The organism is Qipengyuania profundimaris (genome assembly GCF_030717945.1).
Taxonomy (GTDB): Bacteria; Pseudomonadota; Alphaproteobacteria; order Sphingomonadales; family Sphingomonadaceae; genus Qipengyuania; species Qipengyuania profundimaris.
Genome location: NZ_JAVAIM010000001.1, coordinates 172,215 through 283,691, shown reverse-complemented (window position 1 = coordinate 283,691; position 111,477 = coordinate 172,215). Strand labels below are relative to the sequence as shown.

114 protein-coding genes and 1 tRNA gene (1 of these 115 cut by a window edge) are annotated in these 111,477 nt (G+C 64.1%); 65 read left to right on the top strand and 50 right to left on the bottom strand.

The window, feature by feature from the left end:
* Nucleotides 1-64 precede the first annotated feature (64 nt).
* Together rplM and rpsI are read left to right on the top strand one after the other, a co-directional pair.
* A complete protein-coding gene (gene rplM / locus Q9K02_RS01430; RefSeq protein ID WP_278329386.1) occupies nt 65-544 on the top strand; it encodes a 50S ribosomal protein L13 in 480 nt (159 codons plus the stop codon).
* Entirely contained in the window at nt 544-1,068 is a 525-nt protein-coding gene (gene rpsI / locus Q9K02_RS01425; RefSeq protein ID WP_278329387.1) for a 30S ribosomal protein S9, read from the top strand. Before rplM ends, rpsI begins: the two co-directional genes overlap by 1 nt.
* A gap of 69 nt (nt 1,069-1,137) precedes the next feature.
* On the opposite strand, the gene Q9K02_RS01420 is transcribed toward rpsI, so the two are convergent.
* The 3 genes from Q9K02_RS01420 to Q9K02_RS01410 are packed head-to-tail and all read right to left on the bottom strand — an operon-like array spanning nt 1,138 to nt 3,119.
* Complete coding sequence (locus tag Q9K02_RS01420; protein ID WP_305931268.1) at nt 1,138-1,998, bottom strand: metallophosphoesterase family protein; 861 nt, start codon at nt 1,996-1,998, stop codon at nt 1,138-1,140.
* On the bottom strand, nt 1,988-2,845 hold the full coding sequence (locus tag Q9K02_RS01415) for a diacylglycerol kinase family protein (protein ID WP_305933423.1): 858 nt from the start codon (nt 2,843-2,845) through the stop codon (nt 1,988-1,990). The genes Q9K02_RS01420 and Q9K02_RS01415 overlap by 11 nt, the downstream gene beginning before the upstream one ends.
* A gap of 37 nt (nt 2,846-2,882) precedes the next feature.
* Nucleotides 2,883-3,119: a hypothetical protein gene (locus tag Q9K02_RS01410; RefSeq protein WP_305931267.1), complete on the bottom strand. Its 237-nt coding sequence runs from the start codon at nt 3,117-3,119 to the stop codon at nt 2,883-2,885.
* Nucleotides 3,120-3,350: 231 nt separating this feature from the next.
* On the opposite strand from Q9K02_RS01410, the gene Q9K02_RS01405 reads away from it, so the two are divergent.
* Nucleotides 3,351-3,566: a UrcA family protein gene (locus Q9K02_RS01405; RefSeq protein WP_305931266.1), complete on the top strand. Its 216-nt coding sequence runs from the start codon at nt 3,351-3,353 to the stop codon at nt 3,564-3,566.
* A 171-nt stretch (nt 3,567-3,737) separates the two neighbouring features.
* Here the strand turns inward: Q9K02_RS01405 and Q9K02_RS01400 are convergent, their stop codons facing one another.
* The 3 genes from Q9K02_RS01400 to Q9K02_RS01390 all read right to left on the bottom strand — a co-directional run bounded on the left by Q9K02_RS01400 (nt 3,738) and on the right by Q9K02_RS01390 (nt 7,315).
* Nucleotides 3,738-4,487: a LytR/AlgR family response regulator transcription factor gene (locus tag Q9K02_RS01400; RefSeq protein ID WP_305931265.1), complete on the bottom strand. Its 750-nt coding sequence runs from the start codon at nt 4,485-4,487 to the stop codon at nt 3,738-3,740.
* Between the two features lie 2 nt (nt 4,488-4,489).
* The gene (locus Q9K02_RS01395) at nt 4,490-5,698 is read right to left on the bottom strand and encodes a sensor histidine kinase (protein ID WP_305931264.1); all 1,209 of its coding nucleotides are present in this window, start codon (nt 5,696-5,698) and stop codon (nt 4,490-4,492) included.
* 99 nt (nt 5,699-5,797) lie between these two features.
* Nucleotides 5,798-7,315, bottom strand: coding sequence for a fumarate hydratase (locus Q9K02_RS01390; RefSeq protein ID WP_305933422.1), 1,518 nt, complete (start codon nt 7,313-7,315; stop codon nt 5,798-5,800).
* Nucleotides 7,316-7,469: 154 nt separating this feature from the next.
* On the opposite strand from Q9K02_RS01390, the gene Q9K02_RS01385 reads away from it, so the two are divergent.
* From Q9K02_RS01385 to Q9K02_RS01365, 5 genes are read left to right on the top strand one after another with little or no spacing between them, the layout of a single operon-like run.
* Nucleotides 7,470-8,069 (top strand): protein-L-isoaspartate O-methyltransferase family protein, encoded by a 600-nt coding sequence (locus tag Q9K02_RS01385; protein ID WP_305931263.1) that lies wholly within the window; start codon nt 7,470-7,472, stop codon nt 8,067-8,069.
* The gene (locus Q9K02_RS01380) at nt 8,069-9,547 is read left to right on the top strand and encodes a TolC family outer membrane protein (protein ID WP_422785399.1); all 1,479 of its coding nucleotides are present in this window, start codon (nt 8,069-8,071) and stop codon (nt 9,545-9,547) included. The genes Q9K02_RS01385 and Q9K02_RS01380 overlap by 1 nt, the downstream gene beginning before the upstream one ends.
* Nucleotides 9,548-9,604: 57 nt before the next feature.
* On the top strand, nt 9,605-10,066 hold the full coding sequence (locus Q9K02_RS01375) for a DUF2497 domain-containing protein (protein WP_305931262.1): 462 nt from the start codon (nt 9,605-9,607) through the stop codon (nt 10,064-10,066).
* 59 nt (nt 10,067-10,125) lie between these two features.
* The gene (locus Q9K02_RS01370; RefSeq protein WP_305931261.1) at nt 10,126-12,213 is read left to right on the top strand and encodes a dipeptidyl-peptidase 5; all 2,088 of its coding nucleotides are present in this window, start codon (nt 10,126-10,128) and stop codon (nt 12,211-12,213) included.
* On the top strand, nt 12,210-12,584 hold the full coding sequence (locus Q9K02_RS01365; RefSeq protein WP_305931260.1) for a (2Fe-2S) ferredoxin domain-containing protein: 375 nt from the start codon (nt 12,210-12,212) through the stop codon (nt 12,582-12,584). Before Q9K02_RS01370 ends, Q9K02_RS01365 begins: the two co-directional genes overlap by 4 nt.
* Here Q9K02_RS01365 and Q9K02_RS01360 read toward each other — a convergent pair.
* Nucleotides 12,569-12,877: a hypothetical protein gene (locus tag Q9K02_RS01360; RefSeq protein ID WP_305931259.1), complete on the bottom strand. Its 309-nt coding sequence runs from the start codon at nt 12,875-12,877 to the stop codon at nt 12,569-12,571. The genes Q9K02_RS01365 and Q9K02_RS01360 overlap by 16 nt on opposite strands.
* A 126-nt stretch (nt 12,878-13,003) precedes the next feature.
* Between Q9K02_RS01360 and Q9K02_RS01355 the strand changes: the two genes are divergently transcribed.
* The 3 genes from Q9K02_RS01355 to xth are packed head-to-tail and all read left to right on the top strand — an operon-like array spanning nt 13,004 to nt 14,619.
* The gene (locus Q9K02_RS01355) at nt 13,004-13,435 is read left to right on the top strand and encodes a CBS domain-containing protein (RefSeq protein ID WP_305931258.1); all 432 of its coding nucleotides are present in this window, start codon (nt 13,004-13,006) and stop codon (nt 13,433-13,435) included.
* 31 nt (nt 13,436-13,466) lie between these two features.
* Complete coding sequence (gene erpA, locus Q9K02_RS01350; protein ID WP_305931257.1) at nt 13,467-13,796, top strand: iron-sulfur cluster insertion protein ErpA; 330 nt, start codon at nt 13,467-13,469, stop codon at nt 13,794-13,796.
* 37 nt (nt 13,797-13,833) lie between these two features.
* The gene (gene xth / locus Q9K02_RS01345) at nt 13,834-14,619 is read left to right on the top strand and encodes an exodeoxyribonuclease III (RefSeq protein ID WP_305931256.1); all 786 of its coding nucleotides are present in this window, start codon (nt 13,834-13,836) and stop codon (nt 14,617-14,619) included.
* Nucleotides 14,620-14,678: 59 nt separating this feature from the next.
* On the opposite strand, the gene Q9K02_RS01340 is transcribed toward xth, so the two are convergent.
* From Q9K02_RS01340 to Q9K02_RS01300, 9 genes are all read right to left on the bottom strand, one after another.
* Nucleotides 14,679-15,335, bottom strand: a complete 657-nt coding sequence (locus Q9K02_RS01340) for a cell wall hydrolase (protein ID WP_305931255.1) — start codon at nt 15,333-15,335, stop codon at nt 14,679-14,681.
* 197 nt (nt 15,336-15,532) lie between these two features.
* Nucleotides 15,533-15,868, bottom strand: a complete 336-nt coding sequence (locus Q9K02_RS01335) for a DUF1491 family protein (protein ID WP_305933420.1) — start codon at nt 15,866-15,868, stop codon at nt 15,533-15,535.
* A 5-nt stretch (nt 15,869-15,873) separates the two neighbouring features.
* Nucleotides 15,874-16,341: a PaaI family thioesterase gene (locus Q9K02_RS01330; RefSeq protein ID WP_305931254.1), complete on the bottom strand. Its 468-nt coding sequence runs from the start codon at nt 16,339-16,341 to the stop codon at nt 15,874-15,876.
* Nucleotides 16,342-16,354: 13 nt separating this feature from the next.
* Nucleotides 16,355-16,924 (bottom strand): ribosome hibernation-promoting factor, HPF/YfiA family, encoded by a 570-nt coding sequence (gene hpf / locus Q9K02_RS01325; RefSeq protein WP_305931253.1) that lies wholly within the window; start codon nt 16,922-16,924, stop codon nt 16,355-16,357.
* A 69-nt stretch (nt 16,925-16,993) separates the two neighbouring features.
* Nucleotides 16,994-17,689 carry a DNA polymerase III subunit epsilon gene (dnaQ, locus tag Q9K02_RS01320; RefSeq protein WP_305931252.1) on the bottom strand — a complete coding sequence of 232 codons (696 nt, stop codon included), beginning with the start codon at nt 17,687-17,689 and terminating at the stop codon, nt 16,994-16,996.
* A 47-nt stretch (nt 17,690-17,736) separates the two neighbouring features.
* Nucleotides 17,737-18,342 (bottom strand): dephospho-CoA kinase, encoded by a 606-nt coding sequence (gene coaE, locus Q9K02_RS01315; RefSeq protein ID WP_305931251.1) that lies wholly within the window; start codon nt 18,340-18,342, stop codon nt 17,737-17,739.
* Nucleotides 18,339-19,214 carry a shikimate dehydrogenase family protein gene (locus Q9K02_RS01310; protein ID WP_305931250.1) on the bottom strand — a complete coding sequence of 292 codons (876 nt, stop codon included), beginning with the start codon at nt 19,212-19,214 and terminating at the stop codon, nt 18,339-18,341. Before Q9K02_RS01310 ends, coaE begins: the two co-directional genes overlap by 4 nt.
* A complete protein-coding gene (locus Q9K02_RS01305; protein ID WP_305931249.1) occupies nt 19,211-19,807 on the bottom strand; it encodes a Maf family protein in 597 nt (198 codons plus the stop codon). The genes Q9K02_RS01310 and Q9K02_RS01305 overlap by 4 nt, the downstream gene beginning before the upstream one ends.
* Nucleotides 19,804-20,682 carry a pyruvate, water dikinase regulatory protein gene (locus Q9K02_RS01300; protein WP_305931248.1) on the bottom strand — a complete coding sequence of 293 codons (879 nt, stop codon included), beginning with the start codon at nt 20,680-20,682 and terminating at the stop codon, nt 19,804-19,806. The genes Q9K02_RS01305 and Q9K02_RS01300 overlap by 4 nt, the downstream gene beginning before the upstream one ends.
* A gap of 285 nt (nt 20,683-20,967) precedes the next feature.
* Here Q9K02_RS01300 and hemE point away from each other — a divergent pair, with 285 nt between their 5' ends.
* The 9 genes from hemE (at nt 20,968) to Q9K02_RS01255 (ending at nt 35,404) form a co-directional block, all read left to right on the top strand.
* Nucleotides 20,968-21,993: a uroporphyrinogen decarboxylase gene (gene hemE, locus Q9K02_RS01295; RefSeq protein WP_305931247.1), complete on the top strand. Its 1,026-nt coding sequence runs from the start codon at nt 20,968-20,970 to the stop codon at nt 21,991-21,993.
* Nucleotides 21,994-22,026: 33 nt separating this feature from the next.
* Nucleotides 22,027-22,470: a CopD family protein gene (locus tag Q9K02_RS01290; RefSeq protein WP_305931246.1), complete on the top strand. Its 444-nt coding sequence runs from the start codon at nt 22,027-22,029 to the stop codon at nt 22,468-22,470.
* Nucleotides 22,471-22,671: 201 nt separating this feature from the next.
* Entirely contained in the window at nt 22,672-23,937 is a 1,266-nt protein-coding gene (rho, locus tag Q9K02_RS01285) for a transcription termination factor Rho (RefSeq protein WP_278329412.1), read from the top strand.
* A gap of 300 nt (nt 23,938-24,237) precedes the next feature.
* A complete protein-coding gene (locus tag Q9K02_RS01280) occupies nt 24,238-26,799 on the top strand; it encodes an ATP-binding protein (protein WP_305931245.1) in 2,562 nt (853 codons plus the stop codon).
* Nucleotides 26,796-27,182: a response regulator gene (locus Q9K02_RS01275; protein ID WP_305931244.1), complete on the top strand. Its 387-nt coding sequence runs from the start codon at nt 26,796-26,798 to the stop codon at nt 27,180-27,182. The genes Q9K02_RS01280 and Q9K02_RS01275 overlap by 4 nt, the downstream gene beginning before the upstream one ends.
* Entirely contained in the window at nt 27,179-29,722 is a 2,544-nt protein-coding gene (locus Q9K02_RS01270) for a poly-gamma-glutamate biosynthesis protein PgsC/CapC (protein ID WP_305931243.1), read from the top strand. The genes Q9K02_RS01275 and Q9K02_RS01270 overlap by 4 nt, the downstream gene beginning before the upstream one ends.
* Nucleotides 29,719-30,483 (top strand): hypothetical protein, encoded by a 765-nt coding sequence (locus Q9K02_RS01265; RefSeq protein ID WP_305931242.1) that lies wholly within the window; start codon nt 29,719-29,721, stop codon nt 30,481-30,483. The genes Q9K02_RS01270 and Q9K02_RS01265 overlap by 4 nt, the downstream gene beginning before the upstream one ends.
* On the top strand, nt 30,480-31,250 hold the full coding sequence (locus Q9K02_RS01260; RefSeq protein ID WP_305931241.1) for a hypothetical protein: 771 nt from the start codon (nt 30,480-30,482) through the stop codon (nt 31,248-31,250). Before Q9K02_RS01265 ends, Q9K02_RS01260 begins: the two co-directional genes overlap by 4 nt.
* The gene (locus tag Q9K02_RS01255) at nt 31,247-35,404 is read left to right on the top strand and encodes a hypothetical protein (RefSeq protein WP_305931240.1); all 4,158 of its coding nucleotides are present in this window, start codon (nt 31,247-31,249) and stop codon (nt 35,402-35,404) included. Before Q9K02_RS01260 ends, Q9K02_RS01255 begins: the two co-directional genes overlap by 4 nt.
* Before the next feature lie 125 nt (nt 35,405-35,529).
* Here the strand turns inward: Q9K02_RS01255 and Q9K02_RS01250 are convergent, their stop codons facing one another.
* From Q9K02_RS01250 to Q9K02_RS01230, 5 genes are all read right to left on the bottom strand, one after another.
* Nucleotides 35,530-36,465, bottom strand: coding sequence for a porin family protein (locus Q9K02_RS01250; RefSeq protein ID WP_305931239.1), 936 nt, complete (start codon nt 36,463-36,465; stop codon nt 35,530-35,532).
* Nucleotides 36,466-37,233 carry a response regulator gene (locus Q9K02_RS01245; RefSeq protein ID WP_305931238.1) on the bottom strand — a complete coding sequence of 256 codons (768 nt, stop codon included), beginning with the start codon at nt 37,231-37,233 and terminating at the stop codon, nt 36,466-36,468. It abuts the gene before it with no gap.
* A gap of 70 nt (nt 37,234-37,303) precedes the next feature.
* A complete protein-coding gene (locus Q9K02_RS01240; RefSeq protein ID WP_305931237.1) occupies nt 37,304-37,708 on the bottom strand; it encodes a nuclear transport factor 2 family protein in 405 nt (134 codons plus the stop codon).
* Nucleotides 37,705-39,270, bottom strand: coding sequence for an FMN-binding glutamate synthase family protein (locus Q9K02_RS01235; RefSeq protein WP_422785437.1), 1,566 nt, complete (start codon nt 39,268-39,270; stop codon nt 37,705-37,707). Before Q9K02_RS01235 ends, Q9K02_RS01240 begins: the two co-directional genes overlap by 4 nt.
* Before the next feature lie 27 nt (nt 39,271-39,297).
* Entirely contained in the window at nt 39,298-39,996 is a 699-nt protein-coding gene (locus tag Q9K02_RS01230; protein ID WP_305931236.1) for a dienelactone hydrolase family protein, read from the bottom strand.
* A gap of 95 nt (nt 39,997-40,091) precedes the next feature.
* Between Q9K02_RS01230 and Q9K02_RS01225 the strand changes: the two genes are divergently transcribed.
* The 6 genes from Q9K02_RS01225 to Q9K02_RS01200 all read left to right on the top strand — a co-directional run bounded on the left by Q9K02_RS01225 (nt 40,092) and on the right by Q9K02_RS01200 (nt 45,949).
* A complete protein-coding gene (locus Q9K02_RS01225) occupies nt 40,092-40,358 on the top strand; it encodes a DUF6489 family protein (protein WP_305931235.1) in 267 nt (88 codons plus the stop codon).
* A gap of 16 nt (nt 40,359-40,374) precedes the next feature.
* Entirely contained in the window at nt 40,375-41,643 is a 1,269-nt protein-coding gene (gene mnmE / locus Q9K02_RS01220) for a tRNA uridine-5-carboxymethylaminomethyl(34) synthesis GTPase MnmE (protein ID WP_305931234.1), read from the top strand.
* Nucleotides 41,644-41,728: 85 nt separating this feature from the next.
* Complete coding sequence (gene mnmG, locus Q9K02_RS01215) at nt 41,729-43,582, top strand: tRNA uridine-5-carboxymethylaminomethyl(34) synthesis enzyme MnmG (protein WP_305931233.1); 1,854 nt, start codon at nt 41,729-41,731, stop codon at nt 43,580-43,582.
* Nucleotides 43,579-44,208 carry a 16S rRNA (guanine(527)-N(7))-methyltransferase RsmG gene (rsmG, locus tag Q9K02_RS01210; RefSeq protein ID WP_305931232.1) on the top strand — a complete coding sequence of 210 codons (630 nt, stop codon included), beginning with the start codon at nt 43,579-43,581 and terminating at the stop codon, nt 44,206-44,208. Before mnmG ends, rsmG begins: the two co-directional genes overlap by 4 nt.
* Nucleotides 44,205-44,984 carry a ParA family protein gene (locus tag Q9K02_RS01205; RefSeq protein ID WP_305931231.1) on the top strand — a complete coding sequence of 260 codons (780 nt, stop codon included), beginning with the start codon at nt 44,205-44,207 and terminating at the stop codon, nt 44,982-44,984. The genes rsmG and Q9K02_RS01205 overlap by 4 nt, the downstream gene beginning before the upstream one ends.
* Nucleotides 44,981-45,949: a ParB/RepB/Spo0J family partition protein gene (locus Q9K02_RS01200; RefSeq protein ID WP_305931230.1), complete on the top strand. Its 969-nt coding sequence runs from the start codon at nt 44,981-44,983 to the stop codon at nt 45,947-45,949. The genes Q9K02_RS01205 and Q9K02_RS01200 overlap by 4 nt, the downstream gene beginning before the upstream one ends.
* 38 nt (nt 45,950-45,987) lie before the next feature.
* On the opposite strand, the gene Q9K02_RS01195 is transcribed toward Q9K02_RS01200, so the two are convergent.
* Together Q9K02_RS01195 and Q9K02_RS01190 are read right to left on the bottom strand one after the other, a co-directional pair.
* Nucleotides 45,988-46,785, bottom strand: a complete 798-nt coding sequence (locus tag Q9K02_RS01195; RefSeq protein WP_305931229.1) for a hypothetical protein — start codon at nt 46,783-46,785, stop codon at nt 45,988-45,990.
* A 112-nt stretch (nt 46,786-46,897) separates the two neighbouring features.
* Nucleotides 46,898-47,380, bottom strand: coding sequence for a GAF domain-containing protein (locus Q9K02_RS01190; protein WP_305931228.1), 483 nt, complete (start codon nt 47,378-47,380; stop codon nt 46,898-46,900).
* Between the two features lie 76 nt (nt 47,381-47,456).
* On the opposite strand from Q9K02_RS01190, the gene Q9K02_RS01185 reads away from it, so the two are divergent.
* Nucleotides 47,457-48,911 (top strand): PQQ-dependent sugar dehydrogenase, encoded by a 1,455-nt coding sequence (locus tag Q9K02_RS01185; protein WP_305931227.1) that lies wholly within the window; start codon nt 47,457-47,459, stop codon nt 48,909-48,911.
* A gap of 18 nt (nt 48,912-48,929) precedes the next feature.
* Here the strand turns inward: Q9K02_RS01185 and Q9K02_RS01180 are convergent, their stop codons facing one another.
* On the bottom strand, nt 48,930-50,669 hold the full coding sequence (locus tag Q9K02_RS01180) for an acyl-CoA dehydrogenase family protein (RefSeq protein ID WP_305931226.1): 1,740 nt from the start codon (nt 50,667-50,669) through the stop codon (nt 48,930-48,932).
* Between the two features lie 47 nt (nt 50,670-50,716).
* Here Q9K02_RS01180 and Q9K02_RS01175 point away from each other — a divergent pair, with 47 nt between their 5' ends.
* Entirely contained in the window at nt 50,717-51,643 is a 927-nt protein-coding gene (locus Q9K02_RS01175) for an L-threonylcarbamoyladenylate synthase (RefSeq protein WP_305931225.1), read from the top strand.
* Here Q9K02_RS01175 and Q9K02_RS01170 read toward each other — a convergent pair.
* From Q9K02_RS01170 to Q9K02_RS01140, 7 genes are all read right to left on the bottom strand, one after another.
* Nucleotides 51,640-51,969, bottom strand: coding sequence for a hypothetical protein (locus Q9K02_RS01170; protein ID WP_305931224.1), 330 nt, complete (start codon nt 51,967-51,969; stop codon nt 51,640-51,642). The genes Q9K02_RS01175 and Q9K02_RS01170 overlap by 4 nt on opposite strands.
* 56 nt (nt 51,970-52,025) lie before the next feature.
* The gene (locus tag Q9K02_RS01165; RefSeq protein WP_305931223.1) at nt 52,026-52,880 is read right to left on the bottom strand and encodes a head GIN domain-containing protein; all 855 of its coding nucleotides are present in this window, start codon (nt 52,878-52,880) and stop codon (nt 52,026-52,028) included.
* 137 nt (nt 52,881-53,017) lie between these two features.
* Nucleotides 53,018-53,551: a CarD family transcriptional regulator gene (locus Q9K02_RS01160; protein ID WP_050601467.1), complete on the bottom strand. Its 534-nt coding sequence runs from the start codon at nt 53,549-53,551 to the stop codon at nt 53,018-53,020.
* A gap of 213 nt (nt 53,552-53,764) precedes the next feature.
* Nucleotides 53,765-54,544, bottom strand: coding sequence for a YihY/virulence factor BrkB family protein (locus Q9K02_RS01155; protein WP_305931222.1), 780 nt, complete (start codon nt 54,542-54,544; stop codon nt 53,765-53,767).
* 21 nt (nt 54,545-54,565) lie between these two features.
* Nucleotides 54,566-54,904 carry a ferredoxin FdxA gene (gene fdxA / locus Q9K02_RS01150; protein ID WP_278329439.1) on the bottom strand — a complete coding sequence of 113 codons (339 nt, stop codon included), beginning with the start codon at nt 54,902-54,904 and terminating at the stop codon, nt 54,566-54,568.
* Between the two features lie 52 nt (nt 54,905-54,956).
* Entirely contained in the window at nt 54,957-55,214 is a 258-nt protein-coding gene (locus tag Q9K02_RS01145) for an RNA-binding S4 domain-containing protein (protein WP_305931221.1), read from the bottom strand.
* A 20-nt stretch (nt 55,215-55,234) separates the two neighbouring features.
* Nucleotides 55,235-57,739 (bottom strand): helicase-related protein, encoded by a 2,505-nt coding sequence (locus Q9K02_RS01140; RefSeq protein ID WP_305931220.1) that lies wholly within the window; start codon nt 57,737-57,739, stop codon nt 55,235-55,237.
* 292 nt (nt 57,740-58,031) lie between these two features.
* On the opposite strand from Q9K02_RS01140, the gene Q9K02_RS01135 reads away from it, so the two are divergent.
* Genes Q9K02_RS01135 through Q9K02_RS01115 form a run of 5 tightly spaced genes read left to right on the top strand, consistent with a single transcriptional unit; the run spans nt 58,032 to nt 62,266 of the window.
* The gene (locus Q9K02_RS01135; protein ID WP_305931219.1) at nt 58,032-59,546 is read left to right on the top strand and encodes a M23 family metallopeptidase; all 1,515 of its coding nucleotides are present in this window, start codon (nt 58,032-58,034) and stop codon (nt 59,544-59,546) included.
* A gap of 46 nt (nt 59,547-59,592) precedes the next feature.
* Nucleotides 59,593-60,591 (top strand): porphobilinogen synthase, encoded by a 999-nt coding sequence (hemB, locus tag Q9K02_RS01130; RefSeq protein WP_305931218.1) that lies wholly within the window; start codon nt 59,593-59,595, stop codon nt 60,589-60,591.
* The gene (locus Q9K02_RS01125; RefSeq protein WP_305931217.1) at nt 60,584-61,162 is read left to right on the top strand and encodes a GNAT family N-acetyltransferase; all 579 of its coding nucleotides are present in this window, start codon (nt 60,584-60,586) and stop codon (nt 61,160-61,162) included. The genes hemB and Q9K02_RS01125 overlap by 8 nt, the downstream gene beginning before the upstream one ends.
* Nucleotides 61,155-61,697 (top strand): GNAT family N-acetyltransferase, encoded by a 543-nt coding sequence (locus Q9K02_RS01120; RefSeq protein ID WP_305931216.1) that lies wholly within the window; start codon nt 61,155-61,157, stop codon nt 61,695-61,697. The genes Q9K02_RS01125 and Q9K02_RS01120 overlap by 8 nt, the downstream gene beginning before the upstream one ends.
* A gap of 2 nt (nt 61,698-61,699) precedes the next feature.
* Nucleotides 61,700-62,266: a gamma carbonic anhydrase family protein gene (locus tag Q9K02_RS01115; protein ID WP_305933418.1), complete on the top strand. Its 567-nt coding sequence runs from the start codon at nt 61,700-61,702 to the stop codon at nt 62,264-62,266.
* A gap of 182 nt (nt 62,267-62,448) precedes the next feature.
* On the opposite strand, the gene Q9K02_RS01110 is transcribed toward Q9K02_RS01115, so the two are convergent.
* The 6 genes from Q9K02_RS01110 to Q9K02_RS01085 form a co-directional block, all read right to left on the bottom strand.
* Nucleotides 62,449-64,041: a cisplatin damage response ATP-dependent DNA ligase gene (locus Q9K02_RS01110; RefSeq protein ID WP_305931215.1), complete on the bottom strand. Its 1,593-nt coding sequence runs from the start codon at nt 64,039-64,041 to the stop codon at nt 62,449-62,451.
* Nucleotides 64,042-64,044: 3 nt separating this feature from the next.
* On the bottom strand, nt 64,045-65,076 hold the full coding sequence (locus tag Q9K02_RS01105) for a ligase-associated DNA damage response exonuclease (RefSeq protein WP_305931214.1): 1,032 nt from the start codon (nt 65,074-65,076) through the stop codon (nt 64,045-64,047).
* Between the two features lie 43 nt (nt 65,077-65,119).
* Complete coding sequence (locus tag Q9K02_RS01100) at nt 65,120-66,616, bottom strand: ABC transporter permease (protein WP_305931213.1); 1,497 nt, start codon at nt 66,614-66,616, stop codon at nt 65,120-65,122.
* Nucleotides 66,613-67,530: an ABC transporter ATP-binding protein gene (locus Q9K02_RS01095; RefSeq protein ID WP_305931212.1), complete on the bottom strand. Its 918-nt coding sequence runs from the start codon at nt 67,528-67,530 to the stop codon at nt 66,613-66,615. The genes Q9K02_RS01100 and Q9K02_RS01095 overlap by 4 nt, the downstream gene beginning before the upstream one ends.
* Nucleotides 67,531-67,658: 128 nt before the next feature.
* A complete protein-coding gene (gene clpA, locus Q9K02_RS01090; protein WP_305931211.1) occupies nt 67,659-70,037 on the bottom strand; it encodes an ATP-dependent Clp protease ATP-binding subunit ClpA in 2,379 nt (792 codons plus the stop codon).
* 142 nt (nt 70,038-70,179) lie between these two features.
* Nucleotides 70,180-70,380, bottom strand: coding sequence for a DUF1192 domain-containing protein (locus Q9K02_RS01085; protein WP_305931210.1), 201 nt, complete (start codon nt 70,378-70,380; stop codon nt 70,180-70,182).
* A gap of 161 nt (nt 70,381-70,541) precedes the next feature.
* On the opposite strand from Q9K02_RS01085, the gene Q9K02_RS01080 reads away from it, so the two are divergent.
* The 5 genes from Q9K02_RS01080 to Q9K02_RS01060 all read left to right on the top strand — a co-directional run bounded on the left by Q9K02_RS01080 (nt 70,542) and on the right by Q9K02_RS01060 (nt 76,229).
* Nucleotides 70,542-71,519 (top strand): NAD(P)H-quinone oxidoreductase, encoded by a 978-nt coding sequence (locus Q9K02_RS01080; protein ID WP_422785436.1) that lies wholly within the window; start codon nt 70,542-70,544, stop codon nt 71,517-71,519.
* Between the two features lie 101 nt (nt 71,520-71,620).
* Nucleotides 71,621-72,520: a UDP-2,3-diacylglucosamine diphosphatase gene (locus Q9K02_RS01075; RefSeq protein WP_305931208.1), complete on the top strand. Its 900-nt coding sequence runs from the start codon at nt 71,621-71,623 to the stop codon at nt 72,518-72,520.
* A 101-nt stretch (nt 72,521-72,621) separates the two neighbouring features.
* On the top strand, nt 72,622-73,608 hold the full coding sequence (locus Q9K02_RS01070) for a glycosyltransferase family 4 protein (RefSeq protein WP_305933417.1): 987 nt from the start codon (nt 72,622-72,624) through the stop codon (nt 73,606-73,608).
* Nucleotides 73,609-73,713: 105 nt separating this feature from the next.
* Nucleotides 73,714-74,454, top strand: a complete 741-nt coding sequence (locus Q9K02_RS01065; protein WP_305931207.1) for a DUF1013 domain-containing protein — start codon at nt 73,714-73,716, stop codon at nt 74,452-74,454.
* Between the two features lie 104 nt (nt 74,455-74,558).
* Nucleotides 74,559-76,229, top strand: a complete 1,671-nt coding sequence (locus Q9K02_RS01060) for a long-chain-fatty-acid--CoA ligase (RefSeq protein ID WP_305931206.1) — start codon at nt 74,559-74,561, stop codon at nt 76,227-76,229.
* Between the two features lie 104 nt (nt 76,230-76,333).
* Here Q9K02_RS01060 and Q9K02_RS01055 read toward each other — a convergent pair whose 3' ends face one another.
* Complete coding sequence (locus Q9K02_RS01055; RefSeq protein ID WP_305931205.1) at nt 76,334-76,726, bottom strand: bactofilin family protein; 393 nt, start codon at nt 76,724-76,726, stop codon at nt 76,334-76,336.
* 13 nt (nt 76,727-76,739) lie between these two features.
* Nucleotides 76,740-77,897 carry a M23 family metallopeptidase gene (locus Q9K02_RS01050; RefSeq protein ID WP_305931204.1) on the bottom strand — a complete coding sequence of 386 codons (1,158 nt, stop codon included), beginning with the start codon at nt 77,895-77,897 and terminating at the stop codon, nt 76,740-76,742.
* Between the two features lie 253 nt (nt 77,898-78,150).
* On the opposite strand from Q9K02_RS01050, the gene Q9K02_RS01045 reads away from it, so the two are divergent.
* From Q9K02_RS01045 to Q9K02_RS01010, 8 genes are all read left to right on the top strand, one after another.
* Nucleotides 78,151-78,813 carry a nicotinate-nucleotide adenylyltransferase gene (locus Q9K02_RS01045; RefSeq protein WP_305931203.1) on the top strand — a complete coding sequence of 221 codons (663 nt, stop codon included), beginning with the start codon at nt 78,151-78,153 and terminating at the stop codon, nt 78,811-78,813.
* A gap of 114 nt (nt 78,814-78,927) precedes the next feature.
* Entirely contained in the window at nt 78,928-79,287 is a 360-nt protein-coding gene (gene rsfS, locus Q9K02_RS01040; RefSeq protein WP_305933416.1) for a ribosome silencing factor, read from the top strand.
* Nucleotides 79,288-79,421: 134 nt separating this feature from the next.
* The gene (locus Q9K02_RS01035) at nt 79,422-79,844 is read left to right on the top strand and encodes a 23S rRNA (pseudouridine(1915)-N(3))-methyltransferase RlmH (protein WP_305933415.1); all 423 of its coding nucleotides are present in this window, start codon (nt 79,422-79,424) and stop codon (nt 79,842-79,844) included.
* 18 nt (nt 79,845-79,862) lie between these two features.
* Nucleotides 79,863-81,083: a murein hydrolase activator EnvC family protein gene (locus Q9K02_RS01030; RefSeq protein ID WP_305931202.1), complete on the top strand. Its 1,221-nt coding sequence runs from the start codon at nt 79,863-79,865 to the stop codon at nt 81,081-81,083.
* Between the two features lie 101 nt (nt 81,084-81,184).
* Nucleotides 81,185-82,525: a S41 family peptidase gene (locus tag Q9K02_RS01025; RefSeq protein ID WP_305931201.1), complete on the top strand. Its 1,341-nt coding sequence runs from the start codon at nt 81,185-81,187 to the stop codon at nt 82,523-82,525.
* 15 nt (nt 82,526-82,540) lie between these two features.
* Nucleotides 82,541-83,017: a disulfide bond formation protein B gene (locus Q9K02_RS01020; RefSeq protein WP_305931200.1), complete on the top strand. Its 477-nt coding sequence runs from the start codon at nt 82,541-82,543 to the stop codon at nt 83,015-83,017.
* Entirely contained in the window at nt 83,014-83,553 is a 540-nt protein-coding gene (locus Q9K02_RS01015) for a demethoxyubiquinone hydroxylase family protein (protein ID WP_305931199.1), read from the top strand. The genes Q9K02_RS01020 and Q9K02_RS01015 overlap by 4 nt, the downstream gene beginning before the upstream one ends.
* Nucleotides 83,554-83,641: 88 nt before the next feature.
* Nucleotides 83,642-84,265, top strand: a complete 624-nt coding sequence (locus Q9K02_RS01010) for a hypothetical protein (RefSeq protein ID WP_305931198.1) — start codon at nt 83,642-83,644, stop codon at nt 84,263-84,265.
* Nucleotides 84,266-84,282: 17 nt separating this feature from the next.
* Here the strand turns inward: Q9K02_RS01010 and fabI are convergent, their stop codons facing one another.
* Genes fabI through Q9K02_RS00995 form a run of 3 tightly spaced genes read right to left on the bottom strand, consistent with a single transcriptional unit; the run spans nt 84,283 to nt 87,072 of the window.
* Nucleotides 84,283-85,092 carry an enoyl-ACP reductase FabI gene (gene fabI, locus Q9K02_RS01005; protein ID WP_305931197.1) on the bottom strand — a complete coding sequence of 270 codons (810 nt, stop codon included), beginning with the start codon at nt 85,090-85,092 and terminating at the stop codon, nt 84,283-84,285.
* Nucleotides 85,089-86,108 carry a YihY/virulence factor BrkB family protein gene (locus Q9K02_RS01000; protein WP_305931196.1) on the bottom strand — a complete coding sequence of 340 codons (1,020 nt, stop codon included), beginning with the start codon at nt 86,106-86,108 and terminating at the stop codon, nt 85,089-85,091. Before Q9K02_RS01000 ends, fabI begins: the two co-directional genes overlap by 4 nt.
* Nucleotides 86,109-86,112: 4 nt before the next feature.
* Nucleotides 86,113-87,072 carry a DnaJ C-terminal domain-containing protein gene (locus tag Q9K02_RS00995; RefSeq protein ID WP_305931195.1) on the bottom strand — a complete coding sequence of 320 codons (960 nt, stop codon included), beginning with the start codon at nt 87,070-87,072 and terminating at the stop codon, nt 86,113-86,115.
* A gap of 184 nt (nt 87,073-87,256) precedes the next feature.
* On the opposite strand from Q9K02_RS00995, the gene pdxH reads away from it, so the two are divergent.
* The 3 genes from pdxH to Q9K02_RS00980 are packed head-to-tail and all read left to right on the top strand — an operon-like array spanning nt 87,257 to nt 89,620.
* Nucleotides 87,257-87,880, top strand: coding sequence for a pyridoxamine 5'-phosphate oxidase (pdxH, locus tag Q9K02_RS00990; RefSeq protein ID WP_305931194.1), 624 nt, complete (start codon nt 87,257-87,259; stop codon nt 87,878-87,880).
* A gap of 10 nt (nt 87,881-87,890) precedes the next feature.
* Nucleotides 87,891-88,826 carry a cation diffusion facilitator family transporter gene (locus tag Q9K02_RS00985; RefSeq protein ID WP_305931193.1) on the top strand — a complete coding sequence of 312 codons (936 nt, stop codon included), beginning with the start codon at nt 87,891-87,893 and terminating at the stop codon, nt 88,824-88,826.
* On the top strand, nt 88,823-89,620 hold the full coding sequence (locus tag Q9K02_RS00980) for a PhzF family phenazine biosynthesis protein (RefSeq protein WP_305931192.1): 798 nt from the start codon (nt 88,823-88,825) through the stop codon (nt 89,618-89,620). The genes Q9K02_RS00985 and Q9K02_RS00980 overlap by 4 nt, the downstream gene beginning before the upstream one ends.
* On the opposite strand, the gene Q9K02_RS00975 is transcribed toward Q9K02_RS00980, so the two are convergent.
* Nucleotides 89,617-90,747 carry a serine hydrolase domain-containing protein gene (locus tag Q9K02_RS00975; RefSeq protein ID WP_305931191.1) on the bottom strand — a complete coding sequence of 377 codons (1,131 nt, stop codon included), beginning with the start codon at nt 90,745-90,747 and terminating at the stop codon, nt 89,617-89,619. The genes Q9K02_RS00980 and Q9K02_RS00975 overlap by 4 nt on opposite strands.
* Nucleotides 90,748-90,776: 29 nt before the next feature.
* Between Q9K02_RS00975 and Q9K02_RS00970 the strand changes: the two genes are divergently transcribed.
* Complete coding sequence (locus tag Q9K02_RS00970; protein WP_305931190.1) at nt 90,777-91,121, top strand: hypothetical protein; 345 nt, start codon at nt 90,777-90,779, stop codon at nt 91,119-91,121.
* A gap of 23 nt (nt 91,122-91,144) precedes the next feature.
* Here Q9K02_RS00970 and mnmA read toward each other — a convergent pair whose 3' ends face one another.
* Nucleotides 91,145-92,299 (bottom strand): tRNA 2-thiouridine(34) synthase MnmA, encoded by a 1,155-nt coding sequence (gene mnmA, locus Q9K02_RS00965; protein ID WP_305931189.1) that lies wholly within the window; start codon nt 92,297-92,299, stop codon nt 91,145-91,147.
* Nucleotides 92,300-92,404: 105 nt separating this feature from the next.
* Here mnmA and Q9K02_RS00960 point away from each other — a divergent pair, with 105 nt between their 5' ends.
* The 6 genes from Q9K02_RS00960 to Q9K02_RS00935 all read left to right on the top strand — a co-directional run bounded on the left by Q9K02_RS00960 (nt 92,405) and on the right by Q9K02_RS00935 (nt 99,600).
* The gene (locus Q9K02_RS00960) at nt 92,405-92,698 is read left to right on the top strand and encodes a hypothetical protein (RefSeq protein WP_305931188.1); all 294 of its coding nucleotides are present in this window, start codon (nt 92,405-92,407) and stop codon (nt 92,696-92,698) included.
* Complete coding sequence (gene sciP, locus Q9K02_RS00955) at nt 92,695-92,994, top strand: CtrA inhibitor SciP (protein ID WP_278329477.1); 300 nt, start codon at nt 92,695-92,697, stop codon at nt 92,992-92,994. The genes Q9K02_RS00960 and sciP overlap by 4 nt, the downstream gene beginning before the upstream one ends.
* Before the next feature lie 144 nt (nt 92,995-93,138).
* Nucleotides 93,139-93,405: a GlsB/YeaQ/YmgE family stress response membrane protein gene (locus Q9K02_RS00950; protein WP_278329478.1), complete on the top strand. Its 267-nt coding sequence runs from the start codon at nt 93,139-93,141 to the stop codon at nt 93,403-93,405.
* Between the two features lie 237 nt (nt 93,406-93,642).
* Nucleotides 93,643-94,833, top strand: a complete 1,191-nt coding sequence (locus tag Q9K02_RS00945; protein ID WP_305931187.1) for an efflux RND transporter periplasmic adaptor subunit — start codon at nt 93,643-93,645, stop codon at nt 94,831-94,833.
* A gap of 13 nt (nt 94,834-94,846) precedes the next feature.
* Entirely contained in the window at nt 94,847-98,323 is a 3,477-nt protein-coding gene (locus tag Q9K02_RS00940) for an efflux RND transporter permease subunit (RefSeq protein WP_305931186.1), read from the top strand.
* A 65-nt stretch (nt 98,324-98,388) separates the two neighbouring features.
* Nucleotides 98,389-99,600, top strand: a complete 1,212-nt coding sequence (locus Q9K02_RS00935; RefSeq protein WP_305931185.1) for a DUF445 domain-containing protein — start codon at nt 98,389-98,391, stop codon at nt 99,598-99,600.
* A gap of 16 nt (nt 99,601-99,616) precedes the next feature.
* Here the strand turns inward: Q9K02_RS00935 and Q9K02_RS00930 are convergent, their stop codons facing one another.
* From Q9K02_RS00930 to sucC, 4 genes are all read right to left on the bottom strand, one after another.
* Entirely contained in the window at nt 99,617-100,417 is an 801-nt protein-coding gene (locus Q9K02_RS00930; protein ID WP_305931184.1) for an energy transducer TonB, read from the bottom strand.
* A gap of 182 nt (nt 100,418-100,599) precedes the next feature.
* On the bottom strand, nt 100,600-101,529 hold the full coding sequence (locus Q9K02_RS00925; protein ID WP_278329483.1) for an electron transfer flavoprotein subunit alpha/FixB family protein: 930 nt from the start codon (nt 101,527-101,529) through the stop codon (nt 100,600-100,602).
* Nucleotides 101,530-101,556: 27 nt separating this feature from the next.
* Nucleotides 101,557-102,303, bottom strand: coding sequence for an electron transfer flavoprotein subunit beta/FixA family protein (locus Q9K02_RS00920; protein ID WP_305931183.1), 747 nt, complete (start codon nt 102,301-102,303; stop codon nt 101,557-101,559).
* 192 nt (nt 102,304-102,495) lie between these two features.
* Complete coding sequence (gene sucC, locus Q9K02_RS00915; RefSeq protein WP_305931182.1) at nt 102,496-103,695, bottom strand: ADP-forming succinate--CoA ligase subunit beta; 1,200 nt, start codon at nt 103,693-103,695, stop codon at nt 102,496-102,498.
* 119 nt (nt 103,696-103,814) lie between these two features.
* On the opposite strand from sucC, the gene Q9K02_RS00910 reads away from it, so the two are divergent.
* Nucleotides 103,815-104,597, top strand: a complete 783-nt coding sequence (locus Q9K02_RS00910) for a 3'(2'),5'-bisphosphate nucleotidase CysQ (RefSeq protein WP_305931181.1) — start codon at nt 103,815-103,817, stop codon at nt 104,595-104,597.
* Between the two features lie 59 nt (nt 104,598-104,656).
* Here Q9K02_RS00910 and Q9K02_RS00905 read toward each other — a convergent pair whose 3' ends face one another.
* On the bottom strand, nt 104,657-105,355 hold the full coding sequence (locus Q9K02_RS00905) for a YiaD family glycine zipper/OmpA-like lipoprotein (protein WP_278329487.1): 699 nt from the start codon (nt 105,353-105,355) through the stop codon (nt 104,657-104,659).
* A gap of 191 nt (nt 105,356-105,546) precedes the next feature.
* Between Q9K02_RS00905 and Q9K02_RS00900 the strand changes: the two genes are divergently transcribed.
* Nucleotides 105,547-106,860, top strand: coding sequence for a hemolysin family protein (locus tag Q9K02_RS00900; RefSeq protein ID WP_305931180.1), 1,314 nt, complete (start codon nt 105,547-105,549; stop codon nt 106,858-106,860).
* Nucleotides 106,861-107,008: 148 nt separating this feature from the next.
* Here the strand turns inward: Q9K02_RS00900 and Q9K02_RS00895 are convergent.
* Nucleotides 107,009-107,083: transfer RNA gene (locus Q9K02_RS00895), tRNA-Thr, on the bottom strand.
* Nucleotides 107,084-107,194: 111 nt separating this feature from the next.
* Between Q9K02_RS00895 and Q9K02_RS00890 the strand changes: the two genes are divergently transcribed.
* The 7 genes in view from Q9K02_RS00890 to Q9K02_RS00860 are tightly spaced (at most 31 nt apart) and all read left to right on the top strand, a layout consistent with a single transcriptional unit that may run on beyond the window.
* A complete protein-coding gene (locus Q9K02_RS00890) occupies nt 107,195-107,338 on the top strand; it encodes a hypothetical protein (protein WP_305931179.1) in 144 nt (47 codons plus the stop codon).
* Between the two features lie 31 nt (nt 107,339-107,369).
* Nucleotides 107,370-108,056: a 2,3-diphosphoglycerate-dependent phosphoglycerate mutase gene (gpmA, locus tag Q9K02_RS00885; RefSeq protein WP_305931178.1), complete on the top strand. Its 687-nt coding sequence runs from the start codon at nt 107,370-107,372 to the stop codon at nt 108,054-108,056.
* 1 nt (nt 108,057) lies between these two features.
* Nucleotides 108,058-108,552, top strand: coding sequence for a 5-(carboxyamino)imidazole ribonucleotide mutase (gene purE / locus Q9K02_RS00880; RefSeq protein WP_305931177.1), 495 nt, complete (start codon nt 108,058-108,060; stop codon nt 108,550-108,552).
* Nucleotides 108,552-109,610 (top strand): 5-(carboxyamino)imidazole ribonucleotide synthase, encoded by a 1,059-nt coding sequence (locus Q9K02_RS00875; protein ID WP_305931176.1) that lies wholly within the window; start codon nt 108,552-108,554, stop codon nt 109,608-109,610. The genes purE and Q9K02_RS00875 overlap by 1 nt, the downstream gene beginning before the upstream one ends.
* Nucleotides 109,607-110,113, top strand: coding sequence for a dihydrofolate reductase (locus Q9K02_RS00870; protein ID WP_305931175.1), 507 nt, complete (start codon nt 109,607-109,609; stop codon nt 110,111-110,113). The genes Q9K02_RS00875 and Q9K02_RS00870 overlap by 4 nt, the downstream gene beginning before the upstream one ends.
* Nucleotides 110,110-111,036, top strand: coding sequence for a bifunctional riboflavin kinase/FAD synthetase (locus tag Q9K02_RS00865; protein WP_305931174.1), 927 nt, complete (start codon nt 110,110-110,112; stop codon nt 111,034-111,036). The genes Q9K02_RS00870 and Q9K02_RS00865 overlap by 4 nt, the downstream gene beginning before the upstream one ends.
* Nucleotides 111,033-111,477, top strand: the 5' portion of a protein-coding gene (locus tag Q9K02_RS00860) for a glycerophosphodiester phosphodiesterase family protein (RefSeq protein ID WP_305931173.1). It continues 608 nt past the right edge of the window; 445 of the gene's 1,053 nt are visible here — the first part of the coding sequence; the start codon lies at nt 111,033-111,035; the stop codon falls past the right edge of the window. The genes Q9K02_RS00865 and Q9K02_RS00860 overlap by 4 nt, the downstream gene beginning before the upstream one ends.

The following is a 111,477-nucleotide window of genomic DNA, read 5'->3' as shown; positions in this document are numbered from 1 at the left end:
ACGCCGGATTCGCAGGAAATGCCGCCGATCAGGCGGCATGAACACTAGATACGGAAAACCAGCCATGAAGGCTCTCAGCAAGGTGACCCGGTCGGTCAAGCCGTCCGAGGTCGAAAAGAAGTGGCACATCATCGACGCCGAAGGTCTCGTCGTCGGTCGTGTCGCGGCGATCATCGCCAACATCCTGCGCGGCAAGCACAAGCCGATCTACACGCCGCATGTCGATTGCGGCGACCATGTCATCGTCATCAATGCCGACAAGGTGAAGTTCACCGGCAAGAAGATGACCGACAAGGTCTATTACAAGCACACCGGCTGGGTCGGTGGCATCAAGGAAACGACGCCCGCCAAGGTGCTGGGCGGCCGCTTCCCCGAGCGCGTGCTTGAAAAGGCCGTGGAACGCATGATCCCGCGTGGTCCCCTGGGCCGCGACCAGATGCGTGCGCTGCACGTCTTTGCCGGCACCGAGCATCCCTATGACGGGCAGAAGCCCGAGAAGCTCGACGTTGCCTCGATGAACCGCAAGAACAAGGCTGTTGCATAATGGCTGACGAAACCAAGAACGACACTGTCTCCGATCTCGCCGATCTGAAGGACATCGCCTCCGACGCCCCGCAGGGCGACGCGGCCGACATCGCTGCCACCGCCGAGGTTCCGCTGCGCGAGCAGGAGCTCGACAAGGAAGGCCGCGCCTATGCTACCGGTCGCCGCAAGGACGCGACAGCTCGCGTTTGGCTGAAGCCCGGCAGCGGCAAGGTCACCGTCAACGGCAAGGACCAGGAAGTCTATTTCGCACGCCCGACGCTGCGCCTGATCATCGACCAGCCCTTCGCCATTACCGAGCGCCAGGGGCAGTACGACGTCGTCGCCACCGTCAAGGGCGGTGGGCTTTCGGGCCAGGCCGGTGCGGTCAAGCACGGCATCAGTCAGGCACTCACGAAGTACGAGCCGGCCCTGCGCAGCACGGTCAAGGCTGCCGGCTTCCTCACCCGCGACAGCCGCGTGGTCGAGCGTAAGAAGTACGGCCGCGCCAAGGCACGCCGCAGCTTCCAGTTCTCGAAGCGCTAACCGGCTTACCGAGTTTTTCGGTCACCGAGGAAGGGCGGTCCCGCGAGGGGCCGCCCTTTTCGCATGCGATCAGTGCACAGGCGGATCGACCCGGGGCACTTGCCTGACCGGCGCGACCGGATCGCCGCTCCTGCGCGGGGGCATCGCATCTTCCGGGACATCGTCGATCTGCATGTCGCGCGTCTCGACGTCTTCGAGATTGCGGACTGTCACCTTGAGGTCCTGCCCGTCGAATTCAATCTCGTTGAAGCTCGGCGGTGTCGAGCGGGTGCGTTGCGACAGCGTCCCGGCACCGATCATCCGGACAGGGCCGTCGGGCGTCTGTTCCATGATGTCGAAAGCATCGTGGACATGACCGGACAGCACGGCTCGTACGGGACGCTTCGCCAACGCCCGAAGTGCCTTCTCGCCATGCTTGGTCAGCGCCGTGCCCTCGGTGCCGACCTCGCGCAGCGGATGATGTACGGCGACCAGCGCCTCTTTTCCCTCAGGCAGGGCATCAATCGCCGCCAGGCATTTCTCCAGCGCCGCCTCGGTCACCCATCCCTTCGACCAGTTGAGGCGCGGCTGCGCACGGACGGCGGTCTTGAGCGGCACGATCGCGAGGCTGCCGAGATCGAGTTCCTTCTCGACCTTTTCCGCCATTCCGCGGAAGCGCTTGTAGGGCGTGAAAAAGCGCTCGAACGGATTGAAATAGGGCATGTCGTGATTGCCCACTTCGACAGTCACCGGTGCATCGAGCGAATTGATCCAGTGCGTCGCCGCCGCAAATTCGCGGTGCCGCGCGCGCATGGTAAGATCACCGGTAATGGCTACCGCATCGGGACGCCGTTCGGCAATTTCCTGCTTTACCCAATCGAGCGCGCGGTTGTCTTCCAGTCCGAAGTGAATGTCGCTGAGATGGAAAATGCGCCGGAAATCAGTAGCCATGGTCGGTCGCTAGCAGATCGACTTCGGTTTCGGCCAGTTGCAATACCGCTTCGGGGCCGAGCGTTTCGGGCTCGCCATCTAGCAGGACATTCAATGGTTCGCCCTCGCAATTCGCGATCTCGAGCCGGTCGAACAGGCCCAGCCGTTCGTGCGGGCCCTCGCGAAAGCGGCGTCGAAGCAGTGCCCAGCCTTGCTGCAGATAACCGGCCGCATCGTCGGCGCAGTAGGCATCGACCTGCATACCCCGAGCGCTGGGCGTAATTTCGAGAAGCGGATACCCGTCCGGTCGACCTTGCGCCGGATCGGCCATCCGTACGCGGGCGCCATACGTCGTTTCTGCCACCGCATCGCTCGTATGCTCGGCAAGTCCGGCGACATCGATATCGCGCATCGCTTCGCGCACATTGGCCCATGCGGTCCCCGGGCCAGCGAGGAACCCCGCCAAGGCATTCCCCTTCTCGCAGCGAACCACCGGCAGGCGAATCCGCCGGTATGCTCCCCGGGCCACGCGCGCGAGTATTTCCTCGGCCTCGACCTCTTCGCCGTGGAGCCGACCGCTGAGCAGGTTCATGGTCCCGCCCGGGAGAAAGAGTATCTCTCCGCCCCATCCCGCAAGTTTGGCGATTGCGCCATTGGCGGTGCCGTCGCCTGTGAAGATGATGAGTCGTTCGATGCCGCTCTCCTCGAGCAGCGACCTGCTCGGCAGGTCGGCATCGGGAAAGGACACGGTAAGATCGCAGTCCAACCCCTGCTCGGCCAGGACACGTTTAAGCTCGGCCTCGCGCGCGGCGCTGTGGCTCCCACTGCGGGTGTTGACGATCAACCAGCTCGGAGGACAGGCGGCCATACCCGGCAAGCGCGCGGTGCCGCCTTTTGGTTCCCCATCAAATCCTTCCGGTTGCGACCAGCCAGCCGAACGCGCCGTTGGCGACGGTGTAGCCAGCATACAGCCACGCCGCCGAAGGCCAATCGTTGGCGGCGAGCAGCATCGCGACCACCAGCATGGCAAACTCGAATGCCAATGACACGCGTCCGCCGTTTCGACGAAAAGCAGCCGGCAAAGTCTCGAGAATCGGGTGATCGCTCTCGATCAGTGCCTTGCTAAGCGCGAAATTGGCCACGCCGCATACAAAGAGAACCGCAAGCATCATCGATTGACGGCATAGTCTCGACGCCCGCCGATTGCCAATCGCGCTTCGTCGGCCAGTTCGCGCCTTCCGTCCAAGACGCGAGTCGTCCGTCGATTGCGTCGTGCGATTACAGATGTAGCTGAGTAATACAGGTCCTGCGGAGGGCCTTCCAACAGTCCCCCAAAAACCCTTTGGGCCCTCCGCAATCGCAGGAGCGATCTCATGAACAGAGCTTTCGCAGCAGTCGCCACGCTCAGCCTCGTTGCCATGGCAGTGCCGGCAGTGGCGCAGAAAGGCTGCGACATTACCGTGACCTACGACAATCACGATCTGGATACCGCCAAGGGCCAGAAGGCTACCGAATGCCTTGCCTACGCCCGCAACAGTGCGCGCGAATATGTAGCAGCGGCAATCGCCTCAGGCGGGAAGGGCGGATGATATTTGGAGGGAGTTCGCGGTTGTAGCTGCCTCAGAGCAGCACGAGAAGGGTGGCTGAGAAACCCCTGGCCGAACCCAAACTAGGCCTCGACCGGACGCAGTCCCCCGGTCGGGGCCGCCTTTGTTCCTGACCAAGAACACGAGTGACAGAGGCAAGCCTGAGGCTTGCAGTCAGCGACCCGCCATTGCCTTGACCTTCGGCAGATAGGTCCGGCCGATCCGGAGCGCCTCGTCGTCTTCGAGTTCCACCGACCAGACTCCCAGGCCATCATGGCGGAGGCCCTGGATGCGATCCTTGCGCAGGATGGTGGAGCGATGGATGCGAATGAACTTTGCCGGATCAAGGCGCTTTTCCAGACCGGCGATGGTCTGCAACAGCAGGTAAGTGCGCGCCTCTTCGCCTTTGCCGACATAAAGCCGCACATAGTCGCGCTCGGCATCGATGCGGCCGACTTCGCTCGTGGCGATGCGGATAAGCTCGGAACGGTGCGGGATCCACAGCTCTTCGAGCCATTGGCTTTCTTCGCGCTCGCCATCCCCGCGCCGGGCCATCGACCGCTTGATGGCACGTTCGAGGCGGTCGGGCTTCACCGGCTTGAGCACATAGTCCACCGCATCGAGATCGAACGCTTCGACCGCGTAATTGTCATGCGCGGTGACGAAGACCACGGCCGGCCGCTGCTCCTCTTTTGCGAGCGCTTTGGCAACGGAAAGGCCGTCGACCTCCGGCATAGTCATGTCGAGCAGCACGAGGTCGGGCTTCAATGCTTCGATAAGCCGCAACGCTTGCCCACCGTCGCTCGCAGTACCGACGACGGCGAGGTCGTCCATCTTGGCGCAGATGACCTGCATCCGCTCGACAGCCAAGGGCTCGTCATCGACGATCAACGTGCGCAGTTTTTCCGACGTGTTTTCAGCCATGCTCATTTCACCATGGGTAGCCTGAGTTCGGTTTCGTAGCCCTGCAATCCCGGGCCGGAAGTGACGGTCGCCTCTGCGCCGAACCGCGCCTCCAGCCGGTCACGCACATTGGCAAGGCCGATGCCGAAACCGCCGCTGTGTCCTGCGGGAACGCCCGGCCCGTCATCGGCGACGGTGATGACCAAGCGACCATACTCCTCGCGCGCGACGATCGATACGGTGACCGGCCGCGCGCTGGCCGACACGCCGTATTTGACCGAATTCTCGACCAGCGGCTGCAGGATCATGCCCGGCACCCGGTAATGCTCCAGCTCGCGCGGGAGGTCGACTTGGACGCGCAAACGCTTCGGGAAGCGCACCGCCTCGATCTCGAGATAGTGCTCTTGCAGGTCCACTTCGTCGGCCAGCGTCACGTCACCGGTCGATTCGTCGGCCAGACTGTGGCGGTAGAAGCGCGAAATCGTCTGGATCATTTCCTCGGCCCGCTCCGACTTGCCGGTCATCACCAGCGCGGACAGCGAATTCAGCGTATTGAAGAGGAAGTGCGGATTTACCTGATAGCGCAGAGAGCGCAGTTCCGCTGCCTTGGCTGCACTCCGGAACCTCTCTCCTTCGCGCTCTGCCGCCAGCGCCTGCGCCCGCGCCTGCGTGGCAATGTAGAGTGCTGCCCAAGCCAGCAGCAGGAAATAACGGCCCAGCGCGATGTCGAAGGTCATCCGCCATTTGTCCATCGCCGTTGGTGCCGGGGCGATAACGACGCTTTCCGGGAGCGCGAGGTCCTCTGCAGCCTCCTCAACATCGCCGGCGATCTGCGGCCGCGGCAGGTCCACCAGGAGATTGCCGGACTCGTCGCGACGGATCGCTATCCCGCGCTCTTCGCCGATGCGCTTCTCGATTTTTTCCTGAATGTTCGCAAAAACCCACTGATTGGTCTGGGCAATCGCGATGGCCGCAGGAAAGGCGATGATCGCGGCTACGGTCACCTTTGCGGCCAGTGCTCGCCGATCGAACAGGCGCAGGATCAGCCACATCACGGCGGTTACGGCCATGCCGATCGCGCAGACCAGGGCCCGCCGCCACAGCATCTCCCATTCGAAGCCGAATCCGGAAAGCTCGCCGCGAACGGTGACGAGAAGAAAGTAGATTCCCCAGACGGCCAGGATCGATCCCAGCACCGTCCGGGCCGGCAAGTGCGGCGTCGTAGAATTCATCAGGCGTTCAGCATCCAGACCATGCCTCGATGTGGCCGTTCGAACTGCCAAAAGCCAGTCCGGCGGTCGAGAGCGTTCACACGTTGGTCGAGCGGAATGCTATTCAGCGGGTTCCAGATCACCTTCGGCGATCCGGCGACGCCATTCGGCAGGCGCGAGCGTGTGAACGTTGTTCCCTTCGGCATCCACCGCGACCGTCACCGGCATGTCCTCGACCTCGAACTCGTAAATCGCTTCCATGCCGAGATCCTCGAAGGCCACGACCTGCGCACCCTTGATCGCGCGGCTGACGAGATAGGCAGCGCCGCCGGTCGCCATCAGGTAGGCGACCTTGAAGTTGCTGATGATCTCGACGGCATTATGCCCACGCTCGGCCTTGCCGATCATCGCCAGCAGGCCGAGATCGAGCATCATCTCGGTGAACTTGTCCATGCGAGTGGCGGTGGTCGGACCAGCGGGCCCGACGACTTCGCCCATCACCGGGTCGACCGGGCCGACGTAATAGATCGCGCGGCCCTTGAAATCGACCGGCAGTTCCTCGCCAGCCTCCAGCATGTCGTGAATGCGCTTGTGCGCCGCGTCGCGCCCGGTCAGCATCTTTCCCGACAGCAACAAGCGGTCGCCATGCTTCCAGCTCGCGACTTCTTCGGGCGTCAGCGCATCGAGATCGACCCGCTTGGCCGCACTGTCCGGTTTCCAGGTGACCTGCGGATAGTCGTCCAGCTTGGGCGGTTCGAGATAGGCCGGACCGCTGCCGTCGAGCGTGAAATGCGCGTGGCGTGTGGCCGCGCAATTGGGAATCATCCCCACCGGCTTGCCTGCCGCGTGGCAGGGCGCGTCGAGGATCTTCACATCCAACACGGTCGACAGGCCGCCCAACCCCTGCGCGCCGACTCCCATCGCATTCACCGCATCGAAGATGTCGATCCGCAACTGCTCGATATCGTTCTGCGCCCCGCGCTGTTTCAGCTGGCCCATGTCGATCGGGTCCATCAGGCTGAGCTTGGCGAGCCGCATGCAATGTTCCGCCGTGCCGCCTATGCCGATGCCGAGCATGCCCGGCGGGCACCATCCGGCCCCCATCGACGGGATCTGTTCGATCACCCATTCGACGATATTGTCGGACGGGTTCATCATCTTGAACTTGGACTTGTTCTCGCTGCCGCCGCCCTTGGCCGCGACGTCCACGCCCACCGTGCTACCCGGCACCATCTCCACCGATAGTACGGATGGTGTATTGTCGCGCGTGTTGCGACGGGTGAAGGCGGGATCGGCGAGGATCGAGGCACGGAGCTTGTTGTCGGGATGGTTGTAGGCGCGGCGAACACCCTCATCGACGACTTCCTGCAGCGATCGTTCGCTGTCGAGGCGGCAGTTCATGCCCCAGCGTACGAAGACATTGACGATGCCGGTGTCCTGGCAGATCGGCCGGTGCCCTTCGGCGCACATCCGGCTGTTGGTCAGGATTTGCGCGATCGCATCCTTGGCCGCCGGGCCTTTCTCGGCCTCGTAGGCATCGCCCAGCGCGCGGATGTAATCCATCGGGTGGTAGTATGAAATATACTGGAGCGCGTCGGCCACGCTTTCGATCAGGTCGTCTTCGCTGATGACGGTCATGTCGCTCATCGCCGGAAAATCCCATGTTGCAGAATTGCGCTCCCCGATAGGCGTGTTTGCCGCCATCGGTCAAAGCGCTTGGACACAAAAGCTCTTGCGCCTACAGCAAGCCGGCTTGACCCAGCGTATTATTAGAGCAATACAGCGACCCACCATGACCACGACCCTCGCCCCCAAGACCGACTTCGCCGCCGCCCGCAAAGCGATGCTCGACAGCCAGCTGCGCACCAGCGGCGTGAACGAACCGTTCGTGCTCGAACGCATGGGCACGGTTGCGCGCGAGGAATTCGTGCCCGAATCGATGCGCAGCGTCGCCTATAGCGATCGCGCCGTGCGCCTGGGCGATGGCAAGGTCCTGCCGCAGCCGCTGTTCCACGGCATGATGCTGTCCGAAGCGCAGCCCCTCGCAAGCGACGAAGTGCTCGTCGTCGACGGCGGTAGCGGATATTTGCCCGCGCTCGTCGAGCCGATGGTCAAATCGGTGCGGGTGATGGCCCCTGAGGACGCTGCCGGGGGTCGCAAGAAGGGCGCCTATTCGCTGGTCCTTATCGACGGCGCGATCGAGCATGTCCCGGCGAGTCTCGCCAAGCTGGTTGCCGACGGCGGCCGGATCGTGACCGGCCTGGTAGAGCGCAATGTCACGCGGCTCGCGACAGGTCGCAAAACCGCCGGTGCGCTCGCCCTATTGCCGCTGGCAGAGCTCGGCGTTCCGCGGCTCGCGCAGTTCGATCGGCCGACCAGCTGGAGTTTCTGATGGCGTCGATGCCCCCCATCAAGCGCCTGCTGGCGGGTAGCGCCCTGGCAAGCGTCGCGCTTGCCCAACCCGCTGCGGCCGACACTCTGCAGGAAGCGCTGACTCAAGCCTACCTCTACAATCCTGTCCTGCTCGCCGCACAGGCCAATCAGCGGGCGACCGACGAGAATGTCCCGATCAACCGCGCGCAGGGCCTGCCGAGTGCCGATGCGACCGCGACCTATACCGAGTTCGTCAAGACCTCGACCAACAGCTTCACCTCGCCCGACCGCGTGCTGCAAATCGGTCCGCAACTTAACGTCCCGATCTATTCCGGCGGAGCGATCAAGAATTCCATCGCTGCCGCAGAGCAGCGCGTCGAGGCGGGACAGGCGGATCTCCGCGGCACCGAAAGCGCACTCTTCAGCCAGGTCGTCGCCGCTTATATGGACGTCCTCCTCGGCCAAGCAGTGACATCGCTGCGCGCCAACCAGATCGACGTTTTGCAGGTCAATGCGCAGGCCACCAGCGACCGCTTCGAAATTGGCGACCTCACACGGACCGACGTGGCGCAATCGGAGGCACGGCTGGCGCTGGCTCGCGGTGATTTCCGCAACGCGCAGGCGAACCTCATTTCGGCACGCGAGACCTATATCCAGCTCGTCGGCGAAACGCCCGATAATCTCCAGCCGCCACCGGCCTTGCCCGGCCTGCCGGAAAATGTCGAAACCGCCGTCGCTGTCGCGCTCGAAGACAACCCAGACCTGATTGCCGCCAAGGAACGGGCGCAGGCTGCCGGCTTCGACACCGAAGTCGCCGGATCGGGCCGCCTCCCTAATGTCGGCGTTTTCGCCAATGGCGGGTACAACAATTACTTCGGTACGCTGGCCGGCGGACAGGCCGGCATTTCGCAAGCGGAAACGACGGCCAATGTCGGCGTCCAGTTGCGGCTTCCGATTTTCCAGGGCGGCCTCCCGGCCGCGCGGCAGCGTCAGGCCCAGGCACGCGAGACGGCCGCGCTGGAGCAGGTCATTGCTGCGGAGCGCGACGTGATCGCACAGGTTCGCGCCGCATGGTCGAGCTGGCAAGCCTCGCTCGCCGTGATCGAGAGCAGCCAGGTCGCCGTCGATGCGGCGGCGCTCAGCCTCGAAGGTGTGCGGGCGGAAAACTCGATCGGCAATCGCACCATTCTCGACGTGCTGAATGCGGAGCAGGAGCTGCTGAATTCGCAGGTCCAGCTCGTGACTGCACGCCGGAACGCCTATGTCGCAGGCTTTACCCTATTGGCCGCGATGGGCCGTGCGGAAGCGCGCGATCTCAACCTTGGCGAGGCGGGCGTGCTCTACGATCCCGAGCTCAACTACCAACGGGTGCGCGGCAAGATCTGGGATTGGGACCGCGATCCCGAGCCTGTTGCCGAGGCTACTCGCACCGTCGATCTGCCGGCGGCAAACGCCGATATCGCCGAAGAGGATGATTTCGCGGATAGAATCGATTAAGCATACCGTCTGAACGCTGCGACAGCGTCGATTCGTGAAGCAGGGGTGCAATCGATTATGAATCAGGCTGGCGAACCTTCGGTCGAAGAGATTCTCGACTCGATCAAGAAAGTTATCGCGCGAGACAATCGCGATGCGATCATCGCGGATCGCCGCCGCAAGTCTGCGCCCGTGGCCACTCCCGAACCGGCCGATGAGGAAGAGGCCGAAGAAGTCCTCGAACTCGATGCCGATTATGCCGTCGAAGATGCGGGCGACCAACCCGAAGACGAGGAAGAGGATGCGCTGACCCGCGGCGACACGCGCAAGGCGATGCAGGAAAACTTCGCCGCGCTCGCCATGCTGTCGCAACCGAGCAAGCAGCCGCAGATCGTCCGCTCGGGCGAGACTTCGCTGGAGGGCCTGGTGCGCGAAATGCTCCGCCCGATGCTGCGCGAATGGCTCGATGCCAACCTGCCCGGCATGGTCGAGGATATGGTCAAGGCGGAGATCGCCCGGATCGCCGGCAAACGCTCCTGATCGCGGAGCGCAATCTAAACGCTTAACTTTGCCACGCGGCGCGGATAAGCCCTGCGTCCATGACTGCACGCAACCGGGTCGCTTTCCCGCTCGCCAGCGCCATTGCGCTTCTCGCTTCACCACTCGCCGCGCAGGATCGCGCGCCGATGAGCGCTCAGGACCTCGTCACCATGCCACGCCTCGGCGCGCCAAGCGTCGATCCGTCGGGACGCATGGCGGTCTATTCGGTGACGAAGACCGATCCCGAGACCTATGAGCGGAGCAGCACGCTCTACATGCGCTCGCTCGCCGACATGGATGCCGCGCCGGTTGCGCTGGGTCTGTCGGGTGGCGACGCAAAGTTCGGCGGTGACGGCTGGCTCTATTACCTGCATGACGATCAGGTCTGGCGCACCCGGATCGGCCCCGACGGTAGTGTTTCCGAGACCTCGCAGGTCACCGACCTGCCCCGCGCCGTGAACGGCTTCCAGGTAGCGCGCGACGGATCGAGACTGGCGATCTGGACCGATGTTGCGCGCAGCTGCACCGAATTGTCCTGCGACGACAGCGCGAAGGCTTACGAGCCCGGCCCGGGCACCGGCCTGCTATTCGAAGGCGACGGCGGCTTCATCCGGCATTGGGACAGCTGGGAAACGCCCGGCACCTATAGCCGCGTATTTGTGGTGCCGCTTGAGGGTGGCAGGCAGGCCGGCACAGCAAGGCCGGTCGATGGTGCCATCGGTGCTGGCGGACCCAGCGGCGATACGCCCACCGCGCCATTCGGCGGGAGTGAGGATGTCACCTTCGCGCCCAATGGACAGGGCCTTTACTTCACCGCGCGCGAGGGCGGGCAGACCGAGCCATACTCGACCAATCTCGACATCTGGTTCTCAGATTTCTCCGGCAACGCACCGACCAATCTGACCGACGCCAACGAGGCTCTCGACGCGCTACCGACCCCGTCGCCCGACGGCCAATATCTCGCCTATGTCGCCATGGAGCAGCCCACCTACGAGGCAGACCGGCAGGTAGTCATGCTCCGCGATCTGCGCACCGGTGTCGTCACGCCGCTGACGAAGGACTTCGACCGCAGCTTCGGCTCGCTCGCCTGGACGCCCGATTCGCGCTGGATCGTCGCCACGGCGCAGGACGTGCTCGACACGCCGGCTTTCCGCATCGATCCGCGCACCGGGGAGGTCGTCCGGCTCGATCTGATGGCGGGGAACGAGGCGCATATCGGCAATGTGGTGCCGCTCGATGGCGGCGGATTGGTCTTCACCCGCGACTCGATCGGCGCGCCTGCGGAGATGTACCTCGCCCGGGGCTGGGATCAGGCCACGCCGCTGACGGATGTCGCGATGAGCCGGATGGGCAATCTGACACCTGTCTCGGTCGAGCGGTTCAGCTTTACAGGAGCGGGGGGCGACACTGTCTGGGGTCAGATCACCAAGCCCGACGGCGTTGCCGGCCAGCTTCCGGCAATCCTCTACGTCCATGGCGGCCCGCAGGGGTCGTTCAACGATGGCTGGTCGAGCCGCTGGAACCCGCGCGTCGTCGCCAGCCAGGGCTACGCGGTGATCTCGGTCGATTTCCACGGATCCACCGGATACGGCCAGGCCTTCACCGATGCGATCAATCGCGACTGGGGCGGCAAGCCGCTGGAGGATTTGCAGAAGGGCCTTGCCGCCGCGCTTCAATTCGACACGCAGATCGACGGCAGCCGCGCCTGCGCCATGGGTGCAAGCTACGGCGGCTACATGATGAACTGGATCGCCGGCCAGTGGCCCGACCGGTTCGACTGCCTCGTCCAGCACGACGGCCTGTTCGACCTGCGCAGCTTCTATTTCACGACCGAGGAACTGTGGTTCCCGCGCTGGGATTTCGGCGGTGGCTATCTGGAAAACCCCGAAGCTTACGAGAAATGGAATCCGGTCAACCACGTCGATGAGTGGCAAACACCCATGCTGGTCATCACCGGCATGAAGGATTTCCGCGTGCCGTACACGCAAGGCATTGCCAGCTTCACCGCCTTGCAGGAAAAGCAGATACCCAGCCAGTTGCTCGTCTTCCCCGACGAGAACCACTGGGTGCTGAAGCCGAAGAATTCGCTGCAGTGGCACAATACCGTGTTCGCGTGGCTCGACCGCTGGCTGAAGCCCGCAGAATGAGCGTGAGCGACAAGAAACTACACAAGGCGCGCAGGGCCCTGACCAAGATCGGCGGTGCCTCGGCAGAGCGGCAGATCTTCCTGTGCGCCGTGTCCGAGAAGCAGAAGTGCTGCAAGCGCGACGAGGGCAAGGCCGCCTGGAATTACCTCAAGAAGCGGCTGAAGGAGCTGAAGCTCGTTGGGCCGGGTGCGACGGTCCAGCGGACCAAGGCCGATTGCCTTCAGGTCTGCGAAGCCGGACCCATCGCGGTCGTCTGGCCGGAGAATGTCTGGTACCATTCCTGTAATGAAGAGGTGCTGGAAGCGATCATCCAGCGCCACCTCATCGGCGGCGTGCCGGTGGAGGAATACCGGCTTTACCCGGCGGACTGATCGTCGCGGTCGTCGGCCAGCGGATCGTCGATCGATTCGTCATGCCCGGTACCCGATGACAGGAACACCAGCCCCATCAGCGCGCTCGCCAATAACATGGTGAAGCCGATCCCCAGCGCCGCGGCGATGTAATAATGGATCGAGACGGCTTCGCTGCCGAACTTCCACAGCAGCGCCAGCGAAATCGCGACCACGCCCACGGTCAGCAGGAACATGAAGCGCATGATCCGCCGGAACCGCGCCCAGGCGAAGGCGGCGTTTTGCGGATCGTCGAGGGGAGACTTCTTGACCATCGCGCCTCCTCTGGCCGCTTGCCTCGCGCCTTGCAATGACCTTGCCGAGCCGCCCCGCGTCACGGATTCGCATTTTATGCCGTTTGATGGCATTCTCCCGACCATAAAAAGGGAGACGACAGCGCCATGGATATCGGATCGCTCATTGCAGATCGCAGAAGCTCGGACGTGATTTCCTGTTCGGTCGATGGCCAGGTCAGGGAGGCGGTGCGGTTGCTGGCTTCCAAGCGCATCGGTGCGCTGCCGGTGATGGAAGGCGGCAAGGTCGTCGGCATCTTCTCCGAACGCGATGTAATCTACCGCTTGGCCGAGGAGGGCGACGCCTGCCTCGCTCGCCCGGTCGGCGACGTGATGACCTCGCCGCCGATCACGGTCGATCGCGCGACCAAGATCGACCAGGCGCTCGCGCTGATGACCAAGCGGCGTATCCGCCACCTGCCCGTGGTCGATGGCGAAACCATGTGCGGCTTCATTTCTATCGGCGATCTCGTGAAATCGCGCTTCGACGAAGTGCAGCACGAAGCCGAAGCCATGCGCGATTATATCGCCCACGCTTGAGCGAGAGCGCGGTGCTCCCTACATTCAAACTATGACAGGCACACCCACACTGACGGAAGCAGCTGCAACGCGCGTCGCAGCAATCGCGCAAAAGCAGGCCAAGCCCGCGATATTGCGCTTGTCCGTCGAGGGGGGTGGCTGTTCTGGCTTCCAATACAAGTTCGATCTCGCGCAGGCGCCGGACAGCGACGATGCGGTCAGCGAAACCGATGGCGTGAAACTGGTCGTCGATCCCGTCAGCCTGGACCTGCTGGCCGGCAGCAAGGTCGATTTCGTCGAGGATCTGGGCGGCGCGGCATTCAAGGTCGAGAACCCCCAGGCGGCCGCCGGCTGCGGTTGCGGATCGAGCTTCGGGATTTGAGTTAGACCCGCGCGCACCTTTCGGGCATCACGCCTGAATGCGTATCGCCACCTACAACATCAACGGCATCAAGGCGCGCCTGCCGCGCCTGAAGGAATGGCTCGAGGAAACCCGCCCCACCGTCGCCTGCCTGCAGGAAATCAAGACGATGGACGACGGCTTCCCCGCCGACGAATTCGAGGCGATCGGGTACAAGGCGATCTGGCATGGCCAGAAGAGCTTTAACGGCGTCGCGATCCTGGCGGATGGCATCGAGCCGGTCGAAGTGCAGCGTGGCCTCGGCATCGATGGCCCGACGGACGGCGAGGGCGAACAGGCTCGCTACCTGGAAGCCGAGGTGAACGGGGTGCGCATCTGCAACCTCTACCTGCCCAACGGCAATCCCCATCCGGGGCCCAAGTTCGATTACAAGCTCGCCTGGATGGAGAAGCTGCGCGCCCGCATGCGCGAAATCTGGCGCGAGGAGGTTCCGGCTGTCGTCCTTGGCGATTTCAACGTCATTCCCGAAGACAAGGATGTCTGGTCCGTCCGCGCGATGGCGAACGATGCGCTGATGCAGCCCGAGTCGCGCGATGCCTATCGCCGCTTCCTCGACGATGGCTGGACCGATGCGATCGACACGCTCAATCCGCGCGGCGGAGTGTGGACCTATTGGGATTACCAGGCCGGTGCCTGGCAGCGCGATCACGGATTCCGGATCGATCACCTGCTGCTGTCGCCTGAAACGGCCGACCGGATGACGGCTGCCGGCGTCGACAAGGAATATCGCGGGCGCGAGAAGGCCAGCGATCACACACCCGTCTGGGTGGAGCTGCGCGACTGAGAGCCAAGCAGAAGGGGACGACGCTCGCGCGACGGCCCCTTACGTTTCCGATCCGCCAATTAGCGGTAGAAAATGTGCGTATCGATGGTCGCAGTGGCGATCTTCTTGCGGCTCCAGCTCGGCCGCACGTATTTCGCATGGAAGAACAGGGCGTCGCCGGCTTCGCTCTCCCACAAGCCGCGGTGGGCGATGCGGGCAAGGGCCTTGGCCTTGGTCCACGCTGCGGTACCGGTGCGAATGCGCGGCATGCGGCCACCCTTCACGAATGAGAATTGCGCGCGCTGGTAGACGACGCCGCAATAGCTCGACGGGAAGCGGCGGTCCTCCGCGCGGTTGATGATGACCTGCGCCACGGCCAGCTGGCCCGCCAGCGGCTCGCCGCGGGATTCGAAATAGATCGCACCGGCAAGACACTGGAGTTCGGGCGAGAGCTCGCCTGTGGCGGGCATCGCGTCGACCAGCTCGCGCAGGCTCTGGGCGCGCGGCGCTTCTTCGACGACGGGAATTTCGGGTTTGGCTTCCTCGGGAAGCTCCTGCACCACCTCGTTCTGTACGAAGACCGGAACGACCTCTTCGGTCACTTCGGGTTCGGCGGTGGCGATTTCGGTTGCTTGCGCCGCAACCTGGGCGTTGGCGCCGGAACTTTCCGCTCCGGCAAGCGTGGTAAGGGCGATCGCCGCGACAGCCGCGGTGAAACCGGTAAATTTACGGACCATTTTTCTGCTAAACTAAGCGGTTGATGGCCTGATGCAGACTGGGATCCGTGCGCGTTGTTCGCGTCGTTGAACTGGATCCGTTACGGGCCTGCCGCCCATCCCCCGTCTGCGTGCTAGCCTACCGACCCCATTGCCGAAGCAGGCCGCCTACGCATCGAAGTTGGCGGCCAAATAGTCACATCCGAAACCAAGTCAAGTTATTGCACTGCGGAATCGATGAACCGTTCCGGATCGGCGATATCCAGCTCGACCACCCAGCAATCGGGATCCGACTGTTTTCTGCGAGCGATGTATTCGTTAAATTCTTTTGGCTTTTCAGGGTCTTGCTTTCGAGAGCGAGTGAAGCTGCGCGATCCGTCTAGCTGGGGCATGCGTTCCCAAAGAGTTGCGTTCTCGCCGCGATCGAGAGCGACGATCAGGAGCGTCCCGGCGTCCTTCTCCCCGCGCTGCAAAACGGTTGCAAAGCCACCTGCAGCCGATACCGAGCGCACCAGGCCCGAAACCTCGACATGTGCAGGGAGCCGCGCATCCATCTCGTTCAAACCTTGGTTACGTAGCCGGGGAGACTCGACAGAGCGATTCGCGAGCGCATGAAGGTGCCGGTCCCACGACCGATCTCGTCTCCCTCCTCATCGACCAGCCGCGACTCGGCGACGAATACCCGCTTGCGGCCGCTGACCCATTTGCCCTCGGCTATCACCTTCCCCGTCCGGACCGGCTTGGTGAAATGGAGGTTGAAAGACGTCGTCAGCAGAAAGCGATCGGTCGCGAGCGTATTTGCGGCGTAGAACGCCGCATCATCCAGCATCTTGAAGTAGATCGTGCCATGCGCGGCGCCGGCTGCGTGATAGACTTCCTCGGTCACGTCGAATGCGATCCGGGCGTGGCCCTCGTCCGGGATCGAAAGGCGCGAGGCGAACAGAGAATTGACCGGCGCCGACGTATAGAGCGCCTCGAGGGCGCGATAGTGCCGCTCGGCCCCGCTATTTGCCGCCCCGTCCGCCATGAACCCGCTCCGCCTAGCGCGGCTCGACCCAGCCGATCGAACCGTCGTGACGGCGATAGACCATATTGTGCTGCTCGCTCCCGGCGTTCTTGAACAGGAGCGCGTTGGCGTTCTGCAGATCAAGCATCATCACCGCATCGGCGACGCTGCATTCCGGAATGATGGCGCGCGTCTCGGCAATGACCGGCGGACTGTCGACTGTGACTTCCTCGTCATCGTCGGCATCGGGTGCGGCAAGGATGGTGTAGGCAGCCTCTTCCTCGCGCAGGGCATGGGCAGCCTGCTCGTGCCGGTCCTGGATCCGGCGCTTGTAGCGGCGCAGCTGCTTCTCGATTTTGGCCGCCGCCTGATCGAAGGATTGGTGCACGTCATGCGCTTCGGCATGGCCCTTGAGGATCAGGCCCTGCATCACATGCGTGACGATATCCGCGGTGAACGAGCCGCCAGGACCCTTTCCGAACGTGACGTGGGAAGAAATCGCGCGATTGAAATGCTTGTCGACGATGGCATTCATGCGGTCGTCGACATGCTCCTGCAGAGCGGCGCCGGTATCGATCTGGTGGCCGGAAACGCGGATATCCATTGGCTTCGTTCTCCTTGTTCGTCCCCGTTACGATCCCGCCAGCCCCGTCCACCGGCGCTGGTCAGCAGTCTATCCCCAGAGCGGGTTTTCGATCCCGGCCATGAATTCCCTATGGCGCGCAAGCTCCGCGGCAGACGGTGCGTGCGGCCGCGGTTCCCGGCGCGGCCGATCCGGCGCGCGGCGAACCGCGACAATTTCCTCGACCCTTGAACCCTGCTGCGCATCAATTTCGGCTGCCAGTTCCAGCCCGATCTGCCGTCCGCCCTTGAGCTCGACATAGACCTGCGCGAGTAGCTCGGCATCGAGCAGCGCGCCGTGCTTCACGCGGTGGCTGCGATCGATTCCGTAGCGTGAACACAGCGCATCGAGCGAGAGCTTGGCGCCCGGGTGCCGCTTGCGGGCCAATGCGACCGTATCGACCATGCGGCTGGTGCAGACTGCATCGCGCCCGCAAATCCCGAGTTCGGCATTGAGAAAGCCGAAGTCGAAGCCGGCATTGTGCGCGACCAGTGGAGAGTCGCCAATGAACGCTAGGAGTTCCTCTGCCGCATCCGAGAACAAAGGCTTGTCCGACAGGAAGGCCGCCGAGAGCCCGTGCACCGCTTCCGCGCCAGCAGGCATGTCTCGTTCGGGATTGAAATAGGCGTGGTAGGTTTTGCCCGTGGGCACGAGATTGACCATCTCGACACATCCGATCTCGACCATCCGGTCCCCTGTCTTGGGGTCTAGGCCGGTGGTTTCGGTATCGAACACGATCTCACGCATTGCTTATCCTATCGGCCCCAAATGCGGCGATTTCAAGGGTCGATCAGTCAACGCGCGGCGGCTGCTTCGCGCAATCTTGCGACAAGGGCGATGACAGCCTCTTCGGTTCGTTGGAGCGAGGTGCCGGTGTCGATCACGTGATCGGCCTGCTCGCGCTTCTCGGCGTCCGGCACCTGGAGAGAGAGGATATGCGCGAATTTTTCCTCGGTCATTCCGGGCCGGGCAAGGACGCGGGTGCGCTGGGCTTCGGCAGGGGCGGAGACCACGACCACGCGATCGACCGCCTCGGCGCCGCCTTTCTCGAACAGGAGCGGAATGTCGAACACCACGACCGGCGCACCCGAATGCTCGATCAGGAATGCCTCGCGTTTGCGGGCGACGGCGGGATGCACGATGCTTTCAAGCCGGGCGAGCGCTTCCTTATCGCCGAACACTTTTGCGCCGAGTGCATCGCGTAATACGCCGTCCGTTCCGGTACTGCCGGGAAACGCTGCCTCGATCTCCGGTAACAATTCGCCGCTCGGACCCTGCATGGCACGCACTTCGGCGTCGGCATCGAACACAGGGACGCCGGCTGCCTGGAACATGGCGGCCACGGTCGATTTACCCATGCCGATGGACCCGGTGAGACCGACGATCAGCGGCCGCATCATGCGAGCAGCCTTTCGCGTAATTCCGCGTCGTATTGTCGCGGCGGCTCGACGCCGAAAAAGTGATTGAAGGCGGCGGCTGCCTGCCCGATCAGCATGGCGAGTCCGTCGACGGTTGCGAATCCGGCCGCGCGCGCATCGGCGAGGAATTCGGTTTCCACCGGATCGGTGACAATGTCGTAGGCGATCGAGCCGGGCGGTGCGTGGCTCCAGTCGAAAGCGAGCAGCGGTTGGCCACGCATTCCGAGCGGCGATGCATTGATGACGAGATCGCAGCACCCCTCGCGGTCGTCGAAGGCGAAGTCGGTCGGCGTGGCGAAATGATCGAGCGGGGCGACATGATGCTCGCCGCCAGGATCGAGCTCGTCCAGCAACGCGCGGGCCTTGTCGGGATTTCGTCCGGCGAGAACGAGGGTGAAGCCCTCACCCGCTAGTCCGGCGACAATGGCGCGCGCCGCACCCCCGGTTCCGAGAATGCGGGCCATACGAAAATAGTGCGTATCGCGAAGCTGGCCGAGCAAGGGTTCGAGAAACCCCGCCACATCGGTGTTACGCCCGATGAGAGCGCCGTCTCCGGCTTTGACCACCGTGTTGATCGCGCCGACCCGCTTGGCTAGTGGCTCGATCCGGTCGAGCAACGGCATGACCGTCTGCTTGTGCGGCATGGTGACATTGCAGCCGCGCCAATCCCCATCGTCGCGACGCTCTCCGAGGTAGCTCTTCAGACCATCCGTAGTCACATGATGCGCACGATACCCCACATCGAGCCCGAGCTTCTCGATCCAGAATCCGTGGATCGCAGGTGACTTCGACTGAGCGATGGGGTCGCCGATGACTTCGGCGTAAGCCTGCCCTGGACGACGATCCGGGGTCACGTGGGCAACACACCTTCTTCGCGCAGCGCGTCAAGCACCTGCAGCAGCGGCATGCCGAGCACGGTAAACTGGTCGCCCATGATGCTCTCGAACAGCTGCACGCCCGGTCCCTCTATGCGGAACACGCCGACGCAATAGGACACTTCAGGCCACTCTGCGTCGAGATAGGCTTCGATGAATTCCTCGCTCAGCTCCCGGACCCGCAGGCGCGCGAAGTCGGAACCGACCCAGACGATCTGGCCATCGCGCGCCAACACCGCTGCACTGTGCAGCGTCATCACCTTGCCCGAGAAAAAGCGCAGATGCTCGGCCGCCTGCTCGCGCGATTGGGGCTTGTCGAAACGTCGGCCATCGACTTCGACCAGCGAGTCCGACCCCAGCACAAGGCCTTTCGCCGTCACCGCAGCAGCCTTTGCCGCAGCCAGCGCCTGCGCGATCTCGGCAGGCTCTGCACCCTCCATCTCGGACTCGAGCGCACGCTCGTCGATATCGGCCGCCTGCGCCGTGAACGCCACGCCGGCGGCCTCCAGCATCGCCTTGCGCGAGGCGCTGTTCGAAGCAAGCACGATTCCGCTTCCCGAAATTCCGCTCATATCGGTTTCGCCCCTTGCGATGTGCCGCGCATTTCGCGCTCGTTATACAGGCGGATCACCGCGGCAGCGGTTTCCTCGATCGACCGGCGCGTCACGTCGATCACGGCCCAGCCGTTGTCGGCGAACATTCGCCGGGCGAACGCCACTTCGCTCTTCACCTTCTCCTGATCGGCATAGTCGGTCTGCGCCTGCTCGTTGAGGCTGAGCAGCCGGTTGCGGCGGATCTGCACCAGCCGCTCCGGCGCCGTGGTGAGGCCTATGACCATCGGGTTCTTGAGCGAATAAAGCGCCGGCGGTGGCGGGCTCTCCACGACCAGCGGAATGTTCGCCACCTTATAGCCGCGATTAGCGAGGTAGATACTGGTCGGCGTCTTCGAGCTGCGCGACACGCCGGCGAGGACGATGTCCGCCTCTTCCCAGTTCTCCCAGCCAACCCCGTCGTCATGCGCAATAGTGAATTGGATTGCCTCGACCCGCTCGAAATAGGCCTTGTCCATAGTGTGCTGGCGACCGGGGCGGCCGTGCGCTTCCTGGCCGAGCGCTTTCTCCAGCGCCGCCGTCACATGGTCGAGGATCGGCACGGCGGGCAGGCCCTGCTGCGCACAGACCTCTTCCAGCCGGGCGCGCGTGTCCGGATTGACGAGCGTGAAGAGGACAAGCCCGGGATTGGCCTTGAGTTCGGGCACGATCCGCTCGAGATGTTGCTTGCTCCTGACCATCGGCCAGAAGTGGCGCATGACATCGGTATCCTCGAATTGCGCGAGCGCGGCCTTGGCCAGCATTTCGAGCGTTTCGCCGGTGGAATCGGACAGCAGATGAAGATGGATGCGGTCGGGAATTTGGGGGCCTGCCTGCCTGTGGAGAAGCACCGGCATAAACCACGGGAGAAAGCTGCCGACAAGTTCGGGAGCAAATTGTGTGCCCGATCCGAGTCCTTCGCGGGCCGATTCCCGCACACCAAACGCAAGTTTTGCGCAAGGGGTGGAACAGCGAGGATAAGTTTGACTCGACTCAACCCCGCAGCCGAGTCGCAATCCGGGACACACCCTTTGCACGGCGGGAGAAATCGGGCAGGGGCGGCTTATCCCTGAAATCCACAGGGCCAACAGACTCCATCAACTCTTATAAATAATACTATTATTATTGGATTGGACTCTCCGATGCCCGGTCTCCTCCTCGATACGCTGAACGGAAAACGCGGGAGCCGCGTGCCGCTCTGGCTCATGCGCCAAGCCGGTCGCTACCTACCCGAATACCGCGCGTTGCGGGCGGAGAAGGGCGGCTTCCTCGCGATGGCCTACGATAGCGAAGCGGCGTGCGAAATCACCCTCCAGCCGATCGACCGTTTCGGCTTCGACGGCGCGATCCTGTTTTCGGACATCCTCATCGTGCCGCATGCACTGGGGCAGCATCTCGAATTTCTGGCGGGCGAGGGGCCGAAGCTCTCGCCGCCACTCGTCGATGCAACGCTTGAGAGCCTCGACCCCGATCCCTCGCGCTACGAACCGATTTACGAGACGGTGCGCCTGTGCCGCCGGCGGCTCGGCCGGGAAACGACGATGCTGGGCTTTGCCGGCAGCCCATGGACGGTCGCGACCTATATGGTCGCTGGCGAAGGGAGCCGCGACCAGCACGAAGCACGCGTCATGGCCTATCGCGATCCGCAAGCACTCCAGGCGATCGTGGATGCGATTTCCGATCAGACGATCGAGTACCTGCGCGGACAAATCGACGCGGGCGCGGAAGCGGTGCAATTGTTCGACAGCTGGTCGGGCAGTCTCGCCCCGGACGAGTTCGAGCGCTGGGTGATCGCGCCCAATGCGGCCATCGCGGCGGCGCTGGACGAGAGCCATCCGGACACGCCGGTAATCGGCTTTCCGAAGGGTGCAGGCGAGAAGCTTCCGGCCTATGCGCGGGAAACCGGCGTGAAGGCCGTCGGTGTGGACGAAACGCTCGATCCCGCATGGGTCGCCCGCGAGTTGCCCGCCGGCATGGCGGTGCAAGGCAATCTCGATCCACTGCTGCTGCTGGCCGGGTCAGCTGAACTCGAGACGCGGATCCGCGCGATCCTCGATGCTTTTGCCGACCGGCCGCATGTCTTCAACCTCGGGCACGGGATCGACCGGCGCACGCCGATCAAACACGTTGAGCGGCTGATTGCAGCGGTCCGCGGTTTCGAGGGGTGACGCGCGCGTGAGCAGCGCTTACATGCACCGGCGATGCAGGACGTTCTCGCGATGACCTATCTCTGGCTCAAGGCCGGCCATATCATCTTTATGGTGTTCTGGATGGCCGGTCTGTTCATGCTGCCGCGCCAGATGATCTATCTGCACCCTGCCGCTTCAGATTCGGAACAGACCGCGATCTGGACGAAGCGGATGGGGTTGCTGCGCAAGGTCATCCTCACGCCCAGCCTGATCATCGTCTGGGTGCTCGGCCTGCTGCTGGCGATGACCATCGGTGCCTGGGACCAGGGGTGGTTTCATGCGAAACTGCTGATCGTGATCGCGCTAACCGGCTTCCACGGCTACATGGTGGCGCAGGCGAAGAAGATGACCGTGGGCGAGCGTCCCCTGACCGAAAAGCAGCTGCGCCTCTGGGGTGAATTCCCCGGCATCGCGCTGGCGCTGATCGTGGTGCTGGTGGTCGTCAAACCGTTCTGAGTGCCGTATGGCCCGATCCTGACAGGGCCTGATTCCGAATTGACGGCTTCGAGCAGGCCTCGTATTTGAACGCCCATCATTCCGGCTGAAGGTCCTGCATCAGACAGGGCCGGGTCCGCTTTCTCCAAGCCCAGTCCCATGCCAACCGCACGGACATACCGACCTGCCGGCCATCCCTAGCTACAATACCGAGTAAACATCATGCATCTCAAGGATTTGAAAGCGAAAGCCCCGGCAGACCTGGTCGCGATGGCCGAGGAACTGGGCGTCGAGGCGGCCGGTACCATGCGCCGCCAGGACCTGATGTTCTGCATCCTGCGCGAACTCGCCGACGACGAGGAATACGACGAGGAAATCATGGGCATCGGCACCATCGAGGTGCTGCAGGACGGCTTCGGCTTCCTGCGTAGCCCGGAAGCGAATTACCTGGCAGGTCCCGACGATATCTATGTCTCGCCCAATCAGATTCGCAAATGGGGCCTTCGCACGGGTGATACGGTCGAGGGCCAGATCCGCGCGCCGCAGGAAGGCGAGCGATATTTCGCTCTGACCGGGCTCACGACGGTCAATTACGAGGATCCCGATCAGGTCCGCACGCGCACCAATTTCGACAATCTCACGCCGCTCTATCCCGAAGAGAAGCTTACGCTCGACACGCTCGATCCGACGGTGAAAGACAAGTCAGCGCGGGTGATCGACATCATCTCGCCGCAGGGCAAGGGCCAGCGCGCGCTGATCGTCGCCCCGCCGCGCACGGGTAAGACGGTGCTGCTGCAAAATATCGCCAAGGCGATAACCGACAACCATCCGGAGGTCTTCCTGCTGGTCCTGCTCGTCGACGAGCGACCGGAGGAAGTCACCGACATGCAGCGTTCGGTCAACGGCGAGGTCATCTCCTCGACTTTCGACGAGCCTGCCAATCGCCACGTCCAGGTCGCCGAAATGGTGATCGAGAAAGCCAAGCGCCTGGTCGAGCACAAGAAGGATGTGGTGATCCTGCTCGACTCGATCACGCGTCTGGGCCGCGCCTACAACACCGTCGTGCCCAGCTCTGGCAAGGTGCTGACCGGCGGTGTCGACGCCAATGCTCTGCAGCGCCCGAAGCGCTTCTTCGGTGCCGCTCGCAACATTGAGGAGGGCGGTTCGCTCTCGATCATCGCCACCGCGCTGATCGATACGGGCAGCCGCATGGACGAGGTCATCTTCGAAGAGTTCAAGGGGACGGGTAACAGCGAAATCGTCCTCGACCGCAAGGTCGCCGACAAGCGCATCTTCCCGGCGCTCGACGTTGGCAAGTCGGGCACCCGCAAGGAAGAGCTGCTGGTTGACCAGGGTCAGCTTTCGAAGATGTGGGTCCTGCGCCGGATCCTCATGCAGATGGGCACGGTCGATGCGATGGAATTCCTGCTCGACAAGATGAAGGACTCCAAGACCAACGAAGACTTCTTCGCGAATATGAACCAGTAGGTTTGCACCAAGGAGGGCGGGCTATCAGGCAAGCCCTCCCGAATGCCGATTTCGCTGCCAGCTTCGCTGTAGCGGCAGGCGAACTGCTCTAACGCAAAATTAACCGTGTTTCCCCTAGGAAAGCCTTGTGGCGGGTGACGACCCGGCATCGCCGGGCAGGCGGTCTGCCCAGATGGCTTTTCACGGGGGACACCATGGTCGGTTTTCGCGCCAGCTTGCGCGTGCTCCCGAAAGCTTCCGGTTGCACCGCATATCGCATCTGACGTGGCGTCGCTCGGCTCTCTTGCACTCCCTCACAAGGTGACTGCCTCGCGCAGCGCGCGCGTGCTTACGCGCGAGCGGTTTGCTAGCGTGCTTCTGCCGATGATGACCGTGATCGTGCTTGGCATCCTTCACCAGGCGCAGGTCTTTCGCGACATCGACGGGCGGATTTTCGATCGCTTTGCCGTCGTCGGAAGTGCCACGGCCCCCACGGTGGTCGTGGTGGAACGCGATCCGCGCTTTGCTGCAATGGGAGCGGACCGTTATTCCGCTCTCGATCGTGTCCTGGCCGGTTCGGGTATTGAGCGCATCGGCTATCTCGGCTTCCGCGACACTCAAATGCCCGGAGCGAGCATCCCGGTGATCATCGGCCGAAGCGCCGACAAAGTGCCCCTCAGCGGACGCTGGCGGTTCGATTCCACACCCGATGGCCCCGAGCTTGGCGCAGTTCGAGCGGCTTCCAATCTTGCGCCCTCCGAATATGGAATTCAGCGCAGCCAGTATCGAGGCCTGTCGGGTGGTGGAACTGTCATGCCATCCTTCGAAACCGCGCTGGCCGGTGTCGAGCCAAGCGAGGGCGAGTTCCTGGTTCGCATGCCGCGCGCGCAGTCGATCCCCGTCATTCCGGCGAGCCAATTGGTCGCAGGAGATCTGTCGGGCGCCGATCTTGCCGGAACAGTGGCTTTGATCGCAACGCCTGGTGCGCTCGAGCCCTCGCTTGCTACGCCGCGCGATCCCGATATGCGCACTATGTCGGAAGCGATCTTCCGCGCCCATGCAGTCCATGATTTACAAACCGGTCGTCAAGTCGTCCGCGCCGCCGCGTGGAACAGCTGGATCCTGCTGCTGGCCGTTGGACTTGCGCTGGCGATCGCCTATCGCCGGAGCGATCCGAAGCAGCTTATCCTGCGCGTTTCGATCATCGCCAGCGTGCTGATCGCCGCGGGCGGGTGGCTCGCGCTCGAATTCGCCGGGCGCCTGCTGCCGATGACGGCCCTGCTGCTGGCGCCTTGGATCATTGCCATCCAGCGCATTCTCATTCGCGAGCGCCGCCAGGACAAGCGGCTGGAACGAGTTGCCGCGCGCGCGGTCCAGCATTCGGTGCATCGATCCGCCCTCCGCGAGGGGGCGCGACTGCCGCAATTCGTCGATCCGACGGCGCGCATCGCGGGGGTCGAGAAAAGCCTGCTGATAGAGCTCACCCGCACCGGCGAACTGCAGCTTGTGAGCGCTATCGACGCCAAGCTCGACGATATCGCGATGGATTTCGCCGAGTTGTCGAGGGGGCTGGCGAAGATGCGCGGACGGCAGGTCGGCTTCGACGCTGCGGCCCTTGTCCCCGGCTGGGGCTGCGAGGCGCGGCTGACCTGGATCGGCGGGGCCGAGCGCAACCTGTTCTGGCTTTACGCCGTTCCGCCCGGCGGACGCAGTGGTAAGCGCGGGCAACTGGTCCGCGCGGCCGCCGCCTCCTTTCGTGAGCTGTTCCGCTGGCGCGCCGACCTCAACGCGCGCGAGCGGCAGGAGGAACGCTATCTCCCGATCGACGAGAAGGTCGCCAGCGCGGTCTCGCTTGTCGCTCGCGAATCCGATCAGGTCCGCCGCGGTTTCGATACGATCGATACTGCGGTAATGATTTTCCACCTTATCGGATCGCCGCTCCATGCGAACCGCGCGATGGAAGAGCTCTATCGCGAAGCTGAGATCGCCATAAATGAAACGCCGCTGGTCGACGTGATCGTCGCCTTGACCCAGCTCGATGTCGTCCGGGTCGAGGCCTTGCTGCAGGAGCTGGTGTTCCGCGGCGGAGAGATGCGCCTGCCGATGCGGCAGTCCGGTCCGGTCGAGCGCATCCTGCGGGTGAGAGCTCCCGACAGCATGGCCCGCGGCATGGACCGGGTGATCGTGATCGAAGCGGTCGACATTACCGAATTGCACGCCGCTGCAGACCTGCGCCAGTCGGTCGGCCTGTTTATCGACCTCCAGCTTCGCAACGATCTCGAAGCCATCCTGCTCGCCGCCGACCTGGCAAGGGACCCGCGGGTCGGCGCGGAGAAGATCGGCCCGATCGTGGGGCGGATCGGCGAGGCTGCGCGCCGCGCGACCGGGCGGCTGGACGAGGTCGCCGAGCTGGTACGCGGTGCAAATGAGGAGCTGGTCGAGGCCTGTTACCCTGTCGATGCGCGCGCGCTGGTCCTCCAGACGCTCGAGAAAACCGTCGAGATGGCCGAAGAGCTGGAAGTCGGGATCGATATCCAGCTGCCGGCGATGAGCGGCTTCACCATCGCCGAGCCGCGCGCCTTGGGCGACATGCTGGAAGCCATGCTCCGCGTCGTGGTGGCCGACACGCCGCAAGGCGAGACGGTCACGGTCCGGCTCGAGGAGAAGAACACCGAGACGCTGGTCCACATCGCCGGCGGTTTCGGGATCGGCTTCGGCCGGCTCGTCTATCTGCTCACGAAGGGTGAGGACCAGTCGGTCGGCGAGTACCGCCAGATCAATCGCGGCATCGCCCGCACCGCAAAATGGGGGGGCAGCGTCTCCTACTGGGGCCGCGAGGCCAATGGGTTCGGATTCAACGTGAAACTGAGGCGCATCGGATGACTGTTCCGCATATCCTTATCGTCGACGATGACGAGATCCTCGCCAGTCTCCTGCAGATTACGCTGGAGGTGGAAGGCTACGAGGTGTCGACCGCGCCTGACGGCGAGGCTGCGCTGGCGCGTCTGGCCGAGGGTGGGATCGACCTGGTCGTGCTCGACCTCGTGATGCCGAAAATGGACGGGGTACGTTTCCTGCGCGTTCTGAACGAACAGGGCGAGGCTCGCCCTCCGGTAATCGTCATTTCGTCGACTGCTGGCAACACCGTGTCAGACGAGTTCCGGGCGCTCGGCGTCGTAGCGATTGCGCGCAAGCCGGTCGAGCCGAGCTGGCTCGTGCAGAATATCGCGGGCGCGCTCGGACGAGGAGCCGCGAACGCCGAATGAGCTTCTTCCCGCTCGCCATTTTTCCCGAGGGCGGCCTCGTCAGCTCGATCATCACGACCGTGTGGGTCGGGGTGTTCGTGCTGTGCTTTTTCAACCTGCGCTACGGCTGGGTCCTCTCCGGCCTGGTCGTGCCGGGCTATATCGTGCCGTTGCTGATCGTGAAGCCGGTGGCCGGCTTCGTGATCATTCTGGAGGCAGTCCTCGCCTACGCGCTCGTATGGCTGTTCTCCGAAAAGCTGAGCCGCGGTCGTTATCCCAGCCTGTTCGGGCGCGACCGCTTCATGGGCCTTATCCTCGCCAGCATTGCCGTACGCCTCGTGATGGACGGCTATATCCTGCCCGAATTCGCCGGGTGGCTGGAGACCAGTTTCGATCGCCGCTTCGACTGGCGCGACAATCTCCAGAGCTTCGGGCTTGTCATCATCTCGCTGCTGGCAAACCAGTTCTGGAAGCCCGGCCTCGTGCGTGGGCTGGGCGCTGCCGTCGTGACGATGGGGATCACCTATCTGGTGGTCCGCTACGGCCTGATGGAGTTCACCAATTTCCGCATGAGCGCGGTGACCTATATGTACGAAGGGCTCGCCAGCTCGATCCTGGCCAGCCCGAAGGCCTATATCATCCTGACGCTAACGGCGCTGATCGCGAGCCATATGAACGTGCGCTACGGCTGGGATTTCTCGGGCATCCTGATCCCAGCGCTGATTGCGCTGCAGTGGTACCAGCCGACCAAGATCCTCACGTCGTTCCTCGAGGCGATCGTGATCTACGTAATCGCGCGGCTGGTCCTGAAGTTGCCGAGCATGGCCAATGCGACGATCGAGGGTGGACGCAAGCTGCTGCTGTTCTTCAACATCAGCTTCGCCTGGAAGATGGCGCTTGGCTGGTTCATCGTCTGGCAGGGCTACGATGTGAAGACGACCGACTTCTACGGCTTCGGCTACCTGCTTTCTACGCTCATTGCGATCAAGGCACACGATAAGAACATCTTCCCGCGCCTCGCTCGCTCGACCTTGCAAGTCAGTTTCATGGGCGCCGTCTTCGGCAATATCGTCGGCTTCGCGCTGTCGGCGGCGGTCTCGCGCGTCCCAGGCGGCGCACAGATGGCCGAGGTGGACCGGGTGTCACGCAGCGAAGAGCGCATCGAGATCCTCGTCGTGGACGCAATCGGCGACGCGCATATCCGCAGTGTCTCGGGCAAGGCGGCGCCATTGTCGGATACTGCGCGTGCAGATCTGGCGGAGCTGGTCTATGCCTTGCAGCAAGGGGTGCCCGCATCCTCTCCCGATTTCGACATGCAGGCAGAGGGCTGGCGGTTGATGGCGGTCGGCGATGGTCGTCTGGCGGTTGTCCGGGCCGATGACGCCGGCCACGAAATGCTGCTGTTCGACCCGTCGGCATCCCGCGATGCAGCTATCGTCCTCCGCGATCCGGCAAGCCGGCCCGGTCTCGGCGTGGCCGCCTTGGTACTAAGGCGACAGCTCGATGCACGGTGGCTCGTCATCTCGGCGCCCGGAGGCGCCGGGACGATCGCTGGGCCCAGTGTCGCCGATGTATTCGCCGATGCCAGCGACACCGTCCTGCTCGAATTGCAGGCCGGTGCGGGCGAAACCTCCGAGATCGCCTATGCCAATGCATCGGCCGGTGTCCTCGATCTCCCAAGCCTGGAGGCCGCAGTGCCGGATATCCGTGCCGGCATCGATATCGGTGCGCGCAATGGGGGTGAGGATCGTGCCGCTATTTCGCTGAGCGACGCGGCGCTCGAAGGGCTCGCCGCCATGCGTGTCCCGCGCCTACGCGACGGTGCCGCCTGTCGCCTCGTGGCCAACGACGATGCGGCGCCGAAATGGCGGGACGTCGAGCGCCTCGCCTTCGTGCGGTATGAAGTCGCCGAGCCCTTCATTGCCTCTGTGCGCGAAGGACAAGTTGCTACGCATGCACGCGCATCTGCCATGACCGCAGGCTTCGGAGTTGCGCGATGCACGCTCGGAGGCCGCACTCACTGGACGCTCTTTTCGGGTCAGCGGGACGAGGGCCAGATATTCATCGCCGAAGGTGCGCCCCTCGCCAAGAGCGTGCTTACCTGGCGCGAGGAAGGCTATGGCAAAGCCGCCCGGCTCGGCGTCGCTGTGCATCGCAACTGGGCAAGCGATGTTTTGCTGGTTGCAGCGCAGCCCGACGGTTTTTCCCGCTCGCCGCGCTCGGCTATGACGGTGCTCTGGCAGGAAATCGTTCGGCAGCAGGACGGGCCGGAGGAAGCCTTTTCGTTCCACCTGCGCCAGCGGCCCAAGGGTGCTGCCTTTCCCGAAGGAAGGCCCGAAGTCCTGCTAGTGCAGGATGCCTTGGGGCCAGAGTATTCCGAACTCGGGAAGCTCGCGTCATCATTGCGCGAGGCCGGTATCCGCGCCGAAGTAGCTGACGGAAGTCGAGCTTTTGCGGGATATGAAGCGCGTCCGGCGCAGGCCGAGCGCTATTATGTCGCCACGACCGGGCGCCGCTCCGCGATCGGCTGGGTGCTCAACTACGGAGGCGGCGCGCAATGAGCCTGACCTTCTTCGGTCGCGGTATAGTGTTCGCCATCCTCGCGGCTCTCGCCGCCTATGGGGGATGGGCTTGGGCGGTGCCATTGGCGCGTTATCTTGTCGCAGCTCAAATCTCGACGCAGATGGACCTGCGCATTGCGGGTAGAACGCTGGCCTATCGACTGGAGCGCGACAGGCCGATGACCTTCGTCTTGTCGCAGCCAGCCGACGAGGTGAAGCTTCTAGCACATGCGGCTGTGGCAGATCCCTCAAAAGCTTCCGAAGGCGCATTCTACACATTGCGGGTTGCCCTGTTCGATGCGCAGGGCGCACAGATAGCGCAGTATGAGCGGACACTCCTCTCCGGCCGTGACGATGGATATCTGGCCGACGGTCGCGCGCGTCGGTTCTACCGCGCAGGCGAACAGGAGATTTGGGGCCAAGATCAGCTCGTCATTCAAGATGATGAACCTTTCACGCGTGTGGACGTCACGCTTGAGGATGCCGAGAACCTGGTCGCGGGCGTCGATGCGCGGCTTTACGAGCAGCGTCCCGTTTCCGCCGGTGACGGACGCGCCGTGTTCCTGCGTCGCAGCAGGGGGGAGCGCGCGGCCCTGACCGCCTTCAGTCCATTCCCGCCCGAAATGTTGTCCGAGTCCGAGATCGCCAATCTCGCCGGCAATCTCTGGCGCCCTGTCGGTCCCGTCGGGATCGAAGGGCGCGACTACGAAGCCCTCGTGATCTACGAAGCCGACAGAGCCGCCGAAGAGGCCGAGTCATGATCCGTTGGGCTATCCTCTTGCTAACCGGCTTCGCAGCTAGTGCATGCAGCAGCGAGAATGCGCGTGCGTATTTCGCGCAGGAAGCCCTGCAAGAGCGCGATGCGGCAAAACTCAGGCTGACCCGGACTGAAGAGGACAAGTTCATCGTGTTGCGTGACACGCGCCATTGCGGTGGCGGCGGCGAGTATCGGCTCCGCAAGGGCGCGGTAGTCCCGCTTGCGATCACCGCCCCTCACGCCTTTCACGATCGTGGCACGGGTGAGCTGGCGCTGCGTGTTTTCGCGCACAGCCGCGCAGCGGTTGCCGCGCAGAACACAGTCGCACGTGATGGGAGCGACGGGTGCGAGGCGCTCGATGTCGCGCGGGAAAGCGAGCATCTGTTTACGCAATTTGCGCTGGGATTCTCCGATCGGTTCCCGGATGGTCTCATCGTTCAATTGCATGGGTTCGATGGCGCGAAGCGCTCTACATCGCGGGCGGAGGAAGCTGCGGCGATTGTGAGCAACGGATCGCCTTCGCCGGGTCCCGATACACTCGATCTCGCGGATTGCCTGAGCCGCGCTCTCGCTCCACGCGCGGTGCTGCTCTATCCCGCCGAAGCGAACGAACTGGGGGGAGAGGGCAATGCCCAGGGGAAAGCCTTGCGCGAGGCAGGCGGCGCACGCTTTGCGCATATCGAACTGTCTGCCGACCTGCGAGAGGCGATGCTGAGCGACGAGACGCTTCTCGAAACCTTCGTTGCGTGCCTCGAGGACACGGCGGCATGAATGCGGCGGCCAATATCGATGTGGCACAGGCGCGACCGGTCAAGGTTCCACTGGGCAAGCGCCTCGATCGTGGCTTCGCAGACAAGCTGCTGCCGGTCTATGCCGACTTGCGCGAGGAAATCCTCGCTTATGCCGGAGAGCGGGGCGACGCCCTGCCGCCTGCTCGCCACGCGACGGTCCTTGCCGATTTCTGCCTGTTGCAACGCGATGAGATCGCCCGGCTGACCAAGGCGGAAGAGCGCTTCCAGTCGCGCTTTGCCAGTGCCCTCGACACGGCGGAACAGCGGGCCGCGATCCTCGATTTCGCCCGGGCGCTCGGCTCGCGCGGCCGCCAGATCAGGCGCGACGAACAGGCCACGCGGGACTTCTTCGATGCCGATGCCGTGGTGGAGCGTTTCACCAAGCGCCTTGGTGAGCGCGAGCGCGTTCTGGCTTTCGCGCTCGAGCGGCTTGGCTGGGTCGCCGGTGAAGCGGTCGGTTACGATCTTGCGCTGACCGAAGGCGAGACCATGACCGAGATTTTCGAGGTCCTCCTTCCGGCGACACGGAGTTGGCACGGCGATGCCCGTATTCGCCGGGCAGCGCACGCCTGCATGCGGCGCATCGCCGAGAACCTGCCGACGAGAACGGGCGGGCTGTGGCTCGACGCCGTGCTCAGCGCGACGCGACGGGCGTGTCTCGATCTTTCCGAAGATGTCTGGACCCAGTGCGAGGCGTTCGACGTCATGTTCGCCCTTTCGCCGCATACCGTACATTCGCTCGTTGAGCGGAGGCTGGCAGTCGATCTCGAAACTAAAGCGCCTGCGCAACGCGATGGCGAGGTTTTCGTTCGCCGCCACCTTGTGCGGCGAATTGCGAGCCTCCTCCACACATTGAACCGTTTGCAGATCGCCTTCGACCTTCTGTGCAACGACCCCGACGGGGCCGTGCGGCAGGTGGTGGCAGAATGCCTCCCCATCCTGCCTCCAGGCCGCGCCGCGCAGGCTGCCAAGGACCTGCTGCGCGACGAGGACGCCCAGGTTCGGGCCGCGCTTTTCGCTGCGCCTGTCCCCACTTTAGAAGCGCTCAGCGCGAACCTCTACCTGCGGGCGATCGCATCGACCCTGAAGCGGGACGAAGACGAATTCGTCCTGCGGATCGCGCTGGAAGCCTGTGCCGATATCGCACAACATGCCGCCAGCGACACGGGCACTGCTCCCGCAGCACTGGTCGGACAGTTGCTGGGCGCGGTCGAAGGGCTTCGGGATCGCAATCCCTCGCCGAGGTTATGGCGCTGGAGCGACGAGGTACGTGAGCGCATCTGGTTCTGGACCAATCCTGAGGCACGGGAGATCGGCCGCAATCTGGCCGACACGGTTCATCCGATGCGCGAAGGGGCGGTGCGAAGGATCCCGGCGCTGCGTCAATGGCTGGCCGAGGATGAGGACAAGGTCGGCCGGGTGATGGCGGTGCTGGCGCAGCGCGATTTCGGCCTTGCGCTGAAATCGGGCCTGATGCCGTCGATCCAGCGCGGAGAATATTTCCGCCGCCGCGCATGGCGGATGCTGTTCGAGGGCCGCCATAGCGCGACCGACAAGCGCCAGGCGTTCTATCACACCAAGGGTCGCCATTATCACGGCAGCCTGATCGCGCCGAGCGCGCGGATGGCCGAACTCGCCCCGACCAAGGTGCCGGGCGAACCGCTGTTCGAAAGCGGCGAGGGGGGCTGGCGCAATTACCTCCCATTGGTCGATCAGGTGCTATCCGCGCTCGACCGCGGCGGCACGACCAAGATATTCACCAGCGCGGGGATAACCGAAATAACGGCGCCTGCCGGGTTTCCTACCCGGATGAAGGCTTTCTGGACCGTAACGCGTAGCTTTCCCGAGTTGGCGAGCCTGCGCAATCGCGACCCCGAGGCCTACGTCGCCAGGCTCCGCGAACTCGGCCTCGACCTTGCCTTCCGGGCGTATCACGACACGGCGGGTAGGCCGACCCCGCATATCATCAAGCTCTACAGCGCCGGCGGCATTTTTGCCGCTCTACCGATTTTCTGGGACCGCGCTTCGGCCTACGTTTCGACCGTCTTCGCCAACAATCTCGTCGAACTCGGTGTCTTCGTGGTGCTGGCGAGCACCTGGTTTCTCGGACGGCATATATGGCTCGGCTGGCAGGCGCGGCGACTGCGCGACGGGCTGTCTCTGGTGCTCGGCGGCTGGGGGACACGCGGGAAGTCGGGGACGGAGCGGCTGAAGGCGGGCCTGATCAACGCGCTCGGCCCCTCAATCGTCTCCAAGACGACCGGCTGCGAGGCGATGTTCCTGCTCGGCAATCCCTATGGCGAGCTGACCGAGATGTTTCTCTTCCGCCCTTACGACAAGGCGACGATCTGGGAGCAGTTCAACCTGCTCAAGACCTCGCGTGGGCTGAAAGCGCGCGTGTTCCTGTGGGAATGCATGGGTCTCAACCCCTCCTATGTCCGCGTGCTGCAGCAAGACTGGATGCGCGACGATATCGGGACCATCACGAACACTTACCCCGATCACGAGGACGTGCAGGGCCCCGCCGGGCGCAACATTCCCGAGGTCATGTGCGAGTTCATCCCGCACGATTCGACGCTGCTGACAACCGAGGAGGAAATGCTACCGATCCTGGCCGAGGGGGCGGACAAGGCGGGCACGCGCATGCGTTCGGTCGGCTGGAAAGAGGCCGGGCTGATTCACAAGAACCTGCTCGACCGGTTCCCCTATGAAGAGCACCCTTTCAACATCGCGCTGGTCACCGCGATGGGCGACGAGCTGGGCCTCGAGCCCGATTTCTGCGTCAAGGAAATGTCCGACCGCGTCGTCGCCGACCTGGGCGTCCTCAAGACCTATCCGCGCGCGGATATAGATGGGCGCAGCCTGCAATTCGTCATGGGCATGTCGGCCAACGAACGCTTCGGCGCAATGGGCAACTGGACCCGCATGGGCTTTGCCGATCACGACCTCGAGAAAGACCCCGAGATCTTCGTTACCACCGTGGTCAACAACCGGGCCGACCGTGTGCCGCGCAGCCGCGTGTTCGCGCGTATGCTCGTGCGCGACGTGGCTGCCGACCGGCATTTCCTGATCGGTAGCAATATCGAGGGCCTGCTAGGCTTTATCGAGGAGGAATGGGCGGAATATGCGACATCGCTGAGCCTCGTTGCAAAGGATGTCGCGCCGCTCGAGCACCTGCGCGCGTTGGCCCGCCATCAGCGTATTCCGCTCAGCCAGAGCGCGCTCGACGGCCTGCTAGTGGCGATGCTTGCCCCGCAAGCGCACAAGCTCGCGCCGCAGGACGCGATTGCAGCCGCGAAGGCTGGCAAACTGCGGGAGGTTCTGACGAAGGTCGATCACGCCGACGCAATCCATACCCACTATGAGGCAATGGCGGCGCTGCACCGTGAATACCTCGCTATCGAGCGGGCCGTGGCGGGCGGCGGCAACCCTGCAGCGCAGGATCAGGCGATGCGCGCCTTGTTGCATAAGGCTTTTCACGCGAAGCTTGTCCCGGTGCGCGACTATTACATGAAGGGCGAAGCGATCGTGCGGCTGGTAGCCGCAAACACGCCGCCGGGCCTGCTCAATCGCATCATGGGCATGCAGAACATCAAGGGCACTGGGCTCGACTGGGTCTATCGCTGGCAGGCCTGGGAAGCGGCCTCGAAAGCGTGCCAGCAGCTGCGCGAGGAGGACCCGGCTACGGTCGAACGCGGCTATCGCATGCTCGCCAGCTTCCACGAATTCGGGATCCTGAGCGAGGCGGAATTGCGCGCCGTGCTGGCCGAATTGCGCGAGCAAGGCATGCAGGCTGCGCTCTCTGCCGCGCAATGCGATGTGCTCGAGGCACGTCTGAACGAGCAGATGGAGAAGCTGTCCGGCCTGTCGATCGAAACTGTCGGCGGGGAGGGGGCATCCGGCGGCCGGCTGGCCCAGATCGGTTCCAGCCTCGTCACCACAGTGGAGGCATTCATCGATGCAGGCGATGCGGTGCGCCGGCGCAAGGCCTCGGACCGCATCTATGCCTCGCTGATTGCCGAGCAGATCTCCAACCAGCGCGCCGCAGCAGAGCTGAAGGAATTGACGTCACGACAGAAGGGTGGCTGGCTCGCGAAGTCGATCAAGGCACGGCGCGAGCGCCGCGCGGCATAGGCAGAAGCCAGGTTGGTAGTGGGATGACGAAACGTCTCATTTGGCTAAGACGTCTTGTTCGCTGCGTATCTAGAGATTGCTGTCGGCTAAGCTGGCAACCCTCTCCATAACCATGAATGAGGGCGTTAGAAGCGGTAGCCGACCACGAGGCCGAACCTTGCGCCATCCATATCGTTACGGGAATCGTTTGAGTCCCTGAAGCGGTACTCGGCGCTCGCCCGGGCATAAGGGCCGCGATTCCAGTGGCCGTATGACAGGTCGACTGCCGGGGCGACATAGCTGTCTTCGCGCAGGGAGCGATCGGGATCGCCTCGCGCGATACGGCCGGCGTAATCCCATTCCCGGTATTCGATTGATGGGCGAACCCTCAGCATCCGCGTGACCGGATGGCTATACTTCAAACGCACAACGCGTCGATCGTAGCTGCGGCGCTCCTCGTCGTCGCTGGTCATTTCCTCGACGCGCGCGTCGAAGCGGAGCCAGTGATAGGAGCCGAAGCGGCGATTGTACTCAACAGCGACGCGATAGCCCTCGCCGGTTCCGGCACGCGTCGTGTCATATTCGCGTTGCCGATAATCGGCTTCGACGCGGACACGGTCGTTGCCTTTCGACCATTCCACTCGGGCTGCGACGGAGGTCTGGTCGGCGCTGAACGCCTCCAGCACGGCGATATTCTCGATCCTGCGCGCGCGGAGCCGGACCGTTACCGTCTCCGACACTTCGTGTTCGATGCTTGCGGAGACCCCGTAGCTGGTCAGCGTGTCGCGATTGAGGCCCTCGTAGTCGAACACCCCCGCATCCACTTCGATCCGGGCAGTCGTCCGCGGACTCAGGCTCCAATCGAGCGACAGATCGCCGCGGATGCCGTAGCCAGAGCTGTCGAATTCGTCGCCATCCTCGATCATGATGTCCGACTGGATCCCGATCACTTCGATCCGCGCCTCCACCTCGACGGGGTCGCCATTCTGGGCGCTGGCAGGCGCGGCGAGCAAAGTGAGCGCTGCGAAGAACAGCAGCTCGCTGGCTTGGCGGAGATGCTGGAGGATCTTGGTGCGAGTCACTTAAAGTTCAGCCTTTAAAGCGTTTCTTGCATCTTCGAGCACAGGCTTCACATCATCGCCGGCGAAGAATGCGGCAAGAAGCGCTGCTTCCTTGTTGCGCGCCACTTCGCCCAGCCGGGGCTGACCGAATGAGCCTGCAGTGCCCGCCAGCTGGTGCAGCAAATTGCGCAGGTCCATGACGAGCGCCTCGTCGATATCGGTGCCGTCGAGCGCCTGGTCGATTTGCTGGAGCAGTCCGATGGTGCGATCGTCGAAGCGCAGTTTGAGCGCTTCGAGAGCGGCGCTGCGCTTGCGCTGCGGTGTGCTGCGGGTCCGGTGTCCCCAGGCCCTCAGCGTGGCGCGGAGATCGTCCAGTGCGACCGGCTTTTCCAGATAGGCCTGCATGCCCGCTGCGCGGTAGGTGCGCACTTCGTCGAGATCGGTGGCGGCCGTGACGGCGATGATCGGCAGGTATTCTGCGTCGTAGCCTTGCGCGCGCAGCCGTCTGGCGGTCTCGACACCGTCGAGGATCGGCATATTCACGTCGAGCAAAAGCATCGAGTAGGGCTTGGCAGCACTCTCCGCCGCCTTGATCATGGCGATCGCCTCTACGCCGTTTATCGCATGATCCATCTGTACCCAAAGGTGGCGGGTCAGCGCCATAAGCACATCGGCGCTGATCTGCGTATCCTCGGCCAGCAACACGCGCAGCGCAGCGGCGGGCACGTCGGGGGACTCGCCCTTCGACACGCGTTTGTCGGTCCAGCTGGCGGATTTCGGCTCGTACACACGGCCGCTATCGCAGGATATGGTTAAACGAGCGCTAACGGTGAATGCGTAGCGCCCGAGTGCTTGCGGTTCAGCCCGCTTTCATGCGCTCCAGCTGGGCCGCCATCTGCTCCAAAACCTTGTTAACTGCTTTCAGCGGACGCACCATCACCTTAAAATCGACGATCTTCCCCTCGTCGTCGAAGCGGATGAGATCGATGCCGTTCACGTGGATGCCGTCCATCTCGGTCGTGAATTCGAGCATCGCATTGTCGCCGTCGACCAGCTCCCGAACATATTCGAAGCTGTCGTTGCCCAGCGTTTCGCCCGCCGCCGAGAGATAAGCGACCACGATCGCCTGACCCCGCTGTGGCGTATGCACGACGGGAGAGTGGAACACGGCGTCCTCGTGAATCATCGCGGCAAGTTCTTCGGGCTTGCTGCCTCCCTCGATCACGCGATGCCAATTATCCAGACCGGTTCTTGCGGAACTCATTGTGCCCTCCTGAAGCTATCGGCACGGGCTGCGTGCCAGTGCCGCGCATAGGCAGTGGAATCGGGATCCTCGAGCAGTTCTCCGGGCTCGAGGAAGGTGTAGATCCGGTCGATGGCATCCGAACGCGCTCCGTTCAAGCGCTCGCGCATGTCCTGCGGCGTGATCTCCCACGGGCTGGACAGCCCCATGGCGATCACGATTTCCCGTAGGGAGTGAAGGGTCTGCTTCTGAAACCGGGCGACGCGTGGTGCCTTGTCTTCGACCACCAGGCCGCGCTGGCGCCAGGCTTCCTGCGTCGCTACGCCCGTGGGGCAGGTCCCCTTGTGGCAGTTCATCGATTGGACGCAGCCGAGCGCGAACATGAAGGGGCGCGCGGCATTGCACCAGTCGGCGCCCAATGCGAAGGCCTTGGCCATCTGCGCCCCGGAATGGATCTTGCCCGAGGCAGCGATCTTCACCTTCGATCTGAGGTTCAGGCCTACCAGCATGTTGCGGACCATGATCTGGCCTTCGCGCAGCGGCATTCCTACGGAGTTGGACAGTTCCAGCGGTGCTGCCCCAGTCCCGCCTTCCGCGCCGTCGACGGTGATGAAATCGGGATGCAGCCCGGTTTCCAGCATGGCCTTGCCCATTGCAAAAAGCTCGTGCGGCTGGCCGACGCACAGTTTGATGCCGACAGGCTTGCCGCCCGACAACTCGCGCAGTTTCGCGACGAATTCGAGCATTTCGATGGGCGTGGAGAAGGCGGGATGTGCGGCGGGAGAGGTGACCGTGACCCCGGCGGGAACGCCGCGAGCTTCGGCAATCTCCGGCGTGACCTTGGCGGCGGGAAGAACGCCGCCGTGCCCTGGCTTCGCGCCTTGGCTCAATTTGAGCTCGATCATCTTGACCTGATCATCGGCAGAGCGGTCGCGAAATTGCTCGGGGTCGAAATTGCCATCTTGCTTCCGCGCGCCGAAATAGCCGCTGCCCAATTCCCAGATCAGGTCGCCGCCGTGCGAGCGGTGGTATTTACTGATCGAACCTTCGCCCGTGTTATGCGCGAAATCGCCCAGCGCGGCACCGGCATTGAGAGCTTCGATGGCCTTGGCGGAGAGCGAGCCGAAGCTCATCGCCGAGATGTTGAGCATCGCGGTCGTGTAGGGCTTGGCGCAGGTGCTCTCTCCGACCGTCAGCCGCCAGTATTCGGGCGCCTCGGCTTTGGGCGCGATCGAGTGGCTGAGCCATTCGTACTCGTCCGAATAGACGTCGTATTCCGTGCCCATCGGGTGCGAATCGAGATCGCCCTTGGCGCGGGCATAGACGAGGGCACGGGCCTGATGGCTGAAGGGCCGCCCTTCGAGATCGCTTTCGACGATATAGGCCTGGGCGAAGGGCCGCAGGTCTTCCATCAACCAGCGGATGCGCGCGACAAGCGGATAATTCCTCCTAAGCGTATGATCGTGCTGGAAAAAATCCCAAAGCGCAATGGCGGCGAGGGGAACAAACGCCACCAGGGCCCATCGCGCCGGTTCCCAAAGCCATGCCACCGCGCACAGCGCCAGCAAGAGCCCCGGGACGATGTAGCGAAACGGAAGGCGCTCCACGCGTCAGCCGAGATGCTCGGCGAAGAACTCCGCCGTGCGGCTGTCTGCGAGCTGTGCCGCCTCTTCCGACCTGCGTTCGCCGAATTCGGTGGCGAAGCCGTGGTCGAGGCCTTCGTAGTCGTAGAGCGTCACCTTCGGATGGTCGTCCAGTCCCTCGTGCATGGCCTGCTGCGTATCCTTGTCGACGAAGCCGTCCTCGGTCGGGATGTGCAGCATCAACGGATTTGCGATGGCATGCTTTTCGCCGAGCAATCCGTCGATTCCGACGCCGTAATAGCCGACCGTCGCATCGACGTCGGTTCGGGCCGCGGTCATGTAGGCGAGGCGGCCGCCGAGGCAGTATCCCACCGCCCCGACCTTGGCGACGCCTTCGGTCTCGCGGATGTAATTGATCGTTGCCTCGATGTCGCGGATACCCTGATCCTGGTCGAACTTGCCCATCAGGTCGAGCGCGCGTTGGAATTCGGGCTCGATATCGGGATCGAGTTCGATGCCCGGTTCGAGGCGCCAGAACAGGTCGGGCGCTACGGCGAGATAGCCGTCTTCGGCCAGCTTGTCGCATTTGCGCCGGATGCCGGCATTGATGCCAAAGATTTCCTGGATGACGAGGATGGCGGCCTTCGCGGTGCCGGAGGGGCGGGCAACGTATCCTTTGAAACTATCGTCGCCGGTAAGGGTGGAAATCTGGACGGTCTCGCTCATGCGTGGCATCTCCTCTGGTGTTTCGGGCTTAGCGCTTGCCTCGAAGGCTTGGCAAACCCAGATAGGCGGTACAGCGCCATAACGGAGGAAGCGCCATGAAGGTCCATATCGAAATCGACTGCACCCCCGAAGAGGCGCGGACATTCATGGGGCTGCCCGATGTGGGGAAAGCCAACGCCGTCTATGTCGACATGATGTCCAAGGCGATGAAGGGCGTCTCCAGCACCGACCAGTTGCAGGAATATGCCAAGCAACTCGCACCCATGGGGCAAGCCGGGTTCAAGCTGTTCCAGAGCTTCATGGAAGGTGCCAATTCGGCGCGGACGGTGTCTCCGGGCGACAAGCCAGCGAAAGAAGACTGATTTTTCCGGATACTCGATGCAAGACACGATTTTTGCGCTTTCGAGCGGCGCGCCTCCTGCCGGAATAGCAGTCATACGCATCAGCGGCCCGGGTGCCGGTGCCGCTCTGGAAGCGCTCGTTGGCGACTTGCCGGAGCAACGCTTGGCGAGCCTTCGTACATTGCGCGATCGCGACGGGCATGCGCTCGATGAGGCTCTGGTCCTGTGGTTTCCTGCACCGAAGACAGTGACTGGTGAGAATGTTGCAGAACTGCACTGCCATGGCGGGCGCGCTGTAGTCGCGGCCGTTATGGCCGAGCTCGCGACGCTGGCGGATCTGCGCGAGGCGGAGGCTGGCGAATTCACCCGGCGCGCTTTTGCCAATGGGCGCATCGATCTGGCCGAGGCCGAGGGGCTGGGCGATTTACTTGCAGCTGAAACCGAATGGCAAAGGCGCGGAGCCATGTCGGCGGCTGGGGGCGGGCTCTCCCGCCGTATCGAGGAGTGGCGAACCCAGCTGCTCGGTCTTTCGGCCCAAGTGGAAGCAGCGATCGACTTTTCCGATGAAGATGACGTGGAAGTGCTTCCGACCGACTTCGTCGATGAACTTTCGACCCTGAGGGCCGAGATCGACAACGTCTTGTCGCGCCCCTCGGCGGACCGCCTACGCGATGGCGTGCGGGTCGTGTTCGCGGGGCCGCCGAATGCGGGAAAATCATCCCTTTTCAATGCCCTGCTGGACGAAGGCGCCGCGATCGTGTCGCCCGTGGCCGGAACGACCCGCGATGTGATCGAGCGCCCCGTGGCAATTGGCGGTGTTCCTTTCGTTTTCATCGACACCGCCGGGCTCCGGCAGGAAGGCGCCGGTGATATTGAGGCCATCGGCATCGATCGAGCGCAAAGGGAGCTGGAGAAGGCGGACATCGTGCTTTGGCTTGGTCCTCCGGCGGACTGTCCGGCTGGCGCAATCCAAATCGCCCCCAAGGCGGATCTGGACGATGCCGGAAACGAAGGGCATGCGGTTTCGGCTGTAACCGGTTCGGGCCTCGATGATCTGGTGCGGGTGTTGGTGGATCGGGCCAAAGACCTGCTTCCTCCGCCGGATCGCATTGCCTTCAACCGGCGTCAGAAGGGACTGGCCACCACTTGTGGCGAGCATCTCGCCGGGGCTAGCCGGGTAAGCGACACACTGGTGATTGCGGAAGAGTTGCGACTGGCGCGCGTGGCGCTCGACTCTATGTCGGGCCGGAATTCGACAGAAGACATGCTCGATGCTTTGTTCGGCCGCTTCTGTATCGGAAAATAGGCGAACGTGCTTCGACCTCCAGCTAGTGCTTCACGTGAAACATTGTGCCTTTGACCCGTCCAAGCGACCACGATAAGGGGCCAACATGCACCATTATGAAGTCCTAATTGTCGGCGGCGGTCATGCCGGTGTCGAGGCGGCTTGCGCAGCCGCGCGGATGGGTGCGCGTGTCGGACTGGTCACTTTTGATCTCGCGGCAATCGGAGCGATGAGTTGCAATCCGGCGATCGGGGGCCTCGGCAAGGGGCATCTCGTGCGCGAAGTCGATGCTCTGGACGGCGTACTTGGTCGGGCAGCAGATGCCGGCGCCATTCACTATCGTATGCTGAACCGCTCCAAGGGCAGCGCGGTTTGGGGCCCGCGCGTTCAGGCTGATCGTCGGCTGTTCAAGGCTGAGGTGCAGCGCCTGGTCGCGCTAGAGACGAAGCTCGAATGCATCCAGGGCGAGGCGGCAGCGTTGATGCTCGAAGGTGACGAGGTTGCCGGGCTCGAATTGGCCGATGGCACGCTGCTGCGGGCGCGCGCGGTGGTCCTTTGTACGGGGACGTTCCTCGGGGGAGTGCTATATCGCGGTGAGGACCGGTTCGAAGGGGGCAGGGTAGGCGAGAACGCCGCCCGTCGGCTCGCGGAGCAGCTTAGGGGCGCGGGTTTGCCGATGGGTCGCCTGAAAACCGGTACGCCGCCGCGTCTCGATGGGCGAACGATCGACTGGGCGGCGCTGGAGGAGCAGCCTTCGGACGGCGAGGCCTGGACGATGTCATCGCTCACCAAGGCGCGTCGCAATCCGCAAATCTTCTGTGCCGTAACCCGCACGAACACTCGTGCACACGACATTATTCGCGCAAATCTGGACCGGTCTCCGCTGTTTTCCGGTGCGATCGGGGCGGCGGGTCCGCGATATTGTCCGTCGATCGAGGACAAAATCCACCGTTTCGGAGACCGGGAGGGCCATCAGGTATTCCTCGAGCCCGAGGGCCTCTACACGCATCTGGTCTATCCCAACGGGATCTCGACCTCTTTGCCGACCGACGTGCAGGTCGATTTCCTGCGCGAGATGCCCGGGCTAAGTCGTGTAAAAGTGGAGGTGCCGGGGTATGCCGTCGAGTATGACCATATAGACCCGCGCGCGCTGAAGGCGTCGCTCGAACTGCATGCCATCCCTGGCCTTTACTGCGCCGGTCAGATCAATGGCACGACAGGGTATGAAGAGGCGGCCGCTCAGGGCCTGGTCGCGGGCATGCATGCTGCGGCCGAAGCGGCTGGCAAGGAGCCCGTCGCGCTTGACCGGGCGAATTCCTATATGGCCGTCATGATCGACGACTTGACGCTGCACGGCATTACCGAGCCCTACCGGATGCTGACAGCACGTGCGGAGTATCGCCTGCGACTACGGGCAAGCAATGCCGACAGTCGCCTTACCCCGCTTGCAATCGAAGCCGGCCTTGTCGGCGAAGAGCGGACAGCGTGGTTCGGTGCCCGGACTGAGCGTCAGGAGCGCTACGAAGCGCTATTTGCGGCAAGCATCCACTCGAGAAACCTCGCCGACGCAGGGCTCCGCGTGAAACGCGATGCCGGAATCAAGTCGCTGGCCGATTGGCTGGGAACGGGCAACGTCACGCTCCGCAACGCGGCGACACTATATCCGGAGCTCGATCCTCTGGATGAACTCGCAGTCGAGATGGCCGAAGATGCGTTCTACGCGCCCTATCTGGCGCGACAGGACGCGGAACTTTCCGAACTCCGCACCAGCGAATCTCTTCGCCTTTCGCGCGATTTTCCCTATTTGGAGGTCCCTGGCCTTTCCAACGAGATGGTCGAGCGCCTTTCAGCTTCCCGGCCGGAAAGCATGGCTGCGGCCTCCCGCGTTCAGGGTGTAACTCCGGCGGCACTTGCTGCCTTACTGGTACATGCCAAGCGTATCGGGCGAATCGCCGCGTGATCGCGACAGAGGAAGAGGCGCGGGAATTTGTATCGCAGCAATGTTCGGGCGAATCGCTGAAGCGCCTGGATCAGTTGGTCGGTGCGCTCAAAGAGGAAAATTCTCAGCAGAACCTGGTGGCGAAAAGTTCACTCGAGCAGATCTGGCTTCGCCACATTGCAGACTCCGCTCAGTTGCTGCGCTGGGTTTCCGAGCCGCGAGGTATCTGGATGGATCTCGGCGCGGGTGCGGGCTTCCCCGGTCTGGTAATTGCGGCCATGCGCCCGCAACAGGCTGTAATCCTCGTGGAATCCCGCAAACGAAGGATCGAGTGGCTCCAACGGGTGACACACGATTTAGGTCTCGACAATTGCCGCGTCGAGGGCCGACGCCTCGAACAAGTCGACGATCTGGAAGCTGGCGTAATCTCGGCGCGAGCCTTCGCACCGCTCGACCGCTTGCTGCGATTATCCGCACGCTTCTCCACAAGCAGTACGCAATGGGTGTTGCCCAAAGGCCGGTCTGCGGAGCAAGAAGTACAGGCATTGCCGAGACGGTATCGGCGGATGTTCCACGTGGAACAATCATTGACCGACGCCGAGGCCGGCATCATCGTCGGCAAGGGTAATTGGAAGGGTTCGAAATGATCACCATCGCAATTGCCAACCAAAAGGGTGGAGTGGGCAAGACAACGACGGCGATCAACATCGCCACTGCGATGGCTGCGACCGGGTGGAAGACTTTGCTGGTCGATCTCGATCCGCAAGGGAATGCCTCCACGGGTCTCGGTGTCGATGCCGCATCGCGCGAAAACAGCAGTTACGATCTGCTGCTCGATCAGGCGACTCTCGCCGAATGCGCCCTCGAAACCGAGATACCGAATCTGGAGATCGTGCCGGCCACGCAGGACCTCTCGGGGGCGGAAGTGGAGCTCGTTTCGGTCGACGATCGGACCCATCGCCTGAAAAGTGCTTTGAGCCACCCTGTCGCGGCCTACGATGTATGTTTTGTGGACTGTCCGCCGTCGCTCGGATTGTTGACGCTCAACGCATTGTGCGCGGCCGATACTCTGATGGTGCCGCTACAGTGCGAGTTTTTCGCGCTGGAAGGGCTGAGTCAGCTCCTTCAGACGGTCGAGCGAGTGCAGCAAGGCTTTAACGCCGATCTCGGCATTGTCGGCGTCGTGCTCACCATGTTCGATCGCCGCAATCGCCTGACCGACCAGGTCGCCGACGATGTTCGCGATTGCCTCGGCCCCTTGGTGTTCGAAAACGTTATTCCGCGAAACGTACGCCTGTCGGAGGCGCCGAGCCACGGCTTGCCGGCGCTCGTCTACGATCACCAATGCCCGGGAAGCCGTGCCTATATCGGCCTGGCCCGCGAACTGATCGGGCGGTTGCCCGAAACAAGGAAAGCCGCATGAGCGACAGTACGCAAACATCACGCCCGATCGACCGCAAGAAGAAACTCGGTAAAGGTCTTAACGCCCTACTCGGAGAAACCCGCCGGGAAGAGCCGCTGGTCAAGCGTGAAATCACAGGCGAACTTGCACCCGATGCCTCGCCGGCTCCGGTTCCGCCAGTAGACGGGGAGGGTCTAGCCTCAATTCCGGTCGCCGATATCGAGCCCCTGCCGGGCCAGCCCCGTACCCACTTCCGCGAAGAAGCGTTGGACGAACTCGCCTCCTCGATTGCCGCGCGCGGGGTGATCCAGCCAATCATCGTGCGGCCGCTCGGGTCGGGACGCTACCAGCTCGTCGCCGGGGAGCGGCGATGGCGCGCCGCGCAGCGCGCCCGATTGCATGAAATTCCGGCAATCGTGCGCAAGCTGGAGCAGCGCGAAATCATGGCGCTGGCGCTGATCGAGAACCTGCAGCGCGAAGATCTCAACCCCATCGAAGAGGCGCGCGCCTACCAGAAGCTAGCCGATACCGAGGGTATGACCCAGGCAGAGATCGCCAAACTGGTCGACAAATCGCGCAGTCATGTTGCCAATTTCCAGCGGCTATTGGCGCTTCCTGACGATGTCCTCGCGCTGGTCGCGGAGGGCAGTTTGTCGATGGGCCATGCCCGCGCCCTGATTGGCAATGACGACGCTTCCGATCTCGCGCGCCGCGCGGTCGCGGAAAAGCTTTCGGTGAGGGACATTGAAAAACTTGCCCGCGATCCTGCGAAGGCTGCCCACCGAAAGAAAACGTCGAAGGGCGTAGGCAGCGGCTCGGGCGATGCCGATATCGAGGCCGTTCAGGGCCACCTCGAGGAATTCCTCGGAATGCAGGTCCGGATCAAGACGGAGGACACCCCGAATACGGGCACCGTCACAATCCGCTATCGCACGCTGGACCAGCTCGACCTCATCTGTCAGCGGCTTACCGGCGGAGATATCTAACTAAATCAGTTACTTATTCAAGTCGCGCCGCGCGACTTCTAGTCTCTGGCGCGAACCGGCGTCCCGTCGCTGTATCGTGCCTGCTGCATTTGCATGACGGTCACCGGCACCAGCATGTAATCGCCCGTGGGCGAGGCACTGTTTTGCAGTCCGCCGCTCCGGGAGCTGGCCATGTAGCTATCGAGATATGTCTCGCACCGCCGCGTCGCAGCATTTGACCGCTCCGGGTCATACTCGATCTCATCGTAATCGTAATACTCGTCCGAATTGTCGGTATAGCCACGCTGCGGGGCAAGCCGACGGGAGCATTCCTGCAACCACGCCGCGCGATCGAATTGCACGATCCGCCCGCCAAGCGGCAGGCGTGGCTCTTGGCCGGCGCGATAGACATAGGTTCGTCCTGCGTCACTGCGATCAACAGGAGCTGGCATCGGGGTAACGGTCGAACCGATCGCGCCGCTCGCCACCGGAGGCGCATCGGTGTAGGTCACAGGGGCTTGCAATGCACTATCGTGCGCAAAGTCGGCTCCGGCCGCGGTGGTGCCGATCACGCCGGTGCGGTCCGGGTCCACCGTGCGAAGCGGCTGAAGGATCGGTCGTTCGACGAATGTGGGGGCGGTGCCGTCCTGCCGCGCCTCAATGGCTCGCTGTGCGACCCGCTCTTCGGTGGGCTCAAGGACAATCCGAGGCTTGACCTCTTCCTCAGCAACTTCCTCCGGCAATGGCTCCGCATATTCATATCCGCCGATTTCATATTCCAGCGCGGCCTGGGCGAATGCCGCCCCAGGAAGCATTGCGATCCCGCTCGTCAGTGCGATGATGTTGCGCATTGTCATGGTCCAGCTCCCTGATCGGTGCCTCCGCTCGATGGAAATGCAGAAAGAATAGCTCTTGCTCCACCCGATGCCACAGCGCTCCTGAACTTGTGCCGTCGTGGGCCGATCCTGACTAAATCCGCTCGGCTATAACTTTGGCCAACTCTTCGATCCCGCGCAGATCCTCGTCATCGAAGCGCGCCCTCTGTGGGCTGTCGAGATCGATCACGGCGATCACCGCCCCATCGCGCACGACCGGAACCACAAGCTCCGAATTCGTGTCCGAATCGCAGGCGATGTGGCCGGGGAAGGTGTGAACGTCTTCAACCAGCTGCGTCACAGCCTCGGCGGCTGCCACCCCGCACACCCCCGTGCCGAGCGGGATGCGGATACAGGCCGGGCGCCCCGTGAACGGGCCGAGCACGAGTTCGCCGTCGATCATGCGGTAGAACCCGGCCCAGTTGAGGTCCGGCAGGAAGTCCCACAGCAGCGCTGCGACGTTCGCCATATTCGCCACGCCATCGGGCTCGCCTGCAGTCAAAGCGTCGGCTGCCTCGCGTAGCTGGCGATAGGCTTCGGGTTTCGGACAATCGGGGGCGGGGCGGAAATCGAACATGGGCGTGATCTAATGCGCGCCAAGCGAAGGGCAAGCCCATTGCCGCGCCCGCAAGCCTCGCCTATTCGCTATGGCCATGAGCCTCGCCAAGAAACTGGGCATCGCCCTCCTCGTCATCCTCATCGTCCTGGCTGCCGCATTCTGGTTTTTGACCCGCGGCGACACCGCGAGTGTCCCATGGGAAGATGTGGTCGGCACCGATCCCACGCTGGAAGAGCCGAATGCCGAGGGAATTCCCACAGTCGCCATTGCCGAACCGGTCGGCTGGGCTGCCGACGAAGTACCGGTCGCTGCCGAAGGCCTCGCCGTCATGCGCTTTGCCGACGGACTCGAGCACCCGCGCACCCTACAGGCGCTGCCGAATGGCGATATCCTCGTTTCACTCACGCGCGCGCCGGCCAAGGAGGACGATGGCGGGATAACGGCCTGGATTGCAGGCCTGTTGATGGATCGCGCAGGCGCAGGGGGCGAGTCGCCCAATCAGGTCGTCTTGCTTCGCGATGCCGATGGCGACGGCCGTGCCGAAGTGCGCCAAGTGCTGCTCGACGGTCTGGACTCGCCCTCCGGCCTCGCATGGCATGACGGCACGCTCTATGTCGCCAATCACGACGAGGTGCTTGCCTACCCCTACGAACTGGGCGCCGCCACGGTGTCGGGCGAACCCCGCAAAATCACCGACCTGGCCGCCGCCGGCGGGCACTGGATGCGCAACCTCGCAATCAATGAGGACGGCACGAAGCTCTATGTCGCGGTCGGGTCCGATACCAACATCGCCGACAAAGGCATGGAGGCAGAAGAAGGGCGCGCCCTCATCTGGGAGGTCGATCTCGAAAGCGGGCGGCGTCGTATTTTCGGAGGCGGTCTGCGTAATGCCAACGGCCTCGACTTCAACCCTTGGTCGGGCGAGCTCTGGACCACGGTCAACGAGCGCGACATGCTCGGCTCCGACTTGGTGCCGGACTATCTCACCAATGTCCCCGTCGGCGCGCAATATGGCTGGCCATGGGTCTATTGGGGCGACAATTTCGACCGGCGCGTCGACTATCCGATTCCCGCCTACATCAACTATGTACGCACGCCCGAATATGCGCTCGGCCCGCATGTCGCGGCACTGGGGCTCGTGTTCAGCGCGGAAGGCGCACAAATGGGCGAGGACTTTTCAAGCGGCGCATTCATCGCCCGCCATGGATCGTGGAATCGCAAGCCGCCCTCCGGTTACGATGTGGTCTATGTGGCATTCGATGGGCGCGGTAACCCGACCGGTAAGCCGATCCCGGTGCTGACCGGCTTTCTCCAGGACGATGGCACGACACGCGGACGCCCGACCTGGGTCGAATGGGCCGGCGATGGTGCGCTGTTGGTCAGCGACGATACCGCTGGCATCATCTGGCGCGTAATCGCTCCCGGAGGTACCCGGCAGGGCGCGATCGAGCAGGTCACGGGCAATCGCCTACCGCCGCAGCGGAATTTGCGCGGGCAGGAAGCGACCTTCGGCGAAGACGACTACGCCCGGAGCGTGACCGCCGAGTAAGTCGCGCGGCGCGACTTCTCAGCCGAGGAGTTGGGCGGTTTCCAATTCGTAGAGGCCGATCGACCCGGCGGTCGCTGCAGCTTTCAGGCCCGTGGCTTCCGGGACGATACGATCGAGGAAAAACCGAACGGTCGATTTCTTCGTGGCTGCTAGCGCGGGCGACGCACCCGCTTCGACGGCGCGCGACTGGCGCAACAACTGCCAGCCGGCGACGGCTACTGAGAGCATCGTGCAGAAGGGCACGGAACCCGACAGCCGATCATCGAGGCTAGCCTCTTCCCGCATCCAGCGCGCAACTGCGGCGCAATCTCCGGCAAGGCCGAACAGCGCGGGCTCGTCGGCGCAATCGCGCGCGATCTCCTCGGTCAGTCCGATAACTGCCTGCCCGTCGTCCATGCCAAGCTTCCGCGTAACGAGGTCGGCTGCCTGGATGCCGTTCGTGCCTTCGTAGATCGGGGCGATACGCGAATCGCGCCAGTGCTGCGCCGCGCCGGTTTCCTCGACGAAGCCCATGCCGCCATGGACCTGCACGCCGAGGCTCGCGATTTCGATCCCGATATCGGTGCCCCAGGCCTTGATCAGCGGGGTGAGGACTTCGCCGCGCATCCTGGCGGCCTCGTTCCCCAGAACGCCGCGATCGACTTGCCCGGCAGTGTAGTAGAGCAGGGCGCGTGCGCCCTCGGTCAGTGACTTCATCCGCAGGAGCATGCGGCGCACGTCCGGGTGCTCGACAATTGCGACAGGCGCGCGATCGGGCGATCCGGCGCGGGCGGACTGGATGCGCTCTTTGGCGTAATCCAGCGCCTGCTGCGTCGCGCGCTCGCCGATCTGCACGCCCTGGTTGCCGACATTGATGCGAGCATTGTTCATCATCGTGAACATGGCCGCGAGGCCACGGTTTTCCGCACCGACCAGCTCGCCGATGCACTCTCCATTGTCGCCATAGCTCATCACGCAGGTCGGGGAGGCATTGATGCCGAGCTTGTGCTCGATGCTGACGCAGCGGACATCGTTGCGGGCGCCCGGCGCGCCATCCGGTTTCACATGATACTTGGGCACGATGAAGAGCGATATGCCGCGGCTGCCCTCCGGCGCGTCGGGCAAGCGGGCAAGGACGAGGTGAATGATATTCATCGACAGATCATGCTCACCCCAGGTGATGTAGATCTTCTGGCCCTTGATGAGGTATTTTCCGGCATGCTCGCCGTCCTGGATCGGCGTTGCCGTTGTGCGCAGCGCACCCACGTCGGACCCGGCCTGCGGCTCGGTGAGATTCATCGTCCCCGACCATTCGCCGCTGACCAGCTTGGGCAGGTACTTCTCCTGCATTTCGCGCGAGCCGTGATGCTCCAGCGCCTCGATCGCGCCGACGCTCAGCATGGGGAGCAGGTTGAAGGCCATATTCGCCGTGCCGAGGTTCTCGAGCACGTTGCAAGACAGGGTGAAGGGCAGGCCCTGGCCGCCGAAGTCGACCGGACCGGCGATAGCATTCCAGCCCTGCTCGACATAGGCTTCGTAGGCTTCGGCGAACCCGTCGGGGAGGCGGACCACGCCGTTCTCAAGCTTCGCGCCTTCGAGATCGCCGACGCGGTTGAGCGGCGCCCATTCGCCGGCCGCGAACTGGCCGATGCCTTCGACGATGGCCTCGACCATGTCGGGCTCGGCCGCGGCGAATTTCTCGCTCTGCGCGAGCTCTTCGATCCCGGCATTTACGCGGATGGCGAGCAGCTGGTCCTGGGTGGCGGCGGTATAGGTCAATTGGCTTCCCTCTTGGCTTTCCTTACGCCCAGATATAGCGCGCGGGCATGGTCGGCAAATACGTTACGGAAACGATACTGGCAGATGCGGCAGGAATCGCGCGCGCGGCACAGATCCTGCGCGATGGCGGCCTTGTCGCCGTGCCGACCGAGACGGTCTACGGCCTCGCGGCGCGCGCCGATAGCGACGAAGCGGTGGCGCGTATCTACGAGGCGAAAGGACGCCCGAGTTTCAACCCGCTGATCGTGCATGTGCGGGATGTGGAGCAGGCGCGGGAACTGGCAGAATTCGGCGAAGAAGCCAGCCAGCTAGCCGCGGAGCACTGGCCCGGCCCGCTCACCTTAGTCCTTCCCCGTCGGGGCAAGGCGGCGCTCAGCGGTGCCGTGTTGGCGGGATTGGCGACCGTGGCCCTGCGGTGTCCGGCGCATCCAGTTATGCGAGCAGTGCTTGCACAGGGCGACTTTCCGCTCGCTGCGCCGTCGGCCAATCGAAGCGGGTTCATCAGCCCGACAACAACCGCGCATGTTCTCGCATCGTTGGACGGGAGGATCGACGCGGTCCTCGACGGCGGGCCATGCGAAGCAGGTGTGGAATCGACGATTGTCGCTGTGCGTGATGATGGCCGGCTCGACGTGCTACGGCCCGGTCCGATCGAGATTGGGGCTTTATCCCGCGACGGGAATATCGAAGCTCCAGGCCAGTTGGCCAGCCACTACGCGCCCGGCAAGCCCGTGCGCCTCAACGCGACGGAAGTTGCGCCAGACGACTTTATGATCGGTTTCGGAGCGATAACCGGCGACTGCACGCTTTCTGCTAGCGGTAGTCTCACGGAGGCTGCCGCGCGCCTCTATGCCTGCCTACACGAGGGTGCGCGTTCGGAGAAACCTCGCATCGCAGTTGCGCCCGTCCCGAACGAGAGCATAGGCATCGCGATCAACGACCGGCTCCGCCGCGCGGCGACGCCGCCCGACTAATTCTCCGGTTCGACCGGGATCGTCGGGATGATCTGTTGCATCTCTGCATAGGTGTCACGGGCCTCGCTGCAGGCGCGGCGGATTCCGTCGGTGCAATCGTCCATCTGGCGGTTGTACTTGCGCTCTAGCTGCGCGAGCCGTTCTTCGCGCTTGCGGATTTCTCGCCCGCGGTTCTCGTCGGCTTCGGACTGGCTGGTCGTGGCGAGATCGACACCTTTGCTGACGACCTTCACCGGGGCCGTCACGACATCGTAAGCGGTCTTGGCGAGGCAGCCTTGTACCAGCACGCAGGCAGGCAGGAGGGCAATTAGGGCCAGGCGGCGCATGGAAAAATTCCTTTCGCTGTGCCGCCTAGCGGGTTTTGCCGTAACCGTCGATGAACTCAGGCGTCGGGAGCTTCCGGCGCGTCGGGAGCCTCGGGGCCTTCGGGGGCCTCGGGCGGGAGCGGAGCCGCACCTGCTTCGGGCGTCTCACGCGGCGAGCGTTCGCTGCGCGGCGCTGCATTGCGGCAGTTCAGCGAGCCGGAGCCCATCGAACTGACCTCGCAATCGGCGCTGCCGTTCACCGTGATATCGCCCGATCCCGCAATCGACGCGTCGACCTTGCCGTCCGAGCTGATTTCCGCATCGCCGGAGCCGACGACCGATACATCCGCCCGATCGACCTGCAGGCCGCCCAGGCGCGCATCGCCCGAGCCGGCGATGGTCAATTCGAGCCGTTCCGCCCTGCCGCTTGCCTCGAGGTCGCCCGATCCGGCGATCGTCACTTCGAAGCGCTCCGCATCCACCTCATCGATGGCAACACTGCCCGACCCCGCAACCGTAACGTCTGCACGCCCGTCCATACGGTCGGCACGAATATCGCCGGATCCGGCCAGAACCAAAGACGTCAATCCGGGCAGGGTGACGCGAACCGTGGCCTTGCCCTTGTCGCTCCAGCTATCCTTCTCGCGGTGCACGGCAAGTGAGTCGTCGCTGAGCGCGAACCTCAAGGCTTCGACGGCAGCGTCATCGCCCGACACGTCGATGTCGAAACTGTCGCCGCGGGTCACGATGACCTCGTCCGAGCCGGCGAGCACCAGCTCCGTCGGGGCCGCGCCGCTTATGTCGAGTTCCGCCAGCGGCACGCCCTCGGTATCGCCGAACTGGATGTTCATCCCGTCGCACCCGGCCACCAGGGCCGCGCCTGCCAGCGCCGCCACCGGTGCGAGCCGTTTGAAAAAAGTCTGTACCGTCATCGAGCAATTCCTCCTGCTAACCCCCGGGCAGTCCGTATTGCCGATATAATACAGCGTAGCGTTTTCTTCAACCCGAAGAAAAGGGGCCGCCCCTTGCGGAGCGACCCCTTGATCGAGCCACGAAGAATGCCTGTCGATCAGGCGTCTTCGGTATTCTCGTAATATTGCGGCGCGTGTTCACGCAGGACGTCGAGAATCTTTTCGAGAGCGGTGGGCTCGTCGGTCTTTTCCATCGCGGCGAGTTCGCGCGCGAGGCGGCTGGACGCAGCTTCGAAGATCTGGCGCTCCGAATAGCTCTGCTCCGGCTGGTCGTCCGGGCGGAAGAGGTCGCGGGTGACCTCGGCAATCAGGACGATTTCGCCCGAATTGATCTTGGCTTCGTATTCCTGGGCGCGGCGGGACCACATGGTGCGCTTCACCTTGGGCTTGCCCTTGAGGGTTTCCATCGCTTCCTTGAGCGTCTTGTCGCTCGACAGCTTGCGCATGCCGATCGATTCGACCTTGTTCACCGGAACACGCAGCGTCATGCGTTCTTTCTCGAAGCGAAGCACATACAGATCGAGCTGCATGCCAGCGATTTCCTCGCTCTGCAGTTCGATCACACGGCCGACACCGTGCTTGGGGTAGACAACGTAATCGCCAACGTCGAAGGCATCAGCCTTGCTTGCCATGCAATCCATCCTTTCGTGGGGCGCAGCCGGGGTGGGGGACAACGTCGACAATGCCTTTGCCGCGACCCTGTGAGGGGCGCGGGGCGGTACCGAGTGTCGCGTTGCGGGTGGCCTGCCCTTTCTTCTTTCACAGCTGACCGGGAGCAAACCGGTGCAGTTGTTGCATTATATAGCATGAAAGCGCGGATATTGCGAGTCGTTGTAACGAAGCGCCTATCCGCCGGCGTCGGCCTTGGTTGTGACAGCGACGATTTCAGCACCGAAAAGCAGCGCGAAGCCGCTGACCCAGAACCAAGTGATCAGCGCCACGACCGCACCGAGCGAGCCGTAGGTCGCATTGTAATCGGCGAAGTTCGAGGCGTAGAACGCGAATGCCCCGGTCGCTACGATCCAGAGTATGGCGAAGATCACGGCTCCGCGCAGCGCGGCCGACCAGTCCGCTCGCGGTCCGGCCGGTGCATAGTGGTAGAGCAGCATCGCTCCGGCCACGGCAGATATTGCCAGCAAGACCAGCCCGATGATCGAGGCCAACGGCCCGGAAAGGGCGGCGCTCGCAGCAATCAGGGCGGCCAGGGCGACGATACCGGCGACGCCAGCCAGAGTGATCGCCAGCGCGACCAGATTGCTTCGCAGGAAGCTGCGCGGTTCGCTCACTTCGAAAGCGATATTGAGCCCGGTCAGGAGTGCGTTGGCGGCGCCGCGTGCTCCGATGAGGGCCAGCGCGAGAGCGATGAGCAAGCCGAAACCCTTCGCGCCGCCGGATCCTTCGGAAATCTGCTCCAGCTGGTCGCCGATCAGGGTCGCGGCGCTCGGCGGCAGCACGTCGGCCAGTGTCGTGATGTGCTGCGACACCGTCGCCGGGTCGGCGAATAGCCCGTACCCCAGCACGACCGCGCCCAGCGCCGGCACGAGCGCCAAGAGCGCGTAATGCGCGATCCCGGCTGCGACAAGCGAGATATTGTTCTCGCTCCCCGCAGCCCAGGCTGATTTCAAACGGTCAAGCAATGGATTGGATCAATCGCCCTCGCCGGGCTCGGCGGAGAAGTACTTTTCGTACTTGTCTTCCTCGTCCTTATGCTCGTCGGCGTCGGCCGGCGGCTCCTTGCTCTGCGTGATGTTCGGCCATTCGGCAGAGAACTTCGTGTTGAGCTCGAGCCACTTTTCGAGATTGTCCTCGGTATCGGGCAGGATCGCCTCGGCCGGGCATTCCGGCTCGCACACGCCGCAGTCGATGCATTCGCTGGGATTGATGACGAGCATGTTCTCGCCCTCGTAGAAACAGTCGACCGGGCACACTTCGACGCAGTCGGTATATTTGCATTTGATGCAGGCGTCGGTGACGACATAGGTCATTGGGTCGGTGATCCTTCGCAGTGTTTACCTGTTTCGCTGCTGCTAGGGCCGATCATCCGTTCGGGTCAAGCTCCCGATAGCAGGCTTGCGCTTCGCGCGGCGGGCCGCGGCGCTCGGGGAGCTCCAGTACCTCGACGAGCCGCACCTGGTTGCCGAGCGGGATCGTCAGGACATCGCCGACCCGCACATCGAGCGAGCCGCGCAGCACTCGCTCGCCATTACGGCGGATATAGCCCTGGTCGACCAGCTTCTGTGCCGCGCTGCGCGTGCGGGCGAAGCGCAGGGTGCAGAGCAGCCGGTCTATCCTCATTCGGCGCTCATGCCGTCATGTCAGCTGAGGAGGTCGGCGAGGCCGGCGAAAGCACTGCCCTCGCGCGGTCTGGCAGGGGCGGCGCGCTGCTGCTTGCGGCGCGATGGGCGCCACTCCCAGCGGTCGGGGCGCGGAGGGCCGAACTGCCCTTCGGCGAGCGGTTTGGCGCGTTGAACCCGGAAGCCTGCGACACCTAACAAGCGAATGGCGTTGTTCTCTTCCAGTCCGATCGAGACCGGCAGCGCCAGGTCGAGGACGAACTTGCGCCTGCGATCCTTGGCTTGTGCCTTGGCGCGGGTCTCGTGCGCCGCGCGCAGGATCTTCTCCGCCAGATCGATGCGGATCGCCTGGTCGCCGGCAGGGCGATAGCCGGACGGCAGCTTCTTGCCGCCCGGGATGACCGGCAACATCGCCTCCTGCAGCGGACGACGATCCACACCCAGCGCATGCAACAGCTGACGGGGGGCAGGCTTGACCAACAGCGGCGAGAAGATGTCGAGCGCGCCGAAGGTCACCCCGATCTTGCGCAGGAAGGGCCGCATTTCTTTCGGCAAATGTTCGATACCCCCCTTCTCGCGGCTGATGTAGCCATGCCCCGCGATGAGATTGAGGAGCAGGGCGCGCGCTTGCGATCCCGCCTCCGGATTGGCGGAAGCGTGGTGCATCTTTTCGAGCGGGGCGAGGGGCTCCAGCTTCGCGGCCAGCCATGCCTCGAGCGCTGCGAGCAGTTTGGTGCGCGGCCCTTCCGGCAGCGCTTTCACCTCGGGCGCGGGTTGCAGCAACGGCGTCACGGTGCCGTCGCGTTGTTCGAGCTTCGCCAGCTGCTGGCCGTTCCAGCGCAATTCGCCGCGCGCGATTTCGAGATCCTCCAGGCCCGACGCCGCCAGAGCCTCTGCCTTCTCGCCCAGCAGGCGGGGGAGCGCCTTCTCGGCCGCCGCGAGCAGCATTCGGCGGTCTTCGTGCCGCGCCGAAGGATCGACCGTGAAGCGCAGACCTTCGATAGTGCCCATCGGCTCGCCTTCCACGCTCACCGCGCCGTCTTCGGCCAGTTCGATCGGTAACAGGTCGGGATTCTCGCCCAGCGATTTCATGAGTATTGCCGTCCTCCGATTGACGAATCTTTCCGTAAGCCGCGCGTGCAATGCGTCCGACAGCTTGGCCTCGACTGCCCGCGCACGCGACGCCATTTCGTCACGCGCTAGCACCCAATCGGGCCGCTGGCAGATATAGGCCCAGCTGCGAATCGCGGCGATGCGCCCCTGCAGCGTATCGATGTCGCCGGACATATTGTCGAGTTCGCTGATCCGCGCGGCGACATAGTCAGCCCCGAGATAACCACCGCGCAAATCCTGCCACAGCCGCGCGACGAAGCGGGCGTGGACGTCCGGCCCCCGCTGGCGGAAGTCGGGCAGCGAACAGGCCTCCCAGAAGCGGCGGACGTTTCCCGGCCCGCGAATGGTCTGGCCGAGCGGCTCTTCAGCCAGGCGTTTGAGAGTCGCGAGGTCGATCGCTTCCGGCGCCAGGCGCAGGACGGGATCATTGGGCGAGGCTTCGAGATCCGCGATCAGCGTTCCAAGCGAATCGAAACGCGGCTCCGGCTCGCGCCAGAACAGGTGCGTCAGCGGGGCGAAGCGATGCTCCTCGATCGCATAGACTTCTTCCTCGGTGAATTCGGGGGTCGCGCTGCCACGGTTCTGCCCGCCCAGCGTGCCGAAAGTCCCGTCGCGCTGGTGGCGTCCTGCGCGCCCTGCAATCTGGGCCATCTCGGCCGGGAGGAGCCGCCGCATTCGCTGCCCGTCGAACTTGGAGAGGCCCGCGAAGGCGACGTGCGTCACATCGAGGTTGAGCCCCATGCCGATGGCATCGGTGGCGACGATGTAATCGACCTCGCCGTTCTGGAACAGCTCGACCTGCTTGTTGCGCGTATCCGGGCTGAGCGCACCCATGACGACGGCGGCCCCGCCGCGAAAGCGCCGCAGCATCTCGGCGACGGTGTAGACCTGCTCCGCACTGAAGGCGACGATGGCGCTGCGCGGCGGCAGGCGGGAGAGCTTCCGTGGGCCGATGTGGGTCAGCGTGGAAAAGCGCGGCCGGTCCGAAATCTCCGCCTTGGGCACCAGCTCTCGTACCAGCGGCTCTACAGTAGCGCTGCCCAGCAGCATCGTTTCTTCGCGACCGCGTGTGTTGAGCAGGCGGTCGGTGAAGATATGCCCGCGCTCGCGATCGGCGGCGAGCTGCACCTCGTCCAGCCCGACGAAGGCCGCGCCTGCCCCATCGCGCGGCATCGCCTCGACCGTGCAGCACATGTATCGCGCATTCGGCGGTTCGATGCGTTCCTCGCCGGTGATCAGCGCGACATTCGCATCGCCCTTGATTGCCCGCACCCGGTCATAAACCTCGCGCGCCAGCAGCCGCAGCGGGAAGCCCATGCATCCGCTGGAATGGCCACACATACGCTCGATGGCGAGGTGCGTTTTGCCGGTATTGGTGGGCCCGAGGACCGCCTTGATCGCGCTATCCTGCACGCGGTCTTCAGTGGCAGGCTCGCGCCGTGCTCGCAACCGTCGGGCGATGGAGACTGTCGACTCGTCGCATACCGGACTCGGATCGGCGCAGTTTAAGTGTGCGTTTACTTTGTTTTGGCAGGGAAAGCGGGCAAAGGTCCCGCAAGGGTCGGGTCGATCGCTCACGCACGGATCGACCATGGACGGAGGGTCACGCGTGTATAGGTCCCACCGGGACAGCGAGCAAAGCGATCTGCACACCGCATCGGCGAGCGCCGGTGCCGGTGCAGCTGTGTTCGCACACGATCAGATATTGTCTGACAAGCGGGATACTGGCTTTTCTCTCGCCACGCTGCGCGATCAGCTCTCGGCGCGCATCGCTTCGGTGGATTTCGCCCCGGACCTCGGCAGCGAGATCGGCAGCCGTCGCTGGTTCCGCGGGCTCGGTACGTTCGTAGGCCTGTCCGCCGCTGCCCTGGCTTTCTGGCCGAGCTTCGCGCCGCTGGAGGCTGCGCCGCCCGCTCACGTCGATGATGCCGTGCGCTCCGAATACCGCAGCCAGATGATATTGCCGCTGGCGTTGGGGGCCGACAGCGGCCGCCGGATGGGCGCGACCTCGCTGGTCGAACCGCTGGCGCAAGCGCCCGAGCGACCGCGGATCGAACTGGTCGCGACACTCTCGCGCGGCGACGATTTCGAGCGCATGTTGCGCCGCGCCGGCCTCGGTCGCGAGGATACGCAGCTGGTCACCGACATGGTCGGCAGGGCCATGCCGTTGGGCGAGATCGAGCCCGGCACGCGGATCGACATCGTGCTTGGCCGCAGGAACGGCACCGGCGAACCGCGCCCGCTGGAAGAACTCGCCTTCCGCGCCCGCTTCGATCTGGAGTTGTCCGTCGGGCGGCTGGACGAGGGCGGTCCGCTGACGCTCGTTCGCAAGCCAATCCGCGTCGACGACACGCCGCTACGCATTCGTGGCGTCGTCGGCGACAGTCTCTATCGCTCCGCCCGCGCTGCCGGAGCGCCGGCCAGCGCCGTGCAGGCCTATCTAAAAACCCTTGGCCAGCATGTGAATCTCGACCGCGAAATCCGCTCCACCGACACGTTCGACTTCATCATCGCCCATCGCCGTGCGGCCACTGGGGAGCGACAGGCCGGACAGTTGCTTTACGCCGGTGTCGAGCGCGGCGACAAACCGCGCGTCCAGCTGATGCGCTGGGGCACGGATGGCGAGTTTTACGAAGCGTCGGGCGTCGGCGAACAGCGCGGCGGGCTGATGGCCCCCGTGCCGGGCCGGATGAGTTCGCGCTACGGCATGCGCCGTCACCCGATCCTCGGCTACAGGCGGATGCACGCCGGTCTGGACTACAAGGCGCGCCACGGCACGCCGATCGTCGCGGTTACCGACGGCCGTGTTTTGTCGGCCGGTCGCGCGGGCGGCTGCGGCAACGCGGTCAAGCTGCGCCACGATGGCGGGATCGACACACGCTATTGTCACATGAGCCGAATGGCGGTTGACCGCGGCCAGCGCGTGCGGCGCGGCCAGGTGATCGGCTATGTCGGTTCCACCGGTCTCTCGACCGGACCTCACTTACATTACGAGATGTATCGCGGCGGGCGCTCTATCGACCCGGCTTCGGTCAAATATGTCACGCGCGCCCAGCTGAGCGGTGCGGAACTGGCTCGCTTCAAAGGTGCGCTGGAGAAGCTCCGCCAGGTCGAAGCCGGTGCCGCGCTGGCCGAACTCGCACCGACTGCGAGCGAAACGGCGGCGGAAACCCCGCAGCGCGAGATCGACAAGGTCGAGCGTAAAGAAACGCTGCGCTGACCGGCTCACGATTGCACCGCGCCGTGGCTTGCGGCATCTGCACTCCATGACCAACGCTACATTTCCCAACACCCGCCTGCGCCGCACGCGCGCCCACGCGTGGAGCCGGCGGATGCACCGCGAGACGGTGATGACTTCGGCGGACCTCATCTGGCCGCTATTCGTCACCGATGGCTCCGGAGTCGAGGAGCCGGTCGCGAGCTTGCCCGGCGTGTCACGCTGGTCGGTGGACGGGATTGCACAGCGTGCGAAGGAAGCGGTCGAGCTGGGCATTCCGTGTATCGCGCTGTTCCCGAATACGCAGCCCGACAAGCGCAGCGACGACGGGGCCGAGGCCTATAATCCCGACAATCTGATGTGCCGCGCGATCAAGGCAGTGCGCGATGCCTGCGGTAGCGACATCGGCATCCTCACCGACGTCGCGCTCGACCCCTATACCAGCCACGGGCAGGACGGGTTGCTCGACGAGAGTGGCTATGTCGTGAACGACGATACGGTGGCCGTGCTGGTCGATCAGGCCGTCAACCAGGCGGAGGCGGGCGCGGACATTATCGCCCCGTCGGACATGATGGACGGCCGCGTGCGGGCGATCCGCATGGCGCTGGAGATGGGCGGGCACCACAATATCCAGATCATGGCCTATGCGGCCAAATATGCATCGGCCTTCTACGGCCCGTTCCGTGACGCCGTGGGGTCTGGCGGACTGCTGAAAGGCGATAAGAAAAGCTACCAGATGGATCCCGCAAACGGCGACGAGGCGATGCGCGAGATTGCCATGGACATCGCCGAGGGTGCGGACAGCGTGATGGTGAAGCCGGGCCTATCCTATCTCGATGTGATCTGGCGCGCGAAGGAGCAGTTCCACGTGCCGGTCTTCGCCTATCAGGTGAGCGGCGAATATGCGCTGATCGAGGCGGGGGCGGCTGCCGGCGTGGCGGATCGCGAGGCGCTGCTGATGGAGAAGCTGCTCGCCTTCAAGCGCGCCGGCTGCTCGGGCGTGCTGACCTATCACGCGCCGTTCGCCGCGCGTATCCTCAATGGCTGACGTCTTTCGGCACAAAACCGAGCGGCTGATCCTGCGCGACTGGCGCGAGGAGGACTGGCCACGGTTCTGGGAGCTTTGCAACACACCAACGGTGATGCGCTGGCTGGGCGGTGTGGCGGATGAGGCCACGCAGGCCGGAGCGCAGGAGCGGCTCGAGGGCTATCGCCGCGACCATGGCCACACCTTCTGGGTCTGCGAACGCCAGGCCGATGGCGGCCACCTGTCCGGCGAGATGCTCGGTTTTTGCGGATTGAAGCGCTCCAACGTCGAGAACGAGCCCGTTTTCGGCATGATGGAGGTCGGCTGGCGCTTGCGTGAGGACGCCTGGGGCCACGGCTACGCCAAGGAGGCTGCCATCGCCTCGCTCGATCTCGGCTTCGGACGTTTCGAAGGGGAAGAGATCGTCGCGCTGACCGTAGCCGGCAATGCGGCAAGCTGGGGCCTGATGCTGCGCCTCGGCATGACGCGGCGGAAAGATCTGGATTTCACCGATCCACGTTGGGGCCGCGAGCTAAATCCGACCATCGTGTATTCCATCGACCGTGACGCCTGGCTGGCGCGCAATGGCTGATATAATCGCCGAAACCGAGCGCCTGATCCTGCGCACCGTGGAGGACGGTGACGAAGCCGAACACGCCCGCCTGCTCAACTCCCCGACGATCATGAAATTCATCGGCGGACCGATGGAGCCCGCCGAGATCGAGCAGCGGCACGCCAAAGCCATGGCGATGTATGCGCGCGAGGGTTTCAGTTTCCTGTTCGTGATCGAGAAGGCGAGCGGCGAGATGGTCGGCTATTGCGGAATCAAGCGCGTCGACGACCCCGCAGCTCCCAATAAAGGCGACCACGAGATCGGCTGGAAAATCCGCGAGGACCGCTGGGGCAGGGGCTACGCGAGCGAGGCCATGCACGCGGTGATCGACTGGGCCTTCACACGCGTCCAAGCACCGCATGTCGTCGCCATCACCGCTCCGGACAATATGGCAAGCTGGAAGCTGATGGCAAAACTCGGCATGGTGCGGCGTGACGACCTGGACTTCGAAGCCGATCATGGCCCGCTGATCCAGTATTCGCTGACCGCAGACCAATGGGAGAGCGCGGCTTGAGTATCCATCGCCCCGGAGTGACCATCATCCCGATCCACGGCCACACGCCGAAAATCCACGACAGCGCTTTCATCGCGCCCGGCTGCACGATCGTCGGCAATGTCGAGATCGGGGCCGACAGCTCCGTCTGGTACAATTGCGTGCTGCGTGCCGATGTCAGCCGGATCGTAATCGGCGAGCGCTCGAATATTCAGGACGGCAGCGTCTGTCACTGCGATCCCGAACGCCCCGGCGACCCCGACGGTTCGCCGCTGATCATCGGCGACGACGTGCTGGTCGGGCACATGGCAATGGTTCACGGCTGCATCATAGAGGACCGCGGCTTCGTCGGCCTCGGCGCGATTGCGATGAACAAGGCGGTCATAGGTAGCGACGCAATGCTCGCGGCCGGCGCCATGCTCACCGAGGGCAAGGTGATGGGCGCGCGCGAACTCTGGGGTGGCCGTCCTGCGCGCAAGATGCGCGACCTCGACGATGCCGCCATCGCCGGGATGCGCATGGGCGTGGCGCATTATGCGGAGAACGCCAAGGCGCATGGCAAGGCCATCAGGGAAGCCGACCTGACGTAAGTTGCGCGGCGCGACTTTCTGGTCTGCGTGCGGAAAGCGCATCCGCGCTTTCCTTGGCTGTTCCGTCCCGCTCCCCCTCCCGACCACCCATGGCATTATACTGATTGGATGGTCGGGAGGGGGAGCGGCACGGAACAGCAAGCCTTCGACGGATGTCGAAGGCGCACCCCAAAGAACCAAACCTAGTCCCGTACCAATGCTCTCAACGCCTCCACCCGATCCGCCTCGTGCGGCGGCTTGTCCCAGCGGATGCGATGAATGCGGGGGAAGCGCATGGCGAGGCCGGACTTGTGCCGCTTGCTCTCGTGCACGCTGTCGAAGGCGACTTCGAACACTAGGCTCTTGTCGGTCTCGCGCACCGGGCCGAAGCGGTTGACTGTGTTGCGGCGGACATGGCGGTCGAGCTTTTTCAGTTCCTCGTCGGTGAAGCCCGAATAGGCCTTGCCCACCGGGAGCAGGTCCGCCCCCGCATCGGGGTCGCCGTCCCAACAGCCGAAGGTGTAGTCCGAATAGAAGCTCGAGCGTTTGCCGCTGCCGCGCTGGGCATACATCAGCACGCAATCGACCAGCAGCGGGTCGCGCTTCCATTTGTACCAGTATCCGACGCGCCGCCCGGCGATATAGGGGCTGTCCTTGCGCTTCAGCATCAGCCCTTCGATGGCATCGTCGCGGCTGCCCTCGCGGATGGCGGCAAGGTGCTCGAAGTCCTTCGCCTCAACGATGCGACTGATGTCGAAATGGCTGTCGGGCAGGCGCTCCATCAGCGCTTCGAGCCGGGCGCGGCGCTGCGTCCAGGGTGAGGGGCGCAGGTCTTCCCCTTCGACCAGCAGCGCATCGTACAGCCGAACGAAAGCCGGAGCTTCCTTCAGCATCTTCTTGCTGACGGTCTTGCGCCCGAGCCGCTGCTGCAAGGCGTTGAAGCTTGCTGCGCCGCCCTCTTCGCCGCCTTGAACCGTACCGCGCACCAACAGCTCGCCGTCGAGCACGGCGGGAAAAGGCAGCATGTCGAGCAGCTCGGGGAACGTCGCCGAAATATCGTCGCCGGATCGCGAATAGATGCGCGTCTCATCTCCCGCACGCACCAGCTGCACGCGGATGCCGTCCCATTTCCACTCGGCCGCGTAATCGCCGAGATCGACCACCGTCTCTTCCAGCGGGTGGGCGAGCATGAAGGGGCGGAAGGTCGGCAAATTGTCGATATCCGGCGGGTCCTCGCCAAGGGCCGCCCAGGCGAACAGCTCGGGATAGGGCGGGGCTAGGCCGTGCCAATACTCCTCGACCTCGTCGACCGACACGTCGAACGCCTGCGCGAAGGCCGTCTTCGCAAGGCGGCTCGACACACCGATTCGCATGCCCCCGGTGGCGAGCTTCAGCAGCGCGTAGCGGCCCGAGGGATCGAGCCGGTCGAGCAGTTTCGGCAATTCGGTGACCACGCTCTTGCGATTCATCGCTTCGAGCAGCTCGACCGTTTCGCTGACCGATGGCGGCGAGGGCGGCTGATCGGGCGCGGGCCAGAGCAGGCTGGCCGTTTCTGCCGTATCGCCGACGAAATCGCGGCTGAGCGACCAAAGCACCGGATCGATGCGGTCCTTCATCAAATTGCGGATGGTCGAGCTTTTCACCGCCGGAAAATCGAGACCGTCAGACAATGCGGCCAGCGCCCAGCCGCGGTCGGGATCGGGCGTCGCACGCAGATATTCGGCGATCAGGCGCAGCTTCTCGTTGCGGCTGCGCGTGTAGACCAGCGCGTCGATGAGGGCGGCAAACTCCTCCACCTCTCAATCGTCCTCGTCGTCATAGCCGACCAGCGCTAGCGCGCGGGCGCGGCGCTGGTGAAGCTGGCACCAGCGCAGCAGCGCGTCCTCACGCCCGTGGGTAATCCAGTTCTCCTGCGCGTCGACCTCCTTGATCGTGCGCGTCAGTTCGCCCCAGTCGGCATGGTCGGAAATGACCAGCGGTAGTTCGACATTGCGCTGGCGGGCGCGCTGGCGCACGCGCATCCAGCCGCTGGCCATGGCGGTGATCGGATCGGGCAGGCGGCGGCTCCAGCGGTCGTTTAGCGCGGAGGGCGGGCAGACAACGATCGCGCCGCGCATGTCATCTTTCGTATAGTCCGAGACTAGCCGCAGTTCTCCCAAGTCGACGCCATGATCCTCGTACAGGCGACACATCTTCTCCATCGCGCCGTGGAGGTAAATCGGCTCGCGGTGACCCGCGCGGCGCAGCTCGGCGATAACACGCTGTGCCTTGCCCAATGCATATGCGCCCACGAGCACGCAGCGTTCGGGATGCGCGGCGAGGCGGTCGAGCAGTTTGGCCATCTCGTCTTCGATCGGCGGGTGAGTGAAGAGCGGCAGGCCGAAGGTCGCCTCGGTGATGAAGATATCGCAGGGCGTGACTTCGAACGGTGGGCAGGTGGGGTCCTCGCGCCGTTTGTAGTCACCTGTCACGATCACGCGCTCGCCCGCATGCTCGAGCAGGATCTGCGCGCTGCCGAGTACATGGCCTGCGGGGATATAGGTCGCGTCGACACCGCCCTTCAGCCGGATCGTCTCGCCATATTCGACCGGCACGGCCTTGTGCGGGATTTCGCCTGCATCGTCCTCGGCCCCGGTGCGATAGCGCAGCTCCATGATCGCGAGCGTTTCGGGCGTGGCAACAGTCTCGCCATGCCCGCCGCGCGCATGGTCGGCATGGCCATGCGTGACCAGCGCCTTGCCCACGGCCCTGGACGGATCGACCCAGCAATCGGCTGGCGGGACATAGATGCCGTGCGGTTCCGGCTTGATCCAGGAGAAGGGCGCGCTCACCCCGACTCAAGCGGGCAGCGCGCCAACCGTTCCCGCCGCAGCGTTACGCAGGCGCCTTGAAGCGCTCCATCAGCTGCTTGAAACCCGGCTTCTGACCGGTCGCGAGCAGGCTGGCGCGGAACAGGCGGCCGAGGAAAACCACTTCCAGCGCCACGAAGCCTGCCAGCAGGATGCCCGATCCGATCATCTCCCACCATTCGATGCCCATGCCGAGGCGCGCAAGCACAGCGAAGGGCGTCCATAGCGGCACCCAGGTGAGGATTTGCACGAGCAGACCGTCCTTGCCCGCCACGAGCGAGGACAGCAGGAAGGTGATCGGCAGCAGGATGCCGAGCAGCACCGGCATCAGATACCCCTGCGCCTCGCTCATCGAATCGGCCATCGCGCCGATTGCCACGAAGATGATCGACACCGCGATATAGCCCATGACGAAGAAATAGATCATCGCGATGATGGCTGTGGGCGAGGACACCGGCTCCAGCGCGGGGCGGATCATGTCGGCGATCTCGCCCTGCGTGAAGAAGGCGACGACGATTGCGCAGCCAAACCAAACGCCGATCATCGAGAAGCCGACCGCGAGCGCTCCGAGAAGTTTGCCCTGCATCAGTTCCTCGGGCCGGATGCAGGCGAGCAGCGATTCGAGTAGTTTGTTCGAGCGCTCCTCGACCGAGCCCTGCAACATCCAGCTACCCGACAGCATCAGGCTGAGCATCAGGATATAGGACAGCGCGAGGGGCACGATCGAGCGGATCAGCAGCGCCTCGCGCGCCCCGCCTCCGGGTGGCGGCGTCGTGACCGCAATGGCGGGCGCTGCGCCCTGGATGGCGGCGGCTTGCGATGCGGGAATGCCCTGGTCGGCCAGCAGGCGTTGCCGCAAATCCGCCGTCAGCACTTCCTGCACCTGAGACACGAAGCTCGAGCGTGGCTGGTCCTTGGACCATAGGCGAATGGTGGGATCGGCCGGATAGCCTTCGCCGACCAGCAGGACGTAATCGGCCGCTTCGCCGTCGGGCGCATCCTCTCCGCCATCCAGCAGCGCATCGACCCGGCTCTGCAACTCGTCGCCTTGGGCCGACGCCAGTGCGGCAGGGGCAGGCGCAAAGCTGTATTCGGGTTCGGGGATATCGAATTCGGGCGCGCCCTCTGGCCGCGCTTCGTCGATCTGCGCCACCGCTCCATCTACGCCGCCGGACTGGCGAAAGGCCAGCACATCCGCATCGGTGTACCAGCGGTCGTGCTGGGCCCAGGGGGCATCGGGATCGGCATTTTCGAGGCCGTGACGCCGCACATAGCGCGAGAGCGAGCGCAGGACGGAGCGGTCTTCCTCGAACCCGAAGCGCTGTTCGAGCGCGGTCGCGGCCGATCCTCCCGCGCGGTCGAGCACGACGACGCGCGTCGCCTCCTCCTCGTCCAGCGAACTTCCCAAAAGCGGACCGATAGCCAGCGCGACCGGCACGAGCAGAAGCGTCAGCCAGAAGCTTTTCATGGCGGCGATCTGGCGGAACTCGCGTGCCGCCACGAGTAGAACATTGCGGTTCATCGCTGGACCTCCCCTTCGCCGACCATGCTCACGAATACCTCGTGCAGCGACGCGCGCTGCTCCTCGAACCGGCGGAGCGCGATGCCCTTGGCCGTGCAGGCTTCCAGTACGGCTTCGGAGCTCGTGCCGGGGGTAAGCCGCACATCGTAGCGATGGAAGCCGTCTCCGACATCCTCGACAGGCTCCGCGCTGGCGACTCCGTTTACAGAAGCAATTGCGGGATGCGCCACGGCGGTGATTCGCGCCGGCAGCGTATCTCGCGCTTCCTCCAGCGTGCCTTCGAACCGCTTGGCGCCCTTTTTCAGGAGCAACAGCCGGTCGCACAATCGCTCGGCATGCTGCATCACGTGGGTGGAGAAAATAACCGCGGCGCCGCGCTGCGATGCGCGCAGGATTTCGTCTTCGAGCAAGCCCTGGTTGACCGGGTCGAGGCCCGAGAACGGCTCGTCCAGCATCAGCAGTTCGGGGCGGTTGACCAGCGAACAGGCGAGCTGCACCTTTTGCGCCATGCCCTTCGACATGTCGCCGATCTGGCTCTTCGCACGGTCGGCAAGATCGAAACGTTCGAGCAATTCCATCCCGTGCGCATGGGCGTCTGCCGGATCCATGTGCTTGAGCCGACCGAAATAGACGATCGTCTCGATCGCCTTCATGTGGGAGTAGAGCCCGCGTTCCTCGGGCAGGAAGCCGATCGCATCGGACTTGCGCTTGTCCGGCGCTGCGCCGAGCACCTCGATCCGGCCCGCGGTCGGCCGGATGATGTCGAGCACCATGCGCAGCGTGGTCGTCTTGCCCGCTCCGTTCCCGCCGAGAAATCCGAAGATTTCGCCCGGCTGCACGGCGAAGGACAGATCGTCCACCGCCAAAACATCGCCGAAGCGCTTGGTAAGGTTCTCGACCCTTAGAACCGACACTATGCAATCCCCCTATATCGCTTTTGAGCGGTATGGGAGCGATGCCAAAGCCTCAAGCATTTATCGGGCAGACGGCAAAAAGGGGCCGACAAACGCCGACCCCTCGATGGTTCGTCAAGCGCGAGGCCTTACTTGCTCTCGTCGGTGCTCTCGCTCGTGCCCGCTTCGGGTTTCTTGTCCGCAGGCTTTTTCTTCGCCGCCGCCTTCTTCTTCGGCTTGGCCTTCGCCTTGGGCGGGGCGGGAGTGAGCTCGAAGGACGGCTTGCCATCCTTCATCGTCACCGACACCTCGCCGCCATCGGCGAGCTTGCCGAACAGCAATTCCTCGGCCAGCGGCTGCTTGATCTTTTCCTGGATCAGGCGGCCCATCGGGCGCGCGCCATAGAGGCGGTCGTAACCCTTGTCGGCCAGCCACGCGCGGGCTTCCTTGTCGAACTGGATATCGACGTTCTGCTCGGCCAGTTGGAGTTCGAGCTGGAGGATAAACTTGTCGACCACACGGGCGACCGTGCCCTTGCCGAGATAGCCGAACGGCACGATCGCATCGAGACGATTGCGGAATTCCGGCGTGAACATACGCTTCACCGCTTCTTCGCTGGCATCTTCCTTCGACACATCGCCGAACCCGATGCCCTGGCGCGCCATGTCGGCAGCCCCGGCATTGGTAGTCATAATCAGCACGACATTGCGGAAATCGACCGTCTTGCCGTGGTGGTCGGTCAGGCGGCCATTATCCATTACCTGCAACAGGATATTGAACAGGTCCGGATGCGCCTTTTCGATCTCGTCGAGCAATAGCACGCAGTGCGGGTTCTGGTCGATCGCATCGGTCAGCAGACCGCCCTGATCGTAACCGACATAGCCCGGAGGCGCGCCGATCAGCCGGCTGACGCTGTGCCGTTCCATATATTCGGACATGTCGAAGCGCTTGAGCTCGATACCCATGATGCTGGCGAGCTGGCGCGCGACTTCGGTCTTGCCGACGCCGGTTGGACCGCTGAACAGGAACGAGCCGATCGGCTTGTCCGGATCGCGCAGGCCCGCGCGGCTGAGCTTCATCGCAGTCGACAGGCGATTAACAGCCGAGTCCTGACCGAAGACGACATGCTTGAGATCGCGTTCGAGATTCTCGAGCGCCTTCTTGTCGTCCTTGCTGACCGATTTGGGCGGGATGCGCGCCATCGTTGCGATGACCGCCTCGATCTCGCGCGCAGTGATCTTCTTCTTGCGACGGCTCGGCGGCACCAGCATCTGCATCGCGCCGACTTCGTCGATCACGTCGATCGCCTTGTCGGGCAGCTTGCGGTCGTTGATGTAGCGCGCCGATAGTTCGACCGCGGTTTTCAGCGCATCCTGCGTGTAGGTCACCTTGTGATGATCCTGGAATGCGCTCTTGAGGCCCTTGAGGATCTTGATCGTGTCCTCGATCGTCGGCTCGTTGACATCGATCTTCTGGAACCGGCGCAGCAGAGCGCGATCCTTTTCGAAGTGGTTGCGAAATTCCTTGTAGGTGGTCGAACCGATGCAGCGGATCGCGCCGCTGGAAAGGGCGGGCTTCAGCAGGTTGGACGCATCCATCGCGCCGCCGCTGGTTGCGCCCGCACCGATCACCGTGTGGATCTCGTCGATGAACAGGATCGCCTCGGGCATGCCTTCGAGTTCGTTGACCACCTGCTTCAGGCGCTCCTCGAAGTCGCCGCGATAGCGGGTGCCGGCCAGCAGCGCGCCCATGTCGAGCGAATAGATCACCGCGTCCTGCAGCACTTCGGGCACGTCGCCCTCGACGATCTTTCGCGCCAGGCCTTCGGCAATCGCCGTCTTCCCGACGCCCGGATCGCCGACATAGAGCGGATTGTTCTTGCTCCTGCGGCAGAGGATCTGGACCGTGCGGTCGACTTCCGGCCCGCGACCGATCAGCGGGTCGATCCGCCCGTCCTCGGCCTTCTTGTTGAGATCGACCGTGAACTGGTCGAGCGCGGTTTCCTTCTTGCCCTTGCCTTCAGCCTTTTCGTCCGACTGCGCTTCGCCTTCCGCGGCACCTTCGGCAGGACGGCTCTCGATCTGCTTGCCGCCCTTACCGATGCCGTGGCTGATGAAGCTGACCGCATCGAGGCGGCTCATGTCCTGCTGCTGGAGAAAGTAGACGGCATAACTATCGCGTTCGGAGAACAGCGCGACCAGCACGTTCGCGCCGGTCACCGTGTCCTTACCGGAAGACTGAACGTGCAGGATCGCGCGCTGGATCACCCGCTGGAATCCGGCGGTCGGCTGCGGATCGGCGCTCTCGTCCGATTGCAGCGCCTGATATTCCTGCTCGAGATATTGCTTCACCACCGAGCCGAGTTCGCCGAGGTCGACGCCGCAGGCGTTCATGACCTGCGCCGCATCGTCATCTTCGATCAGGGCAAGCAGCAAGTGTTCGAGCGTGGCGTATTCGTGCCGCCGCTCGCCCGCGTCGCTGAGCGCTGCGTGGAGGGTTTTCTCGAGGTTTGCTGCAAAGCTTGGCATTCAGATGTCTCTTTCGTGGGACTCGCAAGGGGCGAGAGGGAAGCAGCCTAGGCCGGGAAACTTGCCCAAAGCTGTATTTGCCGCAGATATGGGAACGAGGTCCGGATTTTTCAGCCCCTGCTGCCCCGACCCGACCATCGTGCTATTCCTTCCGCCCGAACAGGGCTTCGGCAGCATCGCGGTGCGCGGCAGCTTTTGATCGGTGACTTTCCACCCGGGCAATCTCGGCCTGGAGCATGGCAATCCGCTCGGCGAGTTCGTCCTGCGAATAGGGGCCGAGGTCTTCCGCGGCGAGCTTGCTCGCGGCGTCGCCTTTAGGGCGGGGACGATCCTCGTCTTCCATTGCCTGCCAGTGTTCCCCTCTCTCCGGTTGCTGTCAACGGGGCGCTTGGGTAATGCCCCCTCAAATGCGATGAGGCGTTGCAGCGCCGCATCGCGACCGGACCAGGGGCGGGCACACAGGGGAATTGCGTGACTGACGATCTACCCGAGACGATGACTGCGATGGGCTTCGACGATCCGGGCGGCCCCGACGTCCTGCGGCCCGAGACACTGCCGGTGCCGCAACCGGGCGAGAACCAGGTCCTGATCAGAGTGAGCCATGCAGGCGTCAACCGGCCCGATGTCATCCAGCGGCAGGGCTTCTATCCGCCGCCGCCAGGCGCTTCGCCGATCCCGGGGCTGGAGGTGTCGGGCACGGTCGTCGCCCTCGGTGACGGCGCGCCGCCCGAAATGCTCGACCGCAAGGTTTGCGCGCTGGTCTCCGGCGGGGGCTATGCCGAATACTGCCTTGCCCATTCCGCGCATTGCCTCGCCGTGCCGGACGGCATGGGAATGGACGTCGCGGCGGCGATCCCCGAAACGCTGTTCACCGTCTGGCACAATGTGTTCGAGCGCGGGTTCGCGCGCGACGGCGAAACCTTGCTGGTACACGGCGGCACGTCGGGCATCGGCACCATGGCGATCATGCTCGCCAAGGCGTTCGAGATGACGGTCATCACCACGGCGGGCAGCGAGGAAAAATGCCAGGCGGCACGCGACCTCGGCGCGGATCTGGCGATCAACTACAAGGACGAAGATTTCGTCGAGAAGGCGAAGGCGTTCACCGATGGCAAGGGCGTCGACGTGGTGCTCGACATGGTGTCGGGCGACTATGTCGCGCGCAATATCGAATGCCTCGCCGAGGATGGCCGGCACGTGACGATCGCCGTGCTCGGTGGGCTCAAGGCCGAGATCAACATGGCCACCGTCATGCGCAAGCGGCTGGTGCTGACCGGCTCCACGCTGCGGCCCCGCTCGGACGAGTTCAAGGCGCTGCTCGCGGACGAAATCTACAACCACGCCTGGCCGCTGTTCGAAGACGGCACGATCCGACCGGTCATGGACCAGACCTTCCCGCACGCCGAAGCGGGCGCAGCGCATGCGCGGATGGAGGGCGGCGACCACATCGGCAAGATCGTCCTCGCGGTCGGAGGGGACTGACTCCGAACCGTCGCAAAGTCTCGAATCGGTAACCGCGCTGTGCGACGCGCGTAACATTCCTGCGGCAGGTCTTTCCCCATCATGCAGCGGGGAGTCCGATCATGACCGATCTGCCGAGCGGGTTCGAAGCCTTCCACAACGTCGCGAACTTTCCCTCGATCAAGCCGGCCGTGCCGGAAGTCACCAAGGGCGAGCGGCGGCGCTTCCGCACCATCTGGATCAGCGATGTCCACCTTGGCACCAAGGGTTGCAATCACGAGCTGCTGATCGACTTCCTCGACCATACCGACAGCGACACCATGTATCTCGTCGGCGACATCATCGACGGCTGGCGGCTGAAAAAGAAGCTTTACTGGCCGGCCGAGCACAACGACATCGTCTGGCGCATTCTGAAGCGGGCGAAGCGCGGCACGCGGATCGTCTACATTCCGGGCAATCACGACGAGATGGTGCGCCCCTTCTGCGGCATGAATTTCGGCGGGGTCGAGATACGCCGCGCAGCCTTCCACGATACTGCCGACGGTCGGCGCCTGATGGTGCTGCATGGCGACGAGTTCGACGCGGTCATGCTGGCCCACCGCTGGCTCGCCTTCGTCGGGGACGCGGCCTATCACGTGATGATGAAGCTGAACGGCTGGGTGGCGAATGTCCGCAAGCGGCTCGGCCTGCCCTACTGGTCGATTTCCAAGGCGGCCAAGCACAAGGTCAAGAATGCGGTCGAGTTCATCGGCAAGTACGAGGAAGTCGTGGCTCGTGCTGCCGGGGAGCGGGGTGTAGACGGCGTGGTTTGCGGTCATATCCACACCGCAGAATCGCGCGTTTTCATGCACGACGGCAGTCCTGTCGAGTACTGGAACGACGGCGACTGGGTCGAAGGTTGCAATGCGCTGGTCGAATATCACAACGGGCGCATGGAAATTCTCGACTGGGCCGAAGAAGTCGCGCGGCGCGACATTGCCGAACGCGCTGCCGAGGCGCATCCCGAGCCGGAGGCGGCGTGACGGCATTGCCGCTCGAGGCGCTCGGCGGGAGGGCGACATTAGCGCCTGCGCCCGGCTTGCCACGCCGGATCGCCATCGTCACCGATGCCTGGCTGCCGCAGATGAACGGCGTGGTCCGCACCTTGACTACGACCTGCGACCTTCTGCGCGAGCAGGGTCACGCGGTGCTGGTGATCTCGCCCGACCTGTTCGCGAGCCTCCCCTGCCCCACCTATCCGGAGATCCGCCTGGCCCTCGCTCCACCGGGGAAGGTCGCGAGTTTGCTGCAAGAGTTTTCGGCGGAAGCGATCCACATCGCCACCGAAGGCCCGCTCGGCATGACGGCACGGCGCTATTGCGCCCGCGCCGGAGTCGAGTTCACCACCGCCTATCACACGCAGTTTCCGGATTACATTGCGCGGCGCACGCACCTGCCTGCCGAATGGTTCTGGCGCTACATCACCTGGTTCCACCGTCCGGCGAGCCGGGTCTTTGTCGCTACCGAGAGTATTCGCGGCGAGTTGCGCGAGCACGAATTGGGACAGTTGCATCATTGGAGCCGCGGTGTGGATCTCGGCTGTTTCACCGCGGACGCGCCGCCGCCGCCCGAATTCGCCGACATGCCGAGACCGATCCAGCTTTACGTGGGGCGCGTCGCGGTTGAGAAGAATATCGAGGCGTTCCTGTCGGGCCAGTATCCCGGAAGCAAAGTTGTGGTCGGCGACGGGCCGCAAATCGACGAGCTCCGCGCGAAGTTCCCCGATGCTGTGTTCTTGGGCCGCAAATCAGGTCGAGAGCTTGCCGGATGCTACGCCGGAGCGGACGTTTTCGTTTTCCCGAGCCGCACCGACACCTTCGGCCTCGTCATGATCGAGGCGCTGGCTTGCGGGACGCCGGTCGCAGCCTATCCCGTGGCCGGGCCGCGCGACATCGTGACCGACGATGTGGGCGCGCTGTCTGACGAGCTGGACCGGGCAATCGCCGCAGCACTATTTTGCGACCGCAAGGCTTGTGCCGCCTATGGTGCGACCTTCAGCTGGGAGGCAGCGACGGCGCAGTTTCTCTCCGGCCTTGCGCCTGTTGCGGAAGGCGCGCTGCCCTCAGCCTAGGGATTCGCTTGCCGAATCCGGTCCGCTCGCCTACATCGAAAGCATACCGGCCGTCCCGCAAGGGGCGGCCTCTCTATTTTCAGACCCCGCGAAAAGGGCATAGATATGGCCGACCAACCCAAACCGCTGATGCCGCATGCGACTGCCACCTGGCTGGTCGACAACACCGGCTTGTCCTTCGAACAGATCGCCGAATTCTGCGGCCTCCATATTCTCGAAGTGCAGGCCATGGCGGACGATCTGGCGGGCAGCAAATATACCGGCCGCGATCCGGTCCATGCCGGCGAACTGACGCAGGACGAGATCGCCAAGGGCGAGAAGGACAGCGAATATTCGCTCGTCATGCAGCGCGCGCCGGTCGCGGTCAGCCGCACCAAGGGGCCGCGTTACACGCCTGTTTCGAAGCGCCAAGACAAACCCGACGGTATCGCCTGGATCCTGCGCAACCACCCGGAAATCTCCGACGCGCAGATCGGCAAGCTGATCGGCACGACGCGCAACACCATCGGCGCGATCCGCGATCGCAGCCATTGGAACATCCAGAACATCCAGCCCAAGGATCCGGTGACGCTGGGCCTGTGCTCGCAGCGCGAATTAGACGCCGTCGTCGCCAAGGCCGCCAAGAAGGTCGCCAAGGAAGAAGGCGAGGAAGCGACGGTCGAAGCACCCGTCAGCGGCACCAGCGATCGCGAGCGCCTGATCGAGGAACTGCGCGCCGAACGCGACGCGAATGAAAAGGCCGCGGCCGAAGCCGCGCAGGAAGCCGAAGCCGAAGAATGGCTGCGGGCCAAGCGCGCTGCGGAAGAGGCCGGAGAAGCACCTGCCGCACCCGGCGAAGACGCCTGACAATAGCGCGGGTAGCGCCAAACCTAGATCGGGGGCAGGAGAGGCAGACCGCTTCTTCTGCCCTTTTTACTTGCCTTTAGGGCGGGATGCCGCATGTAACTGACATGGATGTAAGCAAGCTCCCGAATTTCCATCCCTTACCTTGGGATACCGAATTCGAGCCCATGGCTCTTCCCGACATGTTCGCGCGCACGGTCGAGCGACGCGGCGATGCGCCGCTGCTGCATTTCCTAGGCCGCAGCTATAGCTACAACGAGCTTTTCATCGAGGCGCATGCGTTCGCCCGCGCTCTGCAGGCCCGCGGTATCGCGCCCGGCGACCGCGTCGGCCTCTTCCTGCCCAATGTGCCGAGCTACGTTTCCGCTTACTATGGCGCGATGATGGCCGGGGCAGTAGTGGTGAATTTCTCGCCGCTCTATTCGGTCGACGAACTGGCGCAGCAGGTGGCGGATTCGGGCACACGGCTGCTCGTGACGGTCGATGTCCCCGAACTCTATGCGACAGCCGAGAAAGTGCTGCGTGGCTCGGCGCTCGAAACGCTGGTCGTGAGCAAGCTTTCGGCGATGCTGCCGAAGCTCAAGGGCATTGCGCTGCGAATTTTCGGCCGCGGCAAGATTGCTTCGGTTACGTTCGGCGAAGACGTCCTCGACTGGACGACGCTGATCGACGGCGCGCCGCAGCAAGCGGACTTGCCCCATGTGGAACCGCAGTCGATCGCGCTTCTGCAATATACGGGCGGTACAACTGGCGTCCCCAAGGGCGCGATGCTCTCGCACGCCAATCTCAGCGTGAATGCCCAGCAGACGGCCGGCCTCAACCCGTTCGGCGATCCCGAAGGCGAGGTGTTCATGGGCGCGCTGCCGTTCTTCCATGTTTTCGCCAACACCGCGCTGCTGAACCATGCCGTATTCACCGGCGCAGCCATCGCCATGGTGCCGCGCTTCGAGACCAAGCAAGTGCTGCAGACGATCGAGCGCTACGGCGCGACCGGCTTCCCCGGCGTGCCGACGATGTTCCAGGCGCTGCTCGATCATCGGGATCTAGCGAAAACCGATCTCTCCACGCTCAAGGTCTGCATCTCCGGCGGTGCGCCGCTTCCCGGACCGCTTCGCGAGAAATTCGAGGCTGCGACGGGCGTCCGGCTGGTCGAGGGTTATGGCCTCACCGAAAGTTCGGGCGTGGTGTCGGCCAACCCCTACGAAGGCCAGCGCAAGCTCGGTACGATCGGCCAGGTTGTCATGGGCACCGAGGTACTGCTGCTCGACAAGGAGGATCCCACGGTGCTGGCACCGGAGGGCGAACCGGGCGAACTGGCGCTCTTTGGCCCACAGATCATGCAGGGCTACTGGAAACGGCTCGAGGCTGCGAAGGATGTCTTCGTCGAACATCACGGCAAGCAGTGGCTGCGCACTGGCGACGTTGCGACGCTGGACAGCGACGGCTTCCTCGAGATCGTCGACCGGATCAAGGACATGATCTCGGTGGGCGGCTTCAAGGTCTTCCCCAGCCAGGTCGAGGATGTACTACTAGAAAACGACGCCGTGAAGGAAGCGCTCGTGATCGGTGTGCCCGACGATTATCTCGGCGAACGCCCACGCGCCTATGTGACGTTGAACGCAGATGCGGACGCGAGTGGCGACCAGCTGGCGGAATGGATGAATGCTCGTGTCGGCAAGCACGAACGCGTCGAAAGCGTGGTTGTGCGTGAGGAATTGCCCAAAACGATGATCGGCAAGCTCGACCGCAAGGCCCTGCGCGCCGAAGTCTTCGGCTGAAGTGGCAATAAGAAGCTGCGCCGAAATCTTCGGCTGAGCCCGTGCAACAAGAAGGCCGCCGGCGTCGTTGCGCGGGCGGCCCTCATCCCCTCCAAACGGGAAAATCAGTTAGCGACCGAAAGCTCCGGCTTGCTGCCCTGCGGCGTGGCGGCGGGCTGCGCAGCTTTCTGCGCGTCGCGATGGGCGAAGCGGCCTTCGACCTGCGCGCCCTGCTCGATCGTCAGCGCGTCGTAAAACACGTCGCCGTCGATCTTGGCGGTCTTGAGGATCACCAGTTCGCGCGCCGTGATCGATCCGGTCACCGTGCCGGCGAGTCGGGCGGTTTCCGCCGTGATCGCGCCGGTGACCTTGCTGGTTTCGCCCTGGACGAGGCTGTCGCAGGCGATGTCGCCTTCGACCGAGCCGTCGATGTGCAGGTCGGCCGAGGCCTTGATGTCCCCCTTGATCGACAGGTCCGATCCGAGAACCGAGAAGGTCGAGTTGTTCTTGCTGGCCATGCTGCGTCCCCCGCTAGTCGGCGCGGGCGAGCTGGGGAGCTCGTCGGATTTCTTCGAGAACATGGGGGGCGGTCTCCAGGAAGGTGCGCGGGTTCACCGCGCGATTGTTGATGCGGACCTCGAAATGGAGGTGCGGACCGGTCGAGCGACCGGTGCTGCCGATGGCGCCAATGGTCTGGCCGGGCTCCACCCGCTCGCCGACCTTCGCACGGAAGGCGGACATGTGGGCGTAGCGGGTCATCAGGCCGTTGCCGTGGGTAATCTCCACGGTCTTGCCGTAACCAGACTTCCAGCCAACGTAGCTCACGCGACCGGCGGCGGCGGCATAGATCGGCTCGCCGCGGGGGCCGCGGAAATCGAGGCCGCTGTGCATGGCGGCGGCACCGGTGAACGGGTCGCGGCGATAGCCATAGCTCGAGGTGACCATATCGACCGAGGCCGGAGCGACTTGGGGGACGCCGGCGAGGCCGTTCTCGAGCGCCGACATGCGGGCGATCGAGAGGCCAAGGCGCTCGAAGCGCGGGTCGATCGTGCCGTCGGCGGAAGTGGCGAGCTTCTCCAGCGGACCACCCATCGCGCTGCGATCGGCGCTGCGGATCATGCTGTCGGGATTGAGGCCGAGCTGCTTGAGGGCGGATGCAGCCTTCTTCGCGCGCCAGTCGGCGTAGCGAGTAAGGCCTTCGACGAAGGCAAGCTGGCGGGCTTCGATGCGAGCGAGTTCGGCGGCTTCGGGGATCGATGCGCTGACCTTTTCGACTGTGGCTGCCGCTTCGGTCGTGGAATCGGACACGTTTTCGACAGACTTTACGTCTTCGGGCAGCGAGGCGACCATGTCCTCGATGAATTCCTGCCGCTTGACGAGATCGCTGGTGACCGCCTCGAGATTGCCGCGATAGGCGTTGACGCGTTCGGTCGCCGTGGCGACCTTGGCTTCGCGGTCGAGCAGTGAGAGGCGGTCGGCGGTCGCGCGATATTGAGTCCATCCGGCGATCGCCATCGACACGGCCCAGATCGTGAGGACCGCGACGGCAATGGCCGCAGCGGTCATCTGCACCCGCGATGAAATGGTGATGAAGCGAACCTGGCCTTCCGATCGCATGAAAAATTCGCGATCCGGGAACCAGCTACGCAAGCGGCTCCCCCAGCCGGTGGAGGCTTTAGTGTTGTTCAAAACGACCCGTCCCTTATGGTCTTACGTCCCTGGGTCAGATCGTTACCAGCGGTTCCCAACCAAATCTAATCGAGTTCCCGATTAATCTACGAGTCGAAGCCTTGGTGCGATGAGTCGTTTCGTCGCCGCGGAATTTTGCTGCGCGATCCGGGAATGAAAGTTTAAGTCCTTGTTTACCAGTGGCTTGCAACGCACCGGCCCGGCTTTGTGCAAAGCTTTGTATAGAAACGACAATTATTGCGGGAGCTTTTCTTTGGGTGGGAATCGGCGAATCGGACTGCTCGGTGGTAGCTTCAATCCGGCGCACGGCGGCCATCGTAGGATTTCGCTGTTCGCCCGCGACGCGCTGAAGCTCGACGAGGTCTGGTGGCTGGTTTCGCCCGGAAATCCGCTCAAACCGCGCAAGGGTATGGCACCCCTTCCGGCACGGGTTGGCTCCGCCATCGCCCAGGCACGCCGCGCGCCGATCCGGGTGACCGCGATCGAGCGGCAGCTTGGCACCCGCTATACCGTCGATACGCTGGCAGCGCTCACTCGCCGCTACCCGAAGAAGCAATTCGTCTGGCTCATGGGCTCCGACAATCTCGCCCAGTTCCACCGCTGGCGCGACTGGCGCAGGATAGCGCGCACTATGCCGATTGCAGTCATCGCGCGTCCCGGCTATACAGATGCCGTCGTCGCAAGCCCCGCGATGGCCTGGCTGAGGCGCTTCCGCGTGCCGCTGTCCAGTCTCACCAATGGGGGCGCTTGGAGTGCACCGGCACTGGTGACTTTGCGTTTCGATCCCGATCCCAGATCGGCCACGGCCATCCGCCGCGGCGATCCCGATTGGGCCGCTCGCTTCACCGGGCCACCCGTGCGAGACCAGCTGACACACCGGATCATATCGGCTCGGGAGGAAACCCCTGCGCCATGATGCGCGTTGTTTCTCTCATGTCCTTCTACGCCCCTCGATCCAGGAGTACTGCATCCGCCTATGACTCAGGCGCACACCGACCCGGCGCAGACCGGGCAGGCCAAGGTGATCCCGATGACCAAGGCTGACACCGATCCGCTGCTCGATCTCGTGCTCGCGCAGCTCGACGCCGACCAGGCGCAGGACGTCGTTTCAATTCCTCTCGAAGGCAAGAGCTCGATCGCCGATCACATGATTATCGCGTCGGGCCGCTCGACCCGGCAGGTCGCCTCGATCGCGCAGAAACTGGCCGAGAAGATCAAGCAGGCCGGTTTCGGCCCCGTGAAACTCGAAGGCTTGCCCGCTGCCGACTGGGTCCTGCTGGATGCCGGTGACGTCGTGGTTCACCTGTTCCGTCCGGAAGTCCGCAGCTTCTACAATCTGGAGCGGATGTGGGCCTTCGGAGACGCACCGCCGGTGGCCGGTACGGCGTAACCGTCTTCCACTCGCGCATCCGCGCGAGCGTCCTCGGCGCTGTTCCTTCGCTACGCTGCGGGCGCCTGCGGGCGTGCAGTCGCCCTTGCCGACCCTCCACCGGGCCGGATCGACCATGCTGAAAGGGGGCCGTCATTCTCCTACACATAATCGCGCGTGGGAAAATCGCTCGGTCGCCCGAGGCGGAGCTGGTGGCGCGGTATGAGAAGCGACTTACCTGGCCGCTCAAGCTCACCGAACTGCCCGAGACCGGCGGGCGCATTCCCGAGCCGCAAGCGCCGTTCAAGACCGTGCTGCTCGACGAACGCGGCAAGGACCTGTCTTCCGAGGACTTCGCCGCAATTCTCGGGCGCTGGCGCGACGACGGCATGCGCGAATGTCGCTTTGTCCTCGGTGCAGCGGACGGACACTCGGAGGAGGAGCGGCGGGAGGCCGATTTGCTACTCGCCTTCGGGAGCGCGACCTGGCCGCACCTTCTCGCGCGCGCCATGTTGGCCGAGCAGCTTTACCGCGCGACCACCATCCTTGCCGGCCACCCCTATCATCGCAGCGGCTGATGGTGCAGGACTGACGCCATGATCCGTCCGGCCCTCACCCTGATCGCAGTTCTGGCGCTCGGTGCAGCCGTATTCTCGCTGGAGCCGCTCGGCGCGCAATCGACGACCGAGTTCCGCACCGCGGGCGAGGCGCGCGACGCGCTCGATGCCGCACGCCAGCAGCAGCGCAATGCCCGCGCGCGCGGAGAACGGCTGGAACAGCAGGCGGCCCGGTCGAACGAGGCGGCGGAAAAGAAAGCTGCCGAGGCCGCCGCATTGGCGGCACGCGTTCAGCAGGCCGAGGCTGCGATCACCGCAGCAGAAGCTCGCCACGCCATCGCCACCCGGCAGCGACGCGCGCTAGACTCCCGCTTGGCGCAGCGCCGCGAGCCGCTGATCCGGCTCACGGGCGCATTGCAGAGCATGTCGCGCAGACCGCTCACCCTTTCGGCGCTTCAACCGGGTTCGCTGCGTGACTTGGTACATACTCGCGCAGTGTTGGACAGTACGATCCCGCAAGTGCGCAAAAGGACTGCAGCGCTGCGCTCGGAATTGGAGCGCGCCCGCGCACTCGAAGCCGAAGCGCGTGCGGCGCTGGTCGACCGGCGGGAAAGCGAGGCGGAACTTGCCGCGCGCCGCACCGAACTGGTCGCGGCCGCCCAGCGTGAGCGTCTGGTAGCACAACAGGCGTCCGGTGGCGCCGATCGGGAGGCTCAGCGCGCTCTGGTCCTCGCCGAACAGGCCCGCGATTTGGATACTCTCGTCGGACAGCTCGAAGAAGCCGGATCGCTGCGCAGCGAACTGGCGGCCTTGCCCGGTCCGATCATCCGTCCCGCGAATCCTTCGCAGGCCAGCTTGTCCGCAACACCTTCACCGAGAGCAAGCGCCACCGCGCCGCCCGCACGTTATATACTGCCCGTCGCCGGGCGTGTTGCACGCGGGTTCGGAGAAAGCGGCGAGGGTGGTCCGCGCGAATCAGGCATCGTTCTCGTAACTCGGCCAAAGGCACAAGTCGTAGCTCCCGGGGCAGGCCGGGTCGTATTCGCCGGTCCCTATCGCGGGTACGGGCGGATCGCGATCGTCGAGCATGCCAATAACTGGACCAGCCTGGTGACCGGACTGGGATCTCTGGACGTGGATGTCGGTCAGGATGTGACGGCGGGGACGGCGCTCGGCCTCGCCGCATCTGGGTCGCAGGGCGTTTCGCTGGAGCTGCGCCGCGACGGCGAACCGGTGAACCCGCTCGACTATCTGCAATAGGCTTCCGTCGATTTCGGCTTCACAATTCTGCAATCGCCCGCTCATGTGGTATTAAGCGGGCCTGCCATAAGCCGCCGCTGAATATTGGAGAAACTCCGCCGATGACAATCGCCGCCCTGCTACGTTCTGCCGCCCTCGTGACCGCCGTCGCGTTGATCCCCGCGACCACGGCGAGCATGGCGCAGGTCGAAGGCCGGGCGGGTCCGGAGTTCGCCAAGGTGATGGCGGTCTACCAGCGCATCAAGGCGAGCTACGTCGACCAGGTCGACGACGACAAGCTGATGCGCGGCATGATCGACGGGATGCTGACCTCGCTCGATCCGCATTCGGGCTATCTGGACGGCAGCGATCTCCAGCGACTCGAGACCATGATCGACGGCAATTATTCCGGTCTCGGCCTGTCGGTCGTGATGGAAGATGGCGCGGTCAAGATCATCTCGCCCTTCCGCGGCAGCCCTGCCGACAAGGCCGGGCTGAAGGCAGGCGATTTCATCACGCATCTCGATGGCAAGCTGATCGTCGGCGGCAGCCTCGACGAAGCGGTAGCGCAGATGCGCGGGCCGGAAGGTACATCGATCGGCCTGACCGTCTTCCGCCCCGGCCGTGACGAGCCGTTCGATGTTTCCGTAACGCGCGGCGTGATCGAACTCGAACCGGTCACTTGGGAGCTCGAAAGCGGCAATATCGGTCACATCATGATCAACGAGTTTTCGCGCGATGTCGGCAGCGATGTCTTCGCGGCGTGGGAAGATTTGCAGAGTAAGGCCTCGGGACGCCTCAACGGGCTGGTCCTCGATCTGCGCTCCAACCCGGGCGGCAGCCTCGACGAGGCGGTGGCGCTGTCTGATCTCTTCCTTACCGAAGGGCGCATCGTGTCTCAGCGCGGCCGCGCGCGAGGCGAGAATATCTATTACGACGCAGAAACCGTGTTCCGCGGCGATATCGCGCAGGATGTACCGATCATCGTGCTGATCGACGAAGGCTCGGCTTCGGCATCGGAGATCGTCGCCGGCGCGCTCAAGGACCATCGCCGCGCGATCGTCATGGGCCAGCGCAGCTTCGGCAAGGGCAGTGTGCAATCGCTGCTGCCGCTCGGCCGCGATGCCGCGCTCAAATTGACGACGGCGCGCTACTACACGCCCTCGGGTCACTCCGTGCAGGAAGGCGGGATCAAGCCGGACATCGCTGTGCCGCAGTTGTCGGACCCCGACCTCGCGAAGAAATCGCGCTTCACCGTGCGCGAATCGGATCTGCGCGGCCATCTGGTCAACGAAGCGGGCCTTGCCGACGAGGCGATGGAGCGCGACCAGCGCGACGATCCGAGGTTCCAGCTGACCGCCGAAGAGCTCGAAGAGCAGGGCATCGAGGATTTCCAGCTGCACTACGCGCTGGAGACGCTGCGCCGCACCTCGCCGAACACGGTTGCCCGCCGCGCCAACTAGGCTAAACGACTGGGCATGAGCCTGTCTCCCTCATCGCGGCTGGCCCGCGTGCTGGCCATTGCGGTCCCGGCGCTCCTGCTGGGCGGGGCCTACGTTTCCCAATACGGCTTTGGCCTGTACCCGTGCGAAATGTGCTGGTGGCAGCGCTGGCCGCATTTCGCTGCGGTCGGGCTCGCCCTGCTGGCGTTCATCGCTCCGCCGCAGCGGTTCTGGACCGGCCTCGCGGCGATCGCCATCCTCGTCTCGGGCGGGATCGGGCTATTCCATGCCGGGGTCGAATACGGTTGGTGGGAGGGGATCACCTCTTGCGCGGCCACGGTCACGAGCGGGGGCGGAAGCGCGCTCGACAATATTATGAACGCTCCGCTGACCCGCTGCGACGAACCGGCCTGGACGCTGTTCGGCATCAGCTTGGCGGGTTACAATTTCCTCATCTCCACTGCAGCAGGCATCGCCATTCTCGCCCTGCTGGGAAAGGATCGCCGCGTATGACTCCAGCCTCGAAAAAGGTGCCCGACCACATCGCCCGCATGATCCGTGTCGATCAGGCCGGAGAATTCGGCGCGACGCGTATCTACGCCGGCCAGCTCGCCGTGATGGGCGACCGCGGGCCGGACTCCGCCGAGATAGCCGGCATGGCCGAGCAGGAAGCCGGTCACTGCGAAAAATTCGATGCGCTGATGGCGCGGCGCGGCGTGCGGCCCACCATGCTGCAGCCGTTCTGGGATCGCGCCGGTTTCGCGCTGGGCGCCGTGACCGCTCTGATCGGGCCCGAAGCCGCTATGGCCTGCACCGCCGCGGTCGAGACCGAGATCGACGATCATTATTCCCGGCAGCTCGATCGCCTGATGGAAACCGGCGAGGATCCGGAGCTCGCCGCCATGATCGAAGAATTCCGCGAAGACGAACGCGAGCACCGCGACGCCGCGCTGGCCGCAGGGGCCGAACGCGCGCCGGCCTATCCGGTGCTCTCTGCGGTTATCCGCGCGGGCTGCCGCGCCGCGATCGGCATTTCGCAGCGCATCTGAGGGAACATCGCAGGCGTTTCGCGCGCTTCATAGACAGTTCACCGCCGGGCGCGCCTTATACGCGCGACACATGTTTCGAGAGGCCATGATGACCAGACTGCTTACCCCGCTCGCTTCCGCAGCCGCGCTTGCCGCTGCCATCGTGGCCGCGCCCGTCGCGGCGCAGACCCCGGTCGAGACCGGCGACGACAGCTACAACATGGTCATCGTCTATGGCGACGACCAATGCCCGGAAAGCACAGGCGATGTCATCGTCGTGTGTGCCCGCAAGGACGAAAACGAGCGTTATCGGATTCCTGAGCGTCTCCGTTTCTCGGATGATCCGGCCAACCAGGCATGGGCCGAGCGGGTCGAACAGCTCGAATATGTCGGCGCATCGGGCATCATGTCCTGCTCGCCGACCGGCGCGGGCGGCTTCACCGGTTGCACGCAGGAGCTGATCCGCGAGGCTTATGCGGATCGGGAAAATTCCTCCGAGGTCCGCTTCGGCCAACTGGTTGCCGAAGCGCGGGCCGAGCGACTCGAGGGCATCGATGCCGAAGCCGCTGCCGAGCAGGAGCGGGTCGAGATGATCGAGCGCGAATACATGGAAAGGCTCGAACGTGAACGCGCCGGTGCCGCACCAGGCGAGGCTACCGAAGCGCCCGACCCCGTGATCGATACGGACGGCGACCGCGAAGTCGAAGACCTGGCGCGCCCGCCCGAAGGCTGAGCGCGCATTTTTGGGGCTCAGCCCTTGTCGAGCGCGATATCCGGCGCGTCTTCCTGCTTCATGCCCACGACATGATAGCCGGCATCGACATGGTGCGTTTCGCCGGTCACGCCCGATGACAGGTCGGACAGGAAATAGAGGCCAGACCCGCCGACATCCTCGATCGTGATATTGCGACGGAGCGGCGAGTTCAGCTCGTTCCACTTCAGGATATAACGGAAATCGCCGATCCCGCTCGCCGCCAGCGTCTTCACCGGCCCTGCGCTAATGGCGTTCACGCGAATGTTCTGCGGCCCGAGGTCGTTGGCAAGATATTGCACGCTGGTCTCGAGCGCCGCCTTGGCCACGCCCATCACATTGTAATGCGGAATGACCTTTTCCGCGCCGTAATAGGTCAGCGTGACAATCGAGCCACCGTCCGGCATCATCTCCGCGGCCCGCTTGGTCACCGCCACCAGGGAATAGGCGGAAATATTCATCGTCATCAGGAAGTTGTCGAGGCTGGTGTCAACGTATTTGCCGCGCAGCTCGCTCTTGTCGGAAAAGCCGATGGCGTGGACGACGAAATCGATCTTGTCCCAGCGCGATTTCAGTGTGTCGAACGCCCGGTCGAGCGCTTCCATGTCGGATACGTCGCATTCGAATACGAAGTCGCTGCCGAGCTGCTCGGCAAGCGGGCCGACGCGCTTTTTCAGCGCTTCGCCCTGATAGGAAAACGCAAGTTCCGCGCCGTGCTCGGCGAGCTTTTTGGCGATGCCCCAGGCCAGCGACTTGTCGTTGGCGAGGCCCATGATCAGCCCGCGCTTGCCCTGCATCAATCCGTTCATGCCGTGCCCTCTTCTTCCGCTTCCTTCGCCAGCTCAGCCCGTTTCCGGTCGTCCGCCTGGCCGATGGTGTTCATTTCCTCTTCCGGCGTCTCCGCGAGCGCCGCGTTCAGTTCCGCGCCGATAACCACGCCGAGGCCGACAAGCCAGAAAAAGAACAGCGCGATCATGATCCCGGCCAGGCTGCCGTAGGTGAGATTGTAAGTGAAGAAACTGCGCAGCACCAAGGGCAGCAGCGTCGTTACTAGAATCCACCAGACGGTCGTGAACAGCACGCCGGGCCATTTCGGATAACGTCGCGCGCGATAACGCGACGGGGTCAGCGTGTAGAAGATGAGATAGAGCGAACCGAACAGGCCCAGCGCCGGAATGATGCGCGAAAGGCGCAGGTCGCTGACCCGGTCGACGAGGTCGGGGAAATAGGCCTCGATCACTTGCTGCGCCGCCCCGATCGCAATCTGCGCGATAAGGGAAAGCATCAGCAGCAGCACCGCGCCCAGAATTACGCCCGACGAGAACAGCCGGTATTTCCAGAAAGCATGGGTCAGCTTGGTGCCGTAGGCGCGGCGCAGGATGTCGCGAATCGTCTCGATCAGGCTGCCCACCGTCCAGAGCGCTACGGCGGCACCGGCCCACAGCAGCCAGCCGCTGCGCGAATTGATGACGTCGCGCGCGACCGGCTCGATGACGTTGCCGACACTGGGCGGCAGGGTCACGAGGATGGCGTTGATCGATGCGGCGCGGTCGCTTTCCTCGCCGATCAACGAGAACAGCGCTGCACCAAGGATGAAGAACGGAAAGATCGAGAACATCGCCAAGTAGGCGAGGTTGCCCGCATGGATGAAACCGTCGTTAAACGTGCCCACAGCGGTGCGCTTGGCGACTTCCCAGGCCCGCGTCCCGGGCCCAACTCGCTCGACCACGCGACCGCGCAAGGTGGCCGCATGCTGGCGGCGTGCCTCGGGGGACAGCGACTGGACTTCGCGCTCTTCCTCGCTTGGAAGATCGTTTGCACTCAAACGGCTACACCCCGAGCTTGCTGCGTGGGTCGCTATCGTCCTTCCAGCCTTCGAGCCGCTTGGCAAGCTCCGCGAGATCGCCGGGCAGCTGGATTTCCAGCGTGACGAGCTGATCGCCGCGGGTGCCGTTCTTCTTGGTGAAGCCCTTGCCCTTCAAGCGCAGCACCGTACCGCCGTCCGTGCCGGCCTTGATCGTCATCATCACGGGGCCATCGACCGTGGGCACGCGCACCTTGCCGCCATTCACTGCCTCGTCGAGCGTGATCGGCAAGTCGAAACGCACATCGTCGCCATCGCGCTTGTAGAGCTTATGCCGGTCGATCTCGATCGTGACGAGTCCGTCACCCGCACCGCCCGGCCCCTGCTCGCCCTTGCCCTTGAGCCGCATCTGGGTGCCGTTTTCGACTCCCTTGGGCAGCTTGAGATCGATCGTCTTGCCGTCGGCCAGCGTAATGCGCTGGTCCTTCAGCGTTGCCGCTTCGACGAAGGGGACGCGCAGGCGATAGCCGATGTCCGATCCTTTGGGAGGCGGGGCACGGCGACCGCCGCCGAACGGGCCGCCGCCCATGCCGGACGATCGCGCCCTGCCGCCGCCGAACAGGCCTTCAAATATATCGCCGAGATCGGCTTCCTGTCCGAATCCCTGGAAATCCTCGGCGCGATAGCCACGCTGCCCGCCACCGCCGCCGAAGCCGCCGCCCCCGCCCATACCGGCGAAGGGATTGGCCGGGTTGCCATCGGCATCGATCTCGCCGCGGTCGAACTGGGCGCGCTTGTCCTTGTCGGACAACAGATCGTAAGCCTGCGTGACCTGGCTGAACCGCTCAGAAGCCTGCGGATTGTCCTTGTTGCGGTCGGGGTGGAACTCCTTCGCCAGCTTGCGATAGGCGCTCTTGATGTCCTTCTCCGACGCGCCGCGGGCGACGCCGAGAGTGGAATAGGGATCGCGGGAATTGGTAGCCATCAGGCGTGTTAGCTAGGTGCAACAGCGCTGCCGTGCAAGCGCGAGTGGTTTCCCACGCGGACGGATGCGGTTAGGGGGTGGCCGATGCGCAGCGATTGCCTCCATAATGCGAGCCTGTTTTGCCCCAAACGGGCGCGCCTGCGTTTTGCTCCTGAACCGACTCACATTGCCTAGGACCCGCCCGATGCAGACCGACGAAAGCGCAATTCCCAAGGCGGACCCTTTTTCGCTGTTCGAGGTGTGGTTCGGCGAGGCCAAGGCGAGCGAGCCGAACGATCCCAACGCCATGGCGCTGGCGACGGCCACCGCCGACGGGATGCCGTCGGTCCGGATGGTGCTGCTGAAAGCGCGCGGCGTCGACCAGGGCGAGGGCGGGGGGTTCGTCTTCTACACCAATGCCGAAAGCCGCAAGGGCGAGCAGATCCGCGCCAACATGCGCGCTGCGCTTCTGTTTCACTGGAAGAGCCTGCGCCGCCAGATCCGCATCGAAGGCCCGCTGGAGGAAGTCGATCCCGCGCAAGCCGACGACTATTTTCACTCCCGCCCGCGCGCCTCGCAGATCGGCTCGGCCGCCAGCGACCAGTCGCGCCCCCTGCCGGACCGCCAAGTCTATCTCGACCGGGTGGCCGCGCTGGAGGAGCGCTATCCCGAGGGCGACATCCCGCGCCCGCCACATTGGACCGGCTTCCGGCTGAGCCCGCGCCGGATCGAATTCTGGCAAGACCGCGAATATCGTTTGCATGACCGGCGGCTGTTCACGCGGAGCAGCGCGACGGAAGCGTGGGACGACACGCTGCTCTATCCATAAAGCAATATCGATGACCGACGACCGCACCCGACTCGCGCGCAGCGCAGCATTCGCCTCTATCACGGTGGCAGTGATCCTGGTTGCGCTGAAAAGCTGGGCGAGCTGGCGGACCGGATCGACTGCCATGCTCGGCAGCCTTGCCGATTCCGCGCTCGATCTGATCGCGAGTTTCGCCACGCTGACCGGCGTGTGGATCGCCTCCATGCCGGCGGACGAGGATCACCGGTTCGGCCACGGCAAGGCGGAAGCCCTGGCGGCGATTTTTCAGGTTATGCTGATCGCGCTGTCGGCCTTCGGGATCGCGACGCGGGCAATCATGCAATTGTCCGGTCAGGTGGAAACCGCGGCAGCAGAAGAGGGCATCGCCGTCTCGCTGATCGCCATCGTACTGACTTTCGCGCTGCTGGCGTGGCAGCGCTATGTGATGAACCGGACACGCAGTCTGGCGATCCAGACCGATCACTTGCACTACAAGTCCGATCTCCTGCTCAATCTCGCAGTCATCGCCGCGCTCGTGCTGGACCAGTTTGCCGGGCTCGGCATTGCCGATCCGCTGTTCGGCCTCGCCATCGCCGCGTGGCTCGCATGGGGCGCATGGCGCGGGGCGAGCGATGCGGTGGACGACCTAATGGATCGCGAATGGCCCGAGGACAAGCGGCTTGCCTTCGTCGAAGCGGCGGCCCGGCACCCCGAGCTCACCAACCTGCACGATTTGCGCACACGAACCAGCGGCCATCGCGATTTCGCGCAGTTCCATGTCGATCTGCCGCCGATCATGACGGTTGAAGAAGCGCATGACATCATCGAGCGGGTGGAAGCCGATTTGTGCCAGCGCTTTCCCGGGCTCGAATTGCTGATCCATATCGACCCCGAGGGTCATGTCGACGAGCCGGACAATCCCCTGGTCGAGGACAATGAATTCGCCAAGTTGGAGAAAGATGCATGACCACCGCACTGCCTTATTGGCATGTCGATGCCTTCGCAGACCGCCCCTTCGCCGGCAACCAGGCCGCGGTGATGCCACTCGATGCGTGGCTCGACGACGACATGCTCCAGGCCATCGCCGAAGAGAATAATTTCGCCGAGACCGCTTTCGTGGTGCCCGATGCCAGTGGCGAGGCCGACTACGAATTGCGCTGGTTCACCCCGACCGAGGAAGTGCGGCTATGCGGGCACGCGACGTTGGCCAGCGGCCATGTGCTGCTGAGCCGCGACGGGGGCGAGCGCGTGACCTTCCGCACGCGCAAATCGGGCGTGCTCGAAGTGAGCCGTAGCGGCGAGGGGTATGGGCTGGCGCTGCCCTGCATTCTGACCGAGCAGGGCGAGTGGGACGAGGCAGCCACGCTGCTCGGCGGGTCGCCGAACGAAGTGTGGCGCAATGAGCTGGGTTACGACCTGTTCCTCTATCCGGACGCTGCCGCGATCCGCTCGCTGGACCCGGACCTGCGCGGGCTGGCGAAGCTCGGCAACAATTTGTTCGTCTGCACTGCGCCTGGGGATGAGACTGACGTCATCAGCCGTGTTTTCGTGCCAGGCGGCGGGGTCGACGAGGACCCGGTGACGGGGGCAGCCCACGCGACGCTCACGCCGTTCTGGACTGACCGTCTTGGCCGCGACAGTTTCACCGCGCACCAGGCCAGCCGCCGTGGCGGGTATCTGACCTGCCGCCGCGAAGCCGACCGGGCCATCCTTTCCGGCCCCTGCGTCACAGTAGTAGAAGGGCGTTTCCTGCTGCCCTAACCTGCCGGGTAAAGCTCGATGATGTCCGCGAGCTGCTGGAGCATGGCCTTGCGCTCCGGCGCGTCCGAATGGCCGAGGCGCACCACGGTCAGCTTCTGGCTTGGCGAGACGAAGATATACTGCCCCATATGGCCGATCGCGGAAAAGGCGCTGTGCGGCGCGCGGTCGGGGAACAATGGATGCTCCTCGCCATCGGGTAGCGGGCGATTGAGCCAGGTTTGCAGGCCGTAATGCGGGCTGGCGGGGCTGGGTTCGAGCATTTCTTCGACCCACTGGCGCGGCACCAGCTGCTCGCCCTTCACTGATCCCTTGTTGCGCAGCATCTCGCCGAACTTCGCCCAGTCGCGGGCGTTGGCGTGGATCAGGCTGCCGCCGATCAGCGTGCCCGCGCGATCGAATTCCGGCACGGCGCTGGTCATGCCCAGTGGCCCGAACAGGCGGGCTTGCAGATAGTCGGCCACCGCCTTGCGGCGCGCGTCGGGATTGGTGCTCTCGGTCAGCGCACGGGCGGCGATATCGGCCAGGATCACCGTGGTGTTCGAGGAATATTCGAAGCGCGAACCCGGCTCCGCTTCGAGCGGCTGGGCGGTGGCGTAATCGGCCATGTCGTCGCGCCCGTCGAGGAACAGCATCCGCACCTCGCTGCTCTCGTAAGGCGGATCGCCGGCCTCGGTGTGCTCCAGGCCGGAGCGCATCTGGAGCAATTGGCGCAAGGTGATCTCGGCGCGTGGATCGCCGGTGCGTTGCCAGCGCGGCACGGGGGCAGGGGCATCGAGCCGCAGCTGCCCGTCCGCCACCAGCATGCCGATCATCACCGCAGTCACCGTCTTGGCCATCGACCAGCTGATGAAGCGCGTCTGCGGGCCGTAGCCTTCGCCATAGCGCTCGACGGCGATCTCGCCGCCGTGCAGGACGACCAGTGCCCGCGTGTCGCCCAGGCCGTCGAGCGTGAACAGCTGGTCCGATTCGCGGGCCAGCGCCTTGGTCGGCGCACCCGGATCGTCCTTCACCGCCGCCAGCGCTTCCTCGCTCAGCGGCGGCTCTTCGGCAGGACCGGACCCGCCGCACGCGGCAAGGCTTGTGGCGGCGAGGGCAAGCGCGATAAGGGGGGTGGTCCGCAGGGGCATGACGCGTCACTCGCACGAAGGAATCCGACTTGGCAACGGCCAAAAACCGCTCTGGAAAACTGCGCCTGTGGTTGTGGCTAACGGTCATCATCGCCGGCTTGGGCGCGATCGCGTGGGCGGTCTGGGGCGACGGCCTGCGCCGGACCGGCGCGACCGGCACGGCCTATGCCGCGCATGTCGCCTGTTCCTGCCGCTTCGTGGCGGGACGCAGCTTGGACGATTGCGCTAAAGACAAACTGGCCGGGATGGAACTGGTCAGCCTGAGCGAGGATCCGCAGGCGAAAAGCGTGACCGCCTCGATCCCCTTGATCGCTTCGGAGACCGCCACCTGGCACGAAGGCTACGCTTGCGTGCTGGACGAGTGGGAAGGCTGAAACCGCCCCACAACGATGAATTGTTACGCCTCGACCGGCACCGTCGCCTCGATCCAGCCACCGCCGACCACCCGGTCATCGGCGTAAATGACCGCAGCTTGCCCTGGCGCGACGCCGTATTCGGGCTGCGCGAACCGCAGATTTGCACTGCGACCCTCACCGAGGGGCCCGTCGAGCACGACCGGGACCGGCTTGGCGAGGCTGCGCACCTTGGCGGTCAGCGGCTTGTCGGGCAGAGGGCCGATACGGTTTGTTTCGCCGATGCGGGCCTCAGTCACTGCCAGCAACCGCTTGGGGCCGACGCGGACTTCGGCGCTCTCGGCATCGATCTTGATCACATAGAGCGGTTCGGGCTGGCCACCGATCTCTAGGCCGCGGCGCTGGCCGACCGTGTAATGGATAACGCCACGATGCTCGCCCAACTCCTCGCCGGTGGTAGCGTGGACGATCTTGCCCGGTCGAACGCCTTCCGGGCGCATTGTCTTGACGATCTTCGCGTAATCGCCGTCGGGCACGAAGCAGATGTCCTGGCTGTCGGGCTTGGCGGCGTTGCGCAGACCGGCTTCCTCGGCCAGCTGCCGGACTTCGGCTTTGGGCAGGCCGCCGAGGGGGAACCGGAGGTAGGCGAGCTGGTCTTCCGTCGTCGCATAAAGGAAGTACGACTGGTCGCGTGCAGGATCGTGGGCCCGGTGCAGTTCCGGTCCGGCCGGGCCCATCACGCGGCGCACATAATGGCCGGTGGCAAGGCAATCGGCGCCCAATTCGCGCGCCATGGCGAACAGGTCGGTGAACTTGGGCCCCATGTTGCAGCGAATGCAAGGCACCGGCGTCTGCCCGGCGAGATAGGAATCGGCAAAGCCCTCGACCACGTCTTCGCGAAACGCGCTTTCGTGGTCATGCACGTAGTGAGCGATACCGAGCCGGTCAGCCACGGCGCGTGCGTCGGCAATGTCGTCGCCCGCACAGCACGCGCCCTTGCGCCCCGTCGCCGCGCCGTAATCGTAGAGCTGCAGCGTAACGCCGATCACCTCCGCACCACTGCGTGCAGCCAAGGCGGCCACCACCGAGCTGTCGACCCCGCCCGACATGGCGACGACGATGCGGCAATCGGATGCGGCACGCGGCAAGTCGAAAAGACCGGCTGCCTGAACCGGGGAAAGAGCAATGTTTTCGGGCATGGCGCGCCCCATACACGGCTGGGGGGCTTGCCACCAGAGGGCAGCGCGCAAGCGCGCATGCGACGCTTTACGGTTCGTTCACCATGTGCCGTTATCCCCGTACAAATGATCGAGGGGCAATTTCAAAGAGCCGATCTGGCCGACAAGCGCGAAGCCGCGGATCTCCGCCGGTTTCGCTGGACCGATCTGGTCGCGCGCTTGGCGGCGACTCGCGAGATCCGTGAGGAGATCGCGCAGGTCGAAGGGGGCTTCGGGGCCTTCGCGGACGTCCGCCGCGAAGGCAGCGAAAAGAATGAAGGCGCTGTTAACCACGATATTTCAACGGATGGCAAACCAGACCCGCTAGGCCTTGGCGACACCGCAGGTGATGAAACCCACGGCGACAGAGAGACGGAATGATTGAAAACCAGGATATCCGGCCGGCGCAGGTCATCGGCCCTCTCGGAGAGCCGCTGACGCTCGACGATCTGCCGTCGCCCCAGACCAAGCGTTGGGTCGTGCGCCGCAAGGCCGAGGTCGTGGCTGCCGTCAATGGTGGGTTGTTAAGCATCGACGAGGTTCTGGAGCGCTATAGCTTGAGCCTCGAGGAGTTCGCCTCCTGGCAGCGCGCCGTCGATCGTTCCGGCATGCAGGGCCTGCGCGTCACGCGCATCCAGCACTATCGCGATCTTTACGAACGCCAGCTCAAATACTGAGCGGTTCGGTCCGAGACGGGGTCTCGGGAACAAAACCCACCACCATCCGCTCCTCTGGGTAGTCCTGCATGATGCAGGAAACCGTTTTCCTGTCGAAGCCCGAAAGTGAATATCGGGCGGGCAGGATAAAACAGGAGGAATACAATGGGTTGGATTATTGCAATTATCGTCGGCGGTGTAGCGGGCTGGCTGGCTAGCCTTGTCATGAACCGCGATGCCTCCATGGGCATTTTCTGGAATATCGTGGTCGGCATCATCGGTGCGCTGATCGGCAATTTCCTTGCAGGCGCCGTTTTCGGCATCGAAGGCACTATCCAGACCTTCAACCTGACAGGCTTCATCATCGCCATCATCGGCGCGATCGTACTGCTCGGAATTGCGAACCTCGTCCAGCGTGGACGCGTTCGCTAAGCCGAACGGGATTATATCAGAACAATCCGAAAGCCGGGGATCGAAAGATCTCCGGCTTTCGCCGTCGAGGCACCCGTTTTCATTGCCCTTCGTCCGCTCATGGTCCACACCGGTCGATAGTTCTTTGCCTGCGCCGAGCGCGTGGTCTAGCGGCTATCGAGCTAGTATCTTGCACTAAGTGACCTAGCAGGATAATACACTGCGATCCGAAAAGACGCATACCGGGGCGATATGGCCATGAATTACGAATCTGGTTTCGAGGCGGAGCGGGTAGAGCCGATGACTGGCAGCGCGTCGCTCGAATCCGACGAGGCGGCCGAGGCGACGCGTCGTCGCCGCTGGTACATTGGTGCTGCGGTCCTTGCATTGCTGCTTGCGATCGGGGCCTATTTCGTCGTCTCCGGGGCGGGTGCGGAAGAAAACACCGGTGGTAAGGCCCAATTGCCGAGCGTCACCGTGATCGCGCCGGGCCAGAGCACCGTCGATGGCGAGATTTCCGCGACCGGCACACTTGCCGCGCGGCGTGATCTGCCGGTGGGCGTCGTCGGTGAAGGCGGCCGCGTGACGGCAATCAGCGTCGATGCGGGCGACTGGGTGCGCCAGGGCCAGGTGCTTGTCTCGATCGATCGCTCGGTCCAGTCGCAGCAGGTGCAGAGCGCCGCCGCACAGGTTCAGGTCGCGCAATCGGACGCCAATATCGCCCAGGCCAATCTCGACCGCTCGCTCCAGCTCGTTGAGCGCGGCTTCGTTTCCGAAGCGGATGTCGATCGCCTCACGGCAACGCGGGATGCGGCCGTCGCGCGAGTGCGCGTGGCGCAGGCGCAGGTCCGTGAATTGCAGGCGCGCAACGCCCGTCTCAACGTCGTCGCGCCGGCCTCGGGCCTCGTGCTCGAACGCAATGTGGAAATCGGCCAGACGGTCAGCGCAGGCTCCCCGCCGCTGTTCCGCATCGCCCGTGGTGGCGAGATGGAAGTGCTCGCACGCCTCAGCGAAACCGATCTCGCGCAAATCAACGTGGGCACCACAGCCACCGTTACGCCGGTGGGGTCCGACAATAGCTATACCGGGAGCGTCTGGCAGGTCGCACCGCTGATCAGCTCGCAGGATCGCCAGGGCACGGCGCGGATCGCGCTGCCCTATGCCGAGGGCTTGCGCCCCGGCGGCTTCGCGACGGTCGTGATCAAGAGCGGCACGGTCAGCGCGCCGATCCTCCCCGAGAGCGCGATCCAGTCTGACGACGAGGGCAGCTATGTCTTCATCGTGGATGCCGAAAACACGGTGCAGCGGCGCGATATCGAGCTCGGCCAGGTGACCTCCGAAGGCATCGTCATTGCAGGCGGGCTCGCAGGGAATGAACGGGTGGTGCTGCGGGCCGCCGGTTTCCTCAATCCGGGCGAGACGGTCCGCCCCATCGCCGACGGCGCGTGAGTGGGACTGGCATATGAATTTCCGTAACATCTCCGCCTGGTCGATCCGCAACCCGGTGATTCCCCTGGTCGCGTTCACGGCGCTGCTGCTGGCCGGTTTGATCAGCTTCATGCGAATGGATGTCGTGAACAATCCCGACATCGAATTCCCGGCAGTCAGCGTGAATATCTCGCAGCCAGGCGCCGCGCCGACCGAGATCGAGAACCAGATCACCCAGCGGGTCGAGGCCGCCGTGCGCTCGATCAACGGCGTGAACTCGATCAATTCGACTGCCAGCGAAGGCAATTCGAATACCTTCATCGAATTCGAGATCGGCGTCGACCCCAACGATGCCACGGCGGAAGTGAAGAACGCGATCGACACGATCCGCGGCTCGCTGCCCGACGGTATCCTCGAACCGCGCGTGAGCAAGCAGGAAATCTCCGGCGGCTTCCTGGCGATCTATGCTGTCGAAGCCGACGACATGACCATCGAGGGGCTGAGCTGGTTCATCGACGACACGATTGCCAAGCAATTGTTGTCGATCGAGGGCATGGCCGAGGTCAATCGCTTCGGCGGGGTCGACCGCGAGATCGAAGTTATTCTCGATCTGCCGCGCATGCAGGCGCTCGGCGTTACTGCCAGCCAGATCAACGGCGTGCTGCGCCAGAACAATATCGATGCGGCCGGCGGCATGGCCGAAGTCGGCGGCACCCGCCAGTCGGTGCGCGTACTCGGCAACAACGACTCCGCTTACGAGCTGGGCGAACGCCGCATCCAGCTCGGCGGCGGGCGGACGGTCAAGCTGTCCGACGTGGCCACCGTGCGCGACGGCTATTCCGAGCGGACCTCGATCAGCAAGGTAGGCGACAAGGAAGTCGTGAACTTCGCCATGAGCCGCGCCAAGGGCGCCTCGGATGTGACGGTTTACGAAAACGCGCTCGAAAAGATCGAAGAGATCGAGGCCAGCAATCCGGGCGTAAAGTTCATCCCGCTTTTCAACACGGTCAAATACACGAAGGACCAGTACGAAAGCGCCATGGCCGCGATGATCGAGGGTGCGATCCTCGCCGTGGTCGTTGTGTTCTTCTTCCTGCGCGACTGGCGCGCGACGGCGATTTCCGCCGTGGCGATCCCGCTTTCGGCCATTCCGACCTTCTGGTTCATGGACCTGCTCGGCTTCAACCTGAACCAGTTATCGCTGCTGGCGCTGGCGCTGGTGGCGGGGGTGCTGGTCGACGATGCGATCGTGGAGATCGAGAACATCGTGCGCCACATGCGTATGGGCAAGAGCGCCTATCAGGCATCGATCGATGCGGCGGACGAGATCGGCCTGCCGGTCGTCGCGACCAGCTTCTGTATCGTCGCGGTGTTCTTCCCGGTCGGCGCCATGCCCGGCATATCGGGGCAGTTCTTCAAGAACTTCGGCTTCACCGTGGTGGTCGCCGTCCTGATGTCGCTCGCTGTCGCCCGCATGATCACGCCGATGCTGGCGGCCTATTTCCTCAAGTCCCACGGGCAAGCCGCGCATGGCGAGGGCCCGATGATGGATCGCTACATGGGCGTCTTGCGCTGGTCGCTCGACCGGGGCAAGATGCACCGGCTGCGCAAGGGGCTGGAGGGCCCGCGCCATCGCTGGCTCTATGTGCTGGCGCTGCTATTCACGGTCATCGGAGCGCTCGCCGTTTCGGCATTCGGTACGTTCACCGTGTCCGGCCTGCTGCAAGGCCTCGGCATTCCCGCGATGATCACCGGGGGCGATCCCGATCCCGGCTTCCTGCCCGAAACGATCGTGAAAATCGTCGGCATCATCCAGCTGGCCATCGCACTGCTGGCAGGCTTCCTGCTGACGCTTGTGTTCTTCAAGGTCCTCGGCCTGACTACCGGGCTGTTCGGCAGCCACATGAAGCAGGCCTGGCAGTATCTCTACGCGCGCTTCCTCGACCACCGGGTATGGATGCTCGGCGTCGGCTATTTCTCCCTCCTGCTGACCGTGCTGCTGTTCGGCATCGTGCCCACCCAGTTCCAGCCGGTGATCGACGACGAGAACAGCCGCATCGAGATCGAGATGGTGCCGGGCACGACGCTCGAGACCACCGAACGGGTCGTCGATCAGGTCGCCGACCTCCTCTACGAGCAGCAGGAGGTGGAACTGGCACTGGAGCGCGTCCGCGAAGGCCAGGCGACGATCTACATCACGCTGCGCCCCGACCGCGAGCGGACCTCGATCGAATTCGAGCGCAGTCTCGCGCCGGAGCTCTCGCAGATCGCCGATGCGCGGGTTCGCTTCGCGTCGCAATCGGGCGGTTTCGGCTCGGGCCGCGACATGACGGTAATGCTGGCCGGTTCGGATCCCGAGCTGCTCAACGATACGGCTGCCCAGCTGGTTGAGCAGATGAAGACCATCGACTCGCTCGTCGCCCCGCGGGTGAGCGCCGACATCAACCGGCCGGAGCTGATTATCTCTCCGCGCGAGGATCTCGCGGCGGAACTCGGCGTATCGACCATCGCGCTCAGCCAGACGATCCGCATCGCGACCATGGGCGAGATCGAGCAGAACGCGGCGAAATTCTCGCTCTCGGACCGCCAGATCCCGATCCGGGTCAAGCTACCCGAGCAATCGCGCGAGAACCTGGACACGATCCGCAATCTGCCGGTGCAAACGGCAAGCGGTGGGTCGGTGCCCTTGTCGCGAGTGGCCGAGATCAGCTTCGGCTCCGGCCCGACGACCATCCAGCGCTACAACCAGAACCGCCGCGTGCTGGTCGGAGCCGACCTCGCGCAAGGTGTCGTCAAGGGCGAGGCTCAGGCCGAAATCGACCAGTTGCCCATCCTCCAGGACCTGCCCCAGGGCGTTATCCGCGATGTGGTCGGCGAAGAAGAATGGCAGGCCGAGCTGATGACCAGCCTGACGATCGCTATCGCGTCGGGCGTGCTGCTGGTGTTTGCCGTGCTCGTGCTGCTGTACAAACGTCTCATGAGCCCGTTGGTGAACATGGCCAGCCTCGCGCTCGCACCGCTCGGGGGCATCCTGCTGGTGTGGCTGTTCGGCCAGCCGCAATCGATGCCGGTCTATATCGGCATCTTGCTGCTGCTGGGCATTGTCTCGAAGAACTCGATTCTGCTGATCGACTTCGCGATCGAGGAAATGGACAAGGGCACGCGCAAGCTGGAGGCCATCGTCGATGCGGGCCACAAGCGTGCGCAGCCGATCGTTATGACCACCGTCGCGATGACTGCCGGCATGGTGCCGATTGCGCTTTCCGGCGTGCTCGGCTCGGGCGACGGGGCCTGGCGCGCGCCGATGGGTACCGTGGTGATCGGGGGCCTGATCCTGTCGACCTTGCTCACGCTGCTGATCGTACCGGCCGGATTCAGCCTCGCCGATGGCTTCGAGAAACGCGCGGGTCCGTGGCTGCGCCAGCGCATGCTCACCTATCGCCCGGGTGACGACAAGCGCGGACTGGCAGGCACAGGAACCGCCGAACCGGGGGCAGAGCCCGCCGAGTGAACGATCCCCGCCACGCCGGCCCAGTCTCCGCGCCTCCAGCGCTGCCGCCGGATCGCGCACGGATCATGCGGCGTACCGCCACCGGCCTGATCGTCCTGATGGCGGGCCTGTTCCTGCTGTCGGGCCGCTATCTCGAGCTGCATCCGGCGTGGGGCTATCTCCACGCCTTTGCGGAGGCCGCGATGGTCGGCGGGCTGGCCGACTGGTTCGCGGTGACCGCGCTGTTCCGCCGCCCGCTCGGCCTACCCATCCCGCACACGGCGATCATTCCGGAGAACAAGGATCGCATCGCCGACACGATGGCGGGCTTCCTGCGCGAAAACTTCCTAACCCCCGCCGTCGTCGGGCGTCGGATGGGGTCGATGAATCTGGCGAAAGCGATCGGCAGCTATCTTGCCGATCCCAAGGCGACGCGCGATTCGCGTATCCGGCTGGGCGCAGGGGAATTGGCCGTCGAGGTGCTGGAGTCGCTCGACCCAGAAAGGCTGGGCACGCAGGTGCGCAGCGGCATCAAGTCGCAGCTCGACAAGCTGGAAATCGCGCCGCTGATCGGCGGGATGCTCACGGCCATGATGGCGGACGGCAAGCACAAGCCGCTGATCGACAAGATCATCCGCTGGGCGGGGCTGGTGCTCGAAGACAATGAGCAGCTGGTACGCGAAATGGTCCATCGCCGGGCCAACGGCATCCTCCGCTTCACCGGACTTGACGAGCGGCTCGCAAATTCGGTGATCGACGGCTTGTACAAGCTGCTCGCCGAAGTGCTGGTCGATCCGAACCACCCCTTGCGCGACAAGATCGAGGAAGGCCTTGCCGAATTCGCGACCGGCCTGCGCGAGGATCCCGAATTGCAGGCCCGTATCGAGCGGATGAAGCGGGAGATGCTCGGCAATCCGGCCATCGCCGAATGGTGGCAGGGCACGTGGGAGCGCATCCGCGCCAATCTGATCGTTTCGATCCGCGAATCGGGCGGGCTCGGCTCGGGCTATGTCAGCGAGACGCTGGCCGAGCTTGGCGGGGCGCTACGCGACGATTTGCGCCTGCAACGCCAGATAAACCGATTCGCCCGCCGCACGGCGGTCGGGATCGCCACACGCTATGGCGACCAGATCGTGCGGCTAGTCTCCGAAACCGTGCGCCGCTGGGATGCGCATACCATCACCGACCGGGTCGAAAGCGCCGTCGGCCGCGACCTGCAATTCATCCGCATCAACGGGACGATGGTCGGCGGGCTGGTGGGCCTGACGATCCATTTCCTCAGCGAAACTCTCGGCTAGGATCCCGCCCGCCAGCTCATCGGATACGGTAGAATATCCGGTGGGCCAGATAGCTCCGCACCGGCTGGCCGGCCGCATCGCGCGCCGGTTCGATCTGCGCAGTCCGCTGCATGACGGAGCAGGGATGCTTCCGCATGTCGAAATCCTCGGCCACGGTCTGGTTGAGCATTTCGCAGGCTTCTACTCTTCCGCTCTCGTCGACGGTCAGCCGCAGCGCGAAATAGGCTTGCGCCCCCTTGCGCAGAGCCTCCGCAGGATATTCCGACTGGATCGTGCGCACGACCCGCTTCATGTTCACGATCTCGGGCGGCGAGACGACCGTGCGTTGCTGTTCGGGGTCGAATCCCCAGTGAGTGACGAGATCCTCCATGCACACGTTCATCGCCGCCAGCGGTTTGTCCATCGGACCGAGGTCGAGAACGATATCGTCCCGCCCCCTTTGGGACAGGGTAAAGGTCGAAATACCGGCTGCGTTGGCTTCGTCGAGATGGGCCAGCCCGCGGGGATCGCTGGTCCAATCGCGATCTTCTTCGGTCCATTCGCCGTCGGCATTCTTGCCGGGGTGGAATGCGATCGAAGTGGTCGCGCTCACGAGCTTCTGCTCGCCAAGGTCCATATCGGCGACCGGGAATTCGCCCGTATCCCCGCCGGGTCCGAAGGCGAAGCGAGCGTCCCGCGACACTCTCAAGTCGTCGACCGCCGGGCCTGCAAGCCCCCAGATCGCCGACATGGACGGATCCCATTGCTCAAGGAAGAAAATCGTCCGGCTGTCTTCCGGACCGAAGGTGCGGAGCAGGCGGCATTTGTTCTCTGCCATGTCGAGGTGCCAGTTGCTGGACGGCGGCAATGCTGTCGGCGCATCCTGCGCACCGGCAGTTGTTGCAAGACAAGTAAAAGACAGAGCCGCCAGAGCGACTGAAAAGGAAAAACGGCGACCCATTAAAAATCCCTCCGAAACACAATGCTTCGGAGGGATCTGTATTCAAAATCGCTTGGCGATCAAAGCTTTTCGGTCAGCTCCGGCACCGCCTTGTAGAGATCGGCGACGAGACCGATGTCCGCGACCTGGAAGATCGGGGCATCTTCGTCCTTGTTGATGGCAATGATGGTCTTGGAATCCTTCATGCCGGCAAGGTGCTGGATCGCGCCCGAGATACCGATGGCGATGTAGACTTCCGGCGCGACGATCTTGCCCGTCTGGCCGACCTGGTAGTCGTTGGGGACGTAGCCCGCATCGACGGCCGCACGGCTGGCGCCGATGCCCGCACCAAGCTTGTCGGCAAGCGGGGTGATGATCTCGTCGAAGGTCTCGGAATCCTTGAGCGCGCGGCCCCCGGATACGATGATCTTTGCGCTGGTCAGCTCGGGGCGATCGCTCTCGGCGATTTCCTCGCTCACGAAGCTGGAGATACCCGCATCGGTGGGACCGGAGATTTCCTCGACCGTGCCCGAGCCGCCTTCTGGTTCCGCCTTGTCGAAAGCGGTGCCGCGTACGGTCAGGACCAGCTTGTCTTCGGTGCTTTCGACTGTCGCGATGGCGTTGCCGGCGTAGATCGGGCGGGTGAAGGTCTTATCGCCTTCGACCGAGAGAATGTCCGAAATCTGCATTACGTCGAGCAGCGCTGCGACGCGCGGGGCGACGTTCTTGCCCGTCGTGGTGGCCGGCGCGACGAAAGCGTCGTGATGACCCATCTGGTCGGCGATCAGCGGCGCGACATTCTCGGGCAGCGCATGTTCGTAAGCCGGATCGTCGGCAAGGTGGACCTTGCCTACTCCGGCGATCTTGGCGGCGGCATCGGCCACGGCGCGGCAGCCCGAACCGGCGACCAGCAGGTGGACTTCACCCAGCTTTGATGCGGCGGTGACCGCAGCCAGCGTGGCGTCGGCCATGGTGGAATTGTCGTGTTCGACCCAAACGAGGGTTTTCATATTCGTATTCCTTCTCGTTGGAGTGGATCAGGCGACGCCCATCGCCTTCAGCTTGGCGACCAGCGCATCGACATCCTCGACCTTCTCGCCTGCCTGGCGAACCGGCGGTTCGGAGACATTGGTGGTCTTGAGGCGCGGCGCGGTATCGACGCCGTAATCGGACGGGCTCTTGGTATCGAGCGGCTTCTTCTTCGCCTTCATGATGTTAGGCAGCGAAGCATAGCGCGGCTCGTTGAGGCGCAAATCGGTGGTGACGATGGCCGGCATGGTCAGCTTGACGGTCTGGAGGCCGCCGTCGACTTCGCGTTTGACGGTGATGCTGTCGCCATCGACTTCGACCGTATTGGCGAAAGTGCCCTGCGGACGCTCCATCAGCGCGGCGAGCATCTGGCCGGTCTGGTTCGAATCGTCGTCGATCGCCTGCTTGCCGAGCATGATCAGGCCGGGCTGCTCTTCTTCGGCGATGGCCTTGAGGATTTTGGCGACCGCCAGCGGTTCGACTTCGTCGTCCGTCTCGACCAGGATCGCGCGGTCGGCGCCCATCGCCAGCGCCGTGCGCAGCGTTTCCTGCGCCTTCGCCGGGCCGATTGAAACGGCGACGATTTCCTCGGCGTTGCCCGCTTCCTTAATGCGGATGGCTTCCTCGACGGCGATTTCGTCGAACGGGTTCATGCTCATCTTGACGTTGGCAAGATCGACGCCGGAGCCGTCGGCCTTGACCCGCGGCTTGACGTTGTAATCGATCACCCGCTTGACGGGGACGAGGATTTTCATGGCGTTCCTTCCTCTCGAATGAATTCGCGGCCCACCTACCTTGCGTTTACGTAAACGTCAAGTGGGCCGTCGGCGATGCTTACTTTCAGAAAGCCGCGGAAAGCTGGGCGTTCCCGTGCGGCAAACGAAAAGGGCGGACCCGCTGCCGCGTGCCCGCCCCTTCGATATGCCGTACGAAAAAAGAGAACCGGTTCAGGCTGCCTTCTTCACCTCGGCCACGATCTTGCGGGCGGCGTCGCCCAGATCGTCGGCGCTGACGATCGGCAGGCCGGAGTTCTCGAGGATTTCCTTGCCCGCTTCCACATTCGTGCCTTCGAGGCGCACGACCAGCGGGACTGAGAGGTTCACGTCCTTCGCCGCCTGGACGATGCCGTTGGCGATCACGTCGCATTTCATGATGCCGCCGAAGATGTTGACGAGGATGCCCTCGACCGCCGGGTCCTTGAGGATGATCTTGAACGCCGCGGTGACCTTCTCGGTCGTCGCGCCGCCGCCCACGTCGAGGAAGTTCGCCGGGAAGGCGCCGTTCAGCTTGATGATGTCCATGGTCGCCATGGCAAGGCCTGCGCCGTTCACCATGCAGCCGATGTTGCCGTCGAGCTTGATGTAGGCGAGGTCGTATTCGGAGGCCTCGACTTCGGCCGGGTCTTCCTCGGTCTCGTCGCGCATCTCCTCCACGTCCTTATGGCGATAGAGCGCGTTGCCGTCGAAGCTCATCTTTGTGTCGAGGACGAGGAGGTTGCCGTCCTTGTCTTCCACCAGCGGGTTGATCTCGAGCATTTCCATGTCGAGGTCCATGAAGGCGGTGTAGAGTTGCTTGGCAAGCTTCTGGCACTGCTTGTTGGTATCGCCCGTCAGCTTGAGAGCGAAGGCAACGGCGCGGCCATGGTGCGGCATGAAGCCTTGCGCCGGGTCGATGGTGATGGTGGTGATCTTCTCGGGCGTCTCATGCGCGACGTCCTCGATGTCCATGCCGCCTTCGGTCGAGGCGATCATGGCGACCTGTCCGCTGGCACGGTCTACGAGCATCGAAAGGTAGTATTCCTTCTCGATATCGACGCCGTCGGTAACGTAGAGGCGATTGACCTGCTTGCCCTCGTCGCCGGTCTGGATCGTCACCAGCGTGTTGCCGAGCATTTCCTTGGCATTCGCTTCGACTTCCTCGACGCTCTTCGAGAGGCGCACGCCGCCCTTGGCATCGGGACCAAGCTCTTTGAATTTGCCCTTACCGCGGCCGCCGGCGTGGATCTGCGCCTTCACGACATAGAGCGGCCCGGGAAGCTTCTTCGCGCCCTCGACCGCTTCTTCGACAGTCATCGCGGCATAGCCGGTGGGCACGGCGATGCCGTATTTCGCGAGCAGTTCCTTGGCCTGATATTCGTGAATGTTCATGGGAGCGTTTGTCCTTCGCGCGGATGCGCGGCTGGGGGTGGAAAGTTTTGTGGGCGCATAAGCATACGTAGGCCTGCTTGAAAAGTGCCGCGTTCGGGTGCAACTGCCACACCGCTCTCATGATCGACAGCCAACGCCTCGAATCGATCGTCTCCGAAGCGGGACGGATCGCCTACGACCTTTGGCCGGGGGCGGGCAATTCCGTGCATAGCTGGGAGAAGGAGCCCAACAGCCCGGTTTGCGAAGCCGATCTGGCGGTGGACGCTTTCCTGAAGCGCGAGCTGGGCGCGCTGCTGCCTGCGGCGGGGTGGTTGTCGGAAGAGACGGCGGACGATCCGGCGCGGCTGGGATGCGATCTGATCTGGCTGGTCGATCCGGTGGACGGCACGCGCGATTTCATCCGGGGCCGCAGCGGCTGGGCAGTGTCGGTAGCGCTCATCAGCGCGGGGCGACCCCTGATCGCCATGCTGTCCGCCCCGGCGCGTGGAGAGATGTGGAGCGCGGTCGCCGGGCGCGGTGCGGAGCGCAATGGCGCGGCCCTGACGGCATCGATGCGCGATCGGTTCGACGGTTCGCGCGTGCCTGCGGCCTCGCTACCTAAGACCGACCGCGACCTCGTCTGCGTCGACCAGCCCAATTCCATCGCCCTGCGAATCGCAATGGTCGCCGCCGACGAGGCCGATCTCGTCGCGACGCTGCGCTGGGGCTTCGAATGGGATATCGCCGCAGCGGGGCTGATTGCCCGCGAGGCGGGCGCGGCTGTCACCGATGCCTTCGGCAAGAAGCTCGATTACAACAAGCGCGATCCGCGCGCTTTCGGCGTGCTGGCTTGCTCGCCCAATATCCACGGAGCCGCCGTCAAGCGGTTGGCCGGACGCGCGGCACAGATCGGGCAGAAATAGGTTCTGCAAAGAAAAGGGCCGATCCGAAGACCGGCCCTTCCCCTGCTGTTCAGCTGCTATCAGTAGCCTTGCGACTGCTGGGCAGCCTCGACATCTTCTTGGTCGAACGGGATGATCTTGATTTCGACGCGGCGGTTGAGCGGCTCGTTCACGCCGTCGGCGGTCTGCACCGCGAGGCGCGTTTCGCCGAAGCCCATCCAGCGGATGCGCGACGAGGCGACGCCCTGTGAGATCAGGTAGTTGGCGACCGCCTGGGCGCGCTGTTCGGATAGGCGCTGGTTGGCATCGGACGGGCCGGTCGTGTCGGTATGGCCGTACACGTCGACGAGGCTGTTCGGATACTGGCGCAGGCTGTCCGCCACGCGGTCGAGCAGGTCGCGGAAGCCCGGCGTGATGGTGTAGCTGCCGGTGGCGAACGTCACACCGTCGGGCAGGTTGACGAGAATCGCGTCACCGCCATCGACCGAGCTGACATCGACGCCCGAGCCGGCGGTCTGCTCTTCGAGTTCCTTGATCTGCTGGTCCATGCGATAGCCGACATAGCCACCCGCTGCGGCGCCGCCGACGGCACCGATGATGCGTCCGGTCTTGCCGCCGATAACGCCGCCCAGCAGGCCGCCGACGACGGCACCGCCGGCCCCGCCGAGCACGGTGCGCGAAACCTTTCGCTCGCCGGTGTTGGGATCGGTAACGCAGGCCGATACCGTCATCAGCGAAACGGCTGCGAGGCTGGCTGTAAGAACACGCGACTTTTTCATTGTCATTCCTCCTTCAAGGCGGCCCGGTATCCTCCGGGAATTCCGCACGCGGTTTGGGACGCGCCCATCCCGCGTCGTGCCCCATCAACCGTCGTTGCCCGTCCTCGTTCCAAGCGAGAGTATCGCGGCGCTTTCACAGAAAGTGCGCGCAGGCGCTGGCAGAGCCGTGCAATTGTGCTAGCGCCAGCGGCGTGACACCCTTTCCCTGGACCGACCTGTTCATCATCGCGGGCCTCATCGTGCTCAACGGCGTTTTCGCCATGAGCGAGCTCGCGATCGTTTCCGCCAAGACCTCGCGCCTGCAGCAGGCTGCGAACAAGGGTAGTGGTGCGGCGCAGACGGCGCTCGATCTGGCGGCCGATCCGGGCAAGTTCCTCTCCACCGTGCAGATCGGCATCACGCTGGTGGGCATCGTCTCAGGGGCCTATTCGGGCGCAAGTCTCGGCGGTCCGGTTGGCGAGCGCCTGGCGATGCTGGGCGTGCCTGCCGAATATGCGCAGGAGGTCGGCTTCGCGCTGGTCATCGCGCTGACCACCTATGCGACGCTGGTCGTGGGCGAGCTCGTTCCGAAACAGATAGCCTTGCGGGCGGCCATGCCGATTTCGCTGGTCATGGCGCGTCCCATGGCGCTGCTCGCGAAGGTGGCCGCGCCCATTGTATGGTTGCTCGATACGTCGTCCGGCCTGCTCATCAAGCTGCTCGGCGTGCGAAAGAGCGGGCAGGCGGCAGTGACGGCCGAGGAGCTGCACATGCTGTTCGCCGAAGCCACGCAGAGCGGGGTGATCGAGCACGAGCAGCACCAGATGCTCCAGGGCGTGGTCCGTCTCGCCCAGCGCCCGGTGCGCGAGGTGATGACCCCGCGTCCTGAAATCGACTGGCTCGACGTCGCAGCGGACGAGGACGCGATCCGTGCTGCGATCGAAACCTCCCCCCACTCGTTGATGCCGGTGGCCGAAGGCTCGCCCGACAAGGTCATCGGCGTGGTCAAGGTGCGCGATATCATGACGCGCATGGTGGCGGGCGATCCGATCGATCTCGTCGCGCTGCTCAAGAAAGCCGAGGTCGTGCCCGACCAGCTCGACGCGGTTGATGCACTGCGCGTGCTGCAGCAGGCCGAAGTGCCGTTGGCGATGGTGCATGACGAATACGGCCATCTTGACGGGATCGTCAGCCCGGTCGACCTGCTGACCGCGCTGGTCGGCGATTTCGCCAGCGACCAGGATCCCGGCGACACTCCCGGCGTGGTCGAGCGGGAGGACGGTTCGCTGCTGGTCTCCGGCTCACTCTCCGCCGATGCTCTCGCCGACCGCCTCGACCTCGAATATGGCGAAGACCGCGAGTTCGGCACGGCGGCAGGCTACGCGTTGCACGTCCTCAAGAAGCTCCCCTCGGAGGGCGAGTATTTCACCGATCAGGGCTGGCGATTCGAAGTCGTCGACATGGACGGCCGCCGGATCGACAAGCTGCTGGTGTCCGACGCGAGCGAAAACGCGGAAGAAGCCTAGGTTTAGATAGGTGAACTGGTTCCGGGCCGGCGGAGGCCCGGCCAGCGTGACCACGCGCCCGCAGCGGGTGCAGCTTGCTGCACGCATAGCGAGGACGCATCGACGGATGTCGATGCGAAAAACAAGAAAACCATCTTTCTTCGAAAAATGGTGCTGCTGGGGAGGATTGAACTCCCGGCCTCACCCTTACCAAGGGTGCGCTCTACCACTGAGCTACAGCAGCACATGGCCCTGCGAGAAGCCTCGCGGGGTGGAGGCGCGCGCTAATGGCAGAGCGGGCAGCAAAGTCAACCTTCGCTTGAGCCGCGCAGCGAAATTGGCAAAAGGTTGCGCGATGAGCGCCGACACCGACAAATCGACCCGCGAAGAGCGCCTCGCCGCGAAACTTCGCGAGAACCTCCGCCGCCGCAAGGCACAAGGGCGCGAATTGCGCGACTCGGGCGAGGACGGGCTTTCCAAGGATGGGCGGGCCCGCTAACGCGCGAGGCCACGCAAGCCGGGGAGCATCGATGTCCAAACTGATCCTAGTCCGCCATGGCCAGAGCGAGTGGAACCTTGCCAACCGCTTCACCGGTTGGTGGGACGTCGACCTGACCGAAAAGGGCGAAGAGGAAGCGCGCGAGGCGGGCGAGCTGATGAAGGTGAAGGGCGTGCTGCCGACCACCGCCTTCACAAGCGTGCAGAAGCGCGCGATCAAGACGCTCAACATCGCGCTGGAGGCCTGCGATCGGCTATGGATCCCCGTCACCCGTGACTGGCATCTGAACGAGCGGCATTACGGCGGGCTGACCGGCCTCAACAAGCAGGAAACCCGCGACCGGCATGGCGACGAGCAGGTGCATATCTGGCGCCGCAGCTTCGATGTGCCGCCGCCCGAAATGGAACAGGGCAGCGAATTCGAAATGGCAGACGATCCGCGCTATGCCGAGATCGAGGTGCCGCGCACCGAAAGCCTGAAGCTGACCATCGAGCGCGTGCTGCCCTATTGGCAAAGCGCGATCCTGCCCAAGCTGGGCGAGGGCGAGACGGTCATCATTTCGGCCCATGGCAACAGCCTGCGCGCGCTGGTGAAACACCTCTCCGACATTTCGGACGAAGAGATCACCGGCCTCGAAATCCCGACCGGTCAGCCGATCGTCTACGAATTTGACGGCACGCAGGTCGCGGGCGAGCGCTACTATCTGAAGGATGGCTAAGATGGCTGCCCCAAGTTCGCCGAAAGTCGCGATAGTCATGGGTAGCCAGTCCGACTGGGACACCATGCGCTGCGCTGCCGATGTGCTCGAAGAGCTCAAGGTCGAGAGCGATGTGCGGATCGTCTCGGCGCACCGGACGCCCGACCGCATGTATGATTTCGCCAAGGGCGCGGCCGAGGCCGGGTTCGAGGTCATCATCGCCGGTGCAGGCGGCGCGGCGCATCTGCCGGGCATGATCGCGGCGCTGACGCATGTGCCGGTGCTGGGCGTGCCGGTGCAATCGAAAGCACTGTCGGGGCAGGACAGCCTACTCTCCATCGTGCAGATGCCTGCCGGGGTTCCGGTGGGCACGCTCGCTATCGGACAGGCGGGCGCGACCAATGCGGGCCTGCTCGCAGCCGCGATCCTCGCAAACCACGACGCCGCCCTCTCCCAGCGCTTGCAGGATTGGCGCGCAGCGCGCAGCGCAGCCGTGACCGAGCGGCCGGTCGACTGATGCTGAAGCGCGGGGGCACGATCGGTATTCTCGGCGGCGGCCAGCTCGGCCGGATGATGGCGATGAGCGCCGTCCAGCTCGGCTATCGCTGCATTGCTTACGCACCCGACGGCGACACCGTGGCGGCGGACGTCTGCGACGATGTGTTCACCAATCGCTGGGACGATACCGCCGCGCTCGCCGCCTTCGCCGCCAAATGCGATGTCGTGACGTGGGAGTTCGAGAATGTCCCTATCGCCACCGCCGTGGCGATGCCGGGGGGCCGCATCTTCCCGCATCCGCGCGCGCTGGAAACGGCGCAGGACCGGCTGAACGAGAAGCGCTTCGTCGAGGGTCTCGGCGGGAAGCCCGCAGCCTACGCCCGCGTCGATTCGCCCGGCGAACTGATGGCGGCGGTTGATCGCCTCGGTGCGCCCGGCATCCTCAAGACCCGGCGCGACGGATACGACGGCAAGGGCCAGTGGCGCATCGGATCGAGCCGCGATGCGGACGCGCTGCGCCTGCCCGACGCTCCGCTGATCTACGAAGGCTTCGTCGAATTCGGGGCGGAGTTCTCCGTTATCCTCGTCCGCGGGCAAGATGGCGAAATCCGCTTCTGGGACAGCACGCGCAACGTGCATGAGGACGGTATATTGTCGGCCTCGCTCTGGCCGGCGGGCGAGCTGGTCGATGCGCAGGTCGTCGAAGCCCGGCGGCTGGCGGGCGAAGTCGCCGATGCGCTGAAATATGTCGGCGTGCTGACCTGCGAATTCTTCGCCACGCATGAAGGGCCGATCTTCAACGAGATGGCCCCCCGAGTGCACAATTCGGGCCACTGGACGATCGAGGGCGCGGCCACCAGCCAATTTGAGAATCACATCCGCGCCGTCGCAGGCCTGCCGCTCGGCGATACCGCCACCACCGCGGCGGGCGTGGAGATGCGCAATATCCTCGGCGGCGAGATCGAGGGTGCGCACGCCTTCCTCGCCGATGCCGACAGCCATCTGCACGATTACGGCAAGCGCGAGGTGCGCGAAGGGCGCAAGATGGGCCATCTGACACGTCTGACGCGCGCATGAGCCTGTTCTGCATCTACGCCCGCGCCGCCAATGGCGCGATCGGCAAGGACGGCCGCCTGCCATGGCACCTGCCTGCCGACCTCAAGCGCTTCAAGGCGCTGACGATGGGGCCGGACAAGCAGGGCCTGCCGATGATCATGGGCCGCAAGACCTTCGAGAGCCTGCCCGGCCTGCTTCCCGGCCGTCGCCATATCGTGCTGACCCGGCGCGAGCGGTGGGATTCGACCGGCGCGGAAGTCGTCCGCTCGGTCGAGGAAGCGCTTGCCGTCGCAGGCGAGACCGACATCGCGGTCATCGGCGGCGCGGCAATTTTCGATGTCTTCCTGCCGCAGGCGGAGCGGGTCGAGCTGACGCAGATCCACCAGGAATTCGACGGCGACGTCTTCATGCAGCCGCTCGGCCCCGAATGGGAAATCGCCGGACGGCAGGATTTCGAAGCCGAGGGCGACGTGCCGGCCTATTCCTTCCTCACCTACGAACGCGTCGGCGAAAGCGCGGTATGAGGTTCCTCGATCACCGCGACGAACTGCCCGAGAGCCTGCGCGGCGCAGTGATCGCGCTGGGCAATTTCGACGGCTTCCATCTCGGCCACCAGGCGGTCGCACAGCAGGCGATCGACTGGGCGCGGGCCGAGGGCCGGCCCAGCATCATCGCGACCTTCGATCCGCATCCCGTGCGCCATTTCCAGCCTGACGCGCCGCCGTTCCGCCTGACGACGCTGGAACAGCGGCAGGAACTCTACCTTGCCGCCGGGGCCACCGCGATGCTGGTGTTCCATTTCGACGCCGAACTGGCGGGTACGACGGCGGAGGATTTCGTCCGCAAGCTGCTCGGCGAGCATCTCGGTGTGGCAGGAGTGGTCACGGGCGAGGACTTCACTTTCGGCAAGGCGCGCGGAGGCAATTTCGACAAACTGGTGAGTCTCGGCAACGAGGTCGGCATCAAAGCGCGCGCTGCCACGCCGGTGATGGATCATGGCAAGCCCGTCTCCTCCAGCCGCGTGCGCGATGCCTTGCGCGAAGGTGACCCGCAGGAGGCCGCGCGGCTCCTCACGCGCCCCTTCGCGATTCGCGGCATCGTGCAGCATGGCGACAAGCGCGGGCGCGAGATCGGCTATCCCACCGCGAACCTCCCGATCGAACACTACCTGCGCCCGAAATACGGTATCTACGCCGTCACCGGGCGCATCCTCTCGACCGGGCAGGATTTGAAGGGCGCGGCGAATATCGGCGTGCGCCCGCAATTCGATCCGCCCAAGGAATTGCTCGAGCCCTATTTCTTCGACTTTTCCGGCGATCTCTACGGGCAGGAGATCGAGGTGGCCTTCCACCACTTCCTGCGCGGCGAGGCGAAGTTCGACAGTCTCGATGCGCTGATCGAGCAGATGGAGCGTGACTGCGACCGGGCGAGAGAACTGCTCGCGTGAAGCGCTGGCTCAAGATTCTCGGCCTGGCGGGCGCGGTGCTGTTCCTCGTCCTGACCGTAGTCAATGCCAGCTGGCTTGCGCCCGAACCCAAGGGCGCGGCCAAGATCATCGCCCATCGCGGAATCTACCAGCAATACGACAAGACCGGGCTGGGCCGCGACGATTGCACGGCCACGCGGATCGAGCAACCGGTCCACGATTACTTGGAGAACACCACCCGCTCGATTGCCCGCACGGCGAAGCTGGGTGCCACTCTGGTAGAGGTCGATATCGCGCCGACCAGCGATGGCGAAATGGTGGTGTTCCACGACTGGACCGTCGATTGCCGGACAGAGGCGAGCGGCGACACGCGGGACTTTACGCTGGCAGAGCTGAAAGCGCTCGACGCGGGCTATGGCTACACTGCCGACGGCGGCGAGACTTTCCCGTTCCGTGGGCAGG

Coding starts and splice junctions, on each gene's coding strand:
- mnmE (WP_305931234.1), top strand. CDS start 40,375: ATGCAAGACACGATTTTTGCGCTTTCGAGCGGCGCGCCTCCTGCCGGA.
- Q9K02_RS01190 (WP_305931228.1), bottom strand. CDS start 47,380: ATGTTCGATTTCCGCCCCGCCCCCGATTGTCCGAAACCCGAAGCCTAT.
- Q9K02_RS01165 (WP_305931223.1), bottom strand. CDS start 52,880: ATGACGGTACAGACTTTTTTCAAACGGCTCGCACCGGTGGCGGCGCTG.
- Q9K02_RS01420 (WP_305931268.1), bottom strand. CDS start 1,998: ATGGCTACTGATTTCCGGCGCATTTTCCATCTCAGCGACATTCACTTC.
- Q9K02_RS01080 (WP_422785436.1), top strand. CDS start 70,542: ATGGGCTTCGACGATCCGGGCGGCCCCGACGTCCTGCGGCCCGAGACA.
- dnaQ (WP_305931252.1), bottom strand. CDS start 17,689: ATGCGTGAGATCGTGTTCGATACCGAAACCACCGGCCTAGACCCCAAG.
- Q9K02_RS01025 (WP_305931201.1), top strand. CDS start 81,185: ATGACAATCGCCGCCCTGCTACGTTCTGCCGCCCTCGTGACCGCCGTC.
- Q9K02_RS00950 (WP_278329478.1), top strand. CDS start 93,139: ATGGGTTGGATTATTGCAATTATCGTCGGCGGTGTAGCGGGCTGGCTG.
- Q9K02_RS01120 (WP_305931216.1), top strand. CDS start 61,155: ATGGCTGATATAATCGCCGAAACCGAGCGCCTGATCCTGCGCACCGTG.
- Q9K02_RS00980 (WP_305931192.1), top strand. CDS start 88,823: ATGACCACCGCACTGCCTTATTGGCATGTCGATGCCTTCGCAGACCGC.
- hemE (WP_305931247.1), top strand. CDS start 20,968: ATGCCCGGTCTCCTCCTCGATACGCTGAACGGAAAACGCGGGAGCCGC.
- rplM (WP_278329386.1), top strand. CDS start 65: ATGAAGGCTCTCAGCAAGGTGACCCGGTCGGTCAAGCCGTCCGAGGTC.
- Q9K02_RS00935 (WP_305931185.1), top strand. CDS start 98,389: ATGCGGCGTACCGCCACCGGCCTGATCGTCCTGATGGCGGGCCTGTTC.
- Q9K02_RS00985 (WP_305931193.1), top strand. CDS start 87,891: ATGACCGACGACCGCACCCGACTCGCGCGCAGCGCAGCATTCGCCTCT.
- gpmA (WP_305931178.1), top strand. CDS start 107,370: ATGTCCAAACTGATCCTAGTCCGCCATGGCCAGAGCGAGTGGAACCTT.
- Q9K02_RS01290 (WP_305931246.1), top strand. CDS start 22,027: ATGCAGGACGTTCTCGCGATGACCTATCTCTGGCTCAAGGCCGGCCAT.
- Q9K02_RS01225 (WP_305931235.1), top strand. CDS start 40,092: ATGAAGGTCCATATCGAAATCGACTGCACCCCCGAAGAGGCGCGGACA.
- Q9K02_RS01205 (WP_305931231.1), top strand. CDS start 44,205: ATGATCACCATCGCAATTGCCAACCAAAAGGGTGGAGTGGGCAAGACA.
- Q9K02_RS00875 (WP_305931176.1), top strand. CDS start 108,552: ATGCTGAAGCGCGGGGGCACGATCGGTATTCTCGGCGGCGGCCAGCTC.
- Q9K02_RS01255 (WP_305931240.1), top strand. CDS start 31,247: ATGAATGCGGCGGCCAATATCGATGTGGCACAGGCGCGACCGGTCAAG.
- Q9K02_RS01015 (WP_305931199.1), top strand. CDS start 83,014: ATGACTCCAGCCTCGAAAAAGGTGCCCGACCACATCGCCCGCATGATC.
- Q9K02_RS01395 (WP_305931264.1), bottom strand. CDS start 5,698: ATGAATTCTACGACGCCGCACTTGCCGGCCCGGACGGTGCTGGGATCG.
- Q9K02_RS01340 (WP_305931255.1), bottom strand. CDS start 15,335: ATGGTCCGTAAATTTACCGGTTTCACCGCGGCTGTCGCGGCGATCGCC.
- Q9K02_RS01390 (WP_305933422.1), bottom strand. CDS start 7,315: ATGACCGTCATCAGCGAAGACGACCTGATCGAAAGCGTGGCCGACGCG.
- rpsI (WP_278329387.1), top strand. CDS start 544: ATGGCTGACGAAACCAAGAACGACACTGTCTCCGATCTCGCCGATCTG.
- Q9K02_RS01380 (WP_422785399.1), top strand. CDS start 8,069: ATGGCGTCGATGCCCCCCATCAAGCGCCTGCTGGCGGGTAGCGCCCTG.
- Q9K02_RS01335 (WP_305933420.1), bottom strand. CDS start 15,868: ATGGATGCGCGGCTCCCTGCACATGTCGAGGTTTCGGGCCTGGTGCGC.
- Q9K02_RS00910 (WP_305931181.1), top strand. CDS start 103,815: ATGATCGACAGCCAACGCCTCGAATCGATCGTCTCCGAAGCGGGACGG.
- Q9K02_RS00960 (WP_305931188.1), top strand. CDS start 92,405: ATGATCGAGGGGCAATTTCAAAGAGCCGATCTGGCCGACAAGCGCGAA.
- Q9K02_RS01260 (WP_305931241.1), top strand. CDS start 30,480: ATGATCCGTTGGGCTATCCTCTTGCTAACCGGCTTCGCAGCTAGTGCA.
- hemB (WP_305931218.1), top strand. CDS start 59,593: ATGACCAACGCTACATTTCCCAACACCCGCCTGCGCCGCACGCGCGCC.
- Q9K02_RS00905 (WP_278329487.1), bottom strand. CDS start 105,355: ATGAAAAAGTCGCGTGTTCTTACAGCCAGCCTCGCAGCCGTTTCGCTG.
- Q9K02_RS01070 (WP_305933417.1), top strand. CDS start 72,622: ATGAACGGCGTGGTCCGCACCTTGACTACGACCTGCGACCTTCTGCGC.
- Q9K02_RS01175 (WP_305931225.1), top strand. CDS start 50,717: ATGGTCGGCAAATACGTTACGGAAACGATACTGGCAGATGCGGCAGGA.
- Q9K02_RS01195 (WP_305931229.1), bottom strand. CDS start 46,785: ATGACAATGCGCAACATCATCGCACTGACGAGCGGGATCGCAATGCTT.
- Q9K02_RS00930 (WP_305931184.1), bottom strand. CDS start 100,417: ATGGCAGAGAACAAATGCCGCCTGCTCCGCACCTTCGGTCCGGAAGAC.
- mnmA (WP_305931189.1), bottom strand. CDS start 92,299: ATGCCCGAAAACATTGCTCTTTCCCCGGTTCAGGCAGCCGGTCTTTTC.
- Q9K02_RS01145 (WP_305931221.1), bottom strand. CDS start 55,214: ATGAGGATAGACCGGCTGCTCTGCACCCTGCGCTTCGCCCGCACGCGC.
- xth (WP_305931256.1), top strand. CDS start 13,834: ATGCGTATCGCCACCTACAACATCAACGGCATCAAGGCGCGCCTGCCG.
- rho (WP_278329412.1), top strand. CDS start 22,672: ATGCATCTCAAGGATTTGAAAGCGAAAGCCCCGGCAGACCTGGTCGCG.
- sciP (WP_278329477.1), top strand. CDS start 92,695: ATGATTGAAAACCAGGATATCCGGCCGGCGCAGGTCATCGGCCCTCTC.
- Q9K02_RS01240 (WP_305931237.1), bottom strand. CDS start 37,708: ATGAGTTCCGCAAGAACCGGTCTGGATAATTGGCATCGCGTGATCGAG.
- rsfS (WP_305933416.1), top strand. CDS start 78,928: ATGACCAAGGCTGACACCGATCCGCTGCTCGATCTCGTGCTCGCGCAG.
- sucC (WP_305931182.1), bottom strand. CDS start 103,695: ATGAACATTCACGAATATCAGGCCAAGGAACTGCTCGCGAAATACGGC.
- Q9K02_RS01265 (WP_305931242.1), top strand. CDS start 29,719: ATGAGCCTGACCTTCTTCGGTCGCGGTATAGTGTTCGCCATCCTCGCG.
- Q9K02_RS00925 (WP_278329483.1), bottom strand. CDS start 101,529: ATGAAAACCCTCGTTTGGGTCGAACACGACAATTCCACCATGGCCGAC.
- Q9K02_RS01185 (WP_305931227.1), top strand. CDS start 47,457: ATGAGCCTCGCCAAGAAACTGGGCATCGCCCTCCTCGTCATCCTCATC.
- Q9K02_RS01270 (WP_305931243.1), top strand. CDS start 27,179: ATGAGCTTCTTCCCGCTCGCCATTTTTCCCGAGGGCGGCCTCGTCAGC.
- Q9K02_RS00995 (WP_305931195.1), bottom strand. CDS start 87,072: ATGGCTACCAATTCCCGCGATCCCTATTCCACTCTCGGCGTCGCCCGC.
- mnmG (WP_305931233.1), top strand. CDS start 41,729: ATGCACCATTATGAAGTCCTAATTGTCGGCGGCGGTCATGCCGGTGTC.
- Q9K02_RS01300 (WP_305931248.1), bottom strand. CDS start 20,682: ATGCCGGTGCTTCTCCACAGGCAGGCAGGCCCCCAAATTCCCGACCGC.
- Q9K02_RS00940 (WP_305931186.1), top strand. CDS start 94,847: ATGAATTTCCGTAACATCTCCGCCTGGTCGATCCGCAACCCGGTGATT.
- Q9K02_RS01365 (WP_305931260.1), top strand. CDS start 12,210: ATGAGCGTGAGCGACAAGAAACTACACAAGGCGCGCAGGGCCCTGACC.
- fdxA (WP_278329439.1), bottom strand. CDS start 54,904: ATGACCTATGTCGTCACCGACGCCTGCATCAAATGCAAATATACCGAC.
- Q9K02_RS01100 (WP_305931213.1), bottom strand. CDS start 66,616: ATGAACCGCAATGTTCTACTCGTGGCGGCACGCGAGTTCCGCCAGATC.
- Q9K02_RS01075 (WP_305931208.1), top strand. CDS start 71,621: ATGACCGATCTGCCGAGCGGGTTCGAAGCCTTCCACAACGTCGCGAAC.
- Q9K02_RS01060 (WP_305931206.1), top strand. CDS start 74,559: ATGGATGTAAGCAAGCTCCCGAATTTCCATCCCTTACCTTGGGATACC.
- Q9K02_RS01065 (WP_305931207.1), top strand. CDS start 73,714: ATGGCCGACCAACCCAAACCGCTGATGCCGCATGCGACTGCCACCTGG.
- Q9K02_RS01160 (WP_050601467.1), bottom strand. CDS start 53,551: ATGGCAAGCAAGGCTGATGCCTTCGACGTTGGCGATTACGTTGTCTAC.
- fabI (WP_305931197.1), bottom strand. CDS start 85,092: ATGAACGGATTGATGCAGGGCAAGCGCGGGCTGATCATGGGCCTCGCC.
- Q9K02_RS01370 (WP_305931261.1), top strand. CDS start 10,126: ATGACTGCACGCAACCGGGTCGCTTTCCCGCTCGCCAGCGCCATTGCG.
- Q9K02_RS01400 (WP_305931265.1), bottom strand. CDS start 4,487: ATGGCTGAAAACACGTCGGAAAAACTGCGCACGTTGATCGTCGATGAC.
- purE (WP_305931177.1), top strand. CDS start 108,058: ATGGCTGCCCCAAGTTCGCCGAAAGTCGCGATAGTCATGGGTAGCCAG.
- Q9K02_RS01230 (WP_305931236.1), bottom strand. CDS start 39,996: ATGAGCGAGACCGTCCAGATTTCCACCCTTACCGGCGACGATAGTTTC.
- Q9K02_RS01385 (WP_305931263.1), top strand. CDS start 7,470: ATGACCACGACCCTCGCCCCCAAGACCGACTTCGCCGCCGCCCGCAAA.
- Q9K02_RS00975 (WP_305931191.1), bottom strand. CDS start 90,747: ATGCCCCTGCGGACCACCCCCCTTATCGCGCTTGCCCTCGCCGCCACA.
- Q9K02_RS00865 (WP_305931174.1), top strand. CDS start 110,110: ATGAGGTTCCTCGATCACCGCGACGAACTGCCCGAGAGCCTGCGCGGC.
- Q9K02_RS01125 (WP_305931217.1), top strand. CDS start 60,584: ATGGCTGACGTCTTTCGGCACAAAACCGAGCGGCTGATCCTGCGCGAC.
- Q9K02_RS01170 (WP_305931224.1), bottom strand. CDS start 51,969: ATGCGCCGCCTGGCCCTAATTGCCCTCCTGCCTGCCTGCGTGCTGGTA.
- erpA (WP_305931257.1), top strand. CDS start 13,467: ATGACAGGCACACCCACACTGACGGAAGCAGCTGCAACGCGCGTCGCA.
- Q9K02_RS01355 (WP_305931258.1), top strand. CDS start 13,004: ATGGATATCGGATCGCTCATTGCAGATCGCAGAAGCTCGGACGTGATT.
- Q9K02_RS01200 (WP_305931230.1), top strand. CDS start 44,981: ATGAGCGACAGTACGCAAACATCACGCCCGATCGACCGCAAGAAGAAA.
- Q9K02_RS01305 (WP_305931249.1), bottom strand. CDS start 19,807: ATGAGCGGAATTTCGGGAAGCGGAATCGTGCTTGCTTCGAACAGCGCC.
- Q9K02_RS01375 (WP_305931262.1), top strand. CDS start 9,605: ATGAATCAGGCTGGCGAACCTTCGGTCGAAGAGATTCTCGACTCGATC.
- Q9K02_RS00945 (WP_305931187.1), top strand. CDS start 93,643: ATGAATTACGAATCTGGTTTCGAGGCGGAGCGGGTAGAGCCGATGACT.
- coaE (WP_305931251.1), bottom strand. CDS start 18,342: ATGATGCGGCCGCTGATCGTCGGTCTCACCGGGTCCATCGGCATGGGT.
- Q9K02_RS01360 (WP_305931259.1), bottom strand. CDS start 12,877: ATGGTCAAGAAGTCTCCCCTCGACGATCCGCAAAACGCCGCCTTCGCC.
- Q9K02_RS01415 (WP_305933423.1), bottom strand. CDS start 2,845: ATGGCCGCCTGTCCTCCGAGCTGGTTGATCGTCAACACCCGCAGTGGG.
- clpA (WP_305931211.1), bottom strand. CDS start 70,037: ATGCCAAGCTTTGCAGCAAACCTCGAGAAAACCCTCCACGCAGCGCTC.
- Q9K02_RS00890 (WP_305931179.1), top strand. CDS start 107,195: ATGAGCGCCGACACCGACAAATCGACCCGCGAAGAGCGCCTCGCCGCG.
- Q9K02_RS00920 (WP_305931183.1), bottom strand. CDS start 102,303: ATGAAAATCCTCGTCCCCGTCAAGCGGGTGATCGATTACAACGTCAAG.
- Q9K02_RS00870 (WP_305931175.1), top strand. CDS start 109,607: ATGAGCCTGTTCTGCATCTACGCCCGCGCCGCCAATGGCGCGATCGGC.
- Q9K02_RS01055 (WP_305931205.1), bottom strand. CDS start 76,726: ATGGCCAGCAAGAACAACTCGACCTTCTCGGTTCTCGGATCGGACCTG.
- pdxH (WP_305931194.1), top strand. CDS start 87,257: ATGCAGACCGACGAAAGCGCAATTCCCAAGGCGGACCCTTTTTCGCTG.
- Q9K02_RS01010 (WP_305931198.1), top strand. CDS start 83,642: ATGACCAGACTGCTTACCCCGCTCGCTTCCGCAGCCGCGCTTGCCGCT.
- hpf (WP_305931253.1), bottom strand. CDS start 16,924: ATGGATATCCGCGTTTCCGGCCACCAGATCGATACCGGCGCCGCTCTG.
- Q9K02_RS01020 (WP_305931200.1), top strand. CDS start 82,541: ATGAGCCTGTCTCCCTCATCGCGGCTGGCCCGCGTGCTGGCCATTGCG.
- Q9K02_RS01330 (WP_305931254.1), bottom strand. CDS start 16,341: ATGGCGGACGGGGCGGCAAATAGCGGGGCCGAGCGGCACTATCGCGCC.
- Q9K02_RS01275 (WP_305931244.1), top strand. CDS start 26,796: ATGACTGTTCCGCATATCCTTATCGTCGACGATGACGAGATCCTCGCC.
- Q9K02_RS01030 (WP_305931202.1), top strand. CDS start 79,863: ATGATCCGTCCGGCCCTCACCCTGATCGCAGTTCTGGCGCTCGGTGCA.
- Q9K02_RS01405 (WP_305931266.1), top strand. CDS start 3,351: ATGAACAGAGCTTTCGCAGCAGTCGCCACGCTCAGCCTCGTTGCCATG.
- Q9K02_RS01085 (WP_305931210.1), bottom strand. CDS start 70,380: ATGGAAGACGAGGATCGTCCCCGCCCTAAAGGCGACGCCGCGAGCAAG.